Source organism: Winogradskyella psychrotolerans RS-3 (genome assembly GCF_000427335.1).
Taxonomy (GTDB): domain Bacteria; phylum Bacteroidota; class Bacteroidia; order Flavobacteriales; family Flavobacteriaceae; genus Winogradskyella; species Winogradskyella psychrotolerans.
Genome location: NZ_ATMR01000206.1, coordinates 57,672 through 155,973 on the forward strand (window position 1 = coordinate 57,672; position 98,302 = coordinate 155,973).

Genomic DNA, 98,302 nt, shown 5'->3' on the forward strand with positions numbered 1-98,302 from the left:
CGTTTTTTAGCAATAGCAATAGCTTCTTCAATAGTGGTCGCGTATTGTAAAATTTCACGATTTAAAATAGAAATAGGTGTTTTGGCTACCAATGGAATTTTAGATTTCCCAGCATTTATGGTTACCGTTAAGCCATGCTCATTCATACCCGAAAGTACACCTAGCATTCCGGCCCAAGTTACCGACATAAATTTATAGCCTTCGGTTGGGTTTGTAAATGACACAATTTTTTCTTGGGCAAAGTCATCGCCAGCATAAAAATCTAAATTCCGACCTATAATAAGACTACCGTCCTCAGTTTTGTCATCCCAAGCGGCAAATGAAGAACAGCCTACTAAGGCTAAATCTTGTAAGGCATGCCCAATATCATGTGCGCCATGAAAATAAAGGACTCTTAAATAAGGTTCTGCAATGTAATTATAGTCCGGTGAGGCATATTTGGAAAGGCCTAAAATTTCTGTTTTATATTCTAAAGGGACATTAAGATATAGTTTTCGATTATACCAAGCCAAAAAGCGTCTTAATAAAGCTTGTTTGGTTTTAGAGGGTACAAATTTATCTATTTTAGATACAAAAATAGCTTCTTGGTTATGGAATAACTCTTCTGTAAGGCTACCAGTAATAAGACCTCTGCGATACGGATTGCCTTCTACATAAAGTTCCCACAAACCTTGTTTATTTTTACTTAGATGGTTGCTGCCCAAGGTGAACGTAGAATCGGAAGTTTTAACCCGCTCTGGAATTACGGGATTATAAGCACTTACATCCGGAACATCGTGTAAGGATTTTGAAATTCCACATGACGTTAGACTTATAAATACAAGAAGTAGAAGCCTGTGATATATGCTTAAGTTAATCTTCATGACATTTAATTTTCGATGCTTTCTTCGGTTTTATTAGCATCCAATATTTTTTTAAGTAAAGGTTCCATTCCTACAATTTCTGAACACGTAAGAACAGCACCAATAGTAACGCCTAAAATGCCATGCATATTTAAACTTTGTCCAGTAAGAAGCAGGTTTTTTATTTTAGTCTTTGGAGAAACAAAGGAAGCTAACGGGTTATTAGCATCTTTAACATAGCCATAAATAGAACCTCTGTGAGAACCAATATAATCGCGATACGATAATGGTGTTGAGGTGTAGATTTCTTGAATACAATCTCTAATAGTTGGATATTTTTTTTCTAATTCTTGAATGAGTATTTCTGCTTTTTCAGCTTTAAATTCTTCATAGGTTTGTCCGCGATCATTTTTGTTTGCTACGGTATTAAACGTGTTTTCCCAAGCTTCCACTTCTTCATAGCGCATATAAGTCATTACGGTTAGGCTCTCGCCATACTTATCTGTTTTTTTGTTGATGCCCATGGATGCCATATAACCTTCGGGCCAAGTTTCAGCAGTGTAGTCTTGTCCGTCCCAAATTCTGTTTGGATCTTTTATATGGTAAATATTTTTGTTTTGATATTTAAAGGTGTTCGGCTTTAAAACAATATAAAGGCTAAATCCAGCGATAATACTTTCAATGTTATTGATGCGCTTGGTATAAACTTTTCTGAATTTATCTTCACCAACTAATTTTATGGTAAGCTTTGGTTCAATATTAGAAATGAATAAATCTGCCTTAATTTCTTTGCCATTTTTGGTAAAAACGGAACTGATATTTTTGTCTTCAAATCCGAATTTAACAACCTCATGATGATTAAAAGCATCACCACCATTTTCTTTTAAACGTCGGATTAATAATTTAGAAATTTGGCTACCACCATTTACACAACGATAAGCACTTTCTATGTAAGAATTTATGGTTAAGGCGTGCACATAAAAAGGCGTGCGATCGGCATCACCTGCATATAGATAATTGGTGCCAGCGAGTACAGCTTGTAGTTTTTTATTATCAGTAATGGAATCAATATAGTCTTTAGCTTTTAAGCTGAAAATATCTGTCTTTTCATAATAAGGTTTTCCATATTTTAAACCATATAGTGGAAATTGGTCACAGATTTCTTTTAACTTATCACAATAGGTAATAATGGCTTTTTCTTCATCAGGAAATTCAACTAATAAATTTTTAATGAATCTATCATAGCCTTGCGCATGTTTGTATTCGCGATTATCGTTATCGAAAGTAATAACATCAAAACCATCTTCATCTAGTTTTTTTAGATTTAAATCATCAATAATATCGAGGTACTTAAAATATTGATAAAGATTTTGGCCTTTGTTTAAGCCTCCTATATAATGGACTCCAGTGTCAAAAATAGTTTTATCGCGAACAAAGGTTTGTAAGTTACCACCATACTGATTGTTTTTTTCTAAAACACAAACACTATAGCCTTCTTTTGCTAATATATTGGCAGAAACTAAACCACCTAAACCGCTTCCTATTATAACAACATCGTAATGAGATTTCATGCTTATTTCAACTGTTTTGATAAGATAGTCATATTTTCTGTTTGGTAGGTACAATCAAAACCTAAATCGAGTGTATTTGTCGCTAACAAATGCTTGCTTTCTTTTAAGAAAATGAGATGATTTAAGTCTGACTGGATCATTAGTTTTAGTTGTGCTTCTGTAATGTTAGTCGCACTTATTATTAAGGCATTTGCTTTAAAAGGCAACGTTGCCTCAATAGAATCTGCAAAAGTTATGTTACGAGAATTGGGAATAAAACTGTTTTTAACAAGTGTTCTATACTCCGTATTTTCAATATAAGAAATGATTTTTCTATCTACAGCATCTAGGGCTAATAAAAAATCAAGTTGACCAACATCGTCTGACAAATGTACAATAGTTGATTTTTTTCCAACTGTATTCAAGACCATTTTATAAATGTCTTTGTGCGTTGTAATATCCTTTTTTACGTTTTGATATAAGGTGTCACCTTTGTATCTATACTCATCCAAAAGGATGTTGTGAAAATAGGTTGCACCTTCTCTTTCTTTTCTAAAAGCACTAAATTCCGTTCTAAAATAAGCTCCAATTTGTTTGGCACGTTGTGAGTAATTGTTGCTAAATCGAGAATCTTCTGGTGTAATTCTATCCAAAATTTTTAAAGTGATATGACCATCCCTTATCATAGATTCTCCTTTAGGAATGACTTCCGAATTCCCATGAATAAGTACAGGTATAATATCTAAATTAAATTGTTCTGCTAAATAAAAAGCCCCTTTATGAAAACGCTTAATTTTATGGGTTTTAGAACGCGTGCCTTCTGGGAAGGCCATTAAGGTATAACCTTGTTCTACTTTTTTCTTTAAATGCTCTAATCCATTTTCTATGCCACTCGATACCGGATAAAAGCCAGCCAATTGTATGGCTTTTCCGAATACAGGCGAATTGTAAACCCAATCATTCACTAGAAAAATAATCTTTGGATGTAACATTCCAATAGCTATAATATCTAAAAAAGACGTGTGATTTGCGATAATAATAGCTTGCTTTTTAAAATCTTCTTTAGGTTCGTTAATCACTTTTTTTAACGAGAAACAGATGGGTGTATAATGTCGATTTCATGAATTTTGAAATCATAATATGAAACCATTTCATTTTAGTTTTCTTCTTAAGAGGAATGATTTTTAAAATAGTAACACTAAACAAGGATAATAGAATACCACCTAAGCCAAAATAAGTAAATGAGACAATGGAATAAATTAATAATCTTAATGATATTGGACGTTTATTTTTGCTACCAATAAACAATTTGAAAAGTAAAGGTTGAAGCGTAAAAGCTATAAGTACTGCTGAGGTTATACCTATTAAGCATACTAAAGATATGGAATATAATGCAGGGTGTTTTGCGAAAATTAAAACGCCAACCCCTAAAATAGTGGTGATTACCGAAAGTAAAATAGACGTTTTATGTGTGGTCAATGATTTTTCACCTGTTCGGTATTCATGCAATAATCCATTGGTCATAAAAATGCCATAATCAATACCTAAACCAAAAATAAATGTAGATATGATGATATTGAAAATGTTGAATTCTAAATGAAATAACCCCATAATTCCAATAGTTACTAACCAGGTTAGACAAATTGGAATGACTGTTACTAAAGTTAGCGACAAGCTTCTGTAAAATAAGAATAGAATAATTAGAACAACAATTAAAGAATAGCCGATTAAACTGTTGAAATCGTTTTTTAGATGACCTAAAAAAGTTTCATTCATTTGTTTTCTATCAATCACTAAAGTTTGAGAATCCTCTTTAAAGGCATTCATTACGGCATTTGCTTCATCTACTTTAACTAAAGTTGTAATGGTGGTGTAATTATCTTTAGTCGTCATATAATCGTCCACCGAAAAGGTGTTTATGGCTTTGTAATCTTTACGCTCTAAAGGTTTAAATGTGGTATTTAAAAGCGTGTAAAAACGGTTAAAGGTTTCTGGTTTAAACCCTAAAGCTGTTCCACTTTCTGTTATGTTTTGTTTTGTGGTTGCAATAGTGCTTTCGTCCCAAAAAGATTGCCAACGCTCCACTTGTTGGGTTTGTTGTTTTTTAGAATGGACAAAAGTGCTAATAGAACTGAAGTTAATAAGTTTTCCTTCCGATTTTAAGTTTTGAAGCTTGGTTAAAATGGCATCATTAACTTGCAGTGTGCTTTCTTCCGAATCACCGTAGGCCGCAATGTATATGGATTTTGAAGTGCTATTAATTAGTTTGTCTAAACGTAATTCGGCTGCCTTAATGTCTTTTGGCATGTAATTCATCTCGCTTAAATCATTGTTGAAAATAACAGTGTTATAAGTAAAGAAACTACCAAAACACAATAGAAATAAACCAATAATAACCCATTTGTTTTTATGAATGTTGTAAGAAGCAATTTGGTCTAAGGCAGTACTTTTTTTGGATGGTTTTGTTTGCTCTTTATACACTTGAGGAATAAAAAGTAGTGCAAAAAAAGAAGAACCAATAACGCTAACTGCTGCAAATATTCCTAAATCTTGTAAAGCTTGTGAGTTGATAAATAATAAACATAAAAACGCTAAAGCCGTAGTTAAACTGCTCATTAAAATAGGTTTCGAAATTTCTTGGTACAGGTGTTTTACATTAGTGTTACTTCTAATGTGTGTGAGAATGTGTAAGGAATAATCGAGTGTAACACCTAATAACACCGAACCAATCCCTAGAGAAATGGCTGATATTTTTTCGCGGATTAAAAAAAGCAGTACAATAGCTAAAAGTCCACCAAAAATGGTTGGTATAAATAATATAATTGGGACAGTTATTTTTTTATAGAAAAGTATAAATATGAGTAAAAGTACGGTTAACGCAATACCTACAGTAAGCTGAATGTCGCTTTTTATTTGATTGGCATTAGCGACAGCAATGAGTGTTCCACCAAAATATTCGGCACTTGCTTTATTTGTAAAAGCATTGTTTAGTTTGGAGTTGGTATCGCATAGGTTTTTTACAAATTGGGTGTTTTTAGCCGTTTCATTAGAACCTAAAGCAGGTGTGATAAATAACAGAATATGCTGTTTGTCTTTACTCACTAAAAAGCCGTTTTGTAAGGTGAAATCCTCACCAAAACTTAACTCTTGTAGTTTTTTTAAAGCGATAAATGATAAGCCTAAAGGATCTTTTAGAATAAAATCTTTAGCAACAATGCCTGATGGTGAAATTAACGTTTTATAATTTTTTAAGGTAATTGCAGCAATACTATCTTTTTGAATTTTGTTAGCAATAGTGCTATAATCTGCTTCATTTAGAAAAAGCGGTAAATTATAATATATAAAACTGACTGTTTTCTGAATTTCATGGTCATCAATCTGTCCTTGAATTTGTTTTATATAAGGACTAGAAGAGGTGTTGATGCTATCAATAAACTGTGATGCATATTGCGTTAAATCTTCAACAGAACCATCGGTATCTTTGGTAATGTTTACAATGATTTTATCAGTAAAATTGACATTTTTTAAAACCTTCTGTAGTTCCGCATTTTCTGCAGTAGTAGGAATTAGTTTGGTAATATCCTCTTCAAATTCAATTTTAGAAGCAATAAAGACTAAGCCCAATAGTAAAAATCCTAAAATGCAAAAGCCAAACCATTTTCTGGTATTGAAATATTGATATATATTATAAAAAATATTATGCATTGGTTGCGGTTACGTTTTTGTTTCCAAAACATAGAAAAAGAAAATAACTCAATGTTCCGGCGGATAAAGCAGCTAATGTTGCTAAAGCAAAACTTCCAACTATATAAGATTTTACATGTTTTAAAACTTCGAAACCTGCTATAATTTCATTTATATCAAATGTTACATTTTCGCCCAATATAAAATTTCCTAATTGAAAACTCGTAAGGATAATAAAAGGAATAAAAGGCGGGAGGCTTACGTTTGAAAAAGCAAAAGCAATTGTTTTATTCAACTTTAAAAGCAAAGCTAAAAAAATAACGGTAATGGTTTGAATACCCCAAAGCGGAGAAATACCTATAAAAACACCTAAAGCTATGGATAATGCTTTTTTTTGAGGGGAATCGTTACTACCAATAACATCTTCGGTTATAAAACGCTTAAATCCTTTTTTTTTAATTTCCTGAAAAAATCACGAGGTTTTATATAAAGTAAAGTTAGAATGACGAGCCATGTATTCAAAATACTTATTCGTGTGAAATCTCTGAAGGGTCTAAAGTGAGATACACGTTCATCTTCATCATATAACACTTCAATTGGAATGTTTTTTACAACAGTACCAGACCAAGCTGATTTTACAATGACTTCTATTTCAAATTCAAATTTTGAAGTATAGAATTTTAAGTTTTTTAGATGCTGAATAGGGTAGAGTCTAAAACCCGATTGAGTGTCTTGTAGTTTAATGCCGGTTTCTGCCCAATACCAAAAATTAGAAAATTTATTACCAAAACTACTTTTCTTTGGAACACTTTTTTGGCTCATATTTCTAGCACCAATAAGTAAGAGGTTTTTGTCCTCAGAGGCTTCAAGTGCCTCAATAAATACAGGGATATCTTCTGGGAAATGTTGCCCATCAGAATCTATAGTTATTGCATATACATAACCTAAACTCTCAGCATGTTTAAATGCAGCACGCAAAGCTTTACCTTTACCTTTGTTTTCTTCAAAATGAATTTGTTCTAGTTGCGAATAGTCTTCAAGAATTTTCGATGTTATATCTGTAGAGCCATCATTTACAACTATAATGTTTTCTGTATAATTTAAAACGCCTTCAATAACACGCTTTAAGGTTTTAGGGTTGTTGAAGGTTGGTATAATTACACAACACTGTAAGCTGTTCAGTTTATGATGTGAGGTAATATCCTTCATTTTTGTTATTGAGAATTCGGTCTAAGATTAAACTAATTCTTAGTTTTTTATAAATGTGCCATTGCATTTTAACGCAATAGTACCATCTGTAAATTTAGTGATATTTTTAATTTTAACCGTGTTGTTGTCTTCTATAATGGAAAGCTCTAAAATGAGTTCGGCATTAATATTTGGGTTAATTAAAGCCGTGAATTTTATGTTAGATATCGTCTGTAAGAATAAAGTGCTATTAACTTGATCTTGAGTGATTTCTTTAATGGTTTGAATCATACACACACCAGGTGTTATTGGATTACCCGGAAAATGACCATTAAATACATCGTGATCCTTATTCAGTTTAATAGTCACATGAATTGTGTTTGTATCAACAACAGTTGTTTTTAAGACCGTATAAAAACCCTTAATTAGCATCGATTTATAATTTGAATTGATAACCTACACTTAGTTGAATAACGTTATTTAATATTAAGTCACTAACGTCTGTAGTTTCATAACCGTTACCCGTATCTACATTTCTACCTAATAAATCTGTTATACCTTGTTTGTAGCCAATAGACATTACTAGTCCATTGCCAATATCATAACCTATGGCACCGGCTATAGCAATATCAACTTTTTGAGGATTATTTACATTTTTATGACTTAATAAAATATCGATGACAGGTGCAACTTGAAAATTAAGTCCACTATTACTAATATAAAATTTGTTGTTTACAGGTATGGATAAATAATTGAGTTCTATAGATTGTGTTCCATCAAAACCGAAATTTTTGTACTCACTTCCTTGTTTTGAATATATGACTTCGGGTTGAAGGGTGTAAAAACGTGCGAATTTAAAAGACAAGGTAGCTCCTATATGAAATGTGGTTATTTTTTCGCTGCGGATACCGCCATTCTCCTCGAGATTGCTTAATCCAGCAATGTTCATACCTGCTTTTATTCCTGGTTTAATTTCTACTTGAGCATTAATAAAGGTACACGACAATAATGTGATTAAGATAATAGTTAGATGTTTCATAGTGATTTAGATTGATTAGGTAGGACACAAAAATGAGGAAATATCTTAGAAATAGAAAAGAATATAGTATTTATTCTTTGTGATTTAAATAAGTTAAATCAATTTGAATTGGTGCAGTTTTATGCTCAATTTTAATATGTTCTGCGATCGTATTTTTTACATTAGAAAAGGATATGATAATCTTTTCTTTGGAATGTGTAGTGTTTATAATTTTGGTGAGTTGCTGTGATTGCTGATTGATTAGGTAATGATTAAATCGTTTTTGGTTCTTCGATTGGTAAATTATATTTCCATCATTATTCGTGAAAGCTTTATTGATTGTATTGTGCTCTTGTGTTAAAGTTTGAAAGTCTCTTTTAAGCGTGTTGATTATGATTTTTCGATCTAACTCTTTCATAATGAAATGTGTTTTCATCTCATTATTTATCAATTCAAAATCGAAAATTTTATTGCCAAAATTGGTAGTAAAGACAATGCGGTGATTATTTTCTTTTATTTTTTTGATAATTAAAATACCGCCAAAATCGTTATTGTAAGCTTTAATTTTTGCCTTGTAAACATAATCTATGTTAGTGTTTGAAAAATAAGGATTTGAAAATACTGCAGCCTTCGCATCATATTCCGAAAGCCCTTTTACGGTTGGAATTGCACAAGACGTAAAAAGGAAAAGACTACAGAGATTAATTATTAAAAACCGCTTCATCTAAAGTTGTGTTTCGAGTTTTATTCTTAAAAACAATTTTGGTGTAATCTTCAGAGGGTTCAATCATTTTTACTTCAGTGACATCGCTCGTTTTTATATCAAATTTTAATTCGAATTTAGCGATGAATTGAAGCATGTTTTCATCCTTCGGAATAAATTTTATTAAATAATAATCATCCACTTTAAAATAGGAAATATCAAAGGCGTTATCATCAAACATATTACCCTTCACGCTATTGGTAATAAGGTTATTTAGACCTCTAAACATTTTATTAGATCCAATATCTATTTTGCTTTTATCTCCTTCATCATCAATAAATAATTTGTCGTCTTTAAAAATAACACTGTATTTATATGGTGATGTATATTCCCATTTTATGAGACCAGGAACTTTAAAAGCCAGTTTTCCTTGTGTTTCAACATCATTGCTTAAAAAACTAAGATGTTTGTATTGTACAAAATCACTAACAATTGTTTTTGTATTACGATCTAATTCTGCTACCGCCGATTTAAACGTGTTTATTTCGTTTGTAGTTAGTGTTTTTTGTGCACTAGAGATTTGAATTCCGATACCTAAAAAAGAAAAAAGTATATATTACGCATAAGCTTCTATATTGAATAAAGTATCTACTGTTACAGATTGATAATTGTTCTCTTGCAAAAATAACAACAATTGTTCCAAAACACGTACAGTGATATTTTGTGAGTCGTGCAATAAAATGACAGCTCCTGGTGTGATGTTTTTAGTAATTCTGTTTAAGATGTTTTGTTCGTTATCTTTTACCGTATCTAACGATCGTATGTTCCAGCCTATAACTTTGTGTTTAGTGTGTTTTATGGCTTTTGTAATTGCAGGATTTGTAACACCATATGGTGGACGAAATAATATCATTTCTTTATTTATAATAGAAGCCACTAAAGCATTTGTTGTTTCAATTTCATCAATCACTTTTTGTTTCCCATAGAAATCAAAAATTTCAGAATGGGAATAGGTATGATTCCCTATGGTATGTCCTTCTTCTATAATTTGTTGCACCAATTTTGGTTGTTGTTCTATATGTTTACCAATACAGAAAAAAGTAGCTTTGGCATGGTAGGCTTCGAGTAAGTCTAAAATTTGTGGCGTGAATTCAGTATTTGGGCCATCGTCAAAAGTAATGGCAACTTGTTTTTTATTACAAGTTTTATTGAAATTATAAGCGTCTAGATGGTAGTTCCAAGTGATATTAAAACTACCTATAATTGTAAAGATTAACCAACCTGTAAAAACTAAAATAAACACGAAAACAGAGATAGAAATAAAAACGCTAATTATTAGCAATCCAATAAAAAGCACAAGCGTAATACGGTTTATGTTTTTAAAGTTTAACATGATGTTAGTAAGGTGAAACTATGTTGATGCCCTTTTAGTTGGTTATAAAGTAGAATGTTTTTATAGCTCGATTTATTAATGGTATTTAGCTTTAAAACTTCAGGAATATGGTTTTGTTTTATAATATTAGTAGCAGTCCAGAAGCCAAATGCAGAAGCCGTAAAAAACTCACCACAAAGATGCTTATAATGCAATTGAGGCGTGGATTTAAAACTGGAATCTTGAAGTGTTTGATATAATTCATCAAAAGCATCACCATTTTTTCCGAGTACTATGGCATCAATATCTTCGGTTGTTAAAGCATATTCTTTTAAGAAATCTTCAACTTTAGTTTTAATAGTTTCAGGTGTTGTTTTATTAAAAATTTTGAGTCCTTTTATGGCGGCAAAACTATTATTCTGTTTGGATTGGGATAAGCTAAAAAAATGAGCTCCTTCTCCAAAAGGTGTGGTTATGGGTTGCTTTTTTGCTGCTTCAGCAAGGATAATATCGTTAATAAGGTATTTTCCTAATTCATCGGTACCGCCAACTAAAACCGTTTTGGCTTCATTTTCATGTAACAAGAGTTGTCCATCTAAAACCGCGGATTCAAACGAAGCAGCGCCTTGCACATAGGTTACATTATAACCTTTACATTTTAAAGTTAATGCAATTTGAGCACCAACCGTATTGTGTGTCGATTGAATAAACGATGTTGGTGTTAAAAATTCTTCATCGTTGTCGAGTATGGCATTTAAGAATTTTTCAGAATCTTCTATACAACCAATACCTGTGCCTGTAATAATAGCATCAGGTGTTTCTAGTTCTGCTAATGCTAATGCTTTTTTTGCTGCAGCAATTCCCATTTTTACACCAGTTGCCATACGTCTACTCGCAATGGGGCTTATAAATGATCTATAATTAGGGTGAATAGCTTTTGCTAGTTTTCGTTCAAAAGAAATCGTGTTTTCTAAAAAGCTAGAATTGTCTAAGGTGTCTTGTGCCGAAATTGAAACCGCACTATTTATATAACAAGGTTTCATTAGTTTTTAGAAAATATAAGGGTTGAACAATTTCCACCAAAGCCAAATGAATTAGAAAGGACGTAGTTTAAAGGTTTTTTTGTGACTTCGGTTATGGGAACCATACTGAGTTCAGGAATCGCTGTTTTAAAATTTAAATTTGGAAACATTACGTTATTCTGAAGGGCTAAAATAGAGTAAACAGCTTCTATCGCACCTGCGGCAGCTAATGTATGCCCCGTAAAGGCTTTAGTAGAACTGAAATCAGGAACCGAATCGCCATAGATCCGTTTTATGGCTTTGCCTTCCGATAAATCGTTGTTAGGTGTAGCAGTACCGTGTGCGTTAATATAATTGATGTCTTCCGGATTTAGCTCTGCAACCTTTAAAGCTTTAGACATCGCTAAAAAAGCACCTTCACCATTTTCTGATGAAGCTGTTTGATGAAAGGCATCATTTGCATTACCATAACCTGCTAAATACCCTAAAACAGTTTTGTTGTCTTGTTTAACAACAGCATCAGATTCTAGTACTAAATAGGCTGCAGCTTCTCCTAAATTTAAGCCTTTCCTGTTGGCGTCAAAAGGTGTACAATCGGTGTCCGATAAAATCATTAGCGTTTTAAACCCGTTGATTGTAAATTTTGCTAAACCATCCGTTCCGCCAACAATTACGCGGTCTAATTGTCCTGATTTTATAAGTCGAGCACCAAGCATTATAGCGTTTGCGGCAGAGGAACATGCGGTACTAATGGTTGATGTAAAATCGGTGATGCCTAAAAGTGCTGCAATTTTTTCGGTACTATCTACAGCATGATGACTGTTTATTAATTTTCGACTTTCCTCGTTGTAATTTTGGAAATGTTTTTCCGTTAAGTCCATACCACCAACACTTGTTGCGGATATTAAACCTGTTCTAAATGCGTCAATAGTATCAATATTAGCATGTTTTACAGCTTGTTGTGCCGCAATACAACCTAATAATGCTGTTCTTGAATAGTTGTGATTTTCATTTAGATGAAGGCTTTTGGCAAGTTCTGCATTGGTTTGTAAAATTTCCCCAACCTTAATTTCATTTTTATGTCGTGTGTCTATATTTACAATAGGTGCAATGCCTTTTTTAGAATTTAAAAGCGCATGCAAATTCGCTTCTACAGTAGTTCCTATAGAAGATATAATTCCCATTCCTGTTATGGCAACACGATTTTTAAGCATTTTATTTTGTGCGGTGTTTTGAAATGTAAGTCGCTAAAACTTCTACAGAAACAAACACAGCTTTACCTTCGTTTGGATCCGTTAATTTAATACCATAATCTTTATCTAACATTACAATAAGTTCTAAAGCATCAATAGAATCTAATCCTAAGCCATCTCCAAATAATGTATCATCATCCGCAATATCTTCAACAGTAAAATCTTCTAAGTTTAATTGCTCAATAATACTTTCTTTAAGTTCTTTTTTTAATGCGTCCATTAATTTTGGGTATATATGTTTTTAATAATTTCTTTTGAATAGTTATAAGATCCTTTTTCTGCCACAAGATACATAAATGCATCATAATTATTGTTGTCCACATCGACCCAACCACAAAGAATATGACTGCTTTTTCTATTTATAATTAGGCTTGAAGCATAGTGCTCTATAAGTGTTTCATTGAATTTTTCGGAAACAAAAAAAGCGTTTTCTCCTTTTATTTGATGCCGAATACTGATTTCGCCAATCATAATATTGGCTAAGGTATAAACAAATACCGCAGGACTTGGGAAGTAATTGTCTTTGTCGTTAATGGTATCCTGATGCTTTCTGTCTGTGTCTAAACTTGAAGCTCTATTGGAAAGTACAATACCTGTATGTTTTATAATTTCAGAATCAAGTTTTGCTGCTTCAAAAAGAAATTCTGAAGTCAAAAAAGCCAGTTTACATAGGTTATCCATTTTAAAAAACTTAGGATAAGCCAATTGCTTTTCTTTATAGATTTGTTTTGCAAAATCAGAAAATGAGAGGTCTTTATCTTTCGTTATAATCGATTTTCCGTTTATAGAAATGGTATTATTATTTATACGGCAATAAGCTATGGTCTTTAACTGCTTTTTCATTGTTTCACTTTTTTAAAGATTACAGCAGTATTGCAGCCTCCAAATCCAGAAGCGGTTTTTATAAAAGTCTTTAGTTCTTTTTTAGTGGTGTTTTCAATAATATTTAGAGGCATGGTAACTCCTAATTCATCCATCCCTAAAGATTTGTATAGCATGTTGTTTTTTAAGGAATGAATTCCCACAATGGCTTCTAACAATCCAGAAGCGCCTAAAGTATGACCATAATACCCTTTTAAACTATTTAAAGGTGTTTTTTCTAGTTTTGCTCTGTTAAAAGCAATCGCTTCCATCTCGTCATTGAATGCCGTAGCGGTTCCGTGTGCCGAAATATAATCTATGGATTCTGGTTTTATATTTGCCTCTTTTAAAGCGGAAATGATACTCAAATATAAACCTTCGCCAGTTCTGCTAGGTCCTGAAATATGATTAGCATCATTACAAGAGCCATCTCCTATAATTTGAATGGCTTCACTTTCTGATGTATCCGTAGTAATAGCAACGGAAGCTGCAGCATCGCCTATAGAAATACCAGTTCTGTGTTTTGAAAAGGGTTGACATGGTTTTTTGCTAATGGCTTGAAAAGATTGGAATCCGGATAAGGTAAATTCAGAAACAATATCTCCACCCACAACAAAAGCATTATCATAATAGTCATTTTGAAGGAATCGTTTTGCTACTGCTATGGCTAAAATACCAGAAACGCAAGCATTGGATATGATGATAGGTTCGGTTTTAAATCCGAAAAATTCTTTAATTTTATTTCCTAATATAGGTAAGTAAGCGCGTTCTGGTTCAAAATTACTGTTTAAAGCATCAATATTACCTTTGGTTGTGGCAACGATTAAAACTGTTTTATCTGAAATTGAAAATGTAGCTTGAGAAATGGTGTTTTGTAAGGACAAAATCATCATTTTCTCTAATTTTGTATAAATCTTAGGATCGCCTATTTTACTAAATGCGTCGTCTAATTTTTTATGGTCAATAATAGAAGCATAACATGGTGACGTACTAATGTTGTTATGTAAAGTAATCCCTGATTGTTCTTTAGCGATTGCCGAAACATTAGTTTCAGAATCAAACCCAAGAGGGGAAATTATTGTATTTGCAGTGATAAAGACGTCTTTCATTTTAATTTATAAAAGCTTGTTTTTTGCTTTCCAGGCTTCAAAAAAATGGGGGGAGCGTTAGTGATAAATCATTGTTGTCATTTACAAAAACTTGAATAGTTTCACCTGTGCAAACCGTTTTTCCATCTTCGTTTAAAATTTTATATCTAAAGATAAGTTTTGCCGCAGGTGTATTTATATAAGTAGTTTCTACAGTTGCAATATCTCCATATTGCAAAGGTAATTTGTGCTCACAACTCGATTTTATAATAGGAGATACATAGCCTTCCGCTTTAGTGTCTAAATAAGAAATGCCATGTTTTCTTCCAAAAGCCTCGCGTCCATCTTCAAAATAATGAAGATAATAGCCATGCCAAACAATACCTAAAGCATCGGTTTCGTTGAAACGTACCCTAATGTCGTGAGAAACCTTTAGTGTAGTTTCAGAAGTATTATCATTTTTTCTAGAGGCCATTATAGACTTAATTTTTTAAAACTGTTTTCATTTGAGCTGTTATAATCACTTCTCCATTTAATGTCGTTGTGCCTTGTACTAAAGTGACGCCCATAATTTCTTGTAATATTTCAACTTCAGTTTCTATTTGCATGTTTACTTTTGGAAGCTTCTCGATTGTTACACTTTTTATAGCGCCAATATAGCCTTCTGGCGCAGGAATATTATTGATGTAAAAATGATAACCGGTATATAGTGCTACAGTTTGTGCTATGTGTTCTATAAGTCCCGGTTCTGTTAAAAATCCATTCTGAACAAACATATTTTCTTCAGTAACGGTCAGTCCAGAAATAACTTTAGATTCTTCAAAATATAGTAGTGAATCTACCATAACAATAGGTGCACGTTGCGGAATTAATTTTAAAATTAAATCTTGATCCGTAATAGGCTCTTTAAGTAAATTCATGATGTGTTAATCTTTTAAATCGTTCCAGAAATCAAAATAATTAAACCATTGCAAAGGATATTTTTTTAGCATCCACTCTAAGCTTTCGGTATAAGATTTTAGCAATGCCATTTGGTCACGTTGTTTTACATCTGCTATTCTAGCGTATAGGTGATAACGTGTTGTGGTTTCTTTCATTACATACACAAAAATTACTGGTACTTTTAGTCGTGATCCTAAAAGAAAAGGGCCTGCTGGAAATAGTGCTTCTTGGCCAAATAAATTATGTGATAATGATTTTGATGGCTTTACGTAACGATCTCCAGTAATGCAAATGATTTCATTTCGAGATAAGGCTGCGTTTATTTCAAAGATATGCGATAAATCATCTTTAATGATTATAAATTTAATGTTAGATTTTGTTGTAACACTTTCTAAATAGGCTTTAATATCTCCGTGTTCGGAATCTGTTGTTAACAAACTGATGGTAACATCTTCTTCCAATTCATTTAAAAAATACTCAGCAATTTCAAAATTACCAACGTGAGCACTAATTAAAATACCTCCGTTTTTAGATTTTAAAACGGTGTCTAAATGATCAATACCATCAAAATTATAAGTGAATTTATTTCTTAATCCTGAAGAAATAGCAATCTTATCTATAATCGTTTGTCCGAAAACAAAATAACTTTTATAGATACTTACAATACTTTTAAATCTTGAATATTGACGTCTTTTTCGGAAATAATAATAAATAGACTTTGTGCTGTTCTTAGCAAAAAAGCAGAAATAAAAAGCTACAAAAATTAGTACAAAATAAGCGGTTCGTAAACCAAGCTTTTTGATACAAAAAACAAAAATTTTATATCCTAAGACTGAACCTCTAGACTTGCCTTCCCATTCCGTAGCCATTCAATTTTAGTAAAATTTAGCTTAATTTATTTTCGATAAGATCGTAGAAATCTTGAAGTGTAAGGATCTTAATGAAATCTTCACCAACTAGTTTTACACCAAAATTAGCCTCAACAGCAACTACCAAATCAACAAAATCTAAACTATCTAGTTCTAGTGCTTCTTTTAAATTAGCTTCAGGTGAAAGATCTTCTGCTTCAACTTCAAATTCGTCTATAAGAAAGTCGTTTATTTTTTCAATAATAACCTCTTTATTCATAATGGGGACTATAATTTTTTTATTATTAGGGCTGAATTTGTTCCTCCAAATCCGAAGGAATTGGACAAAAATACATCAATTTTTTTATCTAGAGTTTTGCTGACTAAATTTAATTTAATGGCGTCTTCATCAGGGTTTTCTAAATTGATATTTGGTGCAATAAATGAATGTTGCATCATTAGCATTGAGTAGATAACTTCACTCGCTCCTGCCATCCAACACTCATGGCCAGTCATGGATTTTGTAGAACTTACATAGGGTCCGTTTTCTCCAAAAACATCAAATATGGCTTTTGCCTCATTGGCATCTCCAACGGGAGTAGAGGTAGCATGTGCGTTTACGTAATCTATACTGCTAATAGGAATATTAGCTTGCTCTATTGCTTTTTTCATTGCTCTAGACGGACCATCTACATTAGGTGTAGAAATATGTTCTCCATTAGATGAAAAACCATAACCGATGACTTCACCTAAAATTGGTGCTCCACGTTTTATAGCAGATTCATAGCTCTCTAATACAAGTGTGGCTCCACCACCACTTGGAATTAGACCATCACGATTTTTGTCAAAAGGTTTAGAGGCTTTTCCGGGTTGCGCTTCATTTGCTGAAAACACACCCAAACCATCGAAACTTCCCATAGCTAATTCGTTAATTTCTTGTGCTCCACCACAGATTATACAATCTTGAAGCCCGCTTTTTATAAGCTGATAGGCCATTCCAATAGCATGAGACCCACTTGCGCAGGCAGCACTTATTGTGAAATTAATACCTTTAAGTTTAAATATGGTTGAGAGATTCATAGTGATTGAAGAATTCATACCTTTAAAAATAGATCCTGAACCTACTAAGGTGGTATCTTTTTTCTCTCTGATAATATCAACAGCTTCAATTACAGATTTTGCAGTACTGTCGTTTCCGTAAATAATACCAACTTCATTAGCGTCTAAAAATTCTTGTGTAATGTTAGCGTTTTTTAAGGCTTCTATCGTTGCCATGTAGGCATAAGTGCCTTCTTCTCCTAAGCTAATACGCTGCCTTCTCGTTAAAAGCTTTTTTAGTTGCGGCTCTTTTACCATGCCTGTTAGGCAAGAGCGATAACCAAAAGGTTTGCGTTTTTCATCGAAAACAATTCCAGACGTTCCATTATATAGCGATGTTTTGACTTCTTCTAAATTTTCGCCTATGCAGGAATATATGCCCATACCTGTTATTACAACTCTTCCCATTTGGTAATTTATTTAAGAGTAGATACCTCCATTAATATTAATAACTTCTCCTGTAATATAAGATGCTTTTTTCGATGCTAAAAAAGAGACTAGATGTGCGACTTCTTCGGGATCGCCAAAGCGATTTGCAGGTACTAATTTTTTAAGTTCTTTTCGTTTAAATCGCTTGTCATGTCTGTTTTAATAAATCCAGGAGCAACTGCATTGACCGTTATATTACGTTTTGCAATTTCTTGAGCCAAAGCTTTAGTCGCAGCAATTACGGCACCTTTTGCTGCAGAATAATTGGTCTGTCCAGGTGTGCCTTTTAAACCCGATAATGATACGATGTTTATAATTCGGCCATATTTTTGGACTAGCATTTTCTGAATTAAGTGGTTAGTAACATTAAAAAAGCCATTAAGACTTGTGTTGATAACGTTATTCCAATCCTCAGGTTTCATCCACATAAACAAGCCATCTTTTGTGATGCCTGCGTTGTTTACTATGATTTCGATAATAGCAAATTTATTTTTGTCTTGCCATGTGTCTAATGTAGATTGTACATCTTCTATGTCTACAACATTGAATGGTAATAACTCACCAGTTCCACCAGCTTCCTCAACTGCTTGTAAAGTTTCTAAGGCTGCTGCTTTATTGCTTTGGTAATTAATTAAAATATGATAATCCGAATCCGTTGCAAGTTGTATGCAAATTGATTTTCCGATGCCTCTAGAGCCACCTGTTATTAGTGCGCACTTCATGTATATCGATTTTTTAGTTGGGGTTTATTTTAAAAGGTTGTTTTCATGATTCATAATGAAATCTTTTACCTGATTCACATAAGGATACATTACGACATCGTCTTTGAAAGCAGGAACTATATTTCTAATAGCATCATACATTTTTCTAGTTTTTGAAGATACCTTGTCTTGTATTTTGAGATATTCAATAGCTTGTATAATAGTAATCATTTCTATGGCAACAACCTCGTATGTATTTTCAATTACTTTTTTTGTGATTAAAGCCGCGTTTGTTCCCATACTTACAATATCTTGATTGTCATTATTATTGGGAATGCTATGCACATACATTGGGTTAGATAGCATTTGGTTTTCGGCTGTAGTTGAGGTCGCTGTAAACTGAACACCTTGCATACCAAAATTTAACCCTAATGTACCAAGGTTAACAAATGCAGGAAGGATATTATTTAGACTAGGGTTGAGTAAATAATTTAATTGACGTTCTGCCAGCATGCTCATTTTTGTAACGACTAATTTTAGTTTATCCATTTCTAGGGATATATAGTCTCCATGAAAATTTCCTCCATGATATACATGCTGCTTTTCTACATTAACAATAGGATTGTCGTTTGCAGAGTTTACTTCTTCAATTAAAATGTTTTCAACGCTATCTAAAGTATCTAAAACAGGTCCTAAGATTTGAGGTACGCATCGTAAAGAGTAATATTCTTGCACTTTTTCTTCAAAAACAGTAGCATCTTGCGCTTTGTTGTATAAGTGATCTTCACGTTTTTTGGTGAGTTTGCTATCACTTAAATTTGCTCGCATTTGCTTAGCGATTTCACGTTGACCTTTATGTCTTTTTGCGTTATTTAATTCTGATGATAAGTGATCGTCGTAAGCTTCTACAATTTCATTAATGGCCGATGAACATAAAATAGTCCAATTAAGTAACTGTCTTGTGTTAATAGTATTTACAATGCCAATACCTGTCATTACAGAAGTGCCATTCATTAAAGCTAATCCTTCTCTTAAAACTACAGTTATTGGTTTTAAGTTTTCAATTTCAAAAACCTCTTTTGTTGATCTTAATTCATTTTTATAAAAGACTTCTCCTTCACCAATTAGTACTAATGCTAAATGTGCCAGTTGTACTAAATCACCACTCGCACCAACACCACCATGTTCGTAAATTAAAGGAATAATATCACGATTTATTAATTGAGTCATAAGTTCTATAACCGATTTATGTACACCAGAATTTCCTAAAGACAACGTGTTGAGTCTTGCAAGCATCGCGGATTTTACATATAAAGGATGAATTGGATTTCCTGTACCAGAAGCATGACTACGTATTAAATTGTATTGTAGTTTTATACGATCTGTGTCATCAATTTTGTATTGAGCCATTGGTCCAAAACCAGTATTAACACCATAGATAATTTTGTTTTTAGAAAAATCTCTCAAAAAATTAAAGCTATTTTCAATGGTTTGAAAAACAGTTTCTTCTATTTCTATAGGGTTATTTTCGAAAATGATTTTGTAAAAATCTTCAATACCTAAATTTCCGGTTAATTTTAGCATCTATATAAGTTGGTAATATTTAATAAAAATAATAGTTAAATAACGAAAAATGAAGTTATTTTGGGATGCAAATTTAGAATAATAAATGATTTTTATACTATTACTAATATGAGTGTTGAAAATGTAGATGTACTAATTATTGGAGCAGGACCATCTGGTAGCGTTGCGGCGTCTTATTTGCATAAAAAAGGTTTAAAAGTTAAAGTGGTTGAAAAAAATCTGTTTCCAAGATTTGTAATTGGAGAAAGTTTGTTGCCACGCTGTATGGATCATTTTGAAGAAGTAGAATTGCTGGATTGTTTGAAAAAACGTGATTATGAAGTGAAAGATGGAGCTCGATTTTTACGAGGAGATGAAGTTTGTAATTTTGATTTTAGTAAAAAACATACCAAAGGGTGGGACTGGACTTGGCAAGTACCAAGAGCTGATTTTGATAAAACACTTACTGATGAGCTTTTAACAAGAGGTGTAGATATTACTTTTGAAGAAGAAGTTATTGCCGTTGATTTTTATGAGGATGGTTCTTCAGAAACTACGATTAAAAATAAGTTAGGTGAACGAAACACGGTTGCTGCTAAGTACATTATTGACTCTAGCGGTTATGGTCGTGTTTTGCCACGTCTTTTAGGTTTAGAAAAAAGCTCAGAACTTCTTAATCAGTCTTCAATATTTACGCATGTAAAAGATATAAACCGTCCTGAGGGTTGGGAAGGTACTCGGATTACTTTTGATGTTATAGATTTGAGAACTTGGTTGTGGGTTATTCCATTTTCTAATGGAGTAACGAGTATAGGTTATGTTGGTTCTACTGAATTTTTAGAATCATTTAAAGGCACGTCTTCGGAGAAATTAAAAGCCATGTTGAAACTCTCTAACTATTACAGTGAACGATTTGAAGGTGTTGAATTTCAATTTAAGCCTGTTGAGATTTCTAACTATTCTAAATCTGTTAAACAGTTATATGGAAAAGGTTATGTGTTAACAGGGAATAGTGCGGAGTTTTTAGATCCTGTGTTTTCTTCAGGAGTGACGTTTGCTACGGAATCGGCATTGTTGGCAGCAAAACTGATTACTAAATCACTTCAAAGTAAAACAGTGGATTGGGAAGTAGATTATTCCGATTACATGAAAAAAGGAGTTGATGTTTTTGCAACTTATGTAAAAGAATGGTACACCGGAAACTTGCAGAAACTATTCTTTCATAAACCAGAAAATCCAGAAATAAAGAAACAAATTTGTTCTGTTTTGGCAGGTTATGTTTGGGATGAGACAAACCCTTTTGTGAAAAATCACCACAGACTTGTTAAAGCTGTAGCTCATGTTATAGATATGGAAAAAGAAAAAAGCGAATAATGATGTATTCGCTTTTTCTAAATTTATTTTAATCCTTTTTTCTTTAAATTTTTAGCAAACTCTTTAGCGAGTTTAGCGTAAGCTTCCGAAATACGATACCCTGAATTAAAGTCATAACCCATGGCGCCATTGCCTTCAATTTTAGTATAATCTCCGGAGAATAGTATTTTATCTGCATTATCAGATTCAAATATGGTAATAGTGGCTTCGATTTTTGCATTTTGCCTCCATACACCTACGTTGTAGCCTGCATACATTAAAGTGGTCTTTACAACCATAGTATATTTAGAGTTTTCTCCTTTATTTACTTTAACAGTGTTGTCTTCAAATCTTTTATTGAAGGATTCAATAAACTTTGGTTCATATCTGTTTTCTCTGTCTTCAAACCATGACGTCTTAAATTCTTTTCCAGATCCAGCTTCTTTTTCTTCTCGCTTATCCATTTTGTCTTTTAGAAAATCTTCTTCAGAATCAAATTTTGGTATTTCTAAATTTGAATAATCAAAGATTAGAGAATATTCTTTTATGTCTTTTAGGTTTTTAAAAGACCCTTCTTTTATTTTTAATTTTTGAGCATAAATAAGTGTTGAAAATAAAAAAATAAACACTAAGGTTAATTTGTTCTTCATAAGAAATGAGTTGATTAATAGTTCAAATGTATAATTAAATATTAATTATCAGTGGTTTTCATAGCTAAAAATCTAGGTAGATATATGTAAGTGATTTCTGCTTAATGTTTAGTTTTGATAAGGATTAAGAAGTTCTATTTAATGTTTTCTTTTATGAGAGATTGAGTTTAATTAAACTGTTTTAATTCAAAAAACGACCCGTTATTAATTTATCTCAATACAGCTTTCGACTAATTATATTTATCGCAGTTTTACTATGTGTCTATCGACATTTAGTTGCATTTGTTTATATAATTAACCTTATTATATACAGAATTAACTTAATAACTTTTTGTTATCTGAAAAATTATACTATTTTTGGTTAACCAGATTGGTTAACCAATTATTAATTAGGGTTCTATGAAATTGAAATATGTGTTAGTCTCTTTAGTGTTCATAATACTTCTTTTTGGGTGTTCTGAAACGGATGCTGATGTTAGTGATGATGTAGTAGATTTGGACGACGATGGAGGTTCTGAAGGTGATGATGATCCAATAACATATGCTGATATCGATTTTTCTAATTGGAAAGTGACACTTCCAGTAGATGAAAATAATAATGGTAGCCCAGACGAATATCAACCCTCTGATTTAATAAATGGAGCTTACAGAACAAACGCTGCAATATCACTATACATGTACGATGATATTACTGATGCTTCCATTGAGTTTTATACCTTTCCAGAGATAGCAACGACGAATAGTTCGTATTCTAGAACAGAATTAAGAGAGTTAATTAACCCCTCAAATTCAAGAGAAAATTGGACATTAGCAGAAGGTGGTCAAATGACAGGGCGATTAAAATTAATTGATATTTCTGAAGACTCAGAAAGCAGTAGTCAATATCATAAAACGATTGTGATGCAAATTCATGGCATTATTTCTATTGAAGACATGGAAATTCATGGATTTTCTTCTAATAATGGTCCACCTTTAATTAAAATCTATTGGAAAGATGGCTATATATGGTCTCATAAAAAATCACTTATAGATGAAAGTACGTCTGGCGATGATTTATTAGAAACGTCGAGCGCTACTTGGGAAGATATTAAAGATAATATGGGTTATGTTGGTTTTGAAGAATTTGAATTTAGAATTACCGCATCAGATGCCAAATTAGAATTACAGCTTAATGATAATGAGCCTTTGGTTTATCAAGATATAAGTTTAGATAAATGGCCTTATGAAAATTATTTCAAGGCAGGTAATTATTTGGGCTCAACAGCAGAAGGAGCTTTTTCAAAAGTGAAATATTACGAACTCGAGGTTACGCATTAAATTATAAAAGAATATATAATGAAGAAATATCTATTTGCAATCAGTTTATTAGTTCTGTTTTCGTCTTGTAATGAGATTATAAAAACAAGTAAAGCATCGGGACAATTAATTTCTAACGCTACAGAATTAAATGAGGCGATAAAAAATGCGCAACCAGGTGATAATATTGTTTTGAAAAATGGAGTTTGGAAAGATGTTGAAATAAAATTTACAGGACAAGGAACTAAAGACAATCCTATAACTATTAAAGCAGAAACCGAAGGCAAAGTGTTTATTGAAGGGGTTTCAAATCTCGCTTTTGGTGGTGCATATTTAGAAGTTAATGGTTTACATTTTAGAAACGGATATTCACCATCCGAAAATGTAATAGCTTTTAGATTAGACAAAAATACGATAGCAAATAACTGTAAAGTAACCAATTGTGTTATTGTAGACTTCAATAAACTTCAACGCGATGATGATGATCTTTGGGTTCAGTTTTACGGAAGACATAACGAGTTGAGCCATAGTTATCTGGCCGGAAAAACAAACGGTGGCCCAACAGTTAGAGTCGATTTAAAAGGAGTAGAAAGCATTAGAAATTATCATAAAATTATAAATAACCATTTTGGACCTCGACCTAGAAAAGGTGGAGCAAGAGGTGAAACGATTCAGTTAGGAAGTAGTTTTACATCTATGAGTCCTAGCAATACAACCATTGCAAATAACTTGTTTGAAGAATGTAATGGAGAGGTTGAAATCATTTCTAGTAAAACGAACTTCAACGAAATTAAAAACAATGTATTCTATAAAAGTGAAGGTTCTGTAGTAACGCGACATGGAAACTATGTTACTATCGATGGGAACTATTTTATTGGTGATGGCGTAAATGAACAATATGGAGGTATTCGTATTATAAACACAGGACATTGGGTGACCAATAATTATTTTTTCAACCTAAAAGGAAAAAGCTTTAGAAGTCCGTTGGCTGTTATGAATGGAATTCCAAAATCACCATTAAATCGTTACAACCAAGTCACAGATTTGGTTGTTGCTTATAACACATTTGTAAATTGTAGTTCGCCATGGCAATTTGGAGTAGGAACAAACATTGCGCAAGCAGATGTGTTGCCAGAGTCCGAAATTCGTTCTGCAAGAGCAATTAGAACCACTGTTGCTAATAACGTTGTTTATAATGAGAAAGGTTTGGAAAGTATTGTTGTTGAAAATGACAAAGCAGATGGTGTCACTTTTAAAAACAATATTGTAGATAATCAAGGTGTGACATTTAAGGACTTTGATGGTGGCATTATTCCTGCTGATTTAGAGTTGAAAAAAGTATCTGATAATATTTTGCTTCCAACCGGGCTTCCAAGTGACGTAGAACCTTTTAACGGTTTTGATTTTAACACTATTGAAAACGACTTATTTGGCAACTCTAGAAAAGATAGTAAAAGTATTGGTGCCGTTGTAGGTGTCGATTTTAAGAATCCTAACATTTTAGATAAATCAAAATATGGAGCGTCTTGGTATTCTAACGAAATTGAAACTGTAGATGCGGTAACGCATACGGTAACTAAAGCCGAAGATTTACAAACTACAATTGATGCTGCTAATAATGGAGATATTATCGCTATAGCGGAAGGGGATTATGCTATTTTAAAATCTTTAGTTATTACTAAAACACTTACTATCCAGTCGGAAGGGAAAACACAACTTGTTTTTTCTGGTGAAGCAAATACACCATTATTTTCATTACAACCTAAAGGAAAACTAACCGTAAACAACTTGATTTTAAAAGGGAATGGTTCTAATTATGCTTTTGCAAGTTTAAAAGAGAATATGTCTAATCATTTCGGATTAACGGTTTCTAACACAGAAATAAGTGATTTCGATTATGTTTTAAGAGCGTACAAACAATCCTTTTCTGAACGTGTAACTTTTGAAAACTCATCTATTTCAAATTGTGAAAATGGCATAGAATTATCAGAAGAAACAAATGATAGAGGAGATTACAATACCGAATATTTAACCATTAACAATTGTAATTTCAATAACGTAAAACAAAATGTTGTCGATTATTATAGAGGTGGTTATGATGAGTCAACTATTGGAGGAAATCTTTTAATCGCTAATAGCACATTTACGAATTGTGGTGCAAAAGAGAAAAACAAAAGATTATTAAATCATAATGGTATTGTGAATGTAACGATTACGAATAACACATTTAAAAATAATCCTGTTCAATTTGTATCTATTCTTTGGGGAGCAAAAAATAATTCGGCATCAGATAACACAGTAACTAATTCAGGACAAATTAAGACCGAAGAAAACTTAGTGATGACACTGATGTATTAATTAATGTATTCCTGCGCAGGCAAGGATTTCATAAAACGCTTAAAATGAAAAAATCAATATTTACAATTTTTACACTTTTACTAATCGTTGGATGTAAAAATAATACCGAAACGAATCCAGAAGTAACGGTTGAAAACGAAACAGAACAAGAGGCAAAATACCCAAGTGATGTCATTCCGTTTATGGACAAATGGAAAATTCTTTTAGGAGATGGAACCTACGTGGATGATTTAGTAGACTACCAAAAAGACGATTTCTTTTATGTTGAAAATGATGGCAAAACGGATTGGGTTGTCTATAAAACACCAAATTCTGGTATTACTTCAAGAACATCGAGTAACACAAGAACAGAACTTGGTGAAAAAGCACATTGGATTCCAGAAACTGGCGGAAAACTAACAGGAACATTAAAAGTGCAACATGTTTCTACAACTGGAAATGCCGATGTGGCATCCTCGTATTCTGTGGTTGTCGGACAAATTCATAGTGATGAAGGCCATGAAAACGAACCCTTAAAAATCTACTATAAAAAATTCCCGGGTCATACGAAAGGTTCTGTGTTTTGGAATTATGAAATAAATACAGAAGGTGATAACTCTGGTAGATTTGATTTTTCAACAGCAGTTTGGGGCTATGATTTTTCAGTGGTTGGAGATGATGAAACGACTAGTCCTGCAGAACCAGAAGATGGTATTGCATTAGGTGAAGAATTTAGCTATGAAGTCAATGTTTATAAGGGTATTATGTGTTTAACCTTTACAAGCGAAGGACACGAGACCATAACGTTTACTAAAAGTTTAATAGAATCAGACTTTGCTACAAAAGCAGATATTCCGCAACAGATTATTGATAATTATGCGTCAAGACGAACTGTGGGTGTAGAAAGAGAAATTGCTTATGCTGGTGAAATAAATTATTTCAAACAAGGGGCTTATAATCAGGCTAACGGTAAATCTACCAAGTCTGAAACGTATGATGGTGATATAGAAAAACAATATGCCAACGGAAGTTATGCTGAGGTTTGGTTTAAATCGGCAACTGTAGGTTCAGCAACACCACCTAATTAATAAAACAAACTTAAATTGAAGCAAGTCATATTTGTAATAGGAGTTTCGGGATGTGGAAAAAGCACTATTGGAAAATTACTTGCGGAAGAATTAGATCTTCCCTTTTTTGATGGAGACGATTTTCATCCAAAAGCTAACATTAAAAAGATGTCTAGTGGACTGCCTTTAAATGATGATGATAGACAAGGCTGGTTAAAAACATTGAATGATTTAGCTAAAAAGCAATTGACTAAAAACAGTTGCGTCATAGTCTGTTCTGCATTAAAGGAAAAGTATAGAGACATTTTAAGTTTGGATATTGAAGCAGAAACAAAATGGGTATATCTAAGAGGAGATTTTAATCAAATTTATAATAGAGTGAATCGAAGGCGTAATCACTTTATGCCTTCAGAATTATTGAAATCGCAGTTTGATACTTTGGAAGAACCAAAAGATGCCATTCAAATTGATATTAGCTTAACGCCAGAAAGCATTATAAAAACTTTAAAACACAAATTAATGGACAAGTCAGAATTTGGATTATTTGGTTTAGGAGTTATGGGAAAAAGCCTATGCAGAAACTTGGCTAATAACGGATTCAAGATTGCAATGTTTAATAGGCATGTGGATGGTGTTGAGGTCGATATTGCTAAAGATTTTAAAGCTAAATTTCCTGAATTATCTCAATCTGAAGCTTTCGATGATATTGCAGCTTTTGTAAACGCATTGCAACAACCAAGACGCATTATGCTCATGGTGAATGCAGGAAAAACAATAGACTACGTTATTGAAGATTTACTACCACATTTATCTGAAAATGATATTTTAATTGATGGCGGAAATTCTAACTATGTAAACACAAAAGAGCGTGTTGATTATTTAAAAACCAAAGGCATTCATTTTATAGGAGCTGGAGTTTCTGGAGGTGAGGAAGGGGCATTAAAAGGACCATCCATAATGCCAAGTGGTGATCTTAAGGCCTATAAAAGCGTGCAACCTTTTCTAGAAAAAATAGCGGCTAAAGATAAAAATGGCTTACCATGTTGTACCTATGTTGGACCAGAAGGCAGTGGTCATTTTATAAAAATGGTACATAATGGAGTGGAGTATGTAGAAATGCAATTGTTAGCCGAGGTCGCTACTATTTTAGAAGCTTTAGGTCAAATTCCAGATGACATCGCTAATACTTTTGAGACTTGGAAGTCTACAGCAAATAGTTACTTGTTAGAAATAACAGCTGATATTTTTAGAAAAAAGGAAGGTGACGATTGGTTGGTCAATAAAATTTTAGACAAGGCCGGAAATAAAGGAACAGGAAATTGGACCACTATGGCTTCAGCGGAACTCGGTGTACCAAGTACATTAATCGCTTCTGCTTTATTTTCACGATATATTTCTTTTTACAAAGAAGAACGAGTTCAATTAAATCAGAATTTTGAACACTCAAGAACTTCTGAATTAAATCTAACTACAAATGACATTTTAGAGGCGTATCAGTTTGCTAGAATTATAAATCATTATCAAGGTTTTAAACTGATTTCAGAAGCTTCAAATACATTTTCATGGGATCTAAATCTTAGTGAAATTGCTAGAATCTGGACAAACGGTTGCATCATTAGATCTGCTTTAATGGAAGATTTGGTTGACATATTTAAAGACACAACCAACATCTTAACAAATTCAAAGCTAATCGATCTTGTGAATCAATACAGACCTTCAGTAAAAAAGGTGGTTTCTCAATGTGTACTTAATGACATAACAACTCCTGCTTTAGGAGAAGCTATTCAGTTTTTAAACGGAATTACAACATCATATGCGTCTGCAAATATCATTCAGGCACAACGCGATTATTTTGGTGCGCATACGTATCAAAGATTGGATGATGATTCTGGAAAAAATCATCACACCAATTGGAATTAGACACGAGCAACTAACAATCAAAAACCAATACATTATTCATATGGAAGCAACCACACCAAAAAAATCATTTTTCAAAAAAATCATTGCTATCATATTAGGGTTTGGTCCAGGGATATTTGCGATTGGTTATACTATTGGTACAGGTAGTGTAACGTCTATGATTGTTGCAGGTAGTAAATTCAATATGCAATTATTGTGGGTGCTTTTAATAAGTTGTATTTTTTCGGGAATTTTAATGTTTGCTTACGGGAATTATGCTTTGCTTACTGGTGAAACCGCGCTTTTTGGATTTAAAAAACATTTTAAATTCGGTAAAGTTTTAGCTATTGCGATTATTATTGGTATTACGTTCGGACAATGGAACTCACTAATGGGAATCTTAGGAATTTCATCCAATATAATTTTTGAAATATTAGCGGTGAATTTTGAAGGATTATCGGCGTACAAATATGAAACCGTACTCATCACAGCAATTGTTATTATTGTGATTTTCTACTTGTTAATGTTGGTTGGTAAGTACACGTTTTTCGAGAAAATATTGGTCATTTTTGTAACCTTAATGGGAATGTCTTTTGTGCTTTCCTTGTGCTTTGTACAACCTCTTACAATAGATGTTGTAAAAGGATTACTACCAACAATTCCAGATGTGCCAGGTGGTCAAATGCTAGTGGCAGCCTTTGTGGGAACGACGATGGCTTCTGCGACATTCTTATCACGACCATTATTTGTTAAGGGTAAAGGCTGGACGATTAAAAACTTAGGGCAACAAAAAAGAGATTCAATTACAGCAGCTGTTTTAATATTTATTATTAGTGGAGTTATTATGGCTGTAGCGGCTGGGGCTTTGTATTATCAAGGTAAAGAAGTTACCCAAGTTTTAGATATGGCAAATACTTTAGAACCCGTTGCAGGAAAATGGGCTGTTACTATTTTCTTTTTTGGCGCATTAAGTGCAGGCTTATCATCTATTTTTCCTTGTTTATTAATTGCACCTTTGTTGATCGCAGATTACCAATCGGGTGAATTAGATACCAATTCCAAACAATTTAGAATTATAACTTTTATAGCTTGTTTAGTGGCTTTAATTGGTCCTGCGTTTGGAGCAAATCCTATTGAAATTCAAATTCTATCCCAAGTCTTTAATGTGTTTGTATTGCCAATAGTAATACTCGGCATCATCCTTATGCTAAGTAATAAAAAAGTCATGAAAGATTATAAAACGAGCCTAGGAGTTTACATCGGATTATATGCCGCCTTGTTCTTTTCTCTAGTGATTTCATATAATGGCGTCATAGCACTTTTAGACTATTTCTAATAATTAAGATTAAAAACTAATGACTTTAAATAATTTAAACATGAATAAAAAACATATCCCATCAGTAGCAACATTGATACTTTTTAGTTTCTTTTTAATTCTAAATAGCTGTAAAAATGAAGTGAAAGAACCTGTTGAAAAAGAAGTTGAAAAAACTGTTTACGCAAGCGACGTTATTCCATTTTTTGATGACTGGAAATTGATTTTAGGTGATGGCTCAAATGCAGGTATTGCTAATAATTTTGAAAACAAAGATTTCTTTTACACGGTAAATGACGGTAATAGTGATTGGGTTGTTTTTAAAACTCCAAATGGTGGAGATACCCATGGTACTTCTAATAACACGAGAACTGAATTAGCGCAAACAAAAAAATGGTATCCAAAAACGGCTAATGATGAATTAACAGCAACACTTAAAGTAATGAATGTTTCGGCTACAGGTGATGCTCGTGTAGCAGCCTCGCATGCCGTTGTTGTAGGGCAGATTCATAGTGCTGACGCTTTTGAAAATGAACCTCTTAAAATATTTTATAAAAAATTCCCAGGTCATACTAAAGGTTCGGTGTTTTGGCATTATGAAATTAATACCGCAGGTGATGATAATTCTAAACGATGGGATTATTCTTCAGCTGTTTGGGGTAATGACTTTGCTGTTGTTGGTGATTCAGTTAACACATATCCAGAAGAACCTAAAGATGGTATTGCTTTAGGTGAAGAATTTAGCTATGAAGTGAAAGTAGAAAAGGGAATTATGACTTTGAATTTTTCTAGTGAAGGTCATGAAACCAAAACGTTTACAAAAAACTTACTTGAATCAGAATACACAACGACCGAAGATATTCCCGAGCAAACGCAAAAGTTATTTGTTCCAATCGGTCAAGATGGAGTAGAGCGTAAAAGTGCCTACGCTGGTGAAGGTTGTTTTTTTAAGCTTGGTGCTTACAATCAAACTAACGGAAAATCGCCAGAAGTAAATAGAAATTGGTGCTCTGGTGCTGAAACACATAATGGAGATATCCAAAAACAATATGCAGATGGAAACTATGCTGAGGTATGGTTTAAAAAAGGAAGTATTTCAATAAGTGAAGATGCCGTTTCTAACGAGGGCTATTTTACTAAAAACGATTAAATCAATTAATACAAGACGATTATGAACAATAATAAATTAGCTGGTAAAAATATTCTTATTACAGCTGGCGCACAAGGTATTGGAGAAGCGATTACAAAGCATTTTATAGATAGTGGTTCTAATGTTGCTATTCACTATTTTTCTAGTGCTGATACGGCGAATCAATTAGTAGCATACGCGCATAGTAAAGGTGTAAAAGCAATTGCAATATCTGGTGACTTAACAAAAGAATCCGATGCGAATGCCATGGTTAAAAAGACTGTAGAAATTTTAGGAAGTTTAGATATACTGATCAACAATGCAGGTTCACTTGTGGCTCGTAAAATGCTGAATGAAATGGAGACTGAATTTTGGCATAAGGTTATGGATATAAACCTTACCTCTATGATGTTTGTAACACGAGCAGCAGCTCCATATTTAGCAAAACAGGATAACAGTAGTATTGTTAATTTAGCTTCACTTGCAGGACGTAAAGGTGGTCATCCAGGATCATTAGTGTATTCTACCAGTAAAGGGGCGATTCTAACATTTACACGTGCCTTGTCTACAGAATTGGGAGCACAGGGTACGCGAGTTAACGCTGTTGCTCCAGGTCTTATTCTTGGGACGTCATTTCATAACACACATACAACAAAGGAATCAGCGGCTGCAACAACAGCTGGTATTCCAATCCAACGCGCAGGTAATGCGGATGATGTCGCTCGTGCGGTTTTATTTTTAGCGTCCGAATACGATGGATTTATTACAGGTGCTACTTTAGATATCAATGGTGGTGTCTACAATATGTAATGCTTATCATGAACGAAGAATTAACTTTTAGCTAAGAGTTGAATTATTTTAAATTAACAAATATCAGTATATTGGTAAACCAATTTGGTGAGTCAATTCAAAAACGCCTTTCTTATGAATTTTTCATGGTCTAAATTATTTCAATTTGTTTTAGTAGGTATGGTTGTTATGTCTTGCAAAGAAGAAAATACATCTGCTATAGAACATACGACTGAAACACCCACAATACAAGAGCATCCTAAACTTATACTTACGGCACAAGGCGTCAAAGATATTAGAGCCCAATTGGGTGATATTCCAATTTTTGATAATACTTTAAAAGCAGTTCAAGAGGAAATAGATGCAGAAATTGCTTTAGGTATTGATACACCAATTCCTGTAGATTATTCTGGTGGTTATACGCATGTACGTCATAAAAGTAACATGATAATGATGCAAAAAGCAGCTGTTTTGTATCAAATTTTAGATGACGAAAAATATGCCAAATATGTAAAAGACATGTTAATGCAATATGAAGCGATGTATAAAACATTGCCACTACATCCAAAAACAAGATCCTACGCAAGAGGTAAATTATTCTGGCAATGTTTAAACGATTCTAACTGGTTAGTGTATGTGAGTCAGGCTTATGATTGTGTCTATAACTATTTATCTGAAGACGAACGCAACACGTTAGAAACTAATTTATTTAAACCCTTTGCAGATCATATTTCAATAGACAGTCCGCAATTTTTACCAAAGAGTACATAACCATAGTACATGGGGAAATGCTGCAGTTGGTATGATTGGTTTAGTAATGGATGACCAAGAGTTAATCGATCGTGCTTTGTATGGTATTAAAGGTTTAAAGTTAGATACAAATAAAAAAGATGATGATGGTGGCTTTTTAAATAAAGACGGTAAAGCGGGTTTTTTAGCCAATATAGAAGAGCCGTTTTCACCAGATGGTTATTATAACGAAGGCCCATATTACCAACGTTACGCGATGTATCCGTTTTTAATTTTTGCTGAAGGATTACATAACGTAAAGCCAGAATTAAAAATATTTGAATATAAAGAAGGTGTATTGCTGAAATCTATAAATGCCTTATTAAATTTATCGGATGCAGATGGTGATTTCTTTCCGCTTAACGATGGTCAAAAAGGCATGTCTTATTACAATGATGCTTTAGTTACAGCAGTAGATATTTCATATCATTTTGGAACACAAGATCCAGGTTTGTTAAGTATAGCTAAAGAACAGAATAAAGTCTTATTGGATGATTCTGGTTTGGCTGTTGCACTAGGAATAAAAAATGGAAACGAAGAACCATTCAACAAAAAATCAATTAATTTATCGGATGGACCAAAAGGAACACAAGGCGGTGTCGCTATTTTGCGACAAGACGATATAGAGCTTGTTTTTAAATATGCTGCACAAGGTTCTAGTCATGGTCATTATGATAAGTTGTCGTATTCATTGTATGAAAAAGGAGAAGAAATCCTTCAAGATTACGGTTTAGCACGATTTGTAAATATCGAACAAAAAGGTGGTGGCAATTACCTAAAGGAAAACAAAACGTGGGCTAAACAAACTATTGCACATAATACGGTGACACAAAATGAAACTTCTCATTTTAATGGGAAGTATGAAGTTGGAAGTCAACATCATTCGGTTTTAAACTATTTTTCTTCAGAAAATGAAAAGGTACAAGTTGCAAGTGCAAAAGAAGTAAATGCATATCCCGGAACCGAAATGCTTCGTACCATGGCAATCCTAAAAGATGAAGATTTTGAAAAGCCGTATATGTTAGATATCATGAAGGTGACATCAGATAAAGCAAATCAATATGATTTTCCTTATTATTTTTTAGGGCAAGTTGTAGAAACAAACTTCGAATATCAAACACCTAAATCATTAAACCCTTTAGGAACCAAAAATGGCTATCAACATCTGTTTGTTGAAGGAACAGCAAAAGCGCCCAGTGATAATAGTCAATTGTCTTGGTTAAATAAAGGGAAGTTTTACAGCTTAACTTCGGTTACCAATACAAATGATGAGTTGCTCTTTACTAGAATTGGAGCAAACGATCCAGGATTTAATTTAAGACGCGAAGCAGCATTAATGTTGAGACGGAAAAACACTAAAAATACCCTTTTTGTTTCAGTTATAGAATCGCACGGAAGTTACAGTCCGGTTTCAGAATCTGCAGTAAACTCAAACAGTAATATTGCAGCATTAAAAGTAGTTTTAGATACTGACGCTTACACAGCAATACAAATCACTAATATAAATGGTAATGTAAAACTGTTTATAACGGCAAATACAGAGACTTCAAAAGAAAAAAACATACTATAAAAATTAACGATAAGAACTACGAATGGTCAGGTTCTTATTATTTCAAATAAAATAAAACTATAACACATATGAAAAGATTTAGTGAAAAGTACGTTATCACAAAAGACATGCAATGGGAAGAACTTGGTGGAGGAGTATCCAGAAAGTTCTTAGGTTATGATAACCAAATTATGATGGTACAAGTAAAATTTGAAAAAGGAGCATTAGGGTCTCCTCACCAACATTTTCACACTCAAGCTACCTACTGTGTTTCGGGTAAATTTGAATTTGAAATTGATGGAGAAAAGCAAATTGTTGAAGCGGGAGACGGAGTATATATAGAACCTAATTTATTGCATAGTGCAGTTTGTTTAGAAGAAGGGATGCTAATTGATACATTTAGTCCTGTAAGAGAAGATTTCTTAAGTGGAGGTGCAGTATCTTATTTTGGGGATAAGTCCTAAGTCAAAAAATCAGCTAGTCTTTACTAGAGGTTAAAAAAAAACAGCTTTACTCCATTATGGAGATTCTGTTTTATATTCCACCTCACGTATTATCTAAAGCAGCTTGTACCGTCCGTGGGTACGCTAAAAAATGTCTTTAGTCCTATACGTGAGGGTTTTACGAAATAGTAGTTAAATTCTTACAATTAAAGTTAATATTTGCTATTTTAACTCAATCCTTTGCTATTTTAACATATAAACTTTACGAAAACGTTGTAATTAACAAATATTTATATATATTTGGTAAACCAATCTGGTCAACCAATTTGGTTAACCAAGCAGCAACACAAAAATTTTATCAATTTAATTGTGTTTAAGTATACCTATTTTTATAGGGATAATAAGGTAACGATAAAGGACTAACAAATTTAATCTAAACAATGAATTATGAATTTAAAAGTTAAACTTACTACAATTGTTGCACTACTCTTTAGTGTAATGATTTTTGCTCAAGATAGCTATACCTTAACAGGTACGGTGACTTCCGCAGTTGATAATATGCCCATACCTGGTGCAAACATTATTATTATAAAAACAACTAGAGGTGCAACTACCGATTTTGATGGTAATTATCAATTAGAGGTAAGTAAAGGTGATGTTGTTCAGTTTTCATATGTTGGTTATGTAACGCAAACTGTAATCATTGATGCTCAAACAACATATAATGTTCAATTAGTTGAAGATGCTAATACATTAGAAGAAGTTGTTGTTGTGGGTTATGGTACACAAAAGAAAAGTCATTTAACTGGTGCAATATCTAAAGTTAAAAATGAAAACTTAGACCAAATTGCAGTAGCTCGTGTAGACGATGCTTTAATTGGTCAGGTTTCAGGTGTTAATATTCAAGCGACTTCAGCGGAAGCTGGTGCTGCTCCGACCATTACTATTAGAGGTTTTGGATCTATAGCTGCTGACTCTGGGCCAGCTGTAGTAGTAGACGGAATTGTAGTAAGTTCTGATTTTCTTGGTTCTTTAAATATGAATGATGTAGAATCTTTTGAAGTATTAAAAGATGCAGCCTCTGCAGCTATTTATGGTAGTGAAGGTGCTAATGGTGTTATTTTGATTACAACTAAAAGTGGTAAGGAAGGGAAAACAAGATTTAGTTATGACACTTACACAGGGTTTAAAGAAGCTCATGAAAGTGAAGATTATAAGAAGAGTGTGTCTGGTTGGGCTGCTCAAGAAATGGCTGCTACAGGTGAACTTTCTAATACAACCAAATACGCACAATTATTAGTAGAAACGCTTGGTGTTGATAGAGATTGGCAAGAAATATTTTTTGATGGAGGAACCATTACTAGTCATTCTTTTTCTGCAAGAGGTGGTACTAAAGATACAAAATTCAGTTCGTCACTTAGCTTTCTTGAAGATGAAGGTGTTGTAATCACTGATAACTACAAGTTATTAACAGGAAGATTAAAATTAGACACTAAATTATCGAAAAATCTTAGATTTGGAATTAATGTGACTCCTTCGTATTCAAAACGTAGAGCATTACCTACTTCTATCCACAACCCATTAAGACAATCTCCTTGGTTGCCTATATACCATACAGCAGAGTCGCTTCAGTTTACTGATCCAGCTGCCAACATCCAGGTAGGTGACTATTTTGCAGAGGATGATTTAATTAATTTAGATGTAGATCCTACGGATAGTTTTGGTTCAAGTAGACCACGTACAACAGGGGATTCAAATCCTTATGCACAGTATGTAGAAAGAGAACACTATGAGTATAATACAAAATTATTAGGTTCTACTTATTTAGAATATGAAATTATTGATGGTCTTAAAGCAAAAACATCACTTGGTGTAACTTTAGATTTTCGTAAAAGAACAAGATGGGATGGTACAAAACACCACTCAGGTGGAGCAGGTAGAGCAGCTTATAGTTTAGAGAATAGGTTTAGATCTAGAATAATTTCAGATAACACATTAAATTATAGTAAAACAATTGGTGATCACGATTTTGATGTGTTAGCAGGTTTTTCTGTGCAGTCTAGAAATTCTGAACTAAGTTCTAGTGAAGGTAGTGGGTATGCTAATGATTTACTTAAAAACTTAGAGGGTGCAACTTTGTTTACTGAGCCTGTAGAAATAAACCTAGCACAAAGAAAGATCGGTTATTTTGCTAGAGTTAACTACGCGTATGCTAATAAGTATTTATTATCGGCTTCGTTTAGACGTGATGGTAGTTCTGTTTTCGGAATAGACTCTAAATGGGGTAATTTCCCTGCGATATCTGTTGGTTGGAATGTTTCGAAAGAAGATTTCTTAGTCGATAGTGGTTTTTTAAATAATTTAAAATTTAGATTTAGTTATGGTCTTACAGGAAGTGAGAATTTTGATACAGGAAACGATATTACTGACGTCTGGCCTTACTTAGCATTGTTAGATAATAATAATGCCATTACTGAAGGTGGGGTTACTGCTGGTGTTTCCGCTCTTAATATTGCAAATGCATTATTACAATGGGAAGCTTCAGAAGAGTACAATCCTGGAGTAGACTTCGCAATACTAAATAATAGAATATCTGGATCGGTTGATTATTACAAAAGAACAAGTGATAAATTACTTTTAGAAAATCCTGTATCTTATGTTTCTGGGTTTAATTCGGGTATCGTAAATTTAGGTAAAGTAGAGAATAGTGGATGGGAATTTGAGTTAAGAACAAAGAATATCGCTAAAGAGAATTTTAGCTGGAGTACTACTGTTATAGCATCAACAAACAAAAATAAATTGTTAGATATGGGTGATTCAGACGGAGCACTATTAGAAGATACTTTTGGCAGAAACTCTCAATGGATTAACTCTGTTGGAAGTCCATTATCATCATTCTATGGTTATGTTGTAGATGAAGAATTAGGGATTGAGTATTATGATTCTCCATGGATTCCAATTAATGGTAGATCAGAAGATGTTATCGTTAAGGATTTAAACGGTGATGGTATAATTACTGATGAGGATAAGACAATACTTGGTGATCCATACCCAGACATCGTATGGAGTATGACAAATGAATTTAAAATTGGTGATTTTGATTTTTCTTTCATGATTCAAGGAAGTCAAGGAGCGCAAGTTAAGAATATTGGGGATCAGTATTTTGGGACAGATTGGACAGGTGCTACTACAAGTCCACAAGCAGTTGTTGATGCTGGTGTTATATCTCATACATCATTTCTTCAACAAAGAGTTCATACCAATGACGTAGTTCAAAGTGCAGGCTATTTTTCTTTGAGAAATATAAACCTTGGATATACATTACCAGATAGTATAGTATCTAAAATAGGTATGGAAAAACTAAGAGTTTACGCAACAGCACAAAACCTAGTTTACATTACATCTGATGAGTATCATGGTTTCAACCCAGAGTTTGTAGATGATGCCAACCCTAGACAATACGGAGCTCAAAGAGGTGGTACACCAATATTTAAAACCTTATCACTTGGTTTAAACGTTAATTTTTAATTATAATAAACACATCAAATTATGAAACATATAAAATATTTAATTTTTGCTGTAACAGGATTTGTTTTCACCTCCTGTGATACAGATGAATTTTTAAATCCATTACCAGATACAGCTATTGTTGTCGAAAATTTTTATCAAACTGATGCAGACGTATTGGCTGGGATTATTGGAATTTATGATGCCATACAAGGTGTTAATGAAAATACAGACTCAAGTTACGAAAGATCTAATAGAGGTGTTCAAGTAGAATACCTTCTAACAGAACACCGTACAGATAATACTAGAGGTAAAACGTCTGAAGGTTCTAAGGCTGATTTTCATAGATACCTAATTGACGCCACCAACGCGCAATCAGAAGATTATTACCAGTCTATGTATCAGATCATTTTTAGAGCAAATGACATTATGAATTATATAGATGCTGCTAACGAATCTAATAGAGTAAAATATGTGGCTGAAGCTAAATTTTTAAGAGCTTATGCATACTTTAATTTAGTAAGACTATTTGGAGATGTGCCTTTAGTAACTTCGGTTGTAGGTCCAACAGAAAGTGGAGCACTGTTTACTAGAATTGCAAAAGAACAGATTTATGAACAAATTGTTTCAGATTTAGAAGACGCGAAAGATGCTTTAGATAATACTTATAAATCTAGAGCGTCAAAAGCAGCCGCACAAGGATTGTTAGCAAAAGTGTATTTAACGCAAGGTGTTAATTATGGTGTCGCTGCACAATTATGTGCAGATATTAAGAATAGTGGTTTCGCTTTACAAGATGATTTTTCTGATGTGTTTTACAATGAATTAAACGATGAAATTATTTTTGCTATTCAGTATGAGTTTGGAAACGCTAATGAAAGTCAAGCTTTTTCTGCTGAATTTACATCTTTTAACCGTCAAGGTAGAGAAGATGGTCTAAACTTAGTTGAAGATAATTTAATAGCAGATTTTGCTGTGTACGGAGGAAACAGAACAGCAGCTTCTTATGCTTCTTTTGGTGTTGGTACTAACATAACTAATGAAGTTATTAAGTTTTTACCTGACGGAACAGATCTTAATGCAGTTCCTGAACCAACTTATGGTCCTAGTGCTCAACAAGCAGGTAATGATTGGATTATCTTACGTTATTCTGATGTATTGTTAATGCATGCTGAAGCAATTTTAGCTGGTGGTGCTCAAACAAATAGTAGTGCAGCAATAGATTCTTACATGGAAGTAAGAGTAAGAGCTGGATTTGATGCCGTAACAGACCGTCCTTCAATACTGACTAAAGAGGCATTACTTGTAGAAAGACGTGTAGAATTAGCTTTTGAAAATCAACGTTTCTTTGATTTAGTAAGATTTGGAATTGCTAATGATGTCATTGGAAATTATGCTACATCTCAAGGATTTAATGACTATGATGCTAGACAATTATTATTGCCAATACCATCAAGAGAAATTAATTTAAGTGGTACTCCTCCTCTTTTAGGACAAAACCCAGGATATTAAAAACTAAATTTTTAAAGACATGAAAAATAAAATAAATATTTTTAGTAAAGTAACAATGTTGTTCCTATGCTTTATTACAGCTGTTGCTTTTAATAGTTGTGAAAGTGCTTATGAGTTCGATTTGCCAGAGTCTGGTTCACAAGCAGATACGGTTTTGCCAACAGCAGACTTTTCGTATATTCCAGATCCGGTTAATTTTAATACAATTCAATTCACAGATCTTTCGTTTCAATCTATAAATTATTTATGGGACTTTGGAGGCGGAGATACCACAACTGAAAGAGATCCTGTGTATACATTTCCTGCTGTAGAAGGTACTTATCCAGTAACGTTAACTGCTAGTGATGCCAACGGTGCTTCAGATACTGTGACTATAGATGTTGTTGTGGTAGATGTATTTGTAGCTGTTACACCTGAAATTTTAAATGGAGATTTTCAAGACGGAACAAATGATTGGAAATTCGATAGCTTCACTGGTGGTAATACTAACCCGTTTAATTCTAGTAGTGATGGGTCTTGGCTAAATTACGATGGTTCAGATAACGGATCTAAAACAAAAGGGGCAAAATGGACAAGTAGTACTTCTGCAGGAGCTTATTTAAGTTCTAATACGAGATACGCTTACCAAGCAATAACAGTATCTAATGTGGATGGATCAGGGTCGCCAGTTAACTATATTTTAGAGTATGAATATGCTATAAAAGATGACGGTACTCAAGCTCCAGGAGATAATAGAATTATTGGTGGAATCATAGATGGTCACTTTACTGATGGTGCAGATGCAATTGCGAGTTTCGATGCGGCTCCATTAGCGATGTTTGTAGGAGATGAAGATCTTGGAAAAACAGTGTTTACAACAGTACAGATTCCGTTTACGGCCAATGCAACTGGTGAGGTTTCTATACTAATTTATGGAGTAACAGATGTTGATGCTTATGTTGACAACGTGAAGGTATATCCAGCCGATTAATTTTAATATCACTATGAAAAATTTCCGAAAAAATTTATTAGTTTTTTTACTGATGGCATTTGTATCTATTAACGTTACTTCTCAAAACACGGAAAGTAACGTTACAGAGTCGGATAAAAAAATTGAAAATAAAAAGAGCAAGAAGAGTAAAAAGAAGAAAGGGAAAAAGAAAAAGTAAAACTCCCAAAAATAGATCTTAGTCATTGGAAAGTAACATTACCAGTGGCAAATGAAAAGGGGAGACCTTATGAAATAGACCCACCAGAGATTTTAGATTTTGCTAATAACGAGATTGCAAAACCTTATATGTACATAGATTCCACTAAAGGAGCCATTGTGTTTCGTGCAATGCCTACGGACTCTAAGACCAAGAATACAAAATATACAAGGTCAGAGTTAAGAGAGCAATTGGTGCCAGGCGAAAATAATGTCAACTGGACGTTTAAGCAAGGTGGTAACATGAAAGGAAAGTTGCAAATGGAGGATGTTACTAGAGATTCAGATGGCAAATACCATCGTGTCATCATCATGCAAATCCATGGAAGGTTAACCAATGAGCAACGTGATTTAATAGGTGAGGATGATAACAATGCTCCACCGATACTTAAAATTTATTGGGATAAAGGTAAAATAAGAGTAAAATCTAAAGTTTTAAAAAACCTAAATGCTTCAGATACCGAAATATTACATGAAGATGCTTGGGATGATGATGATGGTTTTAATTTTGAACAAGAAGTTGGATTTAAAAAATTCACTTTAGAAGTTCAAGTTACAGATGGGAAAATGTTAATTATTTTAAATAATACTGAATTTAAATCTTATGAAAGTATTCACATTAAGAAATGGGGAGTATTTGAAAACTATTTTAAAGCAGGAAATTATTTCCAATCTAGAGATGAAGGAGCCTTTGCTAAAGTAAATTTTTATGAGTTAGAAGTGAGCCATTAAAAAGATGTATTTGAGTTAGTCGCTTATTGAATTCTACTGTTGTTTAGTTGTATAAGTAGGATTCTTTGAGCGCTAATAAATAGTCCTATTTATGTTCCGCTTTTATTATTATTTACATAACTTTAGCCCTTGTAATCTGGTTAACCAATTTATAAGTTTTTAAATATGAAATTAAAAATATTAGCAAAAGTAGATAGTCTCGATACACAAAAGTCCATAATTTCTAAAATAGGTGAGCTTATAAATTTTAAAAATCTTGAACCTGGTGATAAGTTGCCTTCAGAAAGAATGTTATCTGAAAAATTTGAGGTATCACGAAGCAGTGTTAGAGAAGCGATTCAAAAACTTGAATTATATGGTCTACTCGATTCAATTCCACAAAGTGGAACATTTGTAGCTAATATTGGTGTCATTGCGATGAATGGTATGATTGAGGATATTCTTAGGTTAGAGGATCCAGATTTTAAATCTCTAGTTGAGACCAGAATCTTATTAGAACTAAAAACAGTTCGCTTAGCGTCACTTAGGAGAACAGAGGAAGATTTAGAGAAGATAAAAGAAGCTTTAGATGCATATTCGGAAAAGGTATTAAGAGGTGAAGACGCTGTGCAAGAAGATTTGTTATTTCACCTAGCTATAGCAAGAGCTAGTGGAAATAGTATAATGAATAATTTTATGTTAATAATTACGCCTGAAATCATAACTAATTTTGAAAAGTACCATGTGTGCGATAAGAAATTAGCTAACCTAAGTATTTCAGAGCACCAGGATATTTTTGAAGCCATTAAAAAGCAAGATCCTATGTTAGCAAAACAAAAAATGAAAGATCACTTTACTGTGTTGTATCAGTATTGTTATAATATTAAAAAGTCAACTTAATTCAAAATAAATGAAAAAAGCGGGTAAAAAATTAAAAGGATTGAGATGGTGGATAGTTGCATTAATTGCTATTGCGACTATCATTAATTATATTGATCGTACGTCATTAAGTGTGCTTTGGCCAGAAATTGCAAAAGATTTATATCCAGGACACACAGCAGACGAGACAAAAGAAATATATGCCTTAATTTCAATCATATTTGTTTTTTCTTATGCTTTTGGACAAGCCATATTTGGAAAAATTTTCGATTGGGTTGGTACCCGAATGGGATTTGTACTCTCAATTGGTGTTTGGTCTATTGCTACAGCATTACATGCTTTTGCAAATGGTATTTTAAGTTTCGGAATATTCCGTGCCATATTAGGTGTTTCTGAAGCCGGAAACTGGCCTGGTGCAACTAAAGGAAATGCAGAATGGTTTCCCACCAAGGAGCGCGCCCTTGCACAAGGAATTTTTAACTCTGGAGCGGCTATTGGAGGAATTGTTTCTATTCCATTAATCGCAACCTTATCAATATACTTTAATTGGAAAGCTATATTTATATTTATCGGTTTAGCAGGTTTACTTTGGTTGATACCTTGGTGGATTTTAGTAAAATCAGGTCCCAATGATCACCCATGGATTACAGATGAAGAGCGTGAATATATTTTAACTGGCCAAAAAAATGAAGATTTTGATGGTGATGGTGTAGAAGATCAAGAATATAACCCTAATACGGGAGAATTACTTGGCCATAAACAAAGTTGGGGTGTCATATTAGCTTCAGCAGCAATCGACCCAATTTGGTGGCTATTTGTTTTTTGGATACCAATTTATCTGAATGAAGTTTTTGCTATGGATGTAAAGTCAATGGCATTATACGGGTGGGTGCCTTATGCAGGTGCAATGGTAGGCGCTTATTACGGTGGAATTTTAGCTCGAAATAAGCTTAAAAAAGGCTGGAATGTTGATAAAACACGTAAAATGGTCATTACACTGGGGTGTTTCGTAATGCTACCAGCGTTATTAGCAATGGCAAACCCACTTGGTATTGAAACAGCTGTGATTAGCTTTTTGAATAATATTGGGGCTGTCGACATGACTATAACAGACATGCAAAACCCAGGTGCTACAACAGCTGTGGTATTAATGGCTATTATTTTATTTGGTTTTCAAACAGCTATTGGGAATGTTCAGACATTACCAAGTGATCTTTTTAGTGGAAAAACAGTAGGTTCTTTAGCAGGCTTTTCTGGTATGGCGGCTAAACTTACGGCTGCTGGTTTAACTTATTTAGTACCATGGTTAACCAGTGGTGGGAATTACACACCCGCTTTTATAATAGGTGCAACGTTATCACTATTAACGGTAGCTAGCGTGTGGTTATTTATCCCAAAAGTAAAACCAGTAATGAGAAAAGTATAACATAATTATATATATTAAATTAATAAAGATGAGTGAGAATAAAGGAAAAGTTGCTATAGTTACAGGAGCAACAGGAGGTATTGGTTTTGAAGTGGCAAAACGATTAGGTAAAGATGGATATACTGTATTTTTAAATGGTATTGATGATAATGCTGGTGCAGAAAGAATTAAAGAACTTGCTGCAGATGGAATCATTGCAGAGTATTACGGATTTGATGTTACAAAAGAAGAAGAAGTAACAGCAAACATCAAAAAAATTGGTGATAAATACGGCAGAATAGACGTACTAGTAAATAATGCTGGTGGTTTAGGTGGTAGATCTCGTTTTGAAGAAATGACAACTGAGTTTTACAGAAATGTAATGGCACTTAACCTTGATTCAGTTTTCTTTGCGTCGAGAGCAGCGATACCTTATTTGAAAAAAGGGGATCATCCTTCTATAATTAACTATACATCTAATGCAGGATGGACTGCAGGTGGACCCGGAGCTGGTATCTACGGAACATCTAAAGCTGGTGTTCATGCAATTACGAGAGCCTTAGCAAAAGATTTAGCGGAATACGGAATTAGAGTAAATGCTGTATCTCCAGGTACAATTGATACACCATTCCACGCACAAATTAAAGCTACTAAACCAGAAGTTTTTGCTTCTTGGGCTAACAATATTATGTTAGGAAGATTAGGTCAGCCAGAAGATGTAGCAGGTGTTGTGTCTTTCTTAGCGAGTAAAGATGCTTCATTTATAACAGCTGAAACTATCCAAATTGGTGGTGGACAAGCTTTAGGTATCTAATATTTAAGTTAAAATTGGATTATATTAATTATGCGTTATTGTAGAGATACAATGACGCATTTTTTATATGGAAGAATCTCTAACAATTAATTCAGCTTTTAATATTATTTTATTTAAGCTCTGTTTTAATTCTAGTTCATCAACCCGTTTAAGGAATGTTTCAGCAGCGAGACGCCCAATATCTTTACTATGTTGTTCTATACTAGATATTGAAGGGGTCACTAACGATGTAAAAGGTTCGTTTCCAAAACCAATTAATCGAATAGCTTCTGGCACATTAATCTTGTTTTCATTTAAAACTTGTAGAGCTCCTAAGGCGGCATAATCACTGGCGACATAGACGGCATCTGGTCTATTTTTCAATTGGAGTAGTTTTTCCATTTCTAGTCTACCATCTTCAAGCGTAAGAGAGCTTTCAGTAATAAGGCTGTCATCAAAAGGAAGGTTGTTTTTCCTTAAAGCATCCACATAACCTTTAATTCGGTTATTAAAAATACGCGTTCGTCTATAACCACCAATATGTGCAATCCGTTTACATCCTTTTTCAACTAAATGTTCAACAATCATATGACTACTATCATAATCATTTATCCCAACATAATCCACATTCAAGTCATTTTCACCGCGATCAAAAAGTATTAATGGAATCCCTTTTGATTTTATTTTTCGTAATGAGACAAATCAACGGTTTCATTAGCCATAGAAGCAATAATGCCATCAACTTGAGTGAATAATAAAGTATCTATATTTTTACATTCCTTTTCAAAAGACTCATTAGATTGTGTGATGATGATGTTGTAACCAGCCTTATTAAGTACAGCTTCCATATGTTCTAAAACAGATGAAAAGAAATTACTATTGGTTCTCGGTACAATAACGCCTACCAAATTACTTTTTCCTTTTCGTAAGGCGCTGGCCAAATGATTAGGTTGGTAATCCAATTCTTTAGCAATACGCTTAACTGCTTCTTTTGTTTTATCACTAATGCGAGAATCATCGTGCATGGCTTTAGAAACAGCAGCAGGTGAGATGTTTAAGGCGTTGGCAATGTCTTTTAAGGTAGTTCTTTTTTTATTCGTCAAGTTTTTATATATTTGCTTAATCGATTAAGCAAATATAATAGTTTAACCATAAGAATCAAAGCTTGTACGTTTTGATTTATTTTTAAGTGCATTGGTTAATCGATTAAGCAAAATAATTTTATAACTAAATAAACAAATATTCAGAATGAAAAAAGTAGTCACTTTTGGAGAAATTATGCTAAGATTAGCACCTCAAGGTTTTTTAAGATTTTCACAAGCAAATAATTTTGATGCCATCTACGGTGGTGGAGAATCTAACGTTGCTGTTTCTTTAGCAAACTATGGTGTACCTGTTGATTTTGTAACACGTTTGCCAAAGAATGATATTGGAGAATGTGCGATGATGGAAATGCGTAAAAGAGGAGTTGGTGTAGATAAAATTATTTATGGTGGAGACCGTTTGGGTATTTATTTCTTAGAAACGGGAGCGGTAAGTAGAGGTTCTAAAGTTGTATATGATAGAGCACATTCTGCAATTTCTGAAATTACACCAGGAATGATAGATTGGAAATCTGTTTTTAAAGATGTGGCTTGGTTTCATTGGACAGGTATTACACCTGCAATTTCTCAAGGTGCAGCTGATGCATGTTTAGAAGCTGTAAAAGTAGCTAGTGAAATGGGAGTGATGATCTCTACAGATTTAAACTACAGAGCTAAGCTTTGGACGTTCTGTGACGAAGCACACAGAGAAAAAATAATGACTGAATTAACGTCATATTGTGATGTTGTTTTAGGAAACGAAGAAGATGCAGAAAAGCACTTTAATATTAAGCCAGAAGGTTTAGATATCACAACGCAAGGACACGATGTAAAAGCAGAAGCGTTCTTATCTGTTTGTAAGCAAATGATGGAGAAATTCCCAAGAGCTAAAAAGGTAATTACAACATTAAGAGGTTCTATTTCAGCGTCTCATAATACATGGGCTGGTGTGTTATACGATGGTAAAAAAATGTATGAAACGCGTCAATACCAAATCACAGATATCGTTGATCGTGTTGGTGGTGGTGATTCATTTATGGGTGGCTTAATCTACGGATTATTAAAATATCCTGAAGATGATCAAAACGCATTAGACTTTGCTGTTGCAGCATCTTGTTTAAAACACACTATTAAAGGTGATGCGAATTTAGTAACTGTTTCTGAAGTTGAAAAACTAATGGGTGGTGATGCATCTGGTCGTGTTGCAAGATAAATTTAAGACGCTTTAAAATTGTGAAAAAATCGATAGCAATCATTTGTGGAGGCGGTCCGGCTCCAGGGATTAATACAGTGATAAGCACATTAGCCAAAACGTTTATGAAAGATGGTTATGAGGTTATTGGTGTGCATCATGGCTATAAAGGTTTATTGTCGGACGATCCTGAGGTGAAGATTTTTGATTTTCATCATGCAGATCGTATTTTTAGTCGCGGTGGTTCTACGCTTATTATGAGTAGATTTAAGCCTAAAGACATTGATTTTAAAGCGGATTTTTTCAAGAATAATAATGTAAAATTATTGGTAACTATTGGTGGTGACGATACAGCGTCTACTGCCAATAGATTAACCAAATATCTCAATACTCAAGATTTAGAAGTGGCTCATATTCATGTGCCTAAAACCATAGATAACGATTTACCGCTGCCAGATCGGAATCCGACGTTTGGATTTCATACGGCTAAAGATGAAGGTGTTCGAATTGGGAATACAGTTTATGAAGATGCCAGAACTAGTGAAAACTGGTTTGTTATGTCAGCAATGGGACGTTCAGCAGGGCATTTAGCATTTGGTATTGCTTCAGCATGTCATTTTCAAATGATGATTATTCCTGAAATGTTTAATAAAACCAATATCACGTTCGATAAGTTAATTAATATGATTATCTCATCCATTGTGAAATGTAAGATTGAAGGTATTGAATATGGTGTAGCATTAGTAAGTGAGGGTGTTTTTCACTTTATGGATGAAGATGAAATTATCAATTCAGGCATTAATTTCACGTATGACGATCATGGTCATCCAGAATTAGGAAATGTAAGTAAGTCTCATATTTTTAATTATTTGTTACAAGTTAGATTGAAAGAAATTGGCTTGGACATAAAATCGAGACCCGTAGAATTAGGTTACGAATTACGATGTTGTAATCCAATTGCATTCGATTTAACATTGTGTACCTTATTAGGTATTGGAGTTAAGAAATTATTCGATCAAGGGATTACGGGTTGTATTGTTAGTGCAAATTCAAGTGGAGATATTAGGCCGTTGTTTTTAAAAGATTTTGAAGATGAAAACGGTAAAATTCCACCAAGATTAGTCGATATCAATTCAGATATGGCGCAACTGTTTATCAATAATCTATTCTTCATTAAAGAAAAAGATTATGACAAAGCGAAAGCGTATGTTTTAAACCCTGAAGCTTACGATTTCAAAAAAATATTAAATTGGAACTAGAATAAGTTAACAGTAATCAGTGGCCGTTAGCAGTAAAAAAATAACGAAAACAACATTTAAACAATAATATATATGGCAAAATATACACGAATAGAAGTCGCAAATGTTATGAAACAAACCGGAATGGTTCCATTGTTTTATAATCCGGATTTAGAAATTAGTAAAAAAGTAATCAAAGCAACCTACGATGGTGGTGCACGTTTACTAGAGTTTACAGCAAGAGGTGATTTTGCTCACGAAGTTTTTGGCGAGCTTAACAAATGGGTTCTTAAAGAATTACCAGGAATGATTATGGGAGTTGGTTCTGTTACAGATGCAGCATCTGCCTCTCGTTTTATGGCACTTGGTGCTAACTTTATTGTAACTCCTGTTTTAAGAGAAGATATTGCAATCGTTTGTAACAGACGTAAAGTCGCTTGGTCACCAGGATGTGGAACATTAACTGAAATTTGTAGAGCCGAAGAACTCGGTTGTGAGGTTGTGAAATTATTTCCAGGAGATATTTACGGTCCTGCATTTGTTAAAGCTATTAAAGGGCCTCAGCCTTGGACAAGCGTTATGCCAACAGGTGGTGTTGCTCCAACTAAAGAAAATTTAGAAGGCTGGTTTAAAGCCGGTGTAACTTGTGTTGGTATGGGTTCTCAATTAATAGCAAAAGGTGCCGATGGCAATTATGATTTAGCTAAAATTGAATCTGATACTAGAAATGCATTAAGTATAATTAGCGCTCTAAAATCATAACTATTGAAATCGTCAGCTGTAACTATAAAAGAACTTTCATTTTTATCAGGATATTCAATATCTACAGTTTCTAAAGCTTTAAATAATAAGCATGAGATAAGTAAAGGCACACGAGAAACAATTAAAACTATTGCAAAACAGCATAATTATGTTCCAAATAATTATGCTGTTTCACTTAGAATGCAGAAAACAGGTTCTATCGCGGTGATAGTGCCAGAAGTAACTAAGGCTTGTTATAGTCATTCACTTTGTCATTTACAAAAGTCTGCAGAAAGCTTTGGCTATAGAATTCTATTTTACCAATCCTTTTATTCTAATACAAAAGAGTTAAAGTGTATAAAAAGTCTTAGTGATGGTTCTATAGATGGAATTATAGTAGTGTCTTCAGAAAATAAAGAAAACGGACAATACGTAAATGATTCATTTCCTGTTGAATTACTCCATGTCAATAGTAGTCAGTCTGTTGAAGAAATTAATAACCTGTCATACACTAGTTTAATAAATGTTTTAAAAGGGTAATTCAAGTTTTAAAGAATTACTCAATTATACATTTTAAGATTTTAATTATTCTCTTTGATTTTATTAAATTGATATAATATAGGCCTTTCGATAATGCTGAAACATCTAAAGTATTATTGTTAAGTGGGCTTAATGTCTGTATCTCTTTGCCAGAACTGTCATACACTTTAATACTATCATAATCCTCTGCTTCTATATTTTTGAAAGTAATAAAATCTTTGGTCGGGTTAGGAAATAATAGTACTTCGTCGTTTTGTAATTCAATATCTGAAACAGATAAAGGATCTATTTCTTCAATGCTAAAATTATTAAATAGGACGGCTTCATCTTGCAAATCATCACTATTAATTAGACTTCTATAAATCCCCCATTTTGGTCTTGCAAAAGCAGCACCATCTTGCCACATGTCTATAGAATCATTAGTATAGTTTAAAATTAATAAATCATCAGAAACACGATTAATACTTATAGAATAACGGCCTTCATTTCCATAAGTAATGCGTTCAGTAACTTCTACCCAATGCCCTCTAAATAAATCTAAATTTGCGGTTTGAATAGTCGTTTGATTGGTGGTTGGAGTATATCTCAATTCTATACGATCAGGAGTGGCTTTTCTTGCTGTAAGCGTTATCATTGGAATAGATTCATAAGGACCACCAACAGATTTAATTTGATGCAAATGCGTAAAGTTTGGTGACACCTTAAAATCACTAGGTAATTTAAACTTCCACTTATATTCAACGATTTCACCCTCTATCGCTATGAGATGATCTGGTGATTGATCATAGGTCTTTATTTCTGTTCGTTGTCTATCAAAATTTTGACAGCGATCATTATCTGGTATTTTGTGTGCTATAAATCGAAAAACAGTAGTGTTTAATTCGGTATCAAATAGCTCGTCAATGTGCCTTCCAAATTCCGTGTGATTGCAATCTGGGACTTCAATAACATTATATCCCGGAGCTAAAACGGCGTTTATTTCTTCATAGGTATTTCCGGGCTCATTCGCATTTAGTGTAACCTGGGCAATGGTGGTTTGACTAAAAAGACAGGCTATTAATCCCACAAATAATCTTCTTTCCATAATTGAGTTTTACATTGATAAATTAAATTGGTTAACCAATATAAGGTTAATTTAAAGTTCTTTTATTGTAAATAATATATATGTTAAGATATTGCTCATTTTAAGGTGTAAACGCTTGTTATTTTTGATTATCATATAAAAATGTTTAATTTTTTATCAAATTAATTACGAAAACGTTATAGCATGTGTTTTTTTTATTATATTTGGTAAACCAGATTGGTAAACCAGTCTAATAATCTAATAATTAAACTATTAAAACTACAATTATGAATAAAGCATTACTCTTATTATGTCTAATGACATCTTTCTCTATTTTGGCACAGGATCCTGTGGTACAAAATGATGCATTTGCTGAAATCCCAAAGGAACCTGATACAAGTGATTGTTCTTGTTCTCACTGGATAAATAAAGATTTAGGTGATCAGGGGGAGACTTCAGCCTCAGGTCTAACCTCTCCTAATAGTGCTGTTAAATTTGATGATTTCGAATCTGATTTAATTTATCAAGAAGTAGAGGTATTAGCCAATACCAATTATAAATTAACTTACGCAGTTAGATTTAATGATGGTGCAGACCCTGACGTTACACCAAGTTCTATTGAAATGCGTATTTTAAAAGGTTCTGGTTATGAATCTGGTTATACGCCTGTTTATTATACAGATGCGACTATTAAGCCAACTTCAGGTTTTGGGTACACAGATATTACAGTTGCAGAACTTGCAGCGAATAATATTGCAATTGATACACAAGTACATCCAGGTAACTCTGATTACCTTGTTTATGAATTTGAGTTTAATAGCGGTTCAGAAACAAGTATTGCTATAATGGGTAGAGGTATTGGAAGGCCTAATACACCACCTGCTGATGCTAGTGATTCTAGACCTTGGTTATGGTCTTCAGGTGAGGATGAGATTAGAATTGATTACTTAACCGTAATAAATCAAGATGCTTTATCTATACAAGAGTTCTCTGCTGCTCATTTAAAAGTTTATCCAAATCCAACTAAGTCAAATATTACTATTATATCATCAAATCAATCTCAAATAGATTCTGTTGAGCTATATAATATTTTAGGTTCTAGATTAAAAACGTATTCTAGCTTAGTTGATAGTACTATCAATCTTTCAGAGATGTCTTCAGGTATTTATTTACTCAAAGTAAACTCTGGCAATAATACAGTAATAAAACGTATTGTAATTGAGTAATTTATAGTCTAATTAATCTTAAAAGGGCAACTTAAAACCATATAAGTTGCTCTTTTCTTTTACCATAAATTCTGATGTAGTAATTAAGCAATTATTAGATATGGACTTGTTCATCAGAACGTGAATTTATATGTAAATTGCTGATTCGAAACCATTAAATAGTCCACATTTTTTTAAATAACGTTGATTTTGAAAGAGGCCATAAAATACATGATAATTAGTGCGCTGGCATTTACATTTATGAATGCTTTTGTGAAGTCTTTAGACCATTTTAGTGTCTATCAAATTGTTTTTTTTAGATCTATTGGATCCTTGTTTTTTACGATGCCATTTTTATTGAAAAATAAAATTTCCCTACTAGGAAATAAAAAAGGATTATTGATAATGCGAAGTATCTTCGGACTCATTTCAATGACATTATTCTTTTTATCTATAAAATATATTGCCATGGGAACAGCGGTATCAATACGATATATAGGTCCAATCTTTGCCGCATTCTTTGCCTTGCTATTCTTAAAAGAAAAATAAAGCCGATACAATGGTTATTTTTTCTGATTGCATTTATAGGCGTCCTTGTGTTGAAAGGATTTGATACTGAAATGGAAATTAAAGGAATTGTATTTGCATTAATATCGGCAGTGTTTGTCGGTCTGGTTTACATTACCATACGAAAAATTGGAAGTGGAGATCACCCAGTGGTTGTAGTCAATTATTTTATGATTATTTCAGCCGTTATTGGTGGTGTGTTAGCCATTAATGATTGGGTGAATCCTGTGGGTAAAGAATGGCTAGTGTTATTAAGCTTAGGTGTTTTTGGCTATTTTGCGCAATTGTACATGACTAAAGCCATGCAAGCCGGAGAAACCAATCAAGTGGCTCCTCTTAAATATCTTGAAGTTATTTTCACCATGATAATTGGTTTGTTTTGGTTTGGTGAAATTTATACGATTTGGAGTGTTTTAGGAATTTTACTTATTGTTTTGGGCTTAACATTGAATGTTGTGACTAAAAAGAAATAAAGAATAGTAGCTCTAAAACAACTCAGAAGCAATCGCTTTTACATTATCACTCTTTCCCATAGAATAATAATGAAGCACTGGGACACCGGCTTGTTGTAACTCTTTAGATTGGGTAATGGCCCATTCAACCCCCACTTGTCTAACTTGTTCATTAGTTTTACAACGTTCAACTGCTTCTATTAAATCTTCTGGTAAATCAATTTTAAATACTTGCGGTAATAACTGTAAGTGACGTTTTACAGCAATCGGTTTAATACCAGGAATTATAGGCACATTAATGCCTTCTGCTTTAGCGGCTTCTACAAACTCAAAATACTTCTGGTTATCAAAAAACATTTGTGTTACCACATAATCGGCACCAGCATCTACTTTTTCTTTTAGTCGTTTTAAGTCCGTTCTTAAGGAAGGTGATTCAATATGTTTTTCAGGATAACCAGCAACACCAATACAAAAATCAGATTTATCATCTGCTTCAAGTACATCATGTAAATAATGTCCTTTATTTAAATTTTGAATTTGACTCACTAAGCCTTTAGCAAATTGGTGTCCGCCATCACAAGCCTCAAAATATTGCTGATGTTTCATGGCATCTCCTCGCAAAGCCATCACGTTATTTATTCCTAAATAATGACAGTCTACTAATAAGTATTCAGTCTCTTCTTTTGTAAATCCACCGCACAATACATGCGGAACAGTATCAACATCATATTTATGTTTTATAGCGGCACAAATACCAACAGTTCCAGGTCGCATACGCGTGATTTTCCGATCTAAGAGGCCATCTTTTTCAATATAGAGATACTCTTCTCTAGAGGTGGTAACATCTATAAAAGGAGGTTTAAATTCCATTAAAGGCTCAATATTATTATAGAGTTGCTGAATGCTATTTCCTTTTTTGGTGGAATAATTTCAAAAGAAAATAGTGTTTTTCCGTTGGCGTTTTTTATGTGGTCTGTTACTTTCATAATCATGCCCACGAAAGTGGGTATCTTTTTAATGTTACATTTTATTGATACCGACAAGGTATTTTGAAACCTTGTAGGAGCGCTCTGTTGTATAAGACCTGCTAGGTTTTTGAAACCTGCTAGGTCTAAGATTTTAGTCTAATTAATCTGCAATATTCGGACTCAACCATTTCGTTGCTTCTTCATTTGAAATTTCTCTTCGTTTAGAGTAATCTTCAATTTGATCTTCTTTTATTTTCCCTAATCCAAAATAACGTGCTTCAGGATTGGCAAAATAATAACCGCTCACACTGGCTGCTGGCCACATCGCTAGACTTTCTGTAAGTTTTACACCAATGTTTTCTTCAACATTTAAAAGCTTCCAAATCGTTTTCTTTTCTAAATGATCTGGACACGCAGGATAACCAGGAGCTGGTCTAATCCCTTTATAACTTTCTTTTATTAAATCATCATTGGTTAAGTTGTCATCATTAGTATAATTCCAATGGTTAATTCGTACCTCTTTATGTAAATATTCTGCAAAAGCTTCAGCTAAACGATCGGCTAAAGCTTTAATCATAATAGAGTTGTAATCGTCATGCTCAGCTTCAAATTTTGCGGCTAACTCATGAGTTCCGAATCCTGTAGAGACACAAAAACAACCCATATAATCTTGTTTTCCTGTGGCTTTTGGAGCAATAAAATCTGATAATGCAATGTTGGGTTTTCCTGCTGCTTTTTTAGATTGTTGACGAAGTGTTAGGAATTTTAATTTGTCTGATTGAGCGCAGTCGAAACCTTCTTGAGATGCTTCGGCAAGCTCAGCATGACAATCAGAGATTGTAATCTCAATATCATCATCATCCACTGTATTAGCTTCAAACAACCCGAAAACACCTTTTGCCTTCAGTAATTTTTCATCAAAAATACGTTTCAGTAAGTCTTGTGCATCAGCAAATAGTATGGTGGCTTGCTCACCAACGACATCATCGGTTAGAATCGCTGGATATTTTCCATGCAAATCCCAACTTCTAAAAAATGGAGACCAATCAATAAAATCTTCAAGTTTGCTAATGTCAAAATCCTCTAATATATGAATCCCTAATTGTTTAGGTTTTACGATTTCAGAGGTGTTCCAATTAATTTTGAATTTGTTTTTCCTAGCCTCAGCAATCGTTAAATATTCTTTTTTCTTGGTGCGTTTTAAGAATTGTTCTCGGAATTTGTCATACTCTTCGCGAATCTGATCTTTATAAATTTTACTGTCCTTTTTTAATAAATCACCAACAACTGTTACCGCACGTGATGCATCATTAATGTACACAACAGTATTGCTATAATGTGGTGCGATTTTTACGGCAGAATGTGCTCTAGAGGTTGTAGCTCCTCCAATTATAATTGGAATTGTTACGTTTTGTTTTTCGAGTGCTTTAGAGACATAAACCATTTCGTCTAGCGATGGTGTAATTAAGCCGCTCAGCCCAATAATGTCTACCTTTTCTCTTATGGCGGTTTCCACAATTTTTTCGGGTGGCACCATAACTCCAAGGTCAATGATTTCATAATTATTACAACCTAAAACGACACTCACAATATTCTTTCCAATATCATGCACATCTCCTTTGACGGTTGCCATTAAAATTCGTCCTGCAAATTCTTGTTTTCCGTCTTTCTCAGCTTCTATAAAGGGTTGAAGATAGGCCACCGCCTTTTTCATGACGCGAGCCGATTTTACCACTTGTGGTAAGAACATTTTACCACTTCCAAATAAATCACCAACCACATTCATACCAATCATTAAATGACCTTCTATAACATGAATCGGTTTCTCCGAAGCTTTTCGTGCTTCTTCAACATCTTCTATAATAAAGGCATCAATACCTTTTACTAAAGCATGAGTAATTCGTTCTTGTAGGGGATAGCTCCTCCATTCTAAGATTTTGTCTTCCTGCTCTTTTTTCTGTCCTTTTACCGATTCGGCATAATCCAATAAGCGCTCTGTAGCATCATCGCGTCTATCAAACAAAACATCTTCTACACGTTCTAATAAATCTTTATCTATTTCATCATAGATCTCAAGCATTGTTGGATTAACGATTCCCATATTCATACCATTTTTAATCGCATGATATAAAAATGAGGAGTGCATCGCTTCACGAACAACGTTATTACCTCTAAATGAAAATGACACATTACTGACACCTCCAGAAACATTAGCATAAGGTAGATTTTCGCGAATCCATTTGGTAGCTTCAAAAAAGTCGAGTGCATTTCTGCGATGCTCATCCATTCCTGTGGCCACAGGAAATATATTAGGATCAAAGATGATATCTTGAGGCGGGAATTTAAGTTCGTTTACCAAAATATGATACGAACGTCTGCAAATTTCTATACGTCTGTTGTAAGTATCGGCTTGACCATCTTCATCAAAAGCCATCACCACAACAGCGGCTCCATAACGTTTAATCAATTTTGCTTGGTGCTTAAATTGGGTTTCCCCTTCTTTTAAACTGATGGAATTAACCACACATTTACCTTGAGCAACTTGCAAGCCAGCTTCGATAATTTCCCATTTAGAACTATCGATCATTAATGGAATTCTAGAAATATCGGGCTCTGAAGCAATGAGATTTAAAAAGGTCGTCATGGCATAAACACCATCTAACATACCTTCATCCATATTAACGTCTAGAATTTGTGCTCCACCATCAACTTGGTCTCTGGCAACTTCTAAAGCTTCATCGTATTTTTCTTCTTTTATTAAACGAAGAAATTTTCGAGAACCAGTAACGTTTGTGCGTTCACCTATATTTATGAAATTGCTTTCAGGAGTCACCACTAAAGGTTCGAGACCAGAGAGTGTAAGATATTTATGGTTTTTAGTTGATTGTTGATAGTTGTTGGTAGAACTCATGTTAGTTTTTAGATTTGAAATAATTAATGAATCCGTTTAGTAATTTTTTACAAGATGTTACTTGTGTTAAAATAGTCTCTAATTGCTCTTTAGAGATATAATTTAAATCAAAAGCTAAATAAAGTTGCGTTTCTAATTCAAACAAAGAACCTCTTGATATGTATAAGAAATGAATAGTTTCTTTGTTCGATTGACGTCCTAGTCCTTCTGCAATATTTGATGGAATTGATATAGAACATCTTTTTACCTGATTCGTTAAAGCGTATAATTCTTCTTTAGGGAATAAATCGCTCAGTAAATAAACGTTTTTCACAAGTTCTCTAGAGGATTTCCAAACATCTAATTCTGTATAATTCATTTTTTCTTTTTAAAACTGACAACCATCAACTAAACACCAGCAACTAATTGCCTTGGTTCGTAGTTCTTGGCAGCCTCCGCAATTGCTTTTATATGCGCAGGACTCGTTCCGCAGCAACCACCAATGATATTTATTAAGTCATCTTTAAGGTAGTCTTCAATAAATTGTTGCATTTGCTTTGGTGATTCTTCATATTCCCCAAAGGCATTTGGTAAACCTGCATTTGGATGTGCTGAGGTAAAAAACTCAGTTTCATTAGATAAACGTTGCAAATAGGGTTTTAACTGTTCTGCTCCCAAGGCACAATTAAAGCCAACACTTAATAGTGGAATGTGCGATATAGAAGCTAAAAAAGCTTCTACTGTTTGTCCGGATAACGTTCTTCCAGAAGCATCTGTAATGGTTCCAGAAACCATAATTGGAATATCGATATGGCGTTCTTCTTTTACTTCTTCAATAGCAAATAAAGCAGCTTTTGCATTTAGAGTATCAAAAATAGTTTCCACTAAAAGCAGATCAACACCACCATCAATTAAAGCTTCAACTTGTTGTTTATAGGCAACGCGTAATTCATTAAATGTAATTGCTCTGTATTCTGGTCGGTTCACATCTGGTGATAAACTCGCTGTTTTGTTGGTTGGGCCAATACTTCCCGCTACAAAACGTGGTTTTTCAGGATTTTCTTTTGTGAATTTCTCAGCGACTTGTTTGGCGATTTTAGCAGATTCAAAATTCAATTCGTACACTAGATCTTCCATGTCATAATCTGCCATGGCTATTGTAGTTCCCGAAAAGGTGTTGGTTTCTACAATATCTGCTCCAGCTTCAAAATACTTTGCATGTATTTCTGCAATGGCAACCGGTTGTGTTAGTGATAGTAAATCATTATTGCCTTGTAATGGAGACGGGTAATCCTTAAAACGTTCTCCTCTAAAATCCTCCTCTGTGAATTTGTATTGCTGAAGCATGGTTCCCATGGCTCCATCGAGAACTAAGATGCGTTTTTGTAATTCTTCTCTAATATCTACCATTAGTTTAAGGCTTGTTTTAAATCATTAATAATGTCTTCAGGATGTTCTAAACCAACAGAAACGCGTATGAGGCCTCCTGTTATTCCAGTTTGTAATCGAATATCTTCTGGTATTTTAGCGTGTGTTGTAGATGCAGGATGCGTCACAATACTTCGTGTATCTCCTAAATTTGCAGATAGTGATAATAGTTGAATCGCATTAAGAAACTTACGACCAGCTTCAATGCCACCTTTGATTTCAAAAGCCACAACATTGCCTCCTTGTTTCATCTGTTTTTTGGCTAATTCGTATTGTGGATGCGATTTTAAAAATGGATATTTTACAAAATTTACGTTGCCATGCGATTCTAAAAAAGTAGCAACTTTTAAGGCATTGTCGCAATGTCTGTCGACCCTAACAGGTAATGTCTCTAAGCTTTTAGACAAAATCCAGGCATTAAAAGGTGATAAGGCTGGACCTGTATTTCGAGAAAATAAATATATTTTTTGAATTAATTCAGAACTGCCAACTGTTACACCACCTAAAACTCTGCCTTGTCCGTCAATTAATTTTGTTGCAGAATGAATAACTAAATCCGCACCAAATTTAATAGGTTGTTGTAAGTAAGGTGTGGCGAAGCAATTATCGATTATGAAGATTAAACCATGTTTTTTTGCAATATCTCCTAAGCGCTGTAAGTCTAAAATATCGACAGCAGGGTTGGTTGGACTCTCAGCGTAAATTACTTTTGTATTGGGTTGAATTAGACTTTCAATGGTATCTAGTTCATCTATTTTAAAATAGCTATTCGAAATATTCCATTTCGGTAAAATGTTATTAAATAAAGTTTGGGTTGATCCAAAAATACTACGACAAGACACGATATGATCTTCAGCATTTAATAGGGCGGCAAAAGTTGAAAACACAGCAGACATGCCAGAAGCAAATGCGTATCCACGTTCCGCACCTTCCATTAAACAGATTTTTTCTGTAAATTCTGAGGTGTTAGGATTGGAATAGCGACTATAAATATTACGTTGTTTTTCGTCTGCAAATGAGGCACGCATATCTTCGGCATCTTCAAAAACATAACTCGATGTTAAGTATAAAGGATTGGAGTGCTCTTGAAATTGCGAACGCTCTATTTGGGTGCGTATCGCCTGTGTTTCAATATGTTTGGAATTCATTTTCTGATAATTTAAGTAAATCAATAAACTTAAAAACGTCTTAGACGCATGTATAGAAAATGTTATAAAGAATTGTAATTACAGATGAGTAATTATGTTTGGTTATCTATCCAATTGCGCGATAAATGAATCGACAATAACGTAGAAGTTAGCACCTTCTTAATAAGTTTAAGGGTTGCTAAGGTTTCAAAGGGTCTAATCCCTCCACCTTTCTTGATAACATTTCAATAAGTTGCTTGAACTTTGTAAGTTACAATATTCCGAAAGAAAATAGGATTAAACAAATTTTATTCACTTTATTTTATCGAAGGCATATTGCATTTTAATTGTAACTTTGATTTTCCCAAATAAAATTATTATGTTAGAAAATTTCTGGTTTAATGTGCAATACGGCATGAACCATGTTTTAGATATTAATGGTTATGACCATATTCTTTTTTTAATGGTGTTAGCTGTGCCTTATGTTTTTAATGATTGGAAACGTGTCCTTGTTTTAGTAACAACATTCACATTAGGTCATACACTATCATTGGTTTTGGCGGCTTATGGTATTGTGAGTATTAATGGTGAATTAGTAGAATTTTTAATACCAGTCACCATTTTAATTATGGCAATTTATAACGTGTTTACTGCAGGCAAAAAATCTAAAACAAGTAAAATTGGCTTATTGTTTTTTACAACCTTGTTTTTCGGAATCATACATGGCTTAGGTTTTGCAAGGGAGTTTAAAATGTTTTCAGGTCAATCGGAAAATAAACTAGAACTTCTTATTGAATTCGCTTTAGGAATCGAACTTGCCCAAGTCATCATTGTTTTTATTGTCTTATTTTTAGGGTTTTTATGCCAAACAGTCTTTAGATTTTCGCGTCGCGATTGGGTTATGGTGATTTCTGCGATTGTAACAGGCTTGGTTATTCCAATGGTAATAGAGAGCGATTTTCTAAAATAAGCTAAAAAAGTTTGGTAAAACTTTAACGAGAAGGTAATGGCATATAAAATACTATCCGTTTATCTTCGTTACGTACATAGTACGTTTGTATAACACTAATTATTAATGTCAAAGGCAAAACAATTACGCTACGATAAAGCTTATTTAAGAATTGCGAAAGAATGGGGAAAGCTTTCCCATTGTAAACGTAAACAAGTAGGTGCGCTTATAGTTAAAGATAGAATGATCATTTCTGATGGTTATAATGGTACACCAACAGGCTTTGAGAATTATTGCGAGGATGATGAAGGTTATACCAAATGGTATGTGTTACACGCTGAGGCAAATGCCATTTTAAAGGTGGCATCATCAACCCAATCGTGTAGAGGTGCAACGTTGTACATTACACTTTCTCCTTGTAAAGAATGCAGTAAGTTAATTCACCAAGCAGGTATTGTCCGAGTTGTTTACCAACAAGATTATAAGGACTGCTCAGGAATTGATTTTCTAAAAAAAGCAGGTATTGAATTAGAACTTATAGAAGATTTAAATGCAGATTCCTATTCAGACGGGAAATAGTATGGCAACAAAAAATAAATACATACCACTTATTATTGGTGTTGCAATAGCAGCAGGAGTCATTATAGGTGGAAAATTAAATTTTTCTGACACATCAGATAATCTCTTCACAACAAATAGCAAAAAGGATAAACTCAATCGGTTAATAGATTATATCGATTACGAATACGTAGAGGAAGTAAATACAGACAGTATTGTAGATGTTACTGTCAATGGTATTTTACATAATTTAGATCCACATTCAACGTATATTCCTAAAGAAGATTTAGAGCGAATTACCGAAAACATGAAAGGTGATTTTGTTGGTATTGGTATTAATTTTTATGCTTATAAAGATAGTATTGCCGTAATTAGACCTACCGAATATGGTCCAAGTGAGCGTGCAGGTATTATGAGTGGAGACCGTATTCTGTTAGCTGATGGAGATACGCTATACGGTCCCAGTATTTCTAATGATGATATAGGTGAGAAATTAAAAGGTGATAAAAACACCAATGTAAAACTTACGGTTTATAGGAAAGGTGAGGATGAATTATTAGAGTTTGATATCAAACGAAAGGCTATTCCCATAAAGAGTATTGATGCAGCTTATATGCTTACTGATGATTTGGGATATATAAAAATGAATCGTTTTGCAGAATCTACGTTTAAAGAATTTAAGTTAGCTTTAATTGAGTTAAAAGATCTTGGTGCTACTAAATTAGCCTTAGATCTACGAGATAATCCAGGTGGTTTTTTAGGTATTGCAGAACAAATTGCAGATGAATTTTTAGAAGACGATAAGCTTATCTTATTTACAAAAGACAAACGAGGAAAAGAAGAGCGCATTTACGCCACAAAACGAGGAGACTTTGAAGAGGGAGAACTCTATATTCTGATCAATGAAAATTCCGCATCAGCAAGTGAAGTTATTGCGGGTGCACTTCAAGATAATGATAAGGGGATTATTGTTGGTAGACGCTCTTATGGAAAGGGTTTAGTACAACGCGAAATGGCTTTAGGCGATGGCAGTGCTGTACGATTAACAGTGTCTAGATATTATACTCCAACAGGTCGTTCTATACAAAAACCATATACTAATGGTGAAAGCGAGAATTATTATAATGATTATTATAAGCGTTTAAGAACCGGAGAATTAGCAGATGAAGAAAGTATAGTCGTTGATGACTCTTTAAAGTTTACCACACCAAAAGGGAAAGTGGTTTATGGAGGAGGAGGAATAATTCCAGATGTATTTGTACCAGTAGATCGCTTGTTTGATAATGAGACCATCAACTACTTAAGACGTAGAGGGCATTTTGGTTATTTCGTTTTTGAAGAATTAGATAAAGATCGCACGATATACCAAGATATTTCTAAATACGATTTTATTAATAATTTTGAAGTGAGTGATGATATTGTGGTAAGTTTTCAGAATTACATTAATAAAAGAGAGCGTACTAATATCACTTTTACCGTCTATAATGCCGAAATAAAACGCTTAATAAAAGCAACGTTGGCACAACAGTTATATGATGATAATGCGTTTGAAGAAATCTTAAATAAAGAAGATATTATGGTGCAAGAAGTTATTCTTTTAAGCACGGAATATCCTAATTTTAAACAGTAACTTTATCGTGAATTTTGGTCTGTTTTCCATCATTCCAAAGCGTTAAAATATCGGTTGCCACATGAGACCCACTACCACAAGCCATGGCAAACTGACTACGCCAACCGGCTAACGTACCAGCAACATATAGGTTTTTTTCAATCAGATGATCTGTGTTTTTTAACCAAATTCTATCTTTTTCTAGTGCTGCTCTCGGATGCGGTTCTATATAGTTTTCAAGACCCTCTATGGTTATTAAATTGGTGTAACCAACAGCAACGACAACAATCTTAGAATAATAACTGTTTTTATTAGTAGTCACTATAAAACCAGCCTCCACTTTCTTTATTTCATTTACTTTTTCATTTTCAATTTGAGAAATATGAGGATAGAGCGCTGTCAGTTGTGTTTTACCTTCCGTTAAAATATCTGAACCTAAGGTGCCAGGTTGTAATCCTAAGACATTATTAAATAAGGCGTCTTGAAGGTGTGATGCTTTTTGGTGTGTAATAATGCCAATATGTTTGCCTTCTGCAAAAGGTTTGCTTTTGGCAGAACCTAAAATCAAAGCGCAAGACAAGCCAGCTGCTCCACCACCGATAATTAAAGCATCATAATTCATTAGCGACGTTTACTTAGTTTTTCAATCTTCTTAGAAACTCTTAGAATTTGCAATAATATAAGTGCACAAAGTGCAGCCACAATTGTAATTAAAGCTGTTTGGCTTTCTCCATCAAAGAGGGCATCAAAATTCAGCTTTGTAGTATTAAAAATAATAAGAGCCAATGCAATAACTGATAGAATTAGTGTGAATACTTTCATGTTTAAAAAATTTAAGCCAGTAAAGCTTTAATGTTATGCGCAAATAGTTTTACTGCGATAGCTAACAAAATTACACCAAATATTTTTCTTATAATGTTAATTCCGTTTGCACCTATGATACGTTCAATTTTTGATGATGTTTTTAAGACAATGTAAATGACAACGACATTACTAATTACAGCAACAATAATATTTTCAATAGCAAATTCTGCACGTAACGATAATAAGGTTGTTAATGTTCCTGGTCCTGCCATTAATGGAAATGCTAATGGAAAAACAGAAGCGGTAACCGAACTGTGTTCGTCATCTTTGTAGAGGGTAATACCTAAAACCATTTCTAAAGCAATAAAGAATATTACAAATGCACCAGCAACGGCAAATGAGTTGACGTCTATGCCAATAAGACTTAATAAACTTTTTCCTACAAAAAGGAAAATAATCATTATTACACCAGCGATTATAGAGGCTTTTCCGCTTTGTATATGTCCAACTTTTTTACGTAAATCTATGATAATTGGAATGTTTCCAATGATATCGATAACCGCAAAAAGAATCATGAAAGCTGTAAATATTTCTTTAAAATTAAGTTGCATTTTTTGAGTATTTTAAATCATTTATAACTTCTAAAATAGGGCTATAAGTTATTGGTCTTTAATTGCTTAATAGCTATATTTTAGTATGGGTTTTGAAATTTTTTGCAAAGGTGAGATATTATTAAAGATTTTCAATGGAAAATTGCGGTTAAGTTTAAGTATTTTTGCGGCATGTTTCAACTCGGAAAAACCATAGTTTCAGAAGATATTATAGAAAAGGATTTTGTTTGCAATCTTTCGGCTTGTAAAGGTGCATGTTGTATCGATGGTGATGCAGGTGCTCCTTTAGAAAAAGATGAGGTCAAAATCTTAGAAGATATTTATCCCAAAGTAAAACCATTTCTTCGTAAAGAAGGTATCGATGCTATTGAGGCCCAAGGGACTTCAATAACTACCGATTTTGGAGATTTTGAAACTCCATTAATTAATGGTGCAGATTGTGCTTACGTTATTTTTGACGAGAAGAAAACGGCACTTTGCGCCATAGAAGAGGCTTACAATCAGGGAGAAATTAAATGGAAGAAACCGGTGTCTTGTCATTTATATCCCATACGAATAAGGGAATACACTGAGTTTTCTGGAGTTAATTATGATAAGTGGGAAATTTGTGATGATGCCTGTTCTTTGGGTAAAGAATTACAAGTGCCTGTTTACAAATTTGTAAAGGAAGCATTGATTAGAAAGTTTGGTGAGGATTGGTATGCAGAATTAGAAAAAGTAGCCGAAACTTATAAGCGATAAGTTTTTTAACCTTAACTCTTGTTTGCTGTAACTCATTTTACAAGACCATGTAATATGCTTTTTAAACATCTCTAGTTTATAAATTGAGTCTTCAATTTTGTAGGGATTTTTAAGATTATTTTAGTGCCAGACGGTTTTTCATTTTCATATAAATCTTCAATGTCTAATGTATATGAATTTTGAAAAGCTTCTGAGAAATTAGCCAATCGTGCTTTTGTAATATCTATACCAACAGAGTTGCGTTCAAGTCGATTTCTATCATTTATTTTTTTCGAGGCAATTCTACCAATACCATTGTCTATAATTTCTACAGTGATAAAATTGGGTGAATTCTTCCTAACGTTTAAGATTATTTTTTTGTTGTTAGATTTGGAAGATAAGCCATGCCACAGAGAGTTTTCTAAAAAAGGTTGAAGCACCAAAGAGGGCAATTTTGTGATTTCAGTATTTATAGACGGATCTACCATAATAGTAAAATCTATTTCATTTGAAAACCGAATGTTTTCAATATTCATATACAACTTCATGGTTTCGAGCTCGTCATTAAGAGAGGTTTCTTTTTCTTTAGACGCCATTAAAATCTTTCGGATGAGTTTCGAAAATTTGTTGAGGTAATAAACGGCATTGGTTTTATCATTATTAATAATATAAAGCTTTATAGAATTAAGGGAGTTAAATATAAAATGAGGATTCATTTGACTGCGTAACATATCTTGTTCTAAGGTTAAGATATGTTTGTCGCGCTTTAGGGCTTTTGTTCTTTGAATAATAAAAAGGGCGATACCTATAATTACTAAGAGTAGGGATGTGTAGAGCAAGATCTGTTTATTTCGCTCTAAGCGTAAACGAACGGATTCATTCTCTAGAGCTAAAGCTTTTATTTGATTGTTTTTATTTTCGTTTTCATATTCAACGGCGATATCATTAACATACTGTAGGTTTTGTTCCGTTAATATGGTGTTTTCTATTTCAACAGCTTCTTGGTAATACTTTAATGCTGTTTTAAAATCATTGTTCTTTTGGTTAAGTTTAGATAGTAATTTGCTAGATTCTGCAACAGTTGATTTTAAATTGTAAGAATTGGCTATGTTGAGGGCTTTTTTTAAATGCTTTTCTGCGGAAATGAGTTGATTAGTTTCAATTTCTAATTGGCCAAGGTTGAGGTATGAAGCCGAAATATAGTATTGATCGTCAATATCTAGAGCTTTACTTAGAGCTTCTTTAATAATAGGTCCTGCTTCCTTGTAATTGTGTTGTTTTAGATAAATGCCTCCAATACTATTGAAGCAAATAGCGCGTCCAATTTCAGAATTAATTATATTGTTATAATCCAGTGATTGTTGAAAGTTAGATAAGGCTGAACTTAGGTTGCCTTTAGCTTCTTCTGCATAACCTATATTGTGATAGTTAATAGCTAGGCCTAATTTGTTGTCAATGCTTTTTTCAATTTTAAGAGATTTATTAAATTGATTGATGGCTAAGTCATATTGTTTTAAAACTAAATAGATATTACCAATACTATTTTGTGAAACAGCAATGTTCTCAGTGATGGTTCGTGAGGGGTGTACAACAGAATACGCAATTTTTAAAGCTTCGGTATGGTAGTCCAATGCTGGTTTAACCATGTCCATCCGTCTATAAACAACACCTATCATATTTAGGCTAATAATCTTAAATTCGGTGCTTTCTACCTTGTCGGCATAAGCCTCTGCTTCTTTATGCGAAGCAATAGCTTGGTTGTATTTAGAAGTATTTCTTTGAATGACGCCTAAAGCATTAAGCGCATAGCTAGAACTTTCAAAAGAAGCGATGTCTTTAGAAACATTAAGCAAACGTTTCATTTTTAGACTATCCTGTTCAAATGGTTCAAATAGGGAATCAATTTCAGCGTATAGGATAGGTGTATTGTTTTTTATATAGATTAATGAGTTTTCAAAACTTGTTTGCTGCGCAGAACTATAGGAATTAAAAAGAAAAAACCAGAGATATTTTTAGTAGTTGATTCTTAAATAAATAATTCATGATTGCGATTTATAGTTTTTCAAGAAAATCTGATTTGCGCTGTCTCGCTACAGGAATTTTATGATCACTGTCCATAATAACATAACCTTCATTTTTAATGAATGCTTTAATCTTGTTCAGATTAATAATGTAGGAGTTGTGAATCCTAAAAAAGTAATGCTCTGGTAAAATGGCATCAACTTCTTTTAATTTTTGGTGAGCACTATTTTTTTCTGATTCTGTAAAAATAGCGTACTGTAATTACCGTCAGACTCTATATAGATAATATCATCGACATCTAAAAAAAGTAGTTTTCCATCCGTGTTAATGGTAATCTTTTTTTATCGAATTGCGAATTAAAATTAGTGAGCATACGCTCTAACTTTTGGGAGTTAATGGTGCGTTCGCTATATTTTTTAATTTTTGAGATGCAGTTTCTTAAATCATCCGAATCTATAGGTTTTAATAAGTAATCAATAGCATCGTGTTTTAAAGCTTTTATAGCATATTCATCGTATGCGGTAGTTATGACCACGGCAAAGTTGGGATTGTTGAGTTGTTCTAAAAATTGAAAACCACCAATAGTTGGCATTTGTACATCTAAGAACAGGCAATCTGGTGTATGCGAATTTAAATACGTTAGCGCTTCATCTGGGTCAGTAAAGGAGGCCATAACTTCTATTTCTTCGCTAAAATTATTGATTTCCCAAATTAAACTTTGTACGGCTTTTGGTTCATCGTCTACGATTACTGCTTTTAACATAGGTATAAATTATTAAATCTAAATATAGCAATATATTGAGTGTTAAGGATATAAATATGTATGCAATGCATGGTTTAGTGTGTAGAATGCTAAAAATAGTTAAAGAAAAATAGTACAGCCAGATATACACTTTTTTTTACCAGTTATACATTACATCGTTGAAGTATAGTGAATTATGGTCATATTTGTGTAATGAAATTAACCAAAAATTACAGCAAATTAGGGGTTTGCTTTTTGGTTTTAATGCTATTAATTAGTAAAATTTAGGGTTTTAAAATTCTAATCTTTCATTACTGTGTTAATTTGTAATACGTAATTTTTTAATTGCTTATTATTAGTTTTAGTTAGTTATTAGGGAAAAAAGAGCGTTATGTCAACGCTCTTTTTTGTGGCTTAATTTCAGCTAAATATTTATGTCTTAACCGTCAATAAACTCGGTTGTTAACCTTCATTTTAACACGATTAAACTTACATTTTTATTTGTAATATATTTGTTTTAATCACTTAATATACAGTTATTTAGTTTCGTTTTTGGCAATCTTCTCTTTTCTTCCACTATAAACTGATTTGTTAAGAACTTGTTGACAATGTTTATAAAATTAGCTTTCATTTTTACTGACAATTGTCAATCTTTGTAGCGAGCAAAATAAAATAGATTTTTCTAGTTTTTGGATTTGAAAATCGTGAGGAAAAATCATTTTTTATAAAATTCAGCCCTTTATTTCTATAAAGGAAAAATATAAAACGTTTAACGGATTTACCCAATCAGTTTAGAATGGTTTCATACCACTCTAATGACTAGATAGGCTTTAAAATTAAAAGAAATATGGAGATTACTCAGATTATAAAAAGAGATTATGAAACAAGTCCGTTTGTTTTAAATAAAATCACAAATGCTATTGAAAAAGCAATGCTTTCTGTAGGAAATGGTAGCAAGGAAGACGCCAATACAATTTCTGTAAATGTGTTGCAAACATTATTAGAGAGAAAGGGAAGAGATCATAATTATTTACCTACTGTAGAAGAGGTACAAGATCTTGTTGAAGAAAAATTAATGACAAGCTCTTTTCCTAGTGTGGCAAAAGCTTACATATTATATAGAGACGAACAAGCGAGAAGTAGAAAAACAAATATTTTTGAAAAGCGTATCAACTTAAAACCTTACGAGTATCCTGAGCTTAATGAGTATGTAGATGCAATTAGACACTCGTACTGGATCCATTCAGAATTTAACTTTACTAGCGATATTCAAGATTTCAAAACAAGATTGACAGTTGTAGAGCAAAATGCGATTAAAAATACCATGCTTGCTATTTCGCAGATTGAAGTGGCGGTAAAATCATTTTGGGGTGAGATTTACAACAAAATGCCGAAGCCAGAAATCGGATCGGTAGGAGCAACATTTGCGGAAAGTGAAGTGCGTCATCATGATGCTTACTCGCATTTATTAGAAATATTAGGTCTTAATAACGAATTTAAAAACCTGAAGAAAAAGCCAGTAATAATGAGACGTGTTCATTATTTAGAAACCGCTTTAAAGAATGCTAAAAGTGAAGACAATAAAGAATATGCAGAGTCAATTTTATTATTCTCTCTATTTATTGAGCATGTGTCTTTATTTTCTCAGTTTTTAATCATCATGGCTTTTAACAAACACAAGAACATGCTTAAAGGTGTTTCTAATGTGGTTGAAGCAACGTCGAAAGAAGAGCAAATTCACGGTGATTTCGGAATTGATATCATCAAAATTATCAAAAATGAAAATCCAACTTGGTTTGATGCAGAGCACAACACTCTAGTAAGAGATTTATGTATAGAAGCATTTGACTCTGAGAGCAAACTTGTGGATTGGATTTTTGAAGCAGGAGAACTAGAGTTCTTACCTAAAGATGTTATTAATGAGTTTATAAAAAACAGATTTAATAATTCATTAGAAAGCATTGGCATCGAAAAAGTATTTGATGTAGATGAAAAGTTATTAGTGCAAACCGAATGGTTTGATGACGAAATTATAGGAACAAAGCACGGAGATTTCTTCGTGAAGCGTTCAATAAACTATGCAAAGAGACAAAAAAGTGTAACCGGAGACGACCTATTTTAAGACGACCTAATTTAATCCATTAACGACCCTATGAACCAAGACATCAAAGACAAAGTGATTCAAGAATCAACAACAACAGCATCTAGCCACGATGAATTAATTAAAGCTAGAAAAGAAGCTATTAAAGAAGCTAAAGCAGAACCAGAAATTAAATGGTTAACAGAACATAGTCGTCAATTTTTAGCTTCAGGTTACCTTACAGGTGATACAACTCCAGAAGAAAGAATTAGAGAAATTGCTAACAACGCAGAAAAAATATTAGGTATTGATGGTTTTGCAGATAAGTTCTATGGCTATATGGCTGAAGGATATTACTCATTAGCATCTCCAGTGTGGTCAAACTTTGGAAAAAAACGTGGCTTACCAATTAGTTGTTTTGGTTCGCATATTTCTGATGATATGGGAGATATCCTTTATACACAGTCAGAAGTTGGAATGATGTCTAAATTAGGAGGTGGTACTTCTGGTTATTTTGGAAAATTGCGTCATAGAGGTGCTCCTGTAAAAAATAACGGTGAGTCTTCTGGTGCAGTTCACATTATGCAGTTGTTCGAAAAAATGGTCGATGTTGTAAGTCAAGGGTCAGTGAGAAGAGGTCGTTTTTCTCCATACTTACCAATTGAGCATCAAGATATACACGAGTTTTTAGAAATAGGAACAGAAGGAAATCCAATTCAAGAGTTAACACATGGTGTTACTGTAGGTGATGAGTGGATGCAAGAAATGATTGATGGCGATTCAGATAAAAGAGCTATTTGGGCAAAAGTATTACAACGTAGAGGAGAGATAGGATATCCTTATATTTTCTTTAGAGACAATGCTAATAACAATGCACCGGATGCTTATAAAGATCAAAAACATGAGATCTACGCAAGTAACTTATGTTCAGAAATTATGTTGCCTACAAACGATCGTTGGTCTTTTGTTTGTGTATTATCTTCTATAAACTTATTACATTATGATAAGTGGAAAGATACCGATGCTGTTGAAACAATGGTATATTTCTTAGATGCCGTTTTAGAAGAGTTTATTACAAAATTAGAAGTGTATAGAGATTCTGAAAACCGTGACGATAGACATACATTTATGTTTATGGAAAAGGCATACACGTTTGCTAAAGAAAACAGAGCTTTAGGTTTAGGTGCTTTAGGATGGCACTCATTATTACAATCTAAAATGGTAGGTTTTGATAGTAAAGAGGCATTCGACTTAAACAGTGAAATCTTTAAAACAATTAAAGATAAATCGGTTAAAGCTTCAGAAGAATTAGCTGAGTTATTTGGTGAGCCAGAAGTATTAAAAGGATACGGAAGACGTAACACCACATTAAATGCTGTAGCACCAACAACATCTTCAGCGTTTATTTTAGGACAAGTATCTCAAGGTATTGAGCCAATTTGGTCTAACAGTTATGTAAAGGATATCGCAAAAATCAAAACAACGATTAAGAATCCTTATTTATTAGAGCTTTTAAAGGAAAAAGGAATGAACACTAATGACGTTTGGAAAAGCATCCGTGATTATGATGGTTCTGTACAACATTTAGAAGGTCTTACAGAAGAAGAGAAGAATGTGTTTAAAACCTATTCAGAAATTGATCAAATGACAATTATCTACCAGGCAGCAAACAGACAAAATCATATAGATCAATCACAATCGTTGAACATTATGGTGCATCCAGATATGCCAGTAAAAGATATTAATAAAATCTATGTTACGGCTTGGCAATTAGGTGTGAAGTCATTGTACTACCAACACAGTATGAATGCTGCACAGAAGTTTAAGCAAAAGAAAGATTGTACCAGTTGTGAAGGGTAATAAATTGCTGCGAAGGCAGTAATCTCTCATAATAAAATTTAAAACCACTCTACTGTAGGGTGGTTTTTTAAGGCGAAATTTTAAAGTGTTATTTCGAGTCTAAGGTATTGATATGTAGGTTGTTGTAATAAATTTTAATTAAAAAATGTTTTAATCCGGTTACTAAATAAATTGGCTTTGAAAACTATAAATATTAAGTTGAATTAAATTAAAAATGAAGAGTAGAAAAAAGACATAAAAAAAGGAACATGTGAAATATTCCTCTTGGTTTTTTTGAATACATAATTGGATTGGACCCCTAATATTGTATAAAATAAATTAGAAAAGAGATTAACTCATCTCGCTTTCGTTTTGCAAAGAAACGAAATTTGAATACTTCTACCAAGATAAATATTTCCAAAAATGAGTTAGTGGCTTAAACTCGTAATGTTTTCAGGCTTTATGAACTTGAATTATTTATGAACCACTTTTTGTTAATAACAGTATTGACCGTAAAAAAATAAGGTCTGTACTAAAACAAGGAAATAAAATGACAAATTTCATGATATACAGGATCTCTATCCTTAATAATAGAAAAGAAAACAAATTTTAAATTACTTCAATGGAAGTGAAGATTTATTAAATATTTGTAATGGGTATTATCATTCTCTTAAGCAAGAGAAGGTTGATTATTTTGATAACAATGGAAATAAAAGAACCTTTTCAATTACAACTAATATTGAGAAACAAGATTATGATAGAATATTAGTAACAAGTTTTGATTCAGCATACACTGGAGAGATTTTTTGATATTAGAGATGGAAATACTAATGCTTTGAATTATTCCGCTAATAAAAATGAATTACAAAGCAGGAAGATGTTTTCATTAGTACATATTCCTGAAAATTCAAAATATGGTTATGTAGTATTTGAGAATAAATCTAAACATGGAGTGAAAATAATTTATGAAAGAGAATTCCAAAAATTTCTAAACATAAATGGCTTCGATAACTTTAGAATTATTCTAGAACCAGGATTAAATTTCAACTATCTATCCAATATGATGGAGAAAGGAAAATTAAAAAAGGTGAGATTGATTAATTATAGATATTCCAAGGAGGTGCAATTATCTCTTTGGGGTAATGTTAATCTCAACGCGACAGGAGAAGAGATTAAAGAATTAAAATTCTTTAATCAAACTGAAAATGATTTATTCAAATTTGAATTATATAAATTATTCTTCTCAAGATTAGATCTTGGGGATAAAATCAAATTCATGAGTAAATACGTGGTTGATGAGATTTCGTTTGGGATTAATCATAACGATTCATCAAAGACATTTTATTTGAAAAACAAAAATAGAATGAGGGCAAATATTGATGTTTCAAATAGATTAAAGTATGTTGGTTATGAGCCTACGTATGAATCACAGAAATCTGTAGCATTAGATTTGATTCAAGAAATTCTAGGTTATGGTTTATCAAATTTTGATGAAGTTGCATAATTCTAAAAATAAAAAAGTATCTCAGAAATGAGATGCTTTTTTTATTCAATTCAGATTATAAACCTTAATCTTCAACCAAAGTATCAGTTCCTAAATACTTATCCGCTTTATTATAATACCAAGCTCTTACTTTAGGGATTTTAATACCATTTAAGAGCGTTTCTTCTGAAAGCATTATATATTCACCACTATCTGGTTTCTCTTTACCATGCTCATCTGTTTTAAAGAACTGATAGATCTCCATAGCATACGTCTTCGGGTTAAAGTAAAAATACCAAACATCACTACCTACGGCTTCATCATACGTTACTTTTAAAACCAAATACGTTTTGCCTTTAAAGGTTCTCTTTTCAACCTTGCCAAGATTAGTGCCTTCATCTTTCAACTTCATTGGCAAACCATACAAATACGAATAGTAGTTTTTGTAAAGTGTCGCTCTATCGCACGTCATGTTTTTGTCTTTAGCCTTAAGACTGTCTAAAACTTTGCCATTATAAGTCAACGTGCATTTATCCTTGTTTAAGGCATACGTGGTTGTTACGCTATCTTTTGTGGAGGTAACACTAAAATATTCTGCAGGTAAATTAATTGAAATAGAACTAGTGCGCTTTGCTGCTTTAGGCATAGTCATTACCACGGTAAACGTATCATTAAAGTGTTCCCAATTCCCATTGGGATCGTGATATTTAATAGCGTTGTCTAATAATTCTTGTGAGGATAGGTTTTGGCTTAAACCAGAAAAAGACCATAACAATAGGGCTAAGGCGAAGAAAGATTTCATAGTAGTTATTTTTTTACAAATTACAATAATATCAAACAAAAAAAAGCACCCAATGCCGAATTGTTCGGGAGGGTGCTTTTGGTATAAAATCTAAAAAGATTTATGACTTATTTTTCTTCCATCATGGCGAAGAACTTATCAATGTTTGGCATTAATATAATACGTGTTCTTCTGTTTTTAGCTCTATTAGCATTATTGTCGTTTTCAACTAAAGGCTGGTAGCTACTACGTCCTGATGCAATTAATTGATCTGGTGCTACTTTAAACTGGTTTTGTAATTTTCTAACCACAGATGTTGCACGTAAGACACTTAAATCCCAGTTGTCTGCAATTTTATCTGTATTTATGCTTCTAGCATCTGTATGCCCTTCAACCATAACATCTAAACTAGGTTCAGAATTTATAACGTCAGCTAATTTCTGTAAGATTTTGTCAGCTTTGTTTCCAACTCTGTAACTTGCTGTGTTAAATAACATATTATCAGCAATAGAAATCATAACTACAGTTTCGTTAATATCAACTACGATATCTTCATCTTCGTCAAGATCACTAGTGTTCATAGCTTTACTTAAGTTGTACTGTATCGCTATATTCATTGAATCTTTTAACGTTTTAGCACCCGCTAATTTCTCTGGACTAACGTTTTTAAGCGTTTCGCGCATTTTTTCTTTGCTTGCTCCAGAAGCTACAGTACCATCTTCAGATACCTGAAATTTTGCTTTGTTCTCAATAGTTAAGCCTTCTACATCTTCGTTTAAAGATTGTATTTTAGAATTGTATTGATTAACTCTTGCTTCAATAACGGCAAACTTATTTTCTAAATCTTCTTTTTCTACTCTTGTCTTAGTTAACTCACTTAAAGTTTCTCCTTGCTGTTGTTCTAAGGCTAAGTATTTTTTCTTAGATACACATGAACTTAATATTACAGCGGTCACTAATAGGATTGAAATTTTCTTCATTTTATAATTTTTAGTTATTATAGTTTTAAAGTTATATATACGACTAAAGGTCGTATTTGGATGTTGAACGCTTAAAATTTTTAACTTTTAGCCGGATTTATTGATATCAACCTAAGCTCTATTTTAGTCCATAAGTTTTAAAGCTAAAGTCTAAAGTGTTGAATTTGTTTGATTTGAGGTGTTGATTGACTTTCTTTCAATAAAAAAAGCTTCAAATCATATTACGACTTGAAGCTTTTAATTAAATATTTAAAATGTTGACTACTCGTCTTCAGTTGCAATTGTAGCAGGCTCAACTGAACTATCATGTGAGTTGTAATACTCTTCTAATAAATTCATCATTGCGGTAAGTAAATCTTTAGTCTCTAATAATAAACTGAAATACAATGTTGTGTTTTTAGGACTAGATTCTTCTGTACGTGTGCGTTCTACTTGCTTTTGTATTTTATCGCGCACTAAATTATAAACTTCTGTTTTCTCAGTTAATACTGCTCCAATCTGCTCGAATGAACGTGATTCAAAAGCTGCTTGAGTAGCAGAAAATAAAGCTTCCATACGAATGTCTAAATCCTTAAGCTCTTTAATCTGGCTAAACTTTAATTTCTTATGGTTATTGTTAACATGCTTATGGCTTACTTTAGAAATGTAATCTAAAGATTGCGTCATATCTTGTAAGTAACCCAATATGTTGATGTAGAAATTACTTGCAGAAAGACTAGGCTCTTCTAGATTTTTGATGAAATAGAAAATGTTATCTCTTAAATCATCAATTTCACTTGATAGCTTTTCGATTTGTTTCCTATTTTTCTTTAATAGTTTTAAGTCTTGAACTGCTAAACCATTAATAGCCGATGTGTAAATTTTGTTTCCACGCTTTACAACACTTGCAATGTTAGAAGCACTCTCGTGAATAACTCCTTGTGTAGAGCTACTTTCTGCTTTTTCTAATTGATCTTCCTCTTTTAGCATCTTAGAACTCTTACGATGCGATAAAAAGCTTCTTAATAATAGAAGTATCGCTAAAACTAATAAGCCGACCAAAGCATAGCCTTGACCATAATATAAGATATAGGCCATAATTGCTGCAGCGGCAAAAGCACTGAAAGCTGTAAAGAACCAGCCACCAATAACATTAAGTACACCAGCCACTCTGTAAACTGCACTCTCACTTCCCCAAGCTCTATCTGCTAGAGATGTTCCCATAGCCACCATAAAGGTTACATACGTTGTAGACAACGGTAATTTCATAGAGGTCGCAATAGATATTAATACACTTGCTACCATTAAATTTACTGCTGCTCTAACCAAATCAAAAGCAGGCATATCATGTGCTTTAGCGACCACTTTTGGTTTTACAAATTGTTTGTCAGCCCAATCTTTATAAGATTTTGGTAATATATGATTTAAGCTGTCTGAGATACCAATTGTTGCTCTTACAATAGTTCGTGACAGAAAATTAGGTTCAAAACGCTCTTTTACTTCATCTTGTCTAGATAAATCTACAGAGGTTTTAACTACAGATCTCGCTTTGCTAGAAAACCATAGCGTTAAGACCATTATAAGACCAGCTGCCAATAATAATATAGGCTGTGTTTTTACTGGTGCATTAAGTGCGGTCATAACATATTCGGTTGGTAACGCACCGCTTGCGGACCATGCTTCATAAGAGTTGTATGCTGCGATTGGAACACCTATAAAGTTTACCAAGTCATTTCCAGCAAAAGCAACTGCTAAGGCAAACGTGCCAATGACTATAATTACAGTATAAATGTTAGTCTTAAATAAGTGAATCGTTAAATAAGATAATAGTGTTAATACTATAAAACTAATACCTATAAGTGCTACTGGGTTAGATGATATTACTGAAGAAACTTCAGCACTCATAAAACTAGCATTTTTCACTCCTTTAATTAAGATGAAATATAAAATAGAAGTGTTGGCAACACCACTAAAAACAGCACCATACCAAGATGGTTTTTCTTGAAATTTAAATGAAAGCAATAACCTTGATACATATTGTATTAAGGCTCCAATGGTAAATGCGACGACAACGGAGAGTAATATTCCTAAGATAATCTCAATAGCTTTAGAGTTATTGATGTATACCGCTAAGTCTATTATAGATTGCTCACTGTTACTGTATATTTTAATTAATGCCACAGCTACCGAAGCACCTAAAAGCTCAAAAACAATAGATACTGTTGTAGAGGTAGGCATTCCGAGGGTGTTGAAAAAATCGAGGAGTAGAATGTCTGTGAGCATTACAGCCATAAAAATGACCATAATTTCATCGAACATAAATTCGCCAGGATTAAAGATGCCTTTACGGGCGACTTCCATCATGCCACTAGATGTTAGAGCTCCAACGGCTACACCAAGACTGGCAACTATCATTATGGTTTTAAATGATACCGCTTTAGACCCTATGGCAGAATTTAAAAAGTTAACAGCATCATTACTTACACCAACTACTAAGTCTGCTACAGCTAAAAAAGCTAAAGCAGCAAGCATATAGATATAAAGATTTTCCATTGAAAAGTATTAATAAATTGAGTGCAAAGTACCTTTATTATTTCCAAGAGAATGTTATCTAAATGTTATTATTAAACGTGAGAATGACAATAAATGATTAGAGTAATCACGCTTTTTTTCTTTTAAATATTAAAGAGAAATGATCAGAATAAATTCAGTTTTATAACTATCAAAGTTAAAGATACTAAAAGTGTACGCTTACTTAAATAGAAGTTTAGACTATGTTGGTAGAATCAAGGTGATTAATGATAAAATTGGGTGGACTAATTCAGGTTTATCCTCCTTTTTTTATAAGGTTAATCTTTATGTTTTATGTAATATCCTGAATAACAATTAGTTAACGCCTTAATGTTAACTTAATGTTATGTAAACATTGTTTAAATGTAAAATTAAGGTTATATTCGTAAAGTAGTTATTAATTAAATACCAAAATAGATATGAAAAAGATAGTAATATTATTAGTAATGTTGAGTGTAGGATTCACGTATGCTCAAAATAAAAATACTCCTAAATTAGAAAAGAAAGGTGACATTACCATTGCAACATTTTTTCATGATAATGGGGAAGTACAACAAACAGGTACTTATAATGCAGAGGGCAAGTTGCAAGGCGAATGGACAAGTTTTGATGCGGAAGGCAATAAATTAGCTGTTGCAACTTATGATGCTGGTAAAAAAGTAGGGAAGTGGTTCTTTTGGGGAGGTAACTCTTTAAAAGAAGTAGATTATAAAGATAATGCCATTGTAAGTGTTGTAGAATGGTCTAATGATAGAACATTAGTTTCTTTAGATTAAATAAAAGTTTAGTAAAATAAAAGTTAAAAGTTAAAAGAGCTGTAATACGATATTACAGCTCTTTTTGTATATAACATTTAATGTGTTCTTATAAATTCATGCTATAGCCTAAGCTAAACGTTGTGCCTGGATTTCTTGATGAAAAGTCAGCAGTAACATCTCCATAAGATTCATACTGACTTAAGCGGTCGTCGTTTAAAATGTTGTCTATTTTTAAGCTTAGTTTAGATCGGTTGTCTTTACCAAAGCTCTTAGATAGATTAAAATTTAAACTATTGAAAGATTGTGTATATACATCAGGGTTTTGACCAAAACCTACAACTTCTAACGTTTTTCCTTGAACATTATAGAAAACACCAGTTTCAAATCCTGAGTCTGCATTGTTGTAGTTAAGACCAACGTTTACTAAAAATGGTGATTGCCCTTGTAGTTCACGTGTGTCATCTATAGTTTCGCCATCTCGTGCAAATTGTTGTCTAGATTCATATTCTTGACCTGCGCCTTTAGCCATTTCAATTTCAGATTGAATAATTGACACATTGACGTTTAAACTTAAGTCTGCTAAAGATTCTGAAATAAAATTGAAGTTTTTACGACCTTCAAACTCTAAACCTAATACTTGTGCTTCTGGTGAGTTTCTTGGTGTAAATTGATTTGGTGCTACAAACGAAAATGCCACTAATTCAATAGGATCTTTGAATCTTTTGTAAAATGCACTTACAGCAAACATTTGAGCCTTCTCTCCGAAAAATTCATATCTCGCATCAAAGTTGTTAATGTATGATGGTTGTAAGTCAATATTACCTAAAAAGATAAGTCCCGTTAATAAATCTGAAATTTGTACCACAGATACTTCTTTAAAACTAGGTCTTGCAACAGTACGGAAATACGATAAACGAACATTAGATTTTTCGGTAGCTTCATAGATGAAGTTAGCAGATGGAAATAAATCCAATTCTTCAATGGTTTTTTCATTATCATACATCTCAGTACCATTATTGTTTTGTCCGGTAAATAGTGTTGTAAAATACTCTGCGCGGACACCAACGATAGATTTTAATTTATCTGTAATTTTAAATTCATTTGAAACATAAGCTGCTACTGTATTTTGTGTAGATTCATAAGAGTTTGCTGGTTCAAAGTTTCCACGTATATAAGAACCAGAATTGGTTTCAGGTGTCCAAATATTATTTGGATCTAAAATGGCATTAGGATCATAGTTAAAACTTGATGAATTGACATCTCTAAAAGCCACTTCATACTTATAGATATCGTAGTTACGTTGTTTATAACTCCCTAAAGCTCCAAATTTAAGGGCAGCTTGGTTGTCAAATAAATCATACTTTTTTGTGAAATCAATCTTTGCAGTAGCGTTAAATTCTTCTAAGTCTCTCCATAAACGTTGTGGATATCCAGCATCAGAACTAATAGTTGTGTCCTGGTTCAAAATAAAGGTGGTTAATCTCACATCTTTGTCATAAACACGGCTAATACTTGGAGACACTTTCCAGTCTATAATAAAATCATTTTCTGCAAGACTATGATGTCCGCCAATTAAAAAGTTGGTTAAAGAGCGTTGTGTATATTCTAAGTTGTCTTTATCAACGTCAATATCATTAGATATTTCTGTGTTTTGTCTAAATAACGCAGCTCTGCTTTCTCCACTTTGTATGTGTAAGACATTAAAGTTGTATTTAGCGTTATCGGTTTTATAAGACAAACCTACTAACCCACTTAATAGCACATTGTTTTCTCCTAAATCACCAATTTGTCTTCTGTCAAATCGTAAAGTATTTACACTGCGGTCTTCATTTTTTTGGTAAACCCCATTTTCAAAACCTTCATAAAAAAGAGTTTCATTTTTATAATTTATAGAGGCAATTAACCCTAAACGATTCTCTCCAACATCAAATTGGTTGCCATAATTAAAACCAAAACTGAAGCTAGGTGCGCTACTTTGGCGCTCTGCAGCTAAAGTTCTATTAAATGAACGTGTGATACCTTCTAAACTTGAGTTATCACTTGATGCAGGATTTGGAACGGAAGTTGTTGGTGAAATTGGTAAATCTCTATCTCCACTATCAAAACCTAGAAAATCTGTACTGCTACCTTCATAAGTCACATAGTTAGAGTTAAATGTCATATCAGGATTATAGCTTGTAGAAAGCGAAAAGCTCATGGCTTTTTGCGATGGAAAATCTTTAGTGATAATATCTACAACACCACCTGTAAAATCAGCAGGTAAATCTGCAGATCCTGATTTAATGACAATAATGTTTTCTAAAATGTTAGTTGGAAAAACATCCATCTGAACGGTGTTTTTGTCCGGATCAAGTCCTGGGATATCCATACCGTTTAAAATTGATTTTGTGTAACGATCTCCTAAACCTCTTACATAAACAAATTTACCTCCTTGTACAGAAACACCTGGTACACTTTTTATAGCAGAAGCAATATCACTGGCTCCGGCTTTCTTTATGCTTTCAATAGAAAGACCATCAAGTAAAACAGCAGAGTTACGTTGAAGATTTAATACGGACTCTTCCGTGTTTCTACGTGCTGAAGTTGTAATTACAACTTCACTTAGTGCAGAAGACGATGGATTTAATGTCACATTGAGTTCTAACACCTTATTAGCCTCAATTTTTACATCGGTAATAGCTTTGGTTTCATAACCAACAAATGAAAATACTAAGGTATAAGTGCCTTCATCTAATGTTAATTTATATTCACCATCAAAATCTGTAGTGGTGCCTGTAGCGGTATTTTGAATTACGACGTTAGCAAAAGGAAGTACATCGTTAAACTCGCCGTCAAAAATTTTACCTGTAACTGTTCCGGTTTGCTGTGCCGATAAGAAAGAAAAGGATAATAAGATTGCAAAAAATAGAGATAAGGATTTAATCATTTTAATATGATTTTAAAATATACAAAATGTCCGAAAGTAATTTCCGGACATTTTGAGAATTATGTTTGTTATTTTAGAATGCGTTTTGAGACGCTGCATAAGTCCATCCAAATACAGTTGTATTTGCTCCAGTTGTAGCAGCTGAAGCATTTGCTATACCAGTTGCGTTATCTGTAAATTTTGCTGCATCTGCATCAGCTTCAATAATATCAGTAAGAGCAATTCCTGTTGGTAAAACAATTTCCCAGTTAGAAAAAGCAATTCTATCATTAGAAAATTCTGTTTGAGAATCAGCACCACTAATTCTTACTGTAGATTCTGATCCGAAGTTATAAACTAAAATGTTATTTAAGTTTGCAATTAAACCATCTCTACAATCAGCTATGTAGTTAGATGTAGATGTATTACCAATTAAAGTAATATTACTAAAAGTATAACCATCTTCAGTTGCAGCAGATCCTTCAGGACCATCTAATTCTAAAGCACTCCCAGATTCGCTACCTAAGATAACAACTGCATTGTTTACAGTACCAGACCAAGCTTGGTCAGCATCTAAACCATCATCACCGTTACCCCATGTAATTAAGTTTGTAGCGTTTACAGTTCCACCGAACCACTCAAATCCATCATCTTGGTTAGATACAACTTCTATATTATCTACTGTAGTACCAGAACCAACACCACCAAAAGTAACACCGTTAATTTCATTGTCAGCTCCGATAGTAATACCACCGTGTCTTACAGAGATATATTTATAAGTACCAGAGTTATCAGTAGCAATAGAACCACCATATTGACCATAAGGCTCAGTTGCAGCAATACCTTCAATCTGTGCAGTTTCAACATCTCCACTTACTGAAATTGGTGCACGACCTAAGATGATTAATCCACCCCAAAGACCAGAATCATTGATGTCTAAGTTTGTTCCAGCAGTTTCACCATAAGTAATGTTATCTAAAACAGAAGTCATTATAATTGGGTTACTAGCAGTACCTTCAGCCATAATTTTACCACCTTGATCTACCACTAAAGCAGAAGCTAAAGATTCTAAACCTTCAGCACCTTTAATAATAGTACCAGCTTCAATTGTTAAAGTAACACCATCGTTTACAACAACTTTACCGTTTAATTGATAAATATTGTTTGATGACCATGTTTCATCTGCAGTTAAAATACCTGATTTTTGGATGAGTTCATTAGTATCTCCGCCATCATCAGTGTTATCATCATCACTACTGCAATTAAATGCAATTAAAGAAAATGTAAGTAAGAAAAGTAAATTTTTAATTGTTTTCATTTTGTTTTTATCATTAAATGTTATGCTGCAAAGAAACTCTGATTAGCTTTCTTGTAGGTTATATGAAAATTAAAGATTCGTGACTAAAAGGTTAGGTGATTGTTAGCTTAGTATTAAGTGAATTTATATTATGGAAACAATTACGTAACATTGAAATTTCTAACATCTATATAAGCTTTATGTAATCAATTGTATAGCAATTTATATATCTTGCATCTTCTAAGAATTATACTATGAACTGGGAACAATTACTCTCCTTAAAGCGCTTTGGCGATACCAATAAAAGATTAAGAAAAGAACAAGACGAAACCCGTTTAGGTTTTGAGGTTGATTATGACCGCATTATTTTCTCCTCAGAATTTAGAGGCCTTCAAGATAAAACACAAGTGGTGCCTTTGTCAAAAACCGATTTTGTACATACACGCTTAACACATAGTTTAGAAGTGAGTGTGGTAGGTCGGTCTCTTGGTCGTAAAGTTGGACAGTTATTATTAAAGAAACATCCGCAATTAGAAAATGTTCATGGTTATAAGATGAATGATTTTGGTGCCATTGTTGCTGCTGCGGCTTTAGCACACGATATTGGAAATCCACCTTTTGGACATTCTGGTGAAAAAGCGATTGGTGCTTATTTTAAAGAGGGGAGTGGTGCTGACTTTAAAAAGCACTTAACCGAAAAAGAATATCAAGATTTATGTGATTTTGAAGGTAATGCCAATGGATTTAAGATTCTTACAGAAAGTAGAGAAGGTAGAGAAGGAGGTTTAAGGTTAAGTTACGCAACTCTTGGTGCTTTTACAAAGTATCCAAAGGAATCACTGCCTAAAAAGCCAACCCACCATATTGTAGATAAAAAATATGGGTTCTTTCAAAGTGAAAAAACCATGTTCGAAACCATAGCTTCAGAATTAGGTTTAGCAAAACGAAGTAATGAGCATGCCAGCTATCAACGTCATCCTTTAGCCTTTTTAGTAGAAGCTGCTGATGATATCTGTTATACAATTATTGATTTTGAAGATGGAATCAATCTTGGTTTAATAGAAGAAGAGTACGCCCTAGAGTACTTAATTAATTTGGTTAGAGGCAGTATTAAAACAGAGAACTATCATGCCTTAAAAACCACTGAAGATCGTGTAAGTTATTTACGTGCATTAGCCATTGGTAGATTAATTGATGAAGCGGCGACACTGTTTATGACACATGAAGAAGCTATTTTAGCAGGTGAATTTGAAACCGCTTTGTTAGATGTTAGTCAGTATAAAGCACAAATAAAGGATATCATTAATATAAGTATCAAAAATGTATACCGTTCTAAAGAGGTAATCAATAAAGAAATTGCGGGTTATAAAATCTTGAATCAATTATTAGAGTCTTTTGGAAAAATGGCAGCGCATTGTTATCAAGAAAATATGTCTAACTATGATGAGTTATTACATAGTACATTACCTGAAACCGTAAAACTCAATAATAAGTCGTTGTACGAAAACCTATTAGCGGTATGTCTTTATGTATCCAAATTATCGGACACTAATGCAATGCTGTTGCATAAAAAAATCCAAGGTCAAATCTTATAAAAACGCATTTCGTCGAATAAATTTGTTTTTTAACGATATATTGTTTTAATTTACTTTATAATCAACCCATTAACCAACCTACTTATGAAAAATAATATACTCGGAGGACTTGTCATTTTTTTAGTTGTAGTAACGTGTTTACTGATGTTAGACGATATTTCAAGCGAAGGTTTAGAGCAAACAACTTATGATTCTATTCATACTGAGCAGATTGACAATACATCGGATTTAGCTATTCTTGATACTAAGGAATAAATATTTAATTTCTTTTTTAATAGATGTAACATCCAATTTTTGTAACTGCATTAATTGGTCTGTAGTGCCATGTTCAATAAATTGATCTTCAATACCTAAGATTGTGATTTTTTGAGAATAATTATGCTTGCTAGCAAATGCTAGAATCGTACTGCCAAAGCCACCAACGATAGTACCGTCTTCAATGGTAATTATCGCTTTATGTTGTTTAAATACTACATGTAATAAGCGTTCATCCAAAGGTTTTACAAATTGCATATCATAATGACTAATCGCGTCTTTTTCATCTAAAGCACTAATAGCATCTGTAATTGTTTTAGCAATAGTACCAATAGATAGTATCGCAATTTGGGTCCCTGTTTTTAGACACAGACCTTTTCCTATTTCAATAGCTTTAAATGGTTTTTTCCAATCTAATAAGTGTCCACGTCCTCTTGGATAACGAATAGCAATTGGGAAATCAATACCTAATTGAACTGTGTACATTATGTTTCTAAGTGCTATGGCATCTCTTGGTGAAAAAATCACCAGATTAGGAATACAATTAAGATAGGCTAAATCGAAAACGCCATGATGCGTTGCTCCATCTTCACCTACCAATCCAGCACGATCTAAACAAAAAATAACAGGTAAATTCTGTAATGCCACATCGTGTATGATTTGATCGTAAGCTCGTTGTAAAAAGGTGGAATAAATATTACAAAATGGAATGAGACCTTGTGTTGCCATTCCTGCAGCCAATGTTACGGCATGTTGTTCTGCAATACCAACATCAAAAGCACGATCAGGAATCGTTTCCATCATATATTTTAACGAACTACCCGTTGGCATTGCTGGAGTAATACCTACAATTTTATCGTTTTTTAAAGCCAATTCTACAATCGTCTCACCAAATACATCTTGAAATTTAGGAGGTTGCTTCAACTCAGATTTTATAGGAAGTTCTCCTGTTTTGGCATCAAATTTTCCTGGTGCGTGGTATTTTACTTGGTCTAATTCGGCTTGCTTTAAACCTTTTCCTTTGGTGGTAATAATATGTAAGAACTTCGGACCTTTTACGGTTTTTAGTCGTTTTAATTCTGAAAGTAATAAAGGTAAATCATGACCATCAATAGGACCAGAATAATTAAAGTTTAAGGCTTCAAAAATATTATCTTGCTTTTCAGTTCCTTTTTTACGTTGGTTAAGTATTGTTTTAAAGCACCAACACTTGGGTCAATACCAATGGCATTATCGTTTAAAATGACGAGTAAATTAGCATCTGTAACTCCAGCGTGGTTTAAGCCTTCAAAGGCCATTCCGCTAGCAATAGAAGCATCACCTATAACAGCAATATGGTGTTTGTCTTCACCTTTGAGTTGGGAGGCAATTGCCATTCCTAAAGCTGCAGAAATAGAGGTCGATGAATGTCCGACACCAAAAGCATCATACACACTTTCACTTCGTTTTGGAAAGCCGCTTATACCATTGAGTTGTCTGTTGGTATCAAAAATGTCTTTTCTTCCGGTTAAGATTTTATGGCCATAAGCTTGATGTCCAACATCCCAAATAAGTTGATCTTCTGGAGTGTTAAAAACATAATGCAAAGCAATAGTCAATTCTACAACACCTAAACTAGCTCCTAAATGGCCTTCTTTTGTGGCGACAATATTAATAATAAAGTGGCGTAACTCTTTAGCGAGTTGAGGTAAGTCTTCGGGCGCGAGTTGACGTAAATCTTCAGGAAGATTGATATGTTTTAAAAGCTCATTTTTCACCTCACAAAAATACGAGATTTTATTAGTCTTCGATTAAAAAGACTATTGGTATAGTGTAAATAGCGGCTACATTTTTGTTGCGTTGTTTTGCAGGTTTAAATTTTGGTAGAAGTTTAATCACTCTGATGGCTTCTTGTTCTAATTCTAAATGGGATGATTTTCTTACCTTGATATCTATTACATCTCCATTTTCATCTATTTTGAACTGAGTGAAAATTCGTTGCTTGCCTTTTAAACCAAGGTTTTTAGCAATTTCCATATTAAAATTATCGGTGATGATTTTTGAAATGTGTTCAGATAGATATTCTTTTTTTCTGATTTAGATAATGAATCTGGTGTGTTTGTAAATTCGGCAACGTTTTCAATTATATATCCAAAAACGATGTCCTCATTTGATTGCGGAGGTTCAATAAGATCAACAACATCTATCACTTCATTAACATCGCCCATGATATCAGGAATTGGAGCTTCGCGAATCTTAACCGGAGCTTTTGATATAGGACAGGTTAAAGTTTTAGTAGAATCAATGATAACTTTGGAGGCTGTAACCTCTGGGGTTTGTATTGGTTTAGCTTCAAGAGTAGAAATTACTTCAACAGCATCAATTTTCTTGGTGTTACCATTTTTATCAGAACAATTTAATAGCGACGTTCCCATGGTAATCAATAAGGCTAAAAGAAATAATTTATGAAAACTCGTTTGTTGCTGAATAATGTGTTCAGGAATATCAATGCGAATCTGTTCTAATTGTGATACTTTAAAACGCCCACAAATTTTTGCACCAGAATTTGAAACCAAATAATCTTGGATATCTTGTTGTGGCATTCTGGTAAAATCGATTACTGATTTTGAACACGATTGGCAAAAGCGTCCTTTTTCATTTGATGTCATTTCAGACCAATCTTCGTGGCATGGTTTTGGAATTGAAATGGAGTAGTGTGATTTCATTGCTATTGCCTTTGTTTTGATATATCAAATTTCTTGCCGCAATGATTTAGAATAATTTTGAAATCGTATTTTTACAACTATGATAAACCCATTTGACGATACTTACTTTATGAAAAAAGCGCTTCAGGAAGCTGAGACTGCTTATGAAAAAGGTGAGATACCAGTTGGAGCAATAATTGTAGTTGAAGATAGAGTTATTGCACGCACACATAATTTAACAGAATTATTAAATGATGTCACCGCACATGCAGAAATGCAAGCGATTACTTCTGCAGCCAATTTTTTAGGAGGCAAATATTTAAATAAATGCACGTTATACGTCACCTTAGAACCTTGTCAAATGTGTGCAGGAGCCTTGTATTGGAGCCAGATTTCTAAAATAGTTTATGGAGCTGCAGACGACCAAAGAGGTTTTAAGACGATGGGAACACAATTGCATCCTAAAACAGAAGTGGTTGCCGGAATTTTAGCTGAAGAAGCTTCTGCATTACTAAAACGCTTTTTTATTGAAAAGCGTAATTTGAATTAAGAGAATTTTAGATTTTAAATAGAGACTAATTATGAAAATACAAGCCTTAATACTATTGTCCTTGGTATTTGTTTTAAGTTGTAAAAGCAGTAAAATTGAAGAAAACAATGCTAAAATGAAGAATTCAGAACTTATTTTAATTGCTAAAGGGAATCTTCATGGTGCTGGAGAAGAAGGCATAGCTAAGCAAAACACTGTTATAGATAATCAGAGTGATTGGGAGCATTTAATGACTCAAATGAATACAACTAATAAGGTTTCAGAAAGTTTTACAGAAACTAAAATTGACTTTTCAAAATATGCTATTATCGCAGTATTCAATGATGTAAAAGGAAATGGCGGCAGTAGTATAGATTTAGAGGTTTCTACTTCTTCAGAGAATAATACGGTAGTTACTGTGACGTATGTTGCTCCTACTGGGTATGCGACTAGTGTAATGACGCAACCGTTTTATATTGCTAAGATTCCGAAAACGGATTTATCTGTTGTATTTCAATAGATTGGTAAAAGGACCTCTGTTATACATCTAAAAAATTGAACAAAAAAAAACGCTCAACCATTGGTTGAGCGTTGAAACTTGTAAGATATATACTTATAATACCTGCACGTTTGCAGCTACTAATCCTTTTCTTCCTTCCTCTTCGTCGTACTCTACGGTGTCTCCTTCGCGTAATTCTACGCCATTAAGGTTTGATACGTGTACGAAGATGTCTTTTCCTGTTTCTTCGTTGGTAATGAATCCAAATCCTTTTGAATCATTAAAAAATTTAACTGTTCCAGTCATTATAATATAAATAAAAATTAAAGCACAAAGATAAAATAAAAATCCAATGTTAAAAAAATGTTTTTAGTTTTATAGTCTTTTTCTTGCATTAAAATTTGTTCTATTATTTTTTTAAATCGCGTTGATTTTCACGCATTTTGTCTAAATTTTCTTTAGTGAGCATATAATCCTTAACGTCTTTATCTTTCCATCTGTAGTAAGAAAACAAAGGGAAAACAATAAAAAATAATCCAAGAACTCCAAAACCAACTAGTTTTTGGGAGTATTTAAGATCGAACAGTAAACCGCAAACGATACTAGTAAAGGACGCTAAAAAAGCAATAAATGTGATGATTTTTATGGGTTTCATAAAAGGAAGTTTTTTCAAAATACCTAATAATAGGTTTAAGATGTAAAGTTAATTAATTCGGTGCGATAAGCCGTTAATAGTTTCGATTTTGAAACAAAGCCGTAATATTTATTGTCTTTAATTACGGGTAGGTTCCAGGCTTTTGAATCTTGAAATTTTTTCATCACGGTATGCATGGCATCTTTTTCATATATAATATAATCTGGTGCTTGATGCATAAACGTTTCAACTGTGGTAGATTCATATAAACTTTGATCAAACATCACAGACCTGATATCATCTAACAGAATAATACCAACAAACATATCATTAGAATCCGTAACAGGAAATAAATTTCTACTCGATTTTGAAACTCCCTCTCTTAGCATTTCACCTAAACTCATTTCGGGATGTAAAGCAATAAAATCTTTTTCTATAACCGAATCTAAGGTCATTACGGTTAGAACACTTTGATCTTTATCATGCGTTAATAGGTCTCCACGTTCGGCTAATTCTTTGGTGTATATCGTGTGTTCCATATAATTCTTAGTAATCATATATGAAATAGCAACCGTAATCATTAGTGGTAAAAACAAAATATAACCTCCTGTAATTTCAGCAATTAAAAATATAGCAGTTAATGGAGCGTGAATAACTCCGGCAATCAATCCGGCCATACCAATCAAAGTGAAATTGGATTCTGATACTTGGTGACCAAATCCAATGTTGTTAATTATTTTGGCCACAACATTACCCAAAGCACTTCCCATTACCATAGTCGGTACAATAACTCCACCAACACCTCCAGCAGCAAAAGTGGTCGTCATTGCAATAGCTTTAAATATGGTAAAACCGATGAGTAACACAATAACTACCCAAATATTATCCGTGTATTTGTCAAACGGATTAGAGCCGAGTGCATGTAAATAGTTACCTTCAAATAAATCTTTGGTAAAACTTAAACCTTCACCATGAAGTGGCGGAATAAAATATAACATAATACCAATGGCGATACCACCCACTAGAAGCTTTGTAAACTTTGTTTTAAATCGATCGAAAAAGGCATAGATAGCAAAATACATCTTGGTGAAATATATGGATGCTATACCTGTTCCTAATCCTAAAAGCATATAAAAAGCCGTATCTCTTGGGTTAAATTTTTCGGTGACATTAAAGTTGAAAAGCAACTCATCTCCTAAGAAAAAATAAGACGTTAATACGGAAGATATAGAAGCAATTAATAATGGTAATAAGGATGCAAACGTAAGATCTAAACTGAAAATTTCTACAGCCAAAACAATTGCTGCAATGGGAGATTTAAACATAGATGCCACAGCTGCGGCGGTCGCACAGGCAATAAGAAGTGTCCTTGTTTTTTTATCGACATGTAAAATTCGACTTAAATTAGAGCTTAATGCAGAGCCAGAGGTTATTGCAGGTCCTAATAATCCAACAGACCCACCAAATCCAACGGTTAACGGTGCCATTATTAACGGATGATAAATAAGTTTATAAGATAAAAGTCCTTTCTGCCTCAGTAAAGAATAGAGTAGTGAAGGTATAGCGCGTTTTATATACGGAGGAATAGTCGGTGTCATTCCTTGGTTAAACATATATTTCGTCAATAGATATACTAAAAACAAACCAATGACAGGCAGTATAAAATAGAGTTGGTTTTGAGAAAATATAATGCCTTCTTCTAAGCCAGACTGAATGGCGTAAGTAATGTTTTTTAGAGTTACGGCAGCAATACCAGTTAATAAACCAACAGCAATACTTAATATATAAATAAAGTTTTTTTGCGATATATATTTGTATCGCAAAAGAAGTAATCGTCTTATGAAGTTTTTTGTTGGCATATTTTAAAAAACCTGTTAGTACTAATATTTTGCAATTCAAAACCTTAACTGTAAGGTTTCTTAACTCAGGTTAAGATGTAAAATTAATTAATTCTCTCCGGTAAGCCGTTAATAATTTTGATTTTGAAATAAATCCAATATAAGTACCATTTTTTACTACTGGCAAATTCCAAGCATTACTATCTTGAAATTTTTTCATAATTACGGTCATTTTATCTTTTTCAATATCGATGATTTCGGGTGGTTTTTGCATCACTTCTATAGCAAATACGTTGTCGTATAAAGTTTGGTCAAACATTATAGGTCTAATATCATCTAATAAAATTATGCCTTTTAAAGTATTGTCTTCTTCATCTATAACCGGAAAAATATTTCGATTAGATTTAATAACCGCTTCTTTTATGATGTCACCTAATGTCATATTTGTGGTCACATGAATAAAGTTAGTTTCTATAACTTTGTTTATGTCCATTAAAGTTAAAACAGCATGATCTTTATTGTGTGTAATTAATTCCCCTTTTCGAGCCAATTCCATGGTGTAAACAGAATACGAAACAAAGTACTTTGTTATTCCAAATGAAATTGCAGCAGTAATCATTAAAGGTATAAATAAGTCATATCCGCCTGTAAGTTCTGCAATTAAAAAGATAGCTGTCAAGGGTGCATGAAGGACTCCAGCTAATAAGCCAGCCATCCCAACAAGCGTAAAATTACTTTCAGAAACAGGTGTATTAAATAAGCCACAATTATTAATAACTTTAGCAACGCAATTCCCCATAATACTTCCCATAAAAAGCGTTGGTCCAAAAATTCCACCAACACCACCTGCTCCAAAAGTTAAAGCACTAGCAATAATTTTGAAAAATACGAGTCCAGCTAAAAGGGCAATTACGATCCATATATTAGTCAGATCTAAATTTAGAAAATTATTGACTAAAGCTTTTTCCGGATTTCCAACAATAAGATTATTAATCACATCAAAACCTTCACCGTAAAGTGGTGGAATAAAATAAATAAGGATACCAATCGCTATACCACCAACAAGAAGTTTTTTAATTGGTGAGTTTAGTTTGTCAAAAAGCTTTTGAATTCTCTCGTAAACTTCGGCAAAATAAATAGAGGTAAATGCAGCGCATACTCCTAAAAAAGCATAAAACGGTACATCAGAAATCCTAAAGTTATCTTCAATTCGAAACGGTAATAATACATCGTTTCCAGAGAAAAAATAGGACGTAATAATAGCCGAAAGTGAAGCTAGCAATAAAGGAAGCATAGAGGCGATTGTTAAATCTAAACTAAAGACTTCAATTGCAAAAATAATAGCCGCAATTGGTGCTTTAAAAATAGAAGATAAGGCTCCAGCTGCCGCGCAACAAATTAGCAAGGTTTTGGTTTTTGGTTCATTCTAAAAAGCCTTGCAATGTTGGAGCCAATTGCAGCTCCTGTTGCAACAGCAGGACCTTCTAATCCTACCGAACCTCCAAAACCTACAGTTAAAGGTGCTGTAAGAATAGAGCCGAACATTTGATAGCCTTTTATGATGCCCTTACGTTTAGAAATAGCATGTAATGTTGAAGGAATACCATGACTAACCTTTTCTCTTATGACATATTTGATAATTAAATAAACAAGCGTCAATCCAATTATAGGAAACAAAAAGTAAAACGCTTGATGGTAATATTGAACCAATTTACCTTCTAATAAAAGTTGAATATAATGCGTTAAATTTTTTAGAACGACAGCACCAATTCCAGACGTAAACCCAATTAAAATACTTAATAGATATACAAATTGCTTATGCGAGATATGCTTAGCTCGCCATATCAATAGTCTTTTAAATATAGGATGTTTTGTTTGCATAAAATTAATCTATAAAAAAATCCTGCCAGAAGCAGGATTAATATTTTTTATGATTTTAAATTCAGTTTTAAACTCAATTCTTTTAGTTGATCATCATCAATTGGTGCAGGCGCATCAATCATCACATCCCGACCAGAATTGTTTTTAGGGAACGCAATAAAATCTCTTATCGTTTCTTGGCCTCCTAAAATGGCAACCAATCTATCTAACCCAAAAGCTAAACCTCCATGTGGTGGTGCTCCATATTCAAAAGCATCCATTAGGAATCCGAATTGTGCTTTAGCCTCTTCATCAGAAAAACCTAGATGTTTTAGCATAATAGCTTGAGTGGCTTTATCGTGAATTCTAATAGAGCCTCCTCCAATTTCGTTACCATTCAATACTAAATCGTAAGCATTGGCTTTTACATCACCAGGATTAGTATCTAGTAATTCTATTTGTCCTGGTTTAGGAGACGTGAATGGGTGGTGCATCGCATGGTAATGACCTGTTTCTTCATCTAATTCTAATAATGGGAAATCAATTACCCATAATGGTGCAAATACTTTAGGATCTCTTAATCCTAAACGTGTTGCTAATTCCATACGTAAAGCACTTAATTGTGCTCTTACTTTATTAGTGTCGCCAGATAAAACACAAACTAAATCACCTGGTTTAGCACCAGTTACTTCTGCCCATTTTGCTAAATCGTCTTGATCGTAAAATTTATCTACTGAAGATTTAAAACTTCCATCGTCATTACATCGCGAATAAATCATACCTAAAGCCCCAACTTGTGGTCGCTTTACCCAATCAATCAATTTATCAATTTCTTTTCTTGTATAACTGTTTCCTCCAGGAACAGCGATACCAACGACTAATTCAGCACTGTTGAATACGCCAAACTCTTTATGTTGTGTCACAGCATTTAATTCACCAAACTCCATCCCAAATCTAATATCTGGTTTGTCATTTCCGTATAGACGCATAGCATCATCGTAAAGCATTCTTGGGAATTTTTCAACTTCAACACCATTTACTTCTTTTAGCAAATGACGTGTTAAACCTTCAAAAACATTTAATATATCTTCTTGCTCAACAAAGGCCATTTCACAATCTATTTGTGTGAATTCTGGTTGTCTGTCGGCACGTAAATCTTCATCTCTAAAACACTTTACAATCTGATAGTATTTATCCATGCCACCAACCATCAATAATTGTTTGAAGGTTTGAGGAGATTGTGGAAGCGCGTAAAATTGTCCTTCGTTCATACGAGAAGGCACTACAAAATCTCTTGCTCCTTCTGGAGTTGATTTGATTAAGTATGGTGTTTCAACTTCAATAAAACCATCATTAGACAAATAGTTTCTCACTTCTTGAGCCACTTTAGCTCTAAAAATTAAGCTGTTTTTCACCGGATTACGACGAATATCTAAATAACGATATTTCATTCTTATGTCGTCTCCTCCATCTGTTTTATCTTCGATAGTAAACGGAGGCACTAAAGCTTTGTTTAAGATTGTTAATTCTGAAACTACAACTTCAATATCTCCAGTTGGAATATTTGGGTTTTTAGAAGCACGTTCAATAACGTTTCCTTTCACTTGAATTACAAATTCGCGTCCAAGCTTTTGCGCTTTTTCTATAATAGCTTTCGGTGTGCGTTCTTCATCAAAATAGAGTTGTGTGATACCATAACGATCTCTAAGATCGATATAAATCATAAATCCTTTATCGCGAACACCTTGAACCCAACCGGAAAGTGTAACTTCTGTATTACTGTGTGATGCTCTTAATTCACCACAATTGTGACTTCTGTACATAATAAAATCCTATAGTTTACACCATATTTAAAGGTTATGGTGTTTTGAAGGTGCAAATTTAATAAGTTAAAAGATTTAAAATCTGTTATTGCCAATTATTTAATAGAAGTTTAATTATTAGGGTGGTTTTAGTAAAATAAAGATAACGGAAGGTTTAGTATTATGCGTAATTAGGATAGTTGTATTTATTTGCGGTTTAAAATAAGAAATTGATAATATTAATATTAAATTTTTGTTAAATCGTTAATTATGACGATATTTAACAAGACTAATCTTTTAAATATTAAAAATTATGAACTACACTTTATCTTTAAAGGTGCTTTTGTTTTCAATTATTTTTATCCCGTTGCTGAGCTTTGGCCAACAAGTTACCGGAAAAGTCGTTGAAGGCACAACTAATATGCCTTTGCTTGGTGTTAATGTTATTGTTAAAGGAACAGCTACAGGAGCTGTAACGGACTTTGATGGGAACTTTAGTATTAACGTAGAAAATTTTCCTGTGATTTTAGTATTCTCTTCTTTAGGGTTTGAAACTGTTGAAGTTAGTGTGAATGAGGCTAAGGTGGTTAACGTTAGCATGCAAGAGTCTGCTACAGGCCTAGATGAAGTTGTTATATCTGGTTTAGCATCTACAGTAAAAAGAACGAATGCCGCCAATAGTGTTGCTAGCTTGTCTTCAGAAGATTTGGCTGGTACTACGCCAGCTCAAACTTTAGATGGTGCTTTAGCTGGTAAATTTACTGGAGCATTGGTCACTTCAAATTCTGGTGCACCAGGCGGTGGGTTGTCTGTAAAGCTTAGAGGCATTACATCTATTAATGGTAATTCGCAACCACTATATATTATCGACGGAGTTTATATTGATAACAGTAGTATTGCATCGGGTGGTATAAATACGGTCTCAGGTGCTGCAACTGGTGGAAATCCATCGTCTCAAGATAACGCAACGAATAGAATTGCCGATATAAATCCAGATGATATTGAAAATATAGAAATCTTAAAAGGAGCATCTGCATCTGCAATATATGGATCTCGTGGTGCTGCCGGCGTAATTATTATTACTACCAAAAAAGGAAAATCAGGTAAAACGAGGTTAAATTTTTCTCAATCTATAGGTTTTAATGAAGTTATAAATTTACAAGGACAAAGAAATTGGACTGCAGAGTTAGCTGAAAGTGCTTTCGGAGAAGGTGCTTTATATACAGCAGCTTTAAATAATGGAACTTTACGTGATTATGAAAAGGAGATGTACGGCGAAAAAGGATTTATTAGTAACACTAGCTTAAGTATGTCTGGTGGCTCTGAAAAAACAAAATTCTATGTTGGATTATCACGAAATCAAGAAGATGGTATTGTTAAAAGAACGGGCTATGATAAAACCTCTTTGAGGTTAAACGCAGACCACAATTTTACGGACCATATTAAATTATCAGTGACTACAAACTATATTAATTCCAGTGCTGATAGAGGTTTTTTTAATAATGATAATACGGGAGCAACAATAGGAGTTGCTTTAACAAATACACGTCCTTGGGATTATTTGCTGCCAGATGCTAACGGTAACTACCCAGAACATCCTAACAATTCATCAAATCCGATTCAAACTAGAGATTTAATGACTAATAATGAATCTACACAAAGATTTATAACGGGTGGAACCTTAGATGTCAATTTATATAGAGGAGAGAATTCTGATTTAAAATTTGTAGCTAAAGCTGGTGCAGATCACTATACGTTAACAGGGACAGTGATTTTTCCAAAATCTTTACAGTTTATGTTACCAGAAAATGGTGGTTTAAACGGTGTGTCTGGTGTTTCAACAACAACAAACACCAATGCCAATTACTCTGCTTTTTTAGTTCACAATTATACAACTGAAAGCGACCTGAGTTTTACAACGCAAGCAGGTATTACAAATGAACAGTTTTCACAGAATGTTGTGAGAGTTGTTGCTACGGATTTAATTGCTTCAGAAACCAATCTAGATCAGGCATCAAACCAAACTGTAAATCAGTTTAGATTAGAACAAGAAGATTTCGGTTTTTATGTTCAAGAATCAATAAACTATCAAGATAAACTGATAGGAACATTGGGAATTAGAGGCGATAAATCCACTAATAATGGGGATATTAATGAATTGTTTTACTATCCAAAAGCATCTTTAGCGGTTAACTTGCATAACTTCGATTTTTGGGGTGATACTAATATTATTAATAGGTTTAAGCCACGTATCGCTTATGGTGAAGCGGGTACATTTGCTGCATTTGGGTCACTATATACGACTTATGTTAGTTCAGCTATTGATGGTAATATTGGTATTTCAGTACCAATTACGAGAGGAAACCCTAATATTTCACCAGAAAGACAAGGTGAACTAGAAGTTGGGTTTGACGCCGGTCTATTAAATAATAGAGTGTCTTTAGAATTTACATATTATAAAAAGACAGTAGACGATTTATTATTACAGGCTAATATAGCTCCTTCAACAGGTTTTAGTACAGAATGGGTAAATGCAGGTACCTTAGAAAACAGAGGTGTTGAAATAGGTATTAATGTCGCAGCTTTTGATTCTGATGATTTTAGATGGGATTCGGGAATTAGCTGGTTTAAGAATGAGTCTGAAATGACAGAACTAAATGTGCCAACCTTTAATTTAGGTGGTTTTGGAAACAGTTTAGGTCAGTTTCAAATTGAAGAAGGCGCGAGTGTAACACAAATCGTGGGTACCACCGGACCAGGAACAGCAGTATCCGTTTTAGGTGATGCAGAACCAGATTTTCAAATGACGTTTAACAATAAGTTTGAATATAAGAACTTTACATTATCATTCTTATGGCATTGGAAAAAAGGAGGTGATAATATTAATTTATCGACGTTATTATCAGATTTTGGAGGAACAAGTGCCGATTATGATGATATCACTCTTGACCCTGGCGGTGTAATTCCGAATGGGGTATACAGGGTAAACAATGGTATTTTCGCTGCTAATGCTAGGCCTTTTGTTGAGGATGCGTCTTATTTAAGATTACGTGAAATTGGATTGTATTACAGTCTTCCAACCAAAACTATAGATCAAGTATTTAAGGGAGTCGTCTCAAATTTAAAAATTGGCGTATCCGGTAATAACCTAATTAACATTTTTGACTATAATGGGTATGATCCTGAGGTATCTAACTTCGGAGGTACTGGTTTATCTACAGGTGTAGATGTGATGCCATTCCCGTCTTCTAAGAGATATATGTTCCATTTATCAGCTCAATTTTAAAATTAAAAATCTATAAAAATGAAAATATCAAAAAAATATTATATTATTCTTTTAGCTATAAGTGTCACAGTATTTACGTCTTGTGAGCTTGACGGTGGCGAAAGTTTAAACGGAGCAAGTACAAATTCTATATCAGATGATTTGTCAAGAGGAGAATTACCATCGGCTGTAGCTGGTGTGTTGTCAGCAATGCGGACAAGATTAGATAATCAAGTTGATGTGCAGAGTATTTTTGGTAGAGAGTATTATTATTTCACAAGTTCAGATCCTAGATTTGAAGGGGATGTTGTTGCTGGAAATTTAGATAATAATACGTTTTATACGACCAGTCCATACCTCTCTAGGTATGCTGTGATTAAAGATATTAATCTAACGCTTCAAGGTCTTGAAAACACTACCGACATTTTTTCAGATGAAGAGGTTGCTGGTATTAAAGGTGTTTTAAATACACTTAAAGCACATGAATTATTAATGGTGTCTAATAATCAGTATACAAATGGAATGAGAATAGATACATCAGATCCTGATAATCTAGGGCCATTTGTTACCTATGAAGACGCTTTAATAGCGATTAGTGACCTATTGAGTACTGCAGCCATTGATTTGGTCAATGCAGGAGGAAGTTTTGCTTTTGATTTAACTACAGGATACTCAGGTTTTAATACGCCTAGTGATTTCTTAAAATTTAATAAAGGATTAAATGCAAGAGTTGAGTCGTATAGAGGGAATTATACGAGCGTATTAAGTTTATTGGATGATTCTTTTATGGAGATGAATGGGGATTTCTATGATGGAGTTTATCATACATTTTCTCTTTCAGGTGCTGATACGCCAAACCCACTTTATCTAGCGTTAAATCAGACCTCTAATGTTAGGGTGTCGCATTCAAGTTTTGTTGACGATGCACTTCCTTTAGATTCGCGAGTTGATAAGGTTGTATTAAGAAATGATCCTATTGAAGCCACTGGATTAGTAGGGGAGTATGATGTTTTCATCTATCAATCTAATGTTGATATGGTACCTATTATGAGAAATGAAGAATTAGTACTTCTTTATGCTGAAGCAAATATGGTAAGTAATCCTTCTGAAGCTGTAATGGCAATTAACGCTATTAGAAATGAGGCCGGTTTAGGAAGCTATAGTGGTGCTTTAACTCCACAGGCATTAGAAGATGAAATTTTGTTTCAAAGACGCTATTCTTTATTTGGAGAAGGACATCGTTGGGTTGATATGAGACGATTTGATAGATTAGATGAATTGCCAAACGATAGAACAACGGATTCAGTTCCAATAGCAGTTCCAATTCCTGCAAACGAAAATCAACAATAATTAAGTTTAACAAAAAAAAAGCCTCAACAATTGTTGAGG

Annotated in this window: 80 protein-coding genes, 8 pseudogenes and 1 riboswitch (1 of these 89 running past the window's edge); of the genes and pseudogenes, 39 read left to right on the forward strand and 49 right to left on the reverse strand. The window is 33.4% G+C overall.

What is annotated here, in order from left to right:
• The 22 genes and pseudogenes from ADIWIN_RS18350 to flxA form a co-directional block, all read right to left on the reverse strand.
• On the reverse strand, positions 1-863 hold the 5' portion of the coding sequence (locus ADIWIN_RS18350) for an acyl-CoA--6-aminopenicillanic acid acyl-transferase (protein WP_040757721.1). It extends 784 nt beyond the left edge of the window; 863 of the gene's 1,647 nt are visible here — the first part of the coding sequence; its start codon is at positions 861-863; its stop codon lies beyond the left edge, outside the window.
• 5 nt (positions 864-868) lie between these two features.
• The gene (locus ADIWIN_RS18355; RefSeq protein WP_020898016.1) at positions 869-2,413 is read right to left on the reverse strand and encodes a phytoene desaturase family protein; all 1,545 of its coding nucleotides are present in this window, start codon (positions 2,411-2,413) and stop codon (positions 869-871) included.
• Between the two features lie 2 nt (positions 2,414-2,415).
• Entirely contained in the window at positions 2,416-3,471 is a 1,056-nt protein-coding gene (locus ADIWIN_RS21580) for a lysophospholipid acyltransferase family protein (RefSeq protein ID WP_020898017.1), read from the reverse strand.
• The gene (locus ADIWIN_RS18360) at positions 3,464-6,097 is read right to left on the reverse strand and encodes an MMPL family transporter (RefSeq protein ID WP_020898018.1); all 2,634 of its coding nucleotides are present in this window, start codon (positions 6,095-6,097) and stop codon (positions 3,464-3,466) included. The genes ADIWIN_RS21580 and ADIWIN_RS18360 overlap by 8 nt, the downstream gene beginning before the upstream one ends.
• Positions 6,090-7,285 (reverse strand): annotated as a pseudogene (locus tag ADIWIN_RS18365) (DUF2062 domain-containing protein). The gene ADIWIN_RS18360 and the pseudogene ADIWIN_RS18365 overlap by 8 nt, the downstream one beginning before the upstream one ends.
• A 39-nt stretch (positions 7,286-7,324) precedes the next feature.
• A complete protein-coding gene (locus ADIWIN_RS18370; protein ID WP_020898021.1) occupies positions 7,325-7,696 on the reverse strand; it encodes an ApeI family dehydratase in 372 nt (123 codons plus the stop codon).
• A gap of 4 nt (positions 7,697-7,700) precedes the next feature.
• Positions 7,701-8,303, reverse strand: coding sequence for a porin family protein (locus ADIWIN_RS18375; RefSeq protein WP_020898022.1), 603 nt, complete (start codon positions 8,301-8,303; stop codon positions 7,701-7,703).
• A gap of 70 nt (positions 8,304-8,373) precedes the next feature.
• Positions 8,374-9,006 (reverse strand): flexirubin biosynthesis protein LolB2, encoded by a 633-nt coding sequence (gene lolB2, locus ADIWIN_RS18380; RefSeq protein ID WP_020898023.1) that lies wholly within the window; start codon positions 9,004-9,006, stop codon positions 8,374-8,376.
• On the reverse strand, positions 8,984-9,598 hold the full coding sequence (gene lolA2 / locus ADIWIN_RS18385; RefSeq protein ID WP_040757722.1) for a flexirubin biosynthesis/transport protein LolA2: 615 nt from the start codon (positions 9,596-9,598) through the stop codon (positions 8,984-8,986). Before lolA2 ends, lolB2 begins: the two co-directional genes overlap by 23 nt.
• A gap of 3 nt (positions 9,599-9,601) precedes the next feature.
• A complete protein-coding gene (locus ADIWIN_RS18390) occupies positions 9,602-10,378 on the reverse strand; it encodes a polysaccharide deacetylase family protein (RefSeq protein ID WP_020898025.1) in 777 nt (258 codons plus the stop codon).
• Positions 10,372-11,400 (reverse strand): beta-ketoacyl synthase chain length factor, encoded by a 1,029-nt coding sequence (locus ADIWIN_RS18395; RefSeq protein WP_020898026.1) that lies wholly within the window; start codon positions 11,398-11,400, stop codon positions 10,372-10,374. The genes ADIWIN_RS18390 and ADIWIN_RS18395 overlap by 7 nt, the downstream gene beginning before the upstream one ends.
• Positions 11,400-12,593, reverse strand: a complete 1,194-nt coding sequence (locus tag ADIWIN_RS18400) for a beta-ketoacyl-[acyl-carrier-protein] synthase family protein (RefSeq protein ID WP_020898027.1) — start codon at positions 12,591-12,593, stop codon at positions 11,400-11,402. The genes ADIWIN_RS18395 and ADIWIN_RS18400 overlap by 1 nt, the downstream gene beginning before the upstream one ends.
• A 1-nt stretch (position 12,594) precedes the next feature.
• Entirely contained in the window at positions 12,595-12,852 is a 258-nt protein-coding gene (locus ADIWIN_RS18405; protein WP_020898028.1) for a phosphopantetheine-binding protein, read from the reverse strand.
• Positions 12,852-13,475, reverse strand: a complete 624-nt coding sequence (locus ADIWIN_RS18410) for a 3-oxoacyl-ACP reductase (protein ID WP_020898029.1) — start codon at positions 13,473-13,475, stop codon at positions 12,852-12,854. The genes ADIWIN_RS18405 and ADIWIN_RS18410 overlap by 1 nt, the downstream gene beginning before the upstream one ends.
• Positions 13,472-14,602, reverse strand: a complete 1,131-nt coding sequence (locus tag ADIWIN_RS18415; protein WP_020898030.1) for a beta-ketoacyl synthase N-terminal-like domain-containing protein — start codon at positions 14,600-14,602, stop codon at positions 13,472-13,474. Before ADIWIN_RS18415 ends, ADIWIN_RS18410 begins: the two co-directional genes overlap by 4 nt.
• Positions 14,603-14,608: 6 nt before the next feature.
• Positions 14,609-15,056, reverse strand: a pseudogene (locus ADIWIN_RS18420) (acyl-CoA thioesterase).
• A 7-nt stretch (positions 15,057-15,063) separates the two neighbouring features.
• Positions 15,064-15,501, reverse strand: a complete 438-nt coding sequence (locus tag ADIWIN_RS18425; RefSeq protein ID WP_020898032.1) for a hotdog family protein — start codon at positions 15,499-15,501, stop codon at positions 15,064-15,066.
• 6 nt (positions 15,502-15,507) lie between these two features.
• Positions 15,508-16,392 carry a lysophospholipid acyltransferase family protein gene (locus ADIWIN_RS18430; protein WP_020898033.1) on the reverse strand — a complete coding sequence of 295 codons (885 nt, stop codon included), beginning with the start codon at positions 16,390-16,392 and terminating at the stop codon, positions 15,508-15,510.
• 16 nt (positions 16,393-16,408) lie between these two features.
• Positions 16,409-16,651: a phosphopantetheine-binding protein gene (locus ADIWIN_RS18435; RefSeq protein ID WP_020898034.1), complete on the reverse strand. Its 243-nt coding sequence runs from the start codon at positions 16,649-16,651 to the stop codon at positions 16,409-16,411.
• Positions 16,652-16,659: 8 nt separating this feature from the next.
• Positions 16,660-17,877 carry a beta-ketoacyl-[acyl-carrier-protein] synthase family protein gene (locus tag ADIWIN_RS18440; RefSeq protein ID WP_020898035.1) on the reverse strand — a complete coding sequence of 406 codons (1,218 nt, stop codon included), beginning with the start codon at positions 17,875-17,877 and terminating at the stop codon, positions 16,660-16,662.
• A gap of 12 nt (positions 17,878-17,889) precedes the next feature.
• Positions 17,890-18,620 (reverse strand): annotated as a pseudogene (flxB, locus tag ADIWIN_RS18445) (flexirubin biosynthesis SDR family reductase FlxB).
• Between the two features lie 24 nt (positions 18,621-18,644).
• A complete protein-coding gene (gene flxA / locus ADIWIN_RS18450; protein WP_020898037.1) occupies positions 18,645-20,183 on the reverse strand; it encodes a flexirubin biosynthesis tyrosine ammonia-lyase FlxA in 1,539 nt (512 codons plus the stop codon).
• A 108-nt stretch (positions 20,184-20,291) separates the two neighbouring features.
• Between flxA and ADIWIN_RS18455 the strand changes: the two genes are divergently transcribed.
• Positions 20,292-21,536, forward strand: coding sequence for an NAD(P)/FAD-dependent oxidoreductase (locus ADIWIN_RS18455; RefSeq protein ID WP_020898038.1), 1,245 nt, complete (start codon positions 20,292-20,294; stop codon positions 21,534-21,536).
• A gap of 23 nt (positions 21,537-21,559) precedes the next feature.
• Here the strand turns inward: ADIWIN_RS18455 and ADIWIN_RS18460 are convergent, their stop codons facing one another.
• A complete protein-coding gene (locus ADIWIN_RS18460) occupies positions 21,560-22,165 on the reverse strand; it encodes a hypothetical protein (protein ID WP_020898039.1) in 606 nt (201 codons plus the stop codon).
• A gap of 399 nt (positions 22,166-22,564) precedes the next feature.
• Between ADIWIN_RS18460 and ADIWIN_RS18465 the strand changes: the two genes are divergently transcribed.
• The 17 genes and pseudogenes from ADIWIN_RS18465 to ADIWIN_RS18540 all read left to right on the forward strand — a co-directional run bounded on the left by ADIWIN_RS18465 (position 22,565) and on the right by ADIWIN_RS18540 (position 44,792).
• A complete protein-coding gene (locus ADIWIN_RS18465) occupies positions 22,565-23,482 on the forward strand; it encodes a polysaccharide lyase family 7 protein (RefSeq protein ID WP_020898040.1) in 918 nt (305 codons plus the stop codon).
• An 18-nt stretch (positions 23,483-23,500) separates the two neighbouring features.
• A complete protein-coding gene (locus ADIWIN_RS18470; RefSeq protein WP_020898041.1) occupies positions 23,501-25,819 on the forward strand; it encodes a chondroitinase-B domain-containing protein in 2,319 nt (772 codons plus the stop codon).
• Positions 25,820-25,863: 44 nt separating this feature from the next.
• Positions 25,864-26,886 (forward strand): polysaccharide lyase family 7 protein, encoded by a 1,023-nt coding sequence (locus ADIWIN_RS18475; RefSeq protein WP_020898042.1) that lies wholly within the window; start codon positions 25,864-25,866, stop codon positions 26,884-26,886.
• Between the two features lie 15 nt (positions 26,887-26,901).
• Positions 26,902-28,785 (forward strand): NADP-dependent phosphogluconate dehydrogenase, encoded by a 1,884-nt coding sequence (gnd, locus tag ADIWIN_RS18480; protein WP_020898043.1) that lies wholly within the window; start codon positions 26,902-26,904, stop codon positions 28,783-28,785.
• Positions 28,748-30,100: an Nramp family divalent metal transporter gene (locus ADIWIN_RS18485; protein WP_235047147.1), complete on the forward strand. Its 1,353-nt coding sequence runs from the start codon at positions 28,748-28,750 to the stop codon at positions 30,098-30,100. Before gnd ends, ADIWIN_RS18485 begins: the two co-directional genes overlap by 38 nt.
• A 40-nt stretch (positions 30,101-30,140) precedes the next feature.
• Positions 30,141-31,229: a polysaccharide lyase family 7 protein gene (locus tag ADIWIN_RS18490; protein WP_040757730.1), complete on the forward strand. Its 1,089-nt coding sequence runs from the start codon at positions 30,141-30,143 to the stop codon at positions 31,227-31,229.
• Positions 31,230-31,250: 21 nt separating this feature from the next.
• Positions 31,251-32,018 carry an SDR family NAD(P)-dependent oxidoreductase gene (locus ADIWIN_RS18495; protein ID WP_020898046.1) on the forward strand — a complete coding sequence of 256 codons (768 nt, stop codon included), beginning with the start codon at positions 31,251-31,253 and terminating at the stop codon, positions 32,016-32,018.
• Between the two features lie 114 nt (positions 32,019-32,132).
• Positions 32,133-32,768 (forward strand): DUF4962 domain-containing protein, encoded by a 636-nt coding sequence (locus ADIWIN_RS22020; protein WP_020898047.1) that lies wholly within the window; start codon positions 32,133-32,135, stop codon positions 32,766-32,768.
• Between the two features lie 31 nt (positions 32,769-32,799).
• Positions 32,800-34,356 (forward strand): heparinase II/III family protein, encoded by a 1,557-nt coding sequence (locus ADIWIN_RS18500; RefSeq protein WP_020898048.1) that lies wholly within the window; start codon positions 32,800-32,802, stop codon positions 34,354-34,356.
• Between the two features lie 68 nt (positions 34,357-34,424).
• Entirely contained in the window at positions 34,425-34,799 is a 375-nt protein-coding gene (locus tag ADIWIN_RS18505) for a cupin domain-containing protein (RefSeq protein ID WP_020898049.1), read from the forward strand.
• Positions 34,800-35,225: 426 nt separating this feature from the next.
• On the forward strand, positions 35,226-38,306 hold the full coding sequence (locus ADIWIN_RS18510; protein WP_020898050.1) for a SusC/RagA family TonB-linked outer membrane protein: 3,081 nt from the start codon (positions 35,226-35,228) through the stop codon (positions 38,304-38,306).
• A 21-nt stretch (positions 38,307-38,327) separates the two neighbouring features.
• Positions 38,328-39,797: a RagB/SusD family nutrient uptake outer membrane protein gene (locus ADIWIN_RS18515; RefSeq protein ID WP_020898051.1), complete on the forward strand. Its 1,470-nt coding sequence runs from the start codon at positions 38,328-38,330 to the stop codon at positions 39,795-39,797.
• A 19-nt stretch (positions 39,798-39,816) separates the two neighbouring features.
• Complete coding sequence (locus ADIWIN_RS19800; protein ID WP_020898052.1) at positions 39,817-40,767, forward strand: PKD domain-containing protein; 951 nt, start codon at positions 39,817-39,819, stop codon at positions 40,765-40,767.
• Between the two features lie 13 nt (positions 40,768-40,780).
• A pseudogene (locus tag ADIWIN_RS18525) lies at positions 40,781-41,715 on the forward strand (polysaccharide lyase family 7 protein).
• A gap of 165 nt (positions 41,716-41,880) precedes the next feature.
• Positions 41,881-42,594, forward strand: a complete 714-nt coding sequence (locus ADIWIN_RS18530; protein WP_020898055.1) for a FadR/GntR family transcriptional regulator — start codon at positions 41,881-41,883, stop codon at positions 42,592-42,594.
• A gap of 10 nt (positions 42,595-42,604) precedes the next feature.
• Positions 42,605-43,999, forward strand: a complete 1,395-nt coding sequence (locus ADIWIN_RS18535; RefSeq protein ID WP_020898056.1) for an MFS transporter — start codon at positions 42,605-42,607, stop codon at positions 43,997-43,999.
• 28 nt (positions 44,000-44,027) lie between these two features.
• Complete coding sequence (locus ADIWIN_RS18540; protein WP_020898057.1) at positions 44,028-44,792, forward strand: SDR family NAD(P)-dependent oxidoreductase; 765 nt, start codon at positions 44,028-44,030, stop codon at positions 44,790-44,792.
• Between the two features lie 63 nt (positions 44,793-44,855).
• Here the strand turns inward: ADIWIN_RS18540 and ADIWIN_RS22370 are convergent, their stop codons facing one another.
• Both ADIWIN_RS22370 and ADIWIN_RS22375 read right to left on the reverse strand, forming a co-directional pair.
• A complete protein-coding gene (locus ADIWIN_RS22370; RefSeq protein WP_020898058.1) occupies positions 44,856-45,404 on the reverse strand; it encodes a LacI family DNA-binding transcriptional regulator in 549 nt (182 codons plus the stop codon).
• 47 nt (positions 45,405-45,451) lie between these two features.
• Positions 45,452-45,874 (reverse strand): LacI family DNA-binding transcriptional regulator, encoded by a 423-nt coding sequence (locus ADIWIN_RS22375; RefSeq protein WP_020898059.1) that lies wholly within the window; start codon positions 45,872-45,874, stop codon positions 45,452-45,454.
• Positions 45,875-46,019: 145 nt separating this feature from the next.
• Between ADIWIN_RS22375 and ADIWIN_RS18550 the strand changes: the two genes are divergently transcribed.
• The 4 genes from ADIWIN_RS18550 to ADIWIN_RS18565 all read left to right on the forward strand — a co-directional run bounded on the left by ADIWIN_RS18550 (position 46,020) and on the right by ADIWIN_RS18565 (position 49,564).
• Positions 46,020-47,066 carry a sugar kinase gene (locus ADIWIN_RS18550; RefSeq protein WP_020898060.1) on the forward strand — a complete coding sequence of 349 codons (1,047 nt, stop codon included), beginning with the start codon at positions 46,020-46,022 and terminating at the stop codon, positions 47,064-47,066.
• Positions 47,067-47,086: 20 nt separating this feature from the next.
• On the forward strand, positions 47,087-48,304 hold the full coding sequence (locus ADIWIN_RS18555; protein WP_020898061.1) for a 6-phosphofructokinase: 1,218 nt from the start codon (positions 47,087-47,089) through the stop codon (positions 48,302-48,304).
• A 72-nt stretch (positions 48,305-48,376) separates the two neighbouring features.
• Positions 48,377-49,045 (forward strand): bifunctional 4-hydroxy-2-oxoglutarate aldolase/2-dehydro-3-deoxy-phosphogluconate aldolase, encoded by a 669-nt coding sequence (locus tag ADIWIN_RS18560; RefSeq protein WP_020898062.1) that lies wholly within the window; start codon positions 48,377-48,379, stop codon positions 49,043-49,045.
• A gap of 3 nt (positions 49,046-49,048) precedes the next feature.
• Positions 49,049-49,564: a LacI family DNA-binding transcriptional regulator gene (locus tag ADIWIN_RS18565; RefSeq protein WP_020898063.1), complete on the forward strand. Its 516-nt coding sequence runs from the start codon at positions 49,049-49,051 to the stop codon at positions 49,562-49,564.
• A gap of 16 nt (positions 49,565-49,580) precedes the next feature.
• Here ADIWIN_RS18565 and ADIWIN_RS18570 read toward each other — a convergent pair whose 3' ends face one another.
• Complete coding sequence (locus ADIWIN_RS18570) at positions 49,581-50,648, reverse strand: T9SS type A sorting domain-containing protein (RefSeq protein ID WP_020898064.1); 1,068 nt, start codon at positions 50,646-50,648, stop codon at positions 49,581-49,583.
• Positions 50,649-50,914: 266 nt separating this feature from the next.
• On the opposite strand from ADIWIN_RS18570, the gene ADIWIN_RS18575 reads away from it, so the two are divergent.
• The 3 genes from ADIWIN_RS18575 to ADIWIN_RS22030 all read left to right on the forward strand — a co-directional run bounded on the left by ADIWIN_RS18575 (position 50,915) and on the right by ADIWIN_RS22030 (position 52,872).
• Complete coding sequence (locus tag ADIWIN_RS18575) at positions 50,915-51,853, forward strand: T9SS type A sorting domain-containing protein (RefSeq protein WP_020898065.1); 939 nt, start codon at positions 50,915-50,917, stop codon at positions 51,851-51,853.
• A gap of 189 nt (positions 51,854-52,042) precedes the next feature.
• On the forward strand, positions 52,043-52,381 hold the full coding sequence (locus tag ADIWIN_RS22025) for an EamA family transporter (RefSeq protein WP_316929664.1): 339 nt from the start codon (positions 52,043-52,045) through the stop codon (positions 52,379-52,381).
• Between the two features lie 47 nt (positions 52,382-52,428).
• On the forward strand, positions 52,429-52,872 hold the full coding sequence (locus tag ADIWIN_RS22030) for a DMT family transporter (protein ID WP_316929665.1): 444 nt from the start codon (positions 52,429-52,431) through the stop codon (positions 52,870-52,872).
• 12 nt (positions 52,873-52,884) lie between these two features.
• On the opposite strand, the pseudogene metF reads toward ADIWIN_RS22030, so the two are convergent.
• The 5 genes and pseudogenes from metF to ADIWIN_RS18605 form a co-directional block, all read right to left on the reverse strand.
• Positions 52,885-53,837 (reverse strand): annotated as a pseudogene (gene metF, locus ADIWIN_RS18585) (methylenetetrahydrofolate reductase [NAD(P)H]).
• 142 nt (positions 53,838-53,979) lie between these two features.
• Positions 53,980-56,730: a methionine synthase gene (gene metH, locus ADIWIN_RS18590; protein ID WP_020898070.1), complete on the reverse strand. Its 2,751-nt coding sequence runs from the start codon at positions 56,728-56,730 to the stop codon at positions 53,980-53,982.
• A 1-nt stretch (position 56,731) separates the two neighbouring features.
• Positions 56,732-57,088 (reverse strand): four helix bundle protein, encoded by a 357-nt coding sequence (locus tag ADIWIN_RS18595; RefSeq protein WP_020898071.1) that lies wholly within the window; start codon positions 57,086-57,088, stop codon positions 56,732-56,734.
• 29 nt (positions 57,089-57,117) lie between these two features.
• A complete protein-coding gene (locus tag ADIWIN_RS18600; RefSeq protein ID WP_020898072.1) occupies positions 57,118-58,119 on the reverse strand; it encodes a homocysteine S-methyltransferase family protein in 1,002 nt (333 codons plus the stop codon).
• On the reverse strand, positions 58,119-59,285 hold the full coding sequence (locus tag ADIWIN_RS18605; RefSeq protein ID WP_020898073.1) for a trans-sulfuration enzyme family protein: 1,167 nt from the start codon (positions 59,283-59,285) through the stop codon (positions 58,119-58,121). Before ADIWIN_RS18605 ends, ADIWIN_RS18600 begins: the two co-directional genes overlap by 1 nt.
• Positions 59,286-59,384: 99 nt before the next feature.
• Positions 59,385-59,508, reverse strand: a riboswitch (SAM riboswitch).
• Positions 59,509-59,643: 135 nt separating this feature from the next.
• On the opposite strand from ADIWIN_RS18605, the gene ADIWIN_RS18610 reads away from it, so the two are divergent.
• The 3 genes from ADIWIN_RS18610 to ADIWIN_RS18620 all read left to right on the forward strand — a co-directional run bounded on the left by ADIWIN_RS18610 (position 59,644) and on the right by ADIWIN_RS18620 (position 62,401).
• Complete coding sequence (locus ADIWIN_RS18610) at positions 59,644-60,234, forward strand: HupE/UreJ family protein (RefSeq protein ID WP_020898074.1); 591 nt, start codon at positions 59,644-59,646, stop codon at positions 60,232-60,234.
• A gap of 105 nt (positions 60,235-60,339) precedes the next feature.
• A complete protein-coding gene (locus tag ADIWIN_RS18615) occupies positions 60,340-60,792 on the forward strand; it encodes a deoxycytidylate deaminase (RefSeq protein ID WP_020898075.1) in 453 nt (150 codons plus the stop codon).
• Position 60,793: 1 nt separating this feature from the next.
• Positions 60,794-62,401, forward strand: a complete 1,608-nt coding sequence (locus ADIWIN_RS18620) for a S41 family peptidase (protein WP_040757723.1) — start codon at positions 60,794-60,796, stop codon at positions 62,399-62,401.
• Here the strand turns inward: ADIWIN_RS18620 and ADIWIN_RS18625 are convergent.
• Genes ADIWIN_RS18625 through ADIWIN_RS18635 form a run of 3 tightly spaced genes read right to left on the reverse strand, consistent with a single transcriptional unit; the run spans position 62,391 to position 63,795 of the window.
• Positions 62,391-63,002, reverse strand: a complete 612-nt coding sequence (locus ADIWIN_RS18625; protein ID WP_020898077.1) for an NAD(P)/FAD-dependent oxidoreductase — start codon at positions 63,000-63,002, stop codon at positions 62,391-62,393. The genes ADIWIN_RS18620 and ADIWIN_RS18625 overlap by 11 nt on opposite strands.
• Complete coding sequence (locus tag ADIWIN_RS18630) at positions 63,002-63,202, reverse strand: hypothetical protein (RefSeq protein ID WP_020898078.1); 201 nt, start codon at positions 63,200-63,202, stop codon at positions 63,002-63,004. The genes ADIWIN_RS18625 and ADIWIN_RS18630 overlap by 1 nt, the downstream gene beginning before the upstream one ends.
• An 11-nt stretch (positions 63,203-63,213) precedes the next feature.
• Positions 63,214-63,795 (reverse strand): MarC family protein, encoded by a 582-nt coding sequence (locus ADIWIN_RS18635; protein ID WP_020898079.1) that lies wholly within the window; start codon positions 63,793-63,795, stop codon positions 63,214-63,216.
• Positions 63,796-63,966: 171 nt separating this feature from the next.
• On the opposite strand from ADIWIN_RS18635, the gene ADIWIN_RS18640 reads away from it, so the two are divergent.
• Positions 63,967-64,536, forward strand: a complete 570-nt coding sequence (locus tag ADIWIN_RS18640) for a DUF3109 family protein (RefSeq protein ID WP_020898080.1) — start codon at positions 63,967-63,969, stop codon at positions 64,534-64,536.
• 71 nt (positions 64,537-64,607) lie between these two features.
• On the opposite strand, the gene ADIWIN_RS18645 is transcribed toward ADIWIN_RS18640, so the two are convergent.
• A complete protein-coding gene (locus tag ADIWIN_RS18645) occupies positions 64,608-66,377 on the reverse strand; it encodes a tetratricopeptide repeat-containing sensor histidine kinase (protein WP_020898081.1) in 1,770 nt (589 codons plus the stop codon).
• A 190-nt stretch (positions 66,378-66,567) separates the two neighbouring features.
• Positions 66,568-67,300 (reverse strand): annotated as a pseudogene (locus ADIWIN_RS18650) (LytR/AlgR family response regulator transcription factor).
• A gap of 826 nt (positions 67,301-68,126) precedes the next feature.
• On the opposite strand from ADIWIN_RS18650, the gene ADIWIN_RS18655 reads away from it, so the two are divergent.
• From ADIWIN_RS18655 to ADIWIN_RS18665, 3 genes are all read left to right on the forward strand, one after another.
• Entirely contained in the window at positions 68,127-69,401 is a 1,275-nt protein-coding gene (locus ADIWIN_RS18655; RefSeq protein ID WP_020898083.1) for a ribonucleotide-diphosphate reductase subunit beta, read from the forward strand.
• Between the two features lie 30 nt (positions 69,402-69,431).
• Positions 69,432-71,219: a ribonucleoside-diphosphate reductase subunit alpha gene (locus ADIWIN_RS18660; protein ID WP_020898084.1), complete on the forward strand. Its 1,788-nt coding sequence runs from the start codon at positions 69,432-69,434 to the stop codon at positions 71,217-71,219.
• A gap of 757 nt (positions 71,220-71,976) precedes the next feature.
• Positions 71,977-72,702, forward strand: a complete 726-nt coding sequence (locus ADIWIN_RS18665) for a hypothetical protein (RefSeq protein WP_020898085.1) — start codon at positions 71,977-71,979, stop codon at positions 72,700-72,702.
• A gap of 64 nt (positions 72,703-72,766) precedes the next feature.
• Here ADIWIN_RS18665 and ADIWIN_RS18670 read toward each other — a convergent pair whose 3' ends face one another.
• The 3 genes from ADIWIN_RS18670 to ADIWIN_RS18680 form a co-directional block, all read right to left on the reverse strand.
• Positions 72,767-73,483 carry a DUF6503 family protein gene (locus tag ADIWIN_RS18670; protein ID WP_020898086.1) on the reverse strand — a complete coding sequence of 239 codons (717 nt, stop codon included), beginning with the start codon at positions 73,481-73,483 and terminating at the stop codon, positions 72,767-72,769.
• 107 nt (positions 73,484-73,590) lie between these two features.
• Positions 73,591-74,442, reverse strand: coding sequence for an OmpA/MotB family protein (locus ADIWIN_RS18675; RefSeq protein ID WP_020898087.1), 852 nt, complete (start codon positions 74,440-74,442; stop codon positions 73,591-73,593).
• 261 nt (positions 74,443-74,703) lie between these two features.
• The gene (locus ADIWIN_RS18680; RefSeq protein WP_040757724.1) at positions 74,704-76,974 is read right to left on the reverse strand and encodes an inorganic phosphate transporter; all 2,271 of its coding nucleotides are present in this window, start codon (positions 76,972-76,974) and stop codon (positions 74,704-74,706) included.
• A 437-nt stretch (positions 76,975-77,411) separates the two neighbouring features.
• Here ADIWIN_RS18680 and ADIWIN_RS18685 point away from each other — a divergent pair, with 437 nt between their 5' ends.
• Positions 77,412-77,768, forward strand: a complete 357-nt coding sequence (locus ADIWIN_RS18685; protein WP_020898090.1) for a toxin-antitoxin system YwqK family antitoxin — start codon at positions 77,412-77,414, stop codon at positions 77,766-77,768.
• An 88-nt stretch (positions 77,769-77,856) separates the two neighbouring features.
• Here the strand turns inward: ADIWIN_RS18685 and ADIWIN_RS18690 are convergent, their stop codons facing one another.
• Positions 77,857-80,676 carry a TonB-dependent receptor gene (locus ADIWIN_RS18690; RefSeq protein WP_020898091.1) on the reverse strand — a complete coding sequence of 940 codons (2,820 nt, stop codon included), beginning with the start codon at positions 80,674-80,676 and terminating at the stop codon, positions 77,857-77,859.
• 73 nt (positions 80,677-80,749) lie between these two features.
• The gene (locus tag ADIWIN_RS18695) at positions 80,750-81,973 is read right to left on the reverse strand and encodes a beta-helix domain-containing protein (protein WP_020898092.1); all 1,224 of its coding nucleotides are present in this window, start codon (positions 81,971-81,973) and stop codon (positions 80,750-80,752) included.
• A 233-nt stretch (positions 81,974-82,206) separates the two neighbouring features.
• Between ADIWIN_RS18695 and ADIWIN_RS18700 the strand changes: the two genes are divergently transcribed.
• Positions 82,207-83,547: a deoxyguanosinetriphosphate triphosphohydrolase gene (locus ADIWIN_RS18700; RefSeq protein ID WP_020898093.1), complete on the forward strand. Its 1,341-nt coding sequence runs from the start codon at positions 82,207-82,209 to the stop codon at positions 83,545-83,547.
• 84 nt (positions 83,548-83,631) lie between these two features.
• Positions 83,632-83,802 carry a hypothetical protein gene (locus tag ADIWIN_RS20645; protein WP_020898094.1) on the forward strand — a complete coding sequence of 57 codons (171 nt, stop codon included), beginning with the start codon at positions 83,632-83,634 and terminating at the stop codon, positions 83,800-83,802.
• Here the strand turns inward: ADIWIN_RS20645 and ADIWIN_RS18705 are convergent.
• The 3 genes and pseudogenes from ADIWIN_RS18705 to ADIWIN_RS19805 all read right to left on the reverse strand — a co-directional run bounded on the left by ADIWIN_RS18705 (position 83,776) and on the right by ADIWIN_RS19805 (position 86,507).
• Positions 83,776-85,559 (reverse strand): annotated as a pseudogene (locus ADIWIN_RS18705) (1-deoxy-D-xylulose-5-phosphate synthase). The gene ADIWIN_RS20645 and the pseudogene ADIWIN_RS18705 overlap by 27 nt on opposite strands.
• Positions 85,560-85,581: 22 nt before the next feature.
• Complete coding sequence (locus ADIWIN_RS18710) at positions 85,582-85,818, reverse strand: energy transducer TonB (protein WP_020898097.1); 237 nt, start codon at positions 85,816-85,818, stop codon at positions 85,582-85,584.
• Positions 85,791-86,507, reverse strand: coding sequence for a hypothetical protein (locus tag ADIWIN_RS19805; protein ID WP_020898098.1), 717 nt, complete (start codon positions 86,505-86,507; stop codon positions 85,791-85,793). Before ADIWIN_RS19805 ends, ADIWIN_RS18710 begins: the two co-directional genes overlap by 28 nt.
• Before the next feature lie 79 nt (positions 86,508-86,586).
• Here ADIWIN_RS19805 and ADIWIN_RS18715 point away from each other — a divergent pair, with 79 nt between their 5' ends.
• Positions 86,587-87,036, forward strand: a complete 450-nt coding sequence (locus ADIWIN_RS18715; RefSeq protein ID WP_020898099.1) for a nucleoside deaminase — start codon at positions 86,587-86,589, stop codon at positions 87,034-87,036.
• A gap of 31 nt (positions 87,037-87,067) precedes the next feature.
• Positions 87,068-87,535 carry a hypothetical protein gene (locus ADIWIN_RS18720; protein ID WP_020898100.1) on the forward strand — a complete coding sequence of 156 codons (468 nt, stop codon included), beginning with the start codon at positions 87,068-87,070 and terminating at the stop codon, positions 87,533-87,535.
• A gap of 93 nt (positions 87,536-87,628) precedes the next feature.
• Here the strand turns inward: ADIWIN_RS18720 and ADIWIN_RS18725 are convergent, their stop codons facing one another.
• The 5 genes and pseudogenes from ADIWIN_RS18725 to aspS form a co-directional block, all read right to left on the reverse strand.
• Positions 87,629-87,820 (reverse strand): cold-shock protein, encoded by a 192-nt coding sequence (locus ADIWIN_RS18725; RefSeq protein ID WP_020898101.1) that lies wholly within the window; start codon positions 87,818-87,820, stop codon positions 87,629-87,631.
• Positions 87,821-87,923: 103 nt separating this feature from the next.
• A complete protein-coding gene (locus tag ADIWIN_RS18730; RefSeq protein ID WP_020898102.1) occupies positions 87,924-88,169 on the reverse strand; it encodes a hypothetical protein in 246 nt (81 codons plus the stop codon).
• A gap of 35 nt (positions 88,170-88,204) precedes the next feature.
• The gene (locus ADIWIN_RS18735) at positions 88,205-90,007 is read right to left on the reverse strand and encodes a chloride channel protein (RefSeq protein WP_040757725.1); all 1,803 of its coding nucleotides are present in this window, start codon (positions 90,005-90,007) and stop codon (positions 88,205-88,207) included.
• Positions 90,008-90,077: 70 nt separating this feature from the next.
• Positions 90,078-91,867, reverse strand: a pseudogene (locus ADIWIN_RS18740) (chloride channel protein).
• Positions 91,868-91,914: 47 nt separating this feature from the next.
• Entirely contained in the window at positions 91,915-93,669 is a 1,755-nt protein-coding gene (gene aspS, locus ADIWIN_RS18745; protein WP_020898106.1) for an aspartate--tRNA ligase, read from the reverse strand.
• 292 nt (positions 93,670-93,961) lie between these two features.
• On the opposite strand from aspS, the gene ADIWIN_RS18750 reads away from it, so the two are divergent.
• Positions 93,962-96,934 (forward strand): SusC/RagA family TonB-linked outer membrane protein, encoded by a 2,973-nt coding sequence (locus tag ADIWIN_RS18750; protein ID WP_020898108.1) that lies wholly within the window; start codon positions 93,962-93,964, stop codon positions 96,932-96,934.
• An 18-nt stretch (positions 96,935-96,952) separates the two neighbouring features.
• On the forward strand, positions 96,953-98,263 hold the full coding sequence (locus ADIWIN_RS18755; RefSeq protein WP_020898109.1) for a RagB/SusD family nutrient uptake outer membrane protein: 1,311 nt from the start codon (positions 96,953-96,955) through the stop codon (positions 98,261-98,263).
• Positions 98,264-98,302 lie beyond the last annotated feature (39 nt).

Bases quoted from the DNA above. Each gene is read 5' to 3' on its own strand.
- ADIWIN_RS18355 (WP_020898016.1), bottom strand. From the start codon at position 2,413: ATGAAATCTCATTACGATGTTGTTATAATAGGAAGCGGTTTAGGTGGT.
- ADIWIN_RS18360 (WP_020898018.1), bottom strand. From the start codon at position 6,097: ATGCATAATATTTTTTATAATATATATCAATATTTCAATACCAGAAAA.
- ADIWIN_RS18370 (WP_020898021.1), bottom strand. From the start codon at position 7,696: ATGCTAATTAAGGGTTTTTATACGGTCTTAAAAACAACTGTTGTTGAT.
- ADIWIN_RS18375 (WP_020898022.1), bottom strand. From the start codon at position 8,303: ATGAAACATCTAACTATTATCTTAATCACATTATTGTCGTGTACCTTT.
- lolB2 (WP_020898023.1), bottom strand. From the start codon at position 9,006: ATGAAGCGGTTTTTAATAATTAATCTCTGTAGTCTTTTCCTTTTTACG.
- ADIWIN_RS18390 (WP_020898025.1), bottom strand. From the start codon at position 10,378: ATGTTAAACTTTAAAAACATAAACCGTATTACGCTTGTGCTTTTTATT.
- ADIWIN_RS18395 (WP_020898026.1), bottom strand. From the start codon at position 11,400: ATGAAACCTTGTTATATAAATAGTGCGGTTTCAATTTCGGCACAAGAC.
- ADIWIN_RS18400 (WP_020898027.1), bottom strand. From the start codon at position 12,593: ATGCTTAAAAATCGTGTTGCCATAACAGGAATGGGAATTATATCTTCT.
- ADIWIN_RS18405 (WP_020898028.1), bottom strand. From the start codon at position 12,852: ATGGACGCATTAAAAAAAGAACTTAAAGAAAGTATTATTGAGCAATTA.
- ADIWIN_RS18410 (WP_020898029.1), bottom strand. From the start codon at position 13,475: ATGAAAAAGCAGTTAAAGACCATAGCTTATTGCCGTATAAATAATAAT.
- ADIWIN_RS18415 (WP_020898030.1), bottom strand. From the start codon at position 14,602: ATGAAAGACGTCTTTATCACTGCAAATACAATAATTTCCCCTCTTGGG.
- ADIWIN_RS18425 (WP_020898032.1), bottom strand. From the start codon at position 15,501: ATGAATTTACTTAAAGAGCCTATTACGGATCAAGATTTAATTTTAAAA.
- ADIWIN_RS18430 (WP_020898033.1), bottom strand. From the start codon at position 16,392: ATGGCTACGGAATGGGAAGGCAAGTCTAGAGGTTCAGTCTTAGGATAT.
- ADIWIN_RS18435 (WP_020898034.1), bottom strand. From the start codon at position 16,651: ATGAATAAAGAGGTTATTATTGAAAAAATAAACGACTTTCTTATAGAC.
- ADIWIN_RS18440 (WP_020898035.1), bottom strand. From the start codon at position 17,877: ATGGGAAGAGTTGTAATAACAGGTATGGGCATATATTCCTGCATAGGC.
- flxA (WP_020898037.1), bottom strand. From the start codon at position 20,183: ATGCTAAAATTAACCGGAAATTTAGGTATTGAAGATTTTTACAAAATC.
- ADIWIN_RS18455 (WP_020898038.1), top strand. From the start codon at position 20,292: ATGAGTGTTGAAAATGTAGATGTACTAATTATTGGAGCAGGACCATCT.
- ADIWIN_RS18460 (WP_020898039.1), bottom strand. From the start codon at position 22,165: ATGAAGAACAAATTAACCTTAGTGTTTATTTTTTTATTTTCAACACTT.
- ADIWIN_RS18465 (WP_020898040.1), top strand. From the start codon at position 22,565: ATGAAATTGAAATATGTGTTAGTCTCTTTAGTGTTCATAATACTTCTT.
- ADIWIN_RS18470 (WP_020898041.1), top strand. From the start codon at position 23,501: ATGAAGAAATATCTATTTGCAATCAGTTTATTAGTTCTGTTTTCGTCT.
- ADIWIN_RS18475 (WP_020898042.1), top strand. From the start codon at position 25,864: ATGAAAAAATCAATATTTACAATTTTTACACTTTTACTAATCGTTGGA.
- ADIWIN_RS18485 (WP_235047147.1), top strand. From the start codon at position 28,748: ATGATTCTGGAAAAAATCATCACACCAATTGGAATTAGACACGAGCAA.
- ADIWIN_RS18490 (WP_040757730.1), top strand. From the start codon at position 30,141: ATGAATAAAAAACATATCCCATCAGTAGCAACATTGATACTTTTTAGT.
- ADIWIN_RS18495 (WP_020898046.1), top strand. From the start codon at position 31,251: ATGAACAATAATAAATTAGCTGGTAAAAATATTCTTATTACAGCTGGC.
- ADIWIN_RS22020 (WP_020898047.1), top strand. From the start codon at position 32,133: ATGAATTTTTCATGGTCTAAATTATTTCAATTTGTTTTAGTAGGTATG.
- ADIWIN_RS18500 (WP_020898048.1), top strand. From the start codon at position 32,800: ATGATTGGTTTAGTAATGGATGACCAAGAGTTAATCGATCGTGCTTTG.
- ADIWIN_RS18505 (WP_020898049.1), top strand. From the start codon at position 34,425: ATGAAAAGATTTAGTGAAAAGTACGTTATCACAAAAGACATGCAATGG.
- ADIWIN_RS18510 (WP_020898050.1), top strand. From the start codon at position 35,226: ATGAATTTAAAAGTTAAACTTACTACAATTGTTGCACTACTCTTTAGT.
- ADIWIN_RS18515 (WP_020898051.1), top strand. From the start codon at position 38,328: ATGAAACATATAAAATATTTAATTTTTGCTGTAACAGGATTTGTTTTC.
- ADIWIN_RS19800 (WP_020898052.1), top strand. From the start codon at position 39,817: ATGAAAAATAAAATAAATATTTTTAGTAAAGTAACAATGTTGTTCCTA.
- ADIWIN_RS18530 (WP_020898055.1), top strand. From the start codon at position 41,881: ATGAAATTAAAAATATTAGCAAAAGTAGATAGTCTCGATACACAAAAG.
- ADIWIN_RS18535 (WP_020898056.1), top strand. From the start codon at position 42,605: ATGAAAAAAGCGGGTAAAAAATTAAAAGGATTGAGATGGTGGATAGTT.
- ADIWIN_RS18540 (WP_020898057.1), top strand. From the start codon at position 44,028: ATGAGTGAGAATAAAGGAAAAGTTGCTATAGTTACAGGAGCAACAGGA.
- ADIWIN_RS18550 (WP_020898060.1), top strand. From the start codon at position 46,020: ATGAAAAAAGTAGTCACTTTTGGAGAAATTATGCTAAGATTAGCACCT.
- ADIWIN_RS18560 (WP_020898062.1), top strand. From the start codon at position 48,377: ATGGCAAAATATACACGAATAGAAGTCGCAAATGTTATGAAACAAACC.
- ADIWIN_RS18570 (WP_020898064.1), bottom strand. From the start codon at position 50,648: ATGGAAAGAAGATTATTTGTGGGATTAATAGCCTGTCTTTTTAGTCAA.
- ADIWIN_RS18575 (WP_020898065.1), top strand. From the start codon at position 50,915: ATGAATAAAGCATTACTCTTATTATGTCTAATGACATCTTTCTCTATT.
- metH (WP_020898070.1), bottom strand. From the start codon at position 56,730: ATGAGTTCTACCAACAACTATCAACAATCAACTAAAAACCATAAATAT.
- ADIWIN_RS18595 (WP_020898071.1), bottom strand. From the start codon at position 57,088: ATGAATTATACAGAATTAGATGTTTGGAAATCCTCTAGAGAACTTGTG.
- ADIWIN_RS18600 (WP_020898072.1), bottom strand. From the start codon at position 58,119: ATGGTAGATATTAGAGAAGAATTACAAAAACGCATCTTAGTTCTCGAT.
- ADIWIN_RS18605 (WP_020898073.1), bottom strand. From the start codon at position 59,285: ATGAATTCCAAACATATTGAAACACAGGCGATACGCACCCAAATAGAG.
- ADIWIN_RS18610 (WP_020898074.1), top strand. From the start codon at position 59,644: ATGTTAGAAAATTTCTGGTTTAATGTGCAATACGGCATGAACCATGTT.
- ADIWIN_RS18615 (WP_020898075.1), top strand. From the start codon at position 60,340: ATGTCAAAGGCAAAACAATTACGCTACGATAAAGCTTATTTAAGAATT.
- ADIWIN_RS18620 (WP_040757723.1), top strand. From the start codon at position 60,794: ATGGCAACAAAAAATAAATACATACCACTTATTATTGGTGTTGCAATA.
- ADIWIN_RS18625 (WP_020898077.1), bottom strand. From the start codon at position 63,002: ATGAATTATGATGCTTTAATTATCGGTGGTGGAGCAGCTGGCTTGTCT.
- ADIWIN_RS18630 (WP_020898078.1), bottom strand. From the start codon at position 63,202: ATGAAAGTATTCACACTAATTCTATCAGTTATTGCATTGGCTCTTATT.
- ADIWIN_RS18635 (WP_020898079.1), bottom strand. From the start codon at position 63,795: ATGCAACTTAATTTTAAAGAAATATTTACAGCTTTCATGATTCTTTTT.
- ADIWIN_RS18640 (WP_020898080.1), top strand. From the start codon at position 63,967: ATGTTTCAACTCGGAAAAACCATAGTTTCAGAAGATATTATAGAAAAG.
- ADIWIN_RS18645 (WP_020898081.1), bottom strand. From the start codon at position 66,377: ATGAAACGTTTGCTTAATGTTTCTAAAGACATCGCTTCTTTTGAAAGT.
- ADIWIN_RS18655 (WP_020898083.1), top strand. From the start codon at position 68,127: ATGGAGATTACTCAGATTATAAAAAGAGATTATGAAACAAGTCCGTTT.
- ADIWIN_RS18660 (WP_020898084.1), top strand. From the start codon at position 69,432: ATGAACCAAGACATCAAAGACAAAGTGATTCAAGAATCAACAACAACA.
- ADIWIN_RS18670 (WP_020898086.1), bottom strand. From the start codon at position 73,483: ATGAAATCTTTCTTCGCCTTAGCCCTATTGTTATGGTCTTTTTCTGGT.
- ADIWIN_RS18675 (WP_020898087.1), bottom strand. From the start codon at position 74,442: ATGAAGAAAATTTCAATCCTATTAGTGACCGCTGTAATATTAAGTTCA.
- ADIWIN_RS18680 (WP_040757724.1), bottom strand. From the start codon at position 76,974: ATGGAAAATCTTTATATCTATATGCTTGCTGCTTTAGCTTTTTTAGCT.
- ADIWIN_RS18685 (WP_020898090.1), top strand. From the start codon at position 77,412: ATGAAAAAGATAGTAATATTATTAGTAATGTTGAGTGTAGGATTCACG.
- ADIWIN_RS18690 (WP_020898091.1), bottom strand. From the start codon at position 80,676: ATGATTAAATCCTTATCTCTATTTTTTGCAATCTTATTATCCTTTTCT.
- ADIWIN_RS18695 (WP_020898092.1), bottom strand. From the start codon at position 81,973: ATGAAAACAATTAAAAATTTACTTTTCTTACTTACATTTTCTTTAATT.
- ADIWIN_RS18700 (WP_020898093.1), top strand. From the start codon at position 82,207: ATGAACTGGGAACAATTACTCTCCTTAAAGCGCTTTGGCGATACCAAT.
- ADIWIN_RS20645 (WP_020898094.1), top strand. From the start codon at position 83,632: ATGAAAAATAATATACTCGGAGGACTTGTCATTTTTTTAGTTGTAGTA.
- ADIWIN_RS18710 (WP_020898097.1), bottom strand. From the start codon at position 85,818: ATGGAAATTGCTAAAAACCTTGGTTTAAAAGGCAAGCAACGAATTTTC.
- ADIWIN_RS19805 (WP_020898098.1), bottom strand. From the start codon at position 86,507: ATGAAATCACACTACTCCATTTCAATTCCAAAACCATGCCACGAAGAT.
- ADIWIN_RS18715 (WP_020898099.1), top strand. From the start codon at position 86,587: ATGATAAACCCATTTGACGATACTTACTTTATGAAAAAAGCGCTTCAG.
- ADIWIN_RS18720 (WP_020898100.1), top strand. From the start codon at position 87,068: ATGAAAATACAAGCCTTAATACTATTGTCCTTGGTATTTGTTTTAAGT.
- ADIWIN_RS18725 (WP_020898101.1), bottom strand. From the start codon at position 87,820: ATGACTGGAACAGTTAAATTTTTTAATGATTCAAAAGGATTTGGATTC.
- ADIWIN_RS18730 (WP_020898102.1), bottom strand. From the start codon at position 88,169: ATGAAACCCATAAAAATCATCACATTTATTGCTTTTTTAGCGTCCTTT.
- ADIWIN_RS18735 (WP_040757725.1), bottom strand. From the start codon at position 90,007: ATGCCAACAAAAAACTTCATAAGACGATTACTTCTTTTGCGATACAAA.
- aspS (WP_020898106.1), bottom strand. From the start codon at position 93,669: ATGTACAGAAGTCACAATTGTGGTGAATTAAGAGCATCACACAGTAAT.
- ADIWIN_RS18750 (WP_020898108.1), top strand. From the start codon at position 93,962: ATGAACTACACTTTATCTTTAAAGGTGCTTTTGTTTTCAATTATTTTT.
- ADIWIN_RS18755 (WP_020898109.1), top strand. From the start codon at position 96,953: ATGAAAATATCAAAAAAATATTATATTATTCTTTTAGCTATAAGTGTC.